99 protein-coding genes, 1 tRNA gene and 1 riboswitch (2 of these 101 cut by a window edge) are annotated in these 115343 nt (G+C 72.1%); of the genes, 63 read left to right on the forward strand and 37 right to left on the reverse strand.

The window, feature by feature from the left end; genetic code table 11:
- The 3 genes from ACIF6L_RS17700 to ACIF6L_RS17710 form a co-directional block, all read left to right on the forward strand.
- On the forward strand, positions 1 to 24 hold the final stretch of the coding sequence (locus ACIF6L_RS17700) for a hypothetical protein (protein WP_396488392.1). It extends 831 nt beyond the left edge of the window; 24 of the gene's 855 nt are visible here — the last part of the coding sequence; its start codon lies beyond the left edge, outside the window; its stop codon occupies positions 22 to 24.
- Between the two features lie 71 nt (positions 25 to 95).
- Positions 96 to 1547, forward strand: coding sequence for a glycosyltransferase family 2 protein (locus tag ACIF6L_RS17705; protein WP_329489538.1), 1452 nt, complete (start codon positions 96 to 98; stop codon positions 1545 to 1547).
- A 26-nt stretch (positions 1548 to 1573) separates the two neighbouring features.
- Complete coding sequence (locus ACIF6L_RS17710; protein WP_359834997.1) at positions 1574 to 2773, forward strand: glycoside hydrolase family 113; 1200 nt, start codon at positions 1574 to 1576, stop codon at positions 2771 to 2773.
- Here ACIF6L_RS17710 and ACIF6L_RS17715 read toward each other — a convergent pair.
- Entirely contained in the window at positions 2743 to 4989 is a 2247-nt protein-coding gene (locus ACIF6L_RS17715; protein ID WP_396488395.1) for an acyltransferase family protein, read from the reverse strand. The two genes, ACIF6L_RS17710 and ACIF6L_RS17715, sit on opposite strands and share 31 nt — an antisense overlap.
- A gap of 182 nt (positions 4990 to 5171) precedes the next feature.
- Entirely contained in the window at positions 5172 to 5666 is a 495-nt protein-coding gene (locus ACIF6L_RS17720; protein ID WP_359803220.1) for an N-acetyltransferase, read from the reverse strand.
- 442 nt (positions 5667 to 6108) lie between these two features.
- On the opposite strand from ACIF6L_RS17720, the gene ACIF6L_RS17725 reads away from it, so the two are divergent.
- Positions 6109 to 7065: a helix-turn-helix domain-containing protein gene (locus tag ACIF6L_RS17725; RefSeq protein ID WP_329489542.1), complete on the forward strand. Its 957-nt coding sequence runs from the start codon at positions 6109 to 6111 to the stop codon at positions 7063 to 7065.
- Between the two features lie 46 nt (positions 7066 to 7111).
- Here ACIF6L_RS17725 and ACIF6L_RS17730 read toward each other — a convergent pair whose 3' ends face one another.
- The 4 genes from ACIF6L_RS17730 to ACIF6L_RS17745 all read right to left on the reverse strand — a co-directional run bounded on the left by ACIF6L_RS17730 (position 7112) and on the right by ACIF6L_RS17745 (position 11066).
- Complete coding sequence (locus tag ACIF6L_RS17730) at positions 7112 to 7933, reverse strand: histidine phosphatase family protein (protein WP_329489543.1); 822 nt, start codon at positions 7931 to 7933, stop codon at positions 7112 to 7114.
- 154 nt (positions 7934 to 8087) lie between these two features.
- Complete coding sequence (gene mctP / locus ACIF6L_RS17735) at positions 8088 to 9701, reverse strand: monocarboxylate uptake permease MctP (RefSeq protein ID WP_352293106.1); 1614 nt, start codon at positions 9699 to 9701, stop codon at positions 8088 to 8090.
- Positions 9698 to 9955 carry a DUF3311 domain-containing protein gene (locus ACIF6L_RS17740; RefSeq protein WP_396488398.1) on the reverse strand — a complete coding sequence of 86 codons (258 nt, stop codon included), beginning with the start codon at positions 9953 to 9955 and terminating at the stop codon, positions 9698 to 9700. Before ACIF6L_RS17740 ends, mctP begins: the two co-directional genes overlap by 4 nt.
- 319 nt (positions 9956 to 10274) lie before the next feature.
- Entirely contained in the window at positions 10275 to 11066 is a 792-nt protein-coding gene (locus ACIF6L_RS17745) for a GntR family transcriptional regulator (protein ID WP_359803217.1), read from the reverse strand.
- Between the two features lie 336 nt (positions 11067 to 11402).
- Between ACIF6L_RS17745 and ACIF6L_RS17750 the strand changes: the two genes are divergently transcribed.
- The 7 genes from ACIF6L_RS17750 to ACIF6L_RS17780 all read left to right on the forward strand — a co-directional run bounded on the left by ACIF6L_RS17750 (position 11403) and on the right by ACIF6L_RS17780 (position 21139).
- Complete coding sequence (locus ACIF6L_RS17750; RefSeq protein WP_329489547.1) at positions 11403 to 12686, forward strand: extracellular solute-binding protein; 1284 nt, start codon at positions 11403 to 11405, stop codon at positions 12684 to 12686.
- Positions 12687 to 12774: 88 nt separating this feature from the next.
- Positions 12775 to 13800 carry a sugar ABC transporter permease gene (locus ACIF6L_RS17755; protein ID WP_329489548.1) on the forward strand — a complete coding sequence of 342 codons (1026 nt, stop codon included), beginning with the start codon at positions 12775 to 12777 and terminating at the stop codon, positions 13798 to 13800.
- Positions 13797 to 14624 carry a carbohydrate ABC transporter permease gene (locus ACIF6L_RS17760; RefSeq protein WP_329489549.1) on the forward strand — a complete coding sequence of 276 codons (828 nt, stop codon included), beginning with the start codon at positions 13797 to 13799 and terminating at the stop codon, positions 14622 to 14624. Before ACIF6L_RS17755 ends, ACIF6L_RS17760 begins: the two co-directional genes overlap by 4 nt.
- 6 nt (positions 14625 to 14630) lie before the next feature.
- Positions 14631 to 16184, forward strand: coding sequence for a glycoside hydrolase family 3 protein (locus ACIF6L_RS17765; RefSeq protein ID WP_329489550.1), 1554 nt, complete (start codon positions 14631 to 14633; stop codon positions 16182 to 16184).
- A gap of 436 nt (positions 16185 to 16620) precedes the next feature.
- Entirely contained in the window at positions 16621 to 17919 is a 1299-nt protein-coding gene (locus ACIF6L_RS17770; RefSeq protein WP_396488559.1) for an extracellular solute-binding protein, read from the forward strand.
- Between the two features lie 209 nt (positions 17920 to 18128).
- The gene (locus ACIF6L_RS17775) at positions 18129 to 19187 is read left to right on the forward strand and encodes an SIS domain-containing protein (RefSeq protein ID WP_359803214.1); all 1059 of its coding nucleotides are present in this window, start codon (positions 18129 to 18131) and stop codon (positions 19185 to 19187) included.
- A gap of 431 nt (positions 19188 to 19618) precedes the next feature.
- Positions 19619 to 21139 (forward strand): PAS domain-containing sensor histidine kinase, encoded by a 1521-nt coding sequence (locus tag ACIF6L_RS17780; RefSeq protein WP_329489553.1) that lies wholly within the window; start codon positions 19619 to 19621, stop codon positions 21137 to 21139.
- Positions 21140 to 21616: 477 nt separating this feature from the next.
- Here the strand turns inward: ACIF6L_RS17780 and ACIF6L_RS17785 are convergent, their stop codons facing one another.
- The gene (locus tag ACIF6L_RS17785; RefSeq protein WP_014138019.1) at positions 21617 to 21868 is read right to left on the reverse strand and encodes a WhiB family transcriptional regulator; all 252 of its coding nucleotides are present in this window, start codon (positions 21866 to 21868) and stop codon (positions 21617 to 21619) included.
- Between the two features lie 369 nt (positions 21869 to 22237).
- Positions 22238 to 23209 (reverse strand): diacylglycerol kinase family protein, encoded by a 972-nt coding sequence (locus ACIF6L_RS17790; RefSeq protein ID WP_329489554.1) that lies wholly within the window; start codon positions 23207 to 23209, stop codon positions 22238 to 22240.
- Positions 23210 to 23259: 50 nt separating this feature from the next.
- On the opposite strand from ACIF6L_RS17790, the gene ACIF6L_RS17795 reads away from it, so the two are divergent.
- Positions 23260 to 23688: a hypothetical protein gene (locus ACIF6L_RS17795; RefSeq protein ID WP_329489555.1), complete on the forward strand. Its 429-nt coding sequence runs from the start codon at positions 23260 to 23262 to the stop codon at positions 23686 to 23688.
- 43 nt (positions 23689 to 23731) lie between these two features.
- Here ACIF6L_RS17795 and ACIF6L_RS17800 read toward each other — a convergent pair whose 3' ends face one another.
- The 8 genes from ACIF6L_RS17800 to sodN form a co-directional block, all read right to left on the reverse strand.
- Positions 23732 to 24739, reverse strand: coding sequence for an RNA polymerase sigma factor SigF (locus ACIF6L_RS17800; protein WP_329489556.1), 1008 nt, complete (start codon positions 24737 to 24739; stop codon positions 23732 to 23734).
- Between the two features lie 155 nt (positions 24740 to 24894).
- Entirely contained in the window at positions 24895 to 25305 is a 411-nt protein-coding gene (locus ACIF6L_RS17805; RefSeq protein ID WP_093860582.1) for an anti-sigma regulatory factor, read from the reverse strand.
- Between the two features lie 301 nt (positions 25306 to 25606).
- Entirely contained in the window at positions 25607 to 26083 is a 477-nt protein-coding gene (locus ACIF6L_RS17810; RefSeq protein WP_359835004.1) for a GNAT family N-acetyltransferase, read from the reverse strand.
- A 9-nt stretch (positions 26084 to 26092) separates the two neighbouring features.
- On the reverse strand, positions 26093 to 26476 hold the full coding sequence (locus tag ACIF6L_RS17815) for a nuclear transport factor 2 family protein (protein WP_329489558.1): 384 nt from the start codon (positions 26474 to 26476) through the stop codon (positions 26093 to 26095).
- A gap of 67 nt (positions 26477 to 26543) precedes the next feature.
- On the reverse strand, positions 26544 to 27539 hold the full coding sequence (locus ACIF6L_RS17820; RefSeq protein WP_396488403.1) for an ABC transporter substrate-binding protein: 996 nt from the start codon (positions 27537 to 27539) through the stop codon (positions 26544 to 26546).
- Between the two features lie 9 nt (positions 27540 to 27548).
- Positions 27549 to 28358, reverse strand: coding sequence for an ABC transporter ATP-binding protein (locus ACIF6L_RS17825; RefSeq protein WP_396488405.1), 810 nt, complete (start codon positions 28356 to 28358; stop codon positions 27549 to 27551).
- Positions 28358 to 29422, reverse strand: coding sequence for a FecCD family ABC transporter permease (locus ACIF6L_RS17830; RefSeq protein ID WP_396488561.1), 1065 nt, complete (start codon positions 29420 to 29422; stop codon positions 28358 to 28360). The genes ACIF6L_RS17825 and ACIF6L_RS17830 overlap by 1 nt, the downstream gene beginning before the upstream one ends.
- 114 nt (positions 29423 to 29536) lie before the next feature.
- A riboswitch (cobalamin riboswitch) is annotated at positions 29537 to 29655 on the reverse strand.
- A 101-nt stretch (positions 29656 to 29756) separates the two neighbouring features.
- Positions 29757 to 30152, reverse strand: a complete 396-nt coding sequence (sodN, locus tag ACIF6L_RS17835; RefSeq protein ID WP_063347853.1) for a superoxide dismutase, Ni — start codon at positions 30150 to 30152, stop codon at positions 29757 to 29759.
- A 184-nt stretch (positions 30153 to 30336) separates the two neighbouring features.
- Between sodN and sodX the strand changes: the two genes are divergently transcribed.
- A complete protein-coding gene (sodX, locus tag ACIF6L_RS17840; protein WP_359803320.1) occupies positions 30337 to 30777 on the forward strand; it encodes a nickel-type superoxide dismutase maturation protease in 441 nt (146 codons plus the stop codon).
- 12 nt (positions 30778 to 30789) lie between these two features.
- On the opposite strand, the gene ACIF6L_RS17845 is transcribed toward sodX, so the two are convergent.
- The 5 genes from ACIF6L_RS17845 to ACIF6L_RS17865 all read right to left on the reverse strand — a co-directional run bounded on the left by ACIF6L_RS17845 (position 30790) and on the right by ACIF6L_RS17865 (position 35665).
- Positions 30790 to 31380, reverse strand: a complete 591-nt coding sequence (locus ACIF6L_RS17845) for a CGNR zinc finger domain-containing protein (protein ID WP_329489562.1) — start codon at positions 31378 to 31380, stop codon at positions 30790 to 30792.
- Positions 31381 to 31490: 110 nt separating this feature from the next.
- Positions 31491 to 32291, reverse strand: a complete 801-nt coding sequence (locus ACIF6L_RS17850) for an amino acid ABC transporter ATP-binding protein (RefSeq protein WP_329489563.1) — start codon at positions 32289 to 32291, stop codon at positions 31491 to 31493.
- The gene (locus ACIF6L_RS17855; RefSeq protein WP_329489564.1) at positions 32288 to 33262 is read right to left on the reverse strand and encodes an amino acid ABC transporter permease; all 975 of its coding nucleotides are present in this window, start codon (positions 33260 to 33262) and stop codon (positions 32288 to 32290) included. Before ACIF6L_RS17855 ends, ACIF6L_RS17850 begins: the two co-directional genes overlap by 4 nt.
- 36 nt (positions 33263 to 33298) lie before the next feature.
- A complete protein-coding gene (locus ACIF6L_RS17860) occupies positions 33299 to 34225 on the reverse strand; it encodes an ABC transporter substrate-binding protein (protein WP_359803199.1) in 927 nt (308 codons plus the stop codon).
- Between the two features lie 513 nt (positions 34226 to 34738).
- The gene (locus ACIF6L_RS17865; protein ID WP_329489566.1) at positions 34739 to 35665 is read right to left on the reverse strand and encodes an ABC transporter substrate-binding protein; all 927 of its coding nucleotides are present in this window, start codon (positions 35663 to 35665) and stop codon (positions 34739 to 34741) included.
- A 600-nt stretch (positions 35666 to 36265) separates the two neighbouring features.
- On the opposite strand from ACIF6L_RS17865, the gene ACIF6L_RS17870 reads away from it, so the two are divergent.
- Together ACIF6L_RS17870 and ACIF6L_RS17875 are read left to right on the forward strand one after the other, a co-directional pair.
- On the forward strand, positions 36266 to 37462 hold the full coding sequence (locus ACIF6L_RS17870) for an NADP-dependent malic enzyme (protein WP_329489567.1): 1197 nt from the start codon (positions 36266 to 36268) through the stop codon (positions 37460 to 37462).
- 130 nt (positions 37463 to 37592) lie between these two features.
- Positions 37593 to 38555: a zinc-binding dehydrogenase gene (locus tag ACIF6L_RS17875; protein ID WP_396488408.1), complete on the forward strand. Its 963-nt coding sequence runs from the start codon at positions 37593 to 37595 to the stop codon at positions 38553 to 38555.
- A 58-nt stretch (positions 38556 to 38613) separates the two neighbouring features.
- Here ACIF6L_RS17875 and ACIF6L_RS17880 read toward each other — a convergent pair whose 3' ends face one another.
- The 7 genes from ACIF6L_RS17880 to ACIF6L_RS17910 all read right to left on the reverse strand — a co-directional run bounded on the left by ACIF6L_RS17880 (position 38614) and on the right by ACIF6L_RS17910 (position 49295).
- Positions 38614 to 39651: a PadR family transcriptional regulator gene (locus tag ACIF6L_RS17880; RefSeq protein WP_396488410.1), complete on the reverse strand. Its 1038-nt coding sequence runs from the start codon at positions 39649 to 39651 to the stop codon at positions 38614 to 38616.
- A gap of 1 nt (position 39652) precedes the next feature.
- Positions 39653 to 40567: a DUF4097 family beta strand repeat-containing protein gene (locus ACIF6L_RS17885; RefSeq protein WP_329489570.1), complete on the reverse strand. Its 915-nt coding sequence runs from the start codon at positions 40565 to 40567 to the stop codon at positions 39653 to 39655.
- A 207-nt stretch (positions 40568 to 40774) separates the two neighbouring features.
- Positions 40775 to 40954 (reverse strand): DUF6104 family protein, encoded by a 180-nt coding sequence (locus tag ACIF6L_RS17890; protein ID WP_063347844.1) that lies wholly within the window; start codon positions 40952 to 40954, stop codon positions 40775 to 40777.
- 60 nt (positions 40955 to 41014) lie between these two features.
- A complete protein-coding gene (locus ACIF6L_RS17895) occupies positions 41015 to 43006 on the reverse strand; it encodes a protein kinase (protein WP_396488412.1) in 1992 nt (663 codons plus the stop codon).
- Between the two features lie 256 nt (positions 43007 to 43262).
- Positions 43263 to 47015, reverse strand: a complete 3753-nt coding sequence (locus tag ACIF6L_RS17900; RefSeq protein WP_329489572.1) for a multifunctional oxoglutarate decarboxylase/oxoglutarate dehydrogenase thiamine pyrophosphate-binding subunit/dihydrolipoyllysine-residue succinyltransferase subunit — start codon at positions 47013 to 47015, stop codon at positions 43263 to 43265.
- Positions 47016 to 47351: 336 nt separating this feature from the next.
- Positions 47352 to 48479, reverse strand: coding sequence for a sensor histidine kinase (locus ACIF6L_RS17905; protein WP_396488414.1), 1128 nt, complete (start codon positions 48477 to 48479; stop codon positions 47352 to 47354).
- 78 nt (positions 48480 to 48557) lie between these two features.
- On the reverse strand, positions 48558 to 49295 hold the full coding sequence (locus ACIF6L_RS17910; RefSeq protein WP_209411241.1) for a response regulator transcription factor: 738 nt from the start codon (positions 49293 to 49295) through the stop codon (positions 48558 to 48560).
- A gap of 574 nt (positions 49296 to 49869) precedes the next feature.
- Between ACIF6L_RS17910 and ACIF6L_RS17915 the strand changes: the two genes are divergently transcribed.
- The 4 genes from ACIF6L_RS17915 to ACIF6L_RS17930 all read left to right on the forward strand — a co-directional run bounded on the left by ACIF6L_RS17915 (position 49870) and on the right by ACIF6L_RS17930 (position 55251).
- Positions 49870 to 50628, forward strand: a complete 759-nt coding sequence (locus ACIF6L_RS17915) for a rhomboid-like protein (RefSeq protein WP_396488416.1) — start codon at positions 49870 to 49872, stop codon at positions 50626 to 50628.
- A 163-nt stretch (positions 50629 to 50791) separates the two neighbouring features.
- Positions 50792 to 53185 (forward strand): endopeptidase La, encoded by a 2394-nt coding sequence (gene lon, locus ACIF6L_RS17920; protein ID WP_396488418.1) that lies wholly within the window; start codon positions 50792 to 50794, stop codon positions 53183 to 53185.
- Between the two features lie 180 nt (positions 53186 to 53365).
- On the forward strand, positions 53366 to 54022 hold the full coding sequence (locus ACIF6L_RS17925) for a GtrA family protein (protein WP_396488420.1): 657 nt from the start codon (positions 53366 to 53368) through the stop codon (positions 54020 to 54022).
- 14 nt (positions 54023 to 54036) lie between these two features.
- Positions 54037 to 55251 carry an ROK family protein gene (locus tag ACIF6L_RS17930; protein ID WP_396488422.1) on the forward strand — a complete coding sequence of 405 codons (1215 nt, stop codon included), beginning with the start codon at positions 54037 to 54039 and terminating at the stop codon, positions 55249 to 55251.
- 40 nt (positions 55252 to 55291) lie between these two features.
- Here ACIF6L_RS17930 and ACIF6L_RS17935 read toward each other — a convergent pair whose 3' ends face one another.
- Positions 55292 to 56335 (reverse strand): ABC transporter permease, encoded by a 1044-nt coding sequence (locus ACIF6L_RS17935; protein WP_396488424.1) that lies wholly within the window; start codon positions 56333 to 56335, stop codon positions 55292 to 55294.
- Between the two features lie 110 nt (positions 56336 to 56445).
- Between ACIF6L_RS17935 and ACIF6L_RS17940 the strand changes: the two genes are divergently transcribed.
- Together ACIF6L_RS17940 and ACIF6L_RS17945 are read left to right on the forward strand one after the other, a co-directional pair.
- Positions 56446 to 56904, forward strand: a complete 459-nt coding sequence (locus ACIF6L_RS17940; RefSeq protein ID WP_329489578.1) for a MarR family transcriptional regulator — start codon at positions 56446 to 56448, stop codon at positions 56902 to 56904.
- Between the two features lie 158 nt (positions 56905 to 57062).
- Entirely contained in the window at positions 57063 to 58616 is a 1554-nt protein-coding gene (locus ACIF6L_RS17945) for an MDR family MFS transporter (RefSeq protein ID WP_329489579.1), read from the forward strand.
- A gap of 84 nt (positions 58617 to 58700) precedes the next feature.
- Here ACIF6L_RS17945 and ACIF6L_RS17950 read toward each other — a convergent pair whose 3' ends face one another.
- Together ACIF6L_RS17950 and ACIF6L_RS17955 are read right to left on the reverse strand one after the other, a co-directional pair.
- On the reverse strand, positions 58701 to 58955 hold the full coding sequence (locus ACIF6L_RS17950; RefSeq protein ID WP_359803186.1) for a hypothetical protein: 255 nt from the start codon (positions 58953 to 58955) through the stop codon (positions 58701 to 58703).
- Between the two features lie 26 nt (positions 58956 to 58981).
- The gene (locus ACIF6L_RS17955; protein ID WP_352289302.1) at positions 58982 to 60166 is read right to left on the reverse strand and encodes an inorganic phosphate transporter; all 1185 of its coding nucleotides are present in this window, start codon (positions 60164 to 60166) and stop codon (positions 58982 to 58984) included.
- 336 nt (positions 60167 to 60502) lie between these two features.
- Between ACIF6L_RS17955 and ACIF6L_RS17960 the strand changes: the two genes are divergently transcribed.
- Positions 60503 to 62128: an NlpC/P60 family protein gene (locus tag ACIF6L_RS17960; RefSeq protein ID WP_396488426.1), complete on the forward strand. Its 1626-nt coding sequence runs from the start codon at positions 60503 to 60505 to the stop codon at positions 62126 to 62128.
- Positions 62129 to 62185: 57 nt separating this feature from the next.
- Here ACIF6L_RS17960 and ACIF6L_RS17965 read toward each other — a convergent pair whose 3' ends face one another.
- From ACIF6L_RS17965 to ACIF6L_RS17975, 3 genes are all read right to left on the reverse strand, one after another.
- Positions 62186 to 64471, reverse strand: a complete 2286-nt coding sequence (locus tag ACIF6L_RS17965; RefSeq protein WP_329489583.1) for an FdhF/YdeP family oxidoreductase — start codon at positions 64469 to 64471, stop codon at positions 62186 to 62188.
- A gap of 435 nt (positions 64472 to 64906) precedes the next feature.
- On the reverse strand, positions 64907 to 66937 hold the full coding sequence (locus ACIF6L_RS17970; protein ID WP_396488427.1) for an FAD/NAD(P)-binding protein: 2031 nt from the start codon (positions 66935 to 66937) through the stop codon (positions 64907 to 64909).
- The gene (locus tag ACIF6L_RS17975; protein ID WP_396488429.1) at positions 66934 to 67974 is read right to left on the reverse strand and encodes an amino acid ABC transporter permease; all 1041 of its coding nucleotides are present in this window, start codon (positions 67972 to 67974) and stop codon (positions 66934 to 66936) included. Before ACIF6L_RS17975 ends, ACIF6L_RS17970 begins: the two co-directional genes overlap by 4 nt.
- Before the next feature lie 754 nt (positions 67975 to 68728).
- Between ACIF6L_RS17975 and ACIF6L_RS17980 the strand changes: the two genes are divergently transcribed.
- The 8 genes from ACIF6L_RS17980 (at position 68729) to ACIF6L_RS18015 (ending at position 76863) form a co-directional block, all read left to right on the forward strand.
- Positions 68729 to 69895: an LLM class flavin-dependent oxidoreductase gene (locus ACIF6L_RS17980; protein ID WP_396488431.1), complete on the forward strand. Its 1167-nt coding sequence runs from the start codon at positions 68729 to 68731 to the stop codon at positions 69893 to 69895.
- Positions 69892 to 70452 carry a GNAT family N-acetyltransferase gene (locus ACIF6L_RS17985; RefSeq protein ID WP_359803175.1) on the forward strand — a complete coding sequence of 187 codons (561 nt, stop codon included), beginning with the start codon at positions 69892 to 69894 and terminating at the stop codon, positions 70450 to 70452. The genes ACIF6L_RS17980 and ACIF6L_RS17985 overlap by 4 nt, the downstream gene beginning before the upstream one ends.
- On the forward strand, positions 70449 to 71399 hold the full coding sequence (locus ACIF6L_RS17990; RefSeq protein WP_329489588.1) for an ABC transporter substrate-binding protein: 951 nt from the start codon (positions 70449 to 70451) through the stop codon (positions 71397 to 71399). Before ACIF6L_RS17985 ends, ACIF6L_RS17990 begins: the two co-directional genes overlap by 4 nt.
- A 40-nt stretch (positions 71400 to 71439) precedes the next feature.
- Positions 71440 to 72456, forward strand: coding sequence for an amino acid ABC transporter permease (locus ACIF6L_RS17995; protein ID WP_396488434.1), 1017 nt, complete (start codon positions 71440 to 71442; stop codon positions 72454 to 72456).
- A gap of 20 nt (positions 72457 to 72476) precedes the next feature.
- A complete protein-coding gene (locus ACIF6L_RS18000) occupies positions 72477 to 73229 on the forward strand; it encodes an amino acid ABC transporter ATP-binding protein (protein WP_359803317.1) in 753 nt (250 codons plus the stop codon).
- Between the two features lie 86 nt (positions 73230 to 73315).
- Positions 73316 to 74305, forward strand: coding sequence for an ABC transporter substrate-binding protein (locus ACIF6L_RS18005; RefSeq protein ID WP_396488436.1), 990 nt, complete (start codon positions 73316 to 73318; stop codon positions 74303 to 74305).
- A gap of 93 nt (positions 74306 to 74398) precedes the next feature.
- Positions 74399 to 75667 carry a serine/threonine-protein kinase gene (locus ACIF6L_RS18010; RefSeq protein WP_396488438.1) on the forward strand — a complete coding sequence of 423 codons (1269 nt, stop codon included), beginning with the start codon at positions 74399 to 74401 and terminating at the stop codon, positions 75665 to 75667.
- Between the two features lie 344 nt (positions 75668 to 76011).
- Positions 76012 to 76863, forward strand: coding sequence for a fumarylacetoacetate hydrolase family protein (locus ACIF6L_RS18015; protein WP_396488440.1), 852 nt, complete (start codon positions 76012 to 76014; stop codon positions 76861 to 76863).
- A 99-nt stretch (positions 76864 to 76962) separates the two neighbouring features.
- On the opposite strand, the gene ACIF6L_RS18020 is transcribed toward ACIF6L_RS18015, so the two are convergent.
- Positions 76963 to 77697: a TetR/AcrR family transcriptional regulator gene (locus ACIF6L_RS18020; RefSeq protein ID WP_329489594.1), complete on the reverse strand. Its 735-nt coding sequence runs from the start codon at positions 77695 to 77697 to the stop codon at positions 76963 to 76965.
- A 318-nt stretch (positions 77698 to 78015) separates the two neighbouring features.
- On the opposite strand from ACIF6L_RS18020, the gene ACIF6L_RS18025 reads away from it, so the two are divergent.
- From ACIF6L_RS18025 to ACIF6L_RS18045, 5 genes are all read left to right on the forward strand, one after another.
- The gene (locus ACIF6L_RS18025) at positions 78016 to 78705 is read left to right on the forward strand and encodes a rhomboid-like protein (protein ID WP_396488443.1); all 690 of its coding nucleotides are present in this window, start codon (positions 78016 to 78018) and stop codon (positions 78703 to 78705) included.
- 64 nt (positions 78706 to 78769) lie between these two features.
- A complete protein-coding gene (locus ACIF6L_RS18030) occupies positions 78770 to 80473 on the forward strand; it encodes a DUF885 domain-containing protein (RefSeq protein WP_396488445.1) in 1704 nt (567 codons plus the stop codon).
- A 246-nt stretch (positions 80474 to 80719) separates the two neighbouring features.
- Positions 80720 to 82267 carry an MFS transporter gene (locus ACIF6L_RS18035; RefSeq protein WP_396488447.1) on the forward strand — a complete coding sequence of 516 codons (1548 nt, stop codon included), beginning with the start codon at positions 80720 to 80722 and terminating at the stop codon, positions 82265 to 82267.
- A gap of 274 nt (positions 82268 to 82541) precedes the next feature.
- Positions 82542 to 83537, forward strand: a complete 996-nt coding sequence (locus ACIF6L_RS18040) for a trypsin-like serine peptidase (RefSeq protein WP_396488449.1) — start codon at positions 82542 to 82544, stop codon at positions 83535 to 83537.
- An 86-nt stretch (positions 83538 to 83623) separates the two neighbouring features.
- Positions 83624 to 84469: an LppX_LprAFG lipoprotein gene (locus ACIF6L_RS18045; RefSeq protein WP_359835030.1), complete on the forward strand. Its 846-nt coding sequence runs from the start codon at positions 83624 to 83626 to the stop codon at positions 84467 to 84469.
- A gap of 145 nt (positions 84470 to 84614) precedes the next feature.
- Here the strand turns inward: ACIF6L_RS18045 and ACIF6L_RS18050 are convergent.
- Positions 84615 to 84686, reverse strand: a tRNA-Arg gene (locus tag ACIF6L_RS18050).
- Positions 84687 to 84874: 188 nt separating this feature from the next.
- On the opposite strand from ACIF6L_RS18050, the gene ACIF6L_RS18055 reads away from it, so the two are divergent.
- The 26 genes from ACIF6L_RS18055 (at position 84875) to ACIF6L_RS18180 (ending at position 113057) form a co-directional block, all read left to right on the forward strand.
- Positions 84875 to 85294 (forward strand): response regulator, encoded by a 420-nt coding sequence (locus ACIF6L_RS18055; RefSeq protein ID WP_359803315.1) that lies wholly within the window; start codon positions 84875 to 84877, stop codon positions 85292 to 85294.
- Positions 85295 to 85367: 73 nt separating this feature from the next.
- Complete coding sequence (gene argS, locus ACIF6L_RS18060; RefSeq protein ID WP_352289355.1) at positions 85368 to 87029, forward strand: arginine--tRNA ligase; 1662 nt, start codon at positions 85368 to 85370, stop codon at positions 87027 to 87029.
- Positions 87030 to 87116: 87 nt separating this feature from the next.
- Positions 87117 to 88508, forward strand: a complete 1392-nt coding sequence (gene lysA / locus ACIF6L_RS18065) for a diaminopimelate decarboxylase (protein ID WP_396488452.1) — start codon at positions 87117 to 87119, stop codon at positions 88506 to 88508.
- 136 nt (positions 88509 to 88644) lie between these two features.
- On the forward strand, positions 88645 to 89937 hold the full coding sequence (locus ACIF6L_RS18070) for a homoserine dehydrogenase (RefSeq protein WP_329489602.1): 1293 nt from the start codon (positions 88645 to 88647) through the stop codon (positions 89935 to 89937).
- 8 nt (positions 89938 to 89945) lie between these two features.
- A complete protein-coding gene (gene thrC / locus ACIF6L_RS18075; protein ID WP_396488454.1) occupies positions 89946 to 91034 on the forward strand; it encodes a threonine synthase in 1089 nt (362 codons plus the stop codon).
- A 616-nt stretch (positions 91035 to 91650) separates the two neighbouring features.
- Positions 91651 to 92586: a homoserine kinase gene (thrB, locus tag ACIF6L_RS18080; protein ID WP_352289361.1), complete on the forward strand. Its 936-nt coding sequence runs from the start codon at positions 91651 to 91653 to the stop codon at positions 92584 to 92586.
- 604 nt (positions 92587 to 93190) lie between these two features.
- Positions 93191 to 95305, forward strand: a complete 2115-nt coding sequence (gene rho / locus ACIF6L_RS18085) for a transcription termination factor Rho (protein ID WP_359803153.1) — start codon at positions 93191 to 93193, stop codon at positions 95303 to 95305.
- 126 nt (positions 95306 to 95431) lie between these two features.
- Entirely contained in the window at positions 95432 to 96577 is a 1146-nt protein-coding gene (locus tag ACIF6L_RS18090) for an LCP family protein (protein ID WP_396488456.1), read from the forward strand.
- A 192-nt stretch (positions 96578 to 96769) separates the two neighbouring features.
- On the forward strand, positions 96770 to 96991 hold the full coding sequence (rpmE, locus tag ACIF6L_RS18095; RefSeq protein WP_329489607.1) for a 50S ribosomal protein L31: 222 nt from the start codon (positions 96770 to 96772) through the stop codon (positions 96989 to 96991).
- A 127-nt stretch (positions 96992 to 97118) separates the two neighbouring features.
- Positions 97119 to 98195, forward strand: coding sequence for a peptide chain release factor 1 (gene prfA, locus ACIF6L_RS18100; protein ID WP_329489608.1), 1077 nt, complete (start codon positions 97119 to 97121; stop codon positions 98193 to 98195).
- 60 nt (positions 98196 to 98255) lie between these two features.
- On the forward strand, positions 98256 to 99122 hold the full coding sequence (prmC, locus tag ACIF6L_RS18105) for a peptide chain release factor N(5)-glutamine methyltransferase (protein WP_396488459.1): 867 nt from the start codon (positions 98256 to 98258) through the stop codon (positions 99120 to 99122).
- A gap of 78 nt (positions 99123 to 99200) precedes the next feature.
- Positions 99201 to 99848 carry an L-threonylcarbamoyladenylate synthase gene (locus tag ACIF6L_RS18110; protein ID WP_329489610.1) on the forward strand — a complete coding sequence of 216 codons (648 nt, stop codon included), beginning with the start codon at positions 99201 to 99203 and terminating at the stop codon, positions 99846 to 99848.
- A gap of 29 nt (positions 99849 to 99877) precedes the next feature.
- Positions 99878 to 100528: a protein-tyrosine-phosphatase gene (locus tag ACIF6L_RS18115; protein WP_329492247.1), complete on the forward strand. Its 651-nt coding sequence runs from the start codon at positions 99878 to 99880 to the stop codon at positions 100526 to 100528.
- Between the two features lie 123 nt (positions 100529 to 100651).
- Positions 100652 to 101956: a serine hydroxymethyltransferase gene (glyA, locus tag ACIF6L_RS18120; RefSeq protein WP_359803150.1), complete on the forward strand. Its 1305-nt coding sequence runs from the start codon at positions 100652 to 100654 to the stop codon at positions 101954 to 101956.
- Positions 101957 to 102088: 132 nt separating this feature from the next.
- Positions 102089 to 103432: an MraY family glycosyltransferase gene (locus ACIF6L_RS18125; RefSeq protein WP_396488461.1), complete on the forward strand. Its 1344-nt coding sequence runs from the start codon at positions 102089 to 102091 to the stop codon at positions 103430 to 103432.
- Positions 103433 to 103810: 378 nt separating this feature from the next.
- Complete coding sequence (locus ACIF6L_RS18130; protein ID WP_396488463.1) at positions 103811 to 104185, forward strand: hypothetical protein; 375 nt, start codon at positions 103811 to 103813, stop codon at positions 104183 to 104185.
- A 285-nt stretch (positions 104186 to 104470) separates the two neighbouring features.
- Complete coding sequence (gene atpB, locus ACIF6L_RS18135; protein WP_359803148.1) at positions 104471 to 105286, forward strand: F0F1 ATP synthase subunit A; 816 nt, start codon at positions 104471 to 104473, stop codon at positions 105284 to 105286.
- Between the two features lie 92 nt (positions 105287 to 105378).
- Positions 105379 to 105615 (forward strand): ATP synthase F0 subunit C, encoded by a 237-nt coding sequence (atpE, locus tag ACIF6L_RS18140; protein ID WP_148642913.1) that lies wholly within the window; start codon positions 105379 to 105381, stop codon positions 105613 to 105615.
- 34 nt (positions 105616 to 105649) lie between these two features.
- On the forward strand, positions 105650 to 106207 hold the full coding sequence (locus ACIF6L_RS18145) for a F0F1 ATP synthase subunit B (RefSeq protein ID WP_359803146.1): 558 nt from the start codon (positions 105650 to 105652) through the stop codon (positions 106205 to 106207).
- Positions 106204 to 107019, forward strand: coding sequence for a F0F1 ATP synthase subunit delta (locus ACIF6L_RS18150; protein WP_396488465.1), 816 nt, complete (start codon positions 106204 to 106206; stop codon positions 107017 to 107019). Before ACIF6L_RS18145 ends, ACIF6L_RS18150 begins: the two co-directional genes overlap by 4 nt.
- Before the next feature lie 151 nt (positions 107020 to 107170).
- Positions 107171 to 108745: a F0F1 ATP synthase subunit alpha gene (gene atpA, locus ACIF6L_RS18155; RefSeq protein ID WP_329489617.1), complete on the forward strand. Its 1575-nt coding sequence runs from the start codon at positions 107171 to 107173 to the stop codon at positions 108743 to 108745.
- 32 nt (positions 108746 to 108777) lie between these two features.
- On the forward strand, positions 108778 to 109692 hold the full coding sequence (locus ACIF6L_RS18160; protein WP_329489618.1) for a F0F1 ATP synthase subunit gamma: 915 nt from the start codon (positions 108778 to 108780) through the stop codon (positions 109690 to 109692).
- A gap of 2 nt (positions 109693 to 109694) precedes the next feature.
- A complete protein-coding gene (atpD, locus tag ACIF6L_RS18165; protein WP_329489619.1) occupies positions 109695 to 111140 on the forward strand; it encodes a F0F1 ATP synthase subunit beta in 1446 nt (481 codons plus the stop codon).
- Between the two features lie 186 nt (positions 111141 to 111326).
- On the forward strand, positions 111327 to 111710 hold the full coding sequence (locus tag ACIF6L_RS18170; protein WP_148642910.1) for a F0F1 ATP synthase subunit epsilon: 384 nt from the start codon (positions 111327 to 111329) through the stop codon (positions 111708 to 111710).
- Between the two features lie 148 nt (positions 111711 to 111858).
- Positions 111859 to 112359, forward strand: a complete 501-nt coding sequence (locus ACIF6L_RS18175; RefSeq protein WP_329489620.1) for a DUF2550 domain-containing protein — start codon at positions 111859 to 111861, stop codon at positions 112357 to 112359.
- A gap of 125 nt (positions 112360 to 112484) precedes the next feature.
- On the forward strand, positions 112485 to 113057 hold the full coding sequence (locus ACIF6L_RS18180) for a cob(I)yrinic acid a,c-diamide adenosyltransferase (protein WP_329489621.1): 573 nt from the start codon (positions 112485 to 112487) through the stop codon (positions 113055 to 113057).
- A gap of 51 nt (positions 113058 to 113108) precedes the next feature.
- On the opposite strand, the gene ACIF6L_RS18185 is transcribed toward ACIF6L_RS18180, so the two are convergent.
- Entirely contained in the window at positions 113109 to 113699 is a 591-nt protein-coding gene (locus ACIF6L_RS18185) for a hypothetical protein (RefSeq protein WP_396488468.1), read from the reverse strand.
- A gap of 156 nt (positions 113700 to 113855) precedes the next feature.
- Between ACIF6L_RS18185 and ACIF6L_RS18190 the strand changes: the two genes are divergently transcribed.
- Positions 113856 to 115067 (forward strand): sensor histidine kinase, encoded by a 1212-nt coding sequence (locus tag ACIF6L_RS18190; protein ID WP_396488469.1) that lies wholly within the window; start codon positions 113856 to 113858, stop codon positions 115065 to 115067.
- On the forward strand, positions 115064 to 115343 hold the start of the coding sequence (locus ACIF6L_RS18195; protein WP_329489624.1) for a response regulator transcription factor. It continues 371 nt past the right edge of the window; only the first 280 of its 651 coding nucleotides appear in the window; it begins with the start codon at positions 115064 to 115066; its stop codon lies beyond the right edge, outside the window. The genes ACIF6L_RS18190 and ACIF6L_RS18195 overlap by 4 nt, the downstream gene beginning before the upstream one ends.

The following is a 115343-nucleotide window of genomic DNA, read 5'->3' on the forward strand; positions in this document are numbered from 1 at the left end:
GGGACGCCGCCCTACCCGGGGTAGCGAGCAGGACCCGCCGGCCCGGACCGGCGGGGTGAACGGACAGACGCAACAGACGAGGAACGACTTTCGCCATGACAGCACCAGCACCCGCGCGGACGGTACTCACCACGTCCCGCGAGGCCGCTCGGCTCGCCGACCGGCAGATGTCGTGGAAGCCGCGCATCGTCCCGTTCTACCTCTCGTTCGTGATCATCTTCGGCTTCTCGCTCTGGGCGTACGTGCCCAACCCGACCCCGCTCGGCTGGGCGATCACGATCCTCTGGGGCATGCCGGTCTTCGGCGTGCTGATCGGCTTCCAGGGTGTGCTGATGGTCCGCCGCCGGCTGCGCAAGGCGAACCGGATGACCCCGGCGGTGCCGGTCGACGACGACTACCTGATCGTCCTGGTGCCGACCATCGGCCGGCACGACACCTACCCGGCGCTGGAGCGCTCGGTGCTGTCGTACGTCGACCACCTGCCCGCCTACTTCCCGTGGATGCGGGTGGACATCCTCACCGAGGAGGGCTGCGCGGCCGGCGAGAAGATCGACGAGCTGGCCGCCCGCAACCCGCTGATCCGGGTGGTGACCGTCCCGAAGGCCTACCAGACGCCCAACGGAACCAAGTTCAAGGCCCGCGCCAACCACTACTCGCACGAGCTGCGGATCGAGGAGGGCGAGGCCGAGGACGACGTCTGGGTGCTGCACATGGACGACGACACCGGGGTCGGGCCGGACACCGCCGCCGCGGTGGCCCAGTTCATCAACCGGCAGCGCCGGGCCGGGGACGACGCCAAGCACATGGCCCAGGGGATCCTGACGTACCCCCGGGAGAACGCCGTCTCCACCTTCACCTGGCTCGCCGACGCGATCCGCCCGGCCGACGACATCGCCCGCTTCCGCGCGATGACCGGGACCGGGACGCCGATCGCCGGCGTGCACGGCGAACTGCTGCTGGTGCGCTCCTCGGTGGAGGCCACCATCGGCTGGGACTTCGGCCCCGACACCATCGTCGAGGACGCCCAGATGGCGCTCAACTTCTGCGTGCGCTACCCCGGCCGCAGCGACTGGTTCAACGGCCGCTGCTACGGCGCCTCGCCGGCCGGCCTCAAGGACTTCCTCAAGCAGCGCGAGCGCTGGGCCTGGGGCCTGGTGGCGCTCTGCTTCAACAAGAGCATCCCGCTGCGGTTCCGGCTGTTCATCGGGATGGGCATGGTCAGCTGGGTGCTCGGACCGCTCCAGCACGTCGGCCTGGTGCTGCTGATCGCCTGGTTCACCGGGACGATGAACACCTCGCCGGTGACCCAGTCGGTGGTGCTGATCTGGTCGATCAACTTCGCCTACGTGATCTGGACGTACTGGGAGGGCCTGCGCCTGAACGTGGTGGGCTCGGCCGACCACCGGCGCAAGTGGTGGGAGCCGATGGCGGTGGTGGCGGCCATCCCGCTGTTCTCCCTGCTGGAGGGCTGGGGCGGGATGCGGGGGCTGATCAAGTTCCTGCGCCGCGAGGAGAACAAGTTCGTCGTCATCGCCAAGCCGGCCTGACCGGCGACCAGGGGCTGCTGCCAGATATGAAACGCTTCGTCATCTTCATCCTGCCGACCGTCGTGCTCGGCCTCACCGTGGGCGTGCCGATCGTCTGGGGCGACCACCCGATCAAGTTCGACCACAAGCGCCCGACCGAGGTGCACTGGGCCGGTGCACCGGCCGAGCAGGGCCGGGTCTGGGGCTTCGGCAAGGACGCGCCGCCGGAGGACACCGGGCCCAAGGTGGCCCGGCCGTGGGCGAAGGGCAGCCCGGAGTGGGGCGTCCAGGTGTACTGGCTGGACGACCCGGCCGACCCGGAGAGCTTCGTCCAGGGCAAGGCGGACCGCATCGTCAAGTACGTGGTCGGCCTGAACGCCAACGCGCTCTCGGTGTCCTTCCCGTTCTACACGGTGGGCAGCAAGTCCAACGCGGTCGCCGCCCGGCCGACCACCCCGAGCCCGGACCGGCTGGCGATCCTGCTGGACACCGCGCACCGGGCGGGCCTGCGCACCACCGTCCGGCCGATCCTGGACGAGGAGTCGCTGAAGCCGGCCAACAACGGCTGGCGCGGCAACATCGCCCCCACCGACCGGGACGCCTGGTTCGCCAGCTACTCGGCCTTCCTGGCGCCCTACCTGAAGGCGGCCGAGGAGCACGACGCGACCGAGTTCACCATCGGTACCGAGTTCAACTCGCTGGAGGCCGACCCGCACTGGGCCCCGCTGGTCGAGCAGGCCGGGAAGACCTTCCACGGCGAGGTGGCCTACGACGCCAACTGGGACAACTGGTCCAAGGGCGCCGTCGCGGTGCCGACCGGGCGCACCGGCGTCGATGCCTACTTCCCGGCCAAGTCGGCCGGGGACGACGCCACCCCGGCCGACCTGGCGGCCAGCTGGAACAGCTGGCTGGACAAGCGAGGCAAGGGCCCGCAGCCGACCACCAAGCTGACCGAGGTGGGTATCCCGGCCCAGAAGGGCGCCTACAAGACGCCCGGTGACTTCTACACCAAGCGCGAGCTCAACGAGCCCGTGCAGGCCACCTGGTTCACCGCGGTCTGCCAGGTGGCGCAGGAGCGGAAGCTGGCCGGACTGTACTTCTGGTCGCTCTACTTCGGCATCGACCCGACCCTGCCCACCAACCAGGACACCCCGCGGATGGACTTCGCCGGGCGCCCCGCCTCCGAGCAGGCGATCCGCGACTGCTTCGCGCAGACCTACGCCGTCCCGGAGGGCGCGGCCGGCTGACCGGCCGGCGGGGTCGCCGCCCGGCTCGGGCCGGTGGTGGGCTTGCGGGACGGCGTGGTGGTGGGCTTGCGGGACGGGGTCGTCGAGTGGCTCGGGGACGGCTGCTCGGTCGGGGTGGCCTGTTCGGTGGCCGGCGGGGCGGTCGGCGTCGCCGGGGCGGTCGGCGTCGGCTGGGGAGCCGGCGCGTCCGGCGGCCGGACCCCGGCCAGCGCGTCCGCGATCTGCTGCTCCAGCCACGGCGTCACCAGCCGCATGCCGGCCGACGTGAGGTGCACGCCGTCGGTGGCGGGGGAGACCAGGTGGCCGTCCCGGTCCTTCCAGAGGCAGTTGCCGCCGGGGCAGTAGAAGGCGTTCAGGTCGAGCAGCTGGACGGTGCCGCCGGAGGCCTTCACGAAGTCGCCGACCTGCTGGTTGTAGCAGGTGCCCCAGGCCTTGCTGATCGCGCCGTTCTGCACCCGCTCGTTCATCAGCAGCACCCGGGCGCCGTGCGCGCGCTCGCGGACCAGGTCCGTCGCCTGGGTGAGCTGGGCGGTGTACCGGGTGCGGTAGTCCTCGTCGCAGGGGTTGAGCCAGCTGCCGTCCAGGTACTGCTCGGCGGCGTCCCAGCCGAGGTGCAGGACGACCGCCTGCGCCTGGACGCCGTCCAGGCTCTTCGCCCAGAGCGCGGTGCGGTCGCGGCAGTCGTCCGTGGTGTCGAACTCCACCCGGGAGGTGCCGCGGACCTTCTCGGAGCCGAACACGCCGCAGCCGCTGATGCCGCCGTCGACCACCCGGAAGCGGTCGCCGTGCCGGTACAGGCCGGTGGCCAGGTCCTCGGAGAAGGAGTCGCCGAGGGCGAGTACCAGCGGCTTGTCGGCGGGGCCGCCGCGCATGTCGTGCTCGACCCAGGCGGGCAGGTACCAGGCGCCGGCGGTGGCCGTCAGCGCGGCGGCGGCCAGCAGCGGGATGGTCGGCAGCGGCCGCCAGCGCAGCACCCGCAGCCGCTCGGTGCCGGTGTGCAGCAGCCATGCCAGCACCCAGGAGACGGGCGCGCCGATGGCCAGCAGCAGCGCCGGCGAGATGTCGTCGACGAACCGCTGGAGCAGCCAGTAGACCGGCAGGTGCAGCAGGTAGAGGCTGTAGGAGATGGTGCCGGTGAGCCGCAGCGGGGGCAGTGCGAGGAGCCGGACCAGCGGACCGCGGTCGTGGCAGAGCGAGGCGGCGAGGACGGCCGAGAGCACCGCGACGCCGGCCAGCCCGCCCCGGTACAGCCAGGGCTCGTGGTAGTTGTCCACGCTGAGGCTGGCCCAGACCAGGCCGCCCAGGGCGAGGGTGCCGACCACGGTGGGCAGCACCGTGCTCCCGGCCCCCGGACGGCCGGGCGAACGCCGCTGGGCCCGCGAGCCCGTCTCCGGACCCTCCTGGACCGTGCGGCGCAGCCGCAGGTAGACCACGAAGGCGGCGGCGGCGCCGGCCGCGAAACCGACCGCGCGGGACTCGGTGCCCAGGTAGAGCCGGTCGCTGTTGGAGCCGTTCCACATCAGCGGGGCGACGGCGGCGGCGCCGGCGAACAGCACACCGGTCACGATGCCCGCGGCCTTGAGCGAGCGGCGGCAGACGGCGTAGATCAGCAGCAGCAGCAGCGGCCAGACCACGTAGAACTGCTCGGTGATGCTGAGCGACCACATCGCGGCCAGCGGGTCGATGCCGGCGAAGTGCTGCCAGTAGGCGTCACCGCGCTCCAACTGCGCCCAGTTGGCGACCTGGGCCAGCGCGGCCAGCGCCTGCGGGCGCAGCTCCTTCACGTCCTTGAGCGGGCTGAGCAGGGCCGAGAGGAGGACCACCAGGAGCACGGTGACCAGCAGGCCGGGCAGCAGCCGCTTGGCCCGGCGGCGGTAGAAGACGCCGAGGGCGATGCCGTCGGTGCGGTCCAGCTCCCGGATCAGGACCAGGGTGACCAGGAAGCCGGAGAGGACGAAGAAGGCGTCCACACCGAACAGGCCGTTCTGGAACCAGTTGGTGTGGTAGAGCAGCACGGAGGCGATGGCGAGGCCGCGCAGGCCGTCCACCGCCTTGAAGCGCACCGACGGCGGCACCGGCCGCCGGGGGGCGGGCGGCTCCGCGGGGATCGCGTACCGGCTGCCGCGCGGCGCGGGGATCCCGCGCGCCTCGCGCATGTCCTGCAGGGTGGGTCCGCTCGCCGCGGAGGGCGCGCCGATGCCGGGCCCGTCGTACATGAGGTGCTGCTCCTCTGATCGATGGGCTACCACGACGTGTCTCGATCAGAGGTTTATATCAAAAGAGCGGCCTGATCGTTCGTCGGCCGCCGGGGCAGCCGGCCGATCCGGTCCCCGGCCCGCCGCTCCGCCGCCCCCTGCCCGGCGGGCCGGCCCGCGGCCGGGCCGCCCCCGGTGGGCCGTCAGAAGGCCATGCTGTAGACCATCAGGTCCATCCCCGGGTACGGCGCCCAGTCGCGTTCCGGGGTCCGGCGGAAGCCGATCCGCTCGTAGATGCGGTGGGCGGCCGTCATGTCGGGGCGGGTGGAGAAGGCCATCCCGGCCAGGCCGAGTTCGCGGCTGCGGGTCAGGGCGGCCCGCACCAGGCTCTCGCCGACGCCCCGGCCGCGGGCGGCCGACGCGGTGGCGAGCATCCGGATCTCGCCCTCGTCCGGGGTGGCGATGTCGGCCCACTCGGTGCCGCCCACGGCGAAGGTCACGCAGCCGAGCACCCGTCCTTCGGCCGCGTCGACCGCGACGAGGAGCTCGGCCTCCCGGGACCGGCGGGCGGTGTCGCGCAGGAGGTCGACGTACTGGCTCTCGGGCGAGGTGTAACCGTCGCCGACGAAGGCCTCGACGGTGACGTGGCCGGCTGCTTCGAGGTCCGCTTCGCGGGCCGGGCGGATGACGATGTCCATCCGGTCAGTGTGCCGGAGCCGCGGCCGGCGGCGGGCGCCGGGGCGGCTGCCCGCGGACCGGTGGCAGCGGCCGCCGCGGGGCCGGCGACGGCGGGGGTGGTGGTGGCGGCCGGGTCGGCGTCGGGGCGCAGCGAGGCGGCCGGCATGGTGCCGTAGAGCCGGTCGGGCAGCGCCGGGTCGACGGGGTACCCGCCGGGCCGGTGCCAGTTGTCGCGGCCGGTGGCGGCGGCGCGGGCCACGTCGCGCCCGATCAGGGTGCCGAGCAGTCCGAAACCGCCGACGGTCCCGACCAGGGCGAGTGCGCTTGCGAGCGTGTCGGAGTCCATGGCTCCACTCTCGCGGCGCGGCAGGCCGGCCACGAGTGGCAGGAATGCCCGATCCCATCGAAATCCTGCCACCGGGCCCTTCCCCGCGGGCTCCCCGGGGAGGCATCCTGGGCGGCATGCTGAAGAACGTGGTCGCGGTGGTGCTGGAGGAGCTCCACCCCTTCGAACTCGGGGTGGCCTGCGAGGTCTTCGGCCTGGACCGCAGCGCGGACGGCCTGCCCCGGTACGACTTCGCCGTCGCCGGTGCCCGCCCCGGGCCGCACCGCACCCACGCCGGCTTCTCGGTGGACGTCCCGTACGGCCCCGAACGGCTCGCCGGGGCCGACCTCGTCGTGGTGACCGCCACCGGGGTGCGCCCGCACTACCCGGAGCCGCTGGTGGACGCCGTGCGCGCGGCGGTGGAGGGCGGTGCCAGGGTGCTCTCGATCTGCAGCGGCGCCTTCGTGCTCGGCGCCGCGGGGCTGCTGGACGGCCGCCGCTCGACCACGCACTGGCGGCACACCGCGGAGCTGGCCGCCCGGTTTCCGCGGACCACCGTCGAGCCGGACGTGCTCTACGTGGACGACGACCCGGTGATCACCTCGGCCGGCACGGCGGCGGGCATCGACGCCTGCCTGCACCTGGTCCGCCGGTTCCAGGGCGCCGAGGTGGCCCGGGGGATCGCCCGCCGGATGGTGGTGGCCCCGCACCGGGAGGGCGGCCAGGCCCAGTTCGTCGCCCGGCCGCTGCCCGAGGGGGACGGCGAGTCCCTCGCGCCGCTGCTCGACTGGATGCGCCACCACCTGGACGAGGAGTCCACCGTCGAGCAGTTGGCGGCCCGGGTGCACCTGTCGCCGCGCACCTTCGCCCGCCGCTTCCAGCAGGAGACCGGCACCACCCCGCACCGCTGGCTCACCGGGCAGCGGCTGCTGCTCGCCCAGCGGCTGCTGGAGAGCACCGCCGAGCCGGTCGACGCGATCGCCGCGCGCTGCGGCTTCGGCAACGCCGCCACCCTGCGGCACCACTTCGGCCGCCGGCTCGGCACGACTCCGCTGGCGTACCGCCGCTGCTTCGCCGAACCGGCGGCCGGCTGACGGCGGCCCGCCCGGGCCTGCCGCCGTCGGCCGACGGCCCGCGGCCTCAGCCGAGCGTCAGGTGCCCGGTGTCGTTCCAGTGCGCCGGGCGCAGCCGCCCGGCCTCGGCCCGCCACAGGCTGGTGGAGCAGTTGCGGACCGTGTCCAGGGCCGTCAACTGCGCCTCGGTGAGCCGGTCCAGCGCGTAGCGGAGCATCAGCACCGTACAGTCGTGCGCGACCAGCAGGACCGGTCGCCCGGCCTCCTCCGCGCAGATGTCACGCAGCACGCTGCGCACCCGCAGGGCCACGTCCGCCCAGGACTCCCCGCCGGGCGGGCGGTAGTAGAGCTCGCCCATCTTGCGGCGTCTCGCGGCCTCGTCCGGGTGCCTGGCCTCGATCGCGGCCTTGGGCAGCATCTCCAGGATGCCCAGCTCCCGGTCGCGCAGCCGCTCGTCGTAGCGAACGGCGAGCGAGACCGGTACCGCGCCCAGCCCGGCGGCCTGGGCCAGCGCGATCCGGGCGGTCTCGGTGGTGCGCTCGTAGGGGGAGCACCAGACGCTGCGCGGGCGGTCGGCGCTGGGCAGGCCGGCCCACCAGCGGCCGAGCGCCTGGGCCTGCTGCCGGCCCTGGAGCGACAGCGGGATGTCCGCGTCGCGGCAGCTGATCGGCACGCTCAGCGCGCCGGCCGCCTCGGCGAGCTGGAACTCGACGTTGGCGGTGGACTCGCCGTGCCGGGTGGCGATCAGCACGGACGGCAGCGGGCCGGGGGCCGTCACCGGCGCGGTGTGCGGGGCGGGCGCCGCCGGGTAGGGCGCCGCGGTGACCTGCGGGCCGGGCCGGTGGGTGGACTGGTGCTGACCGTTGAGTGTGGTGCCGAGCTCTGCCATCGCCGCTGCTCCCCGTGGGTCGATCGGGTGCCGGCCGGATGCCGGTCCGGTCTGGTGGTGCCCTGCATGTGCGGCCGTTCATACATATGATCGCGCCGCCTCCTCCAGTGTTCACGGAGGAGGCGGCGCGGTCACAGGGCGCGCGCGGAGCGAATCAGTGCGCCGCCACGGGCTCCGGCGCGTTCTTCAGCTCTTCGTCGCCGGATTCGGCGCTGTAGTCGCCCGGCCGGGTCTCGTCCGGCCCGTCCGGCGCCTTGACCGCCCGGAGCACCAGGGTGAGCACCACCGAGACGACCAGGTTGAGCACGAAGGCGGTGAGGCCGATGTAGCCGAGCTCGCCGATGCCGGGGATCTCGGCGGCGTTCCCGCCGAAGTGCTTGGTGGCGGGGCTGGCGATGTCGTACGCCTCCCAGGTGCCGTAGATCATGCCGACCGCCCAGCCGGCGAACAGCGCCCAGTGGTGGAACCACCGGGTGAACAGGCCGCCGACGATCGAGACGAAGGTCTGCAGGATCCACAGCCCGCCGAGCAGCTGCAGGTTGATCGCCGCCTGCTTGTCCATGCTGAGCACGAAGACCAGCGCGCCGACCTTGACCAGCAGCGAGGCCAGCTTGGCGACCCTGGTCTCGTCGGCGGGGGTGGCGGCCGGCTTCAGGAACTCCTTGTAGACGTTGCGGGTGAAGAGGTTGGCCGCCGCGATCGACATGATGGCGGCCGGCACCAGCGCGCCGATCCCGATCGCCGCGAAGGCCACGCCGGTGAACCAGTCCGGGAACATGTTCTCGAACAGCTGCGGCACCGAGAGCTGGGCGTTGAACTTCTTGTCGCCCTTGCCGATGCCGGCCGCGATCGCCATGAAGCCGAGCAGCGCCAGCAGGCCCAGCATCAGCGAGTAGGCGGGCATGATCGCCATGTTGCGGCGGACGGTGTTGCGGGACTTCGAGGCCAGCACGCCGGTCACCGAGTGCGGGTACATGAAGAGCGCCATCGCCGAGCCGATCGCCAGCGTGGCGTACGTCCACTGCTTGTTCTCGGGCACGGTGAGCGAGCCGGCCGACTTGGGAGCGCTGAACTTCTCGCCGACGGCGTCGAAGATGTGCCCGTAGCCGCCGAGCCGCAGCGGGATGTAGATCACCGCGACGATGATCACGATGTAGATCAGGGCGTCCTTGACGAAGGCGATCAGCGCCGGCGCCCGCAGCCCGGAGGAGTAGGTGTAGGCGGCCAGCACGCCGAAGGCGATGAAGAGCGGCAGGTCCTTGACGAACCAGTTGGCGTTCTCCCCGCCGCCGACGCCCAGCACGTCGAGCACCGCCTGGATGCCGACCAGCTGGAGCGCGATGTAGGGCATCGTGGCCAGGATGCCGGTCAGCGCCACGACCAGGGCGAGCGGCTTGGACCCGTACCGCCCGCGGACGAAGTCGGCCGGGGTGACGTAGCCGTGCACCCGGGAGACCGACCAGAGCCGGGGCAGGAAGAGGAAGACCAGCGGGTACGCGATGATCGTGTACGGCACCGCGAAGAAGCCGGCCGCGCCGGTCGCGTAGACCGCCGCCGGGACGGCGACGAAGGTGTAGGCGGTGTAGAGGTCGCCGCCGAGCAGGAACCACGTCACCCAGGTCCCGAAGCTGCGGCCGCCCAGGCCCCACTCGTCCAGGTGCAGGGCGTCGTCGGCCCGGCGCCAGCGCGAGGCCATGAAGCCCATCACGGTGACCAGCACGAAGAAGAGGACGAAGACGGTCAGGGCCGGTACGTTGACACCGGTCATCGCGCGTCACCCGCCTTGCGGGCCTTCTCGTCCCGGTTGATCAGCAGGTACGCGGCCACCGTGAAGACGGCCGAGACCGGCACCCAGAGCAGTTGGTACCAGTAGAAGAAGGGCACCCCGCCCGCCTCGGGGTCGGTCTTGTCGTACGAGGACACCCAGAGCATCGCGACGATCGGCACGAGCAGGGCGAGCCCGGCCAGGACCCGTTCCGGGGTCACCGCCGGCACGGCCGCCGGCCCCGGTGGCTCGGGCATGACAGGTTCGGTGGCAGCAGGATCTGACGACATGGTTCGGCTCCGCTCCAGAGGGCTCACCCCGACGGCGCCGCAGCCCCGGAGCACCGCACAGCCCCCCGGAACCCGCCGAGCAGCACCACTGGTGATCGACAGTCAATACGGCTGCGAAATCTAGAGCATGGCGTGATCTGTGTCACCGGGAACGACAGAACTTCCCGCATTCCGGACGCTCCGCGCGCCGGGGCAGGCCGCCGCGCGCCGGGCCCGTACACGAAGGCACCGGCGTACGCCGTGCGTACGCCGGTGCCGGGAGAGCGGTGGGGGAGCGGCCGGAAGCCTACTCGGGGCGCTTGAGCCGGGTGATGAACTTGTACCGGTCGCCGCGGTAGATGGACCGCACCCACTCGACCGGGGCGCCGTCCGCGTCGAAGGAGTGCCGGGCGAGCTGGAGCATCGGCAGCCCGAGGTCGGAGCCGAGCAGCCCGGCCTCGCGCGGGGTGGCCAGGGTGGTCTCGATGGTCTCCTCGGCCTCGGCCACCGTGACGCCGTACACCTCGCGCAGGGCGGTGTACAGCGAGTTGTGCTTGGCCAGGTTGCGGCGCAGGGCCGGGAAGCGCTTCGCGGAGAGGTGGGCGACCTCGATGGCCATCGGGTCGCCGTTGGCCAGCCGCAGGCGCTCGATCCGCAGCACCCGCCCGCCGGGCTTGATGTCCAGCAGCGGGGCCAGCCGGTCGTCGGCGGTGATGTAGCCGATCTCGATCAGCCGGGAGGTGGGCTCCAGGCCCTGGGCGCGCATGTCCTCGGTGTAGGAGGTGAGCTGGAGCGCCTGGGCGACCTTGGGCTTGGCGACGAAGGTGCCCTTGCCCTGGATGCGCTCCAGCCGCCCCTCGACCACCAGCTCCTGGAGCGCCTGGCGGACGGTGGTGCGCGAGGTGTCGAACTGGGCGGCGAGTGCCCGTTCGGGCGGTACCGGGGTACCGGCCGGCTGGGTCTCGGTGAGCTGCAGCAGATGCCGCTTGAGGCCGTAGTACTTGGGCACCCGCGCGGTGGCGTCCGCGCCGGTCTGCGCGGGGAGGTTCTTCACCTGGGGGTCGTTGACCTGGGCCGTGCTGCCCCCGTCGCTGCTCATCGGACCTGTCTCCCGCTTCTCGCGGGGTCTTTGGGCGCCCCGCCGCATCGTTAACAACTCACATCGTTGCATGTATGGCTACGGAACGAATACCTCATCACGCGATGAACGATGTGCGGTGTCGGCTTGATAACGGGTGGTCCGGATCGGTCTAAGAGCCGTTGACAGGCCCATTGGTCTAGGCCAAGCTCCAGGCATCTGGTCTACACCACTAGATCGGTAACTATGAATCCCCCCACCCGTTCGATGGGGTCCGCGGCACCTTTCCTCCCGCTTTATGTGGGTCTGCCGCTGCCACCCGACGGGGGTCACTCAGGCATCCCTCAGGAGGATGGCGTGAAGCGTCAGCTCATCGCGGCGGTCGGCGTCGCAGCAATGGTCGTCGGCCTGGCGGCTTGTGGTTCGGACGCCAAGAGCGACGGCGACAAGGCCGGCTCGTCCTCGTCCGCCGCCAAGAACTACAGCGGCAAGACGCTCAAGGTGTGGCTGATGTCCGGCTCGGCCCCCAAGGGCTGGGACGACGCGGTCAAGACCGAGTTCGAGTCCACCTACCCGGGCTCCAAGGTCGAGTACCAGATCCAGGAGTGGACCGGCATCGGCCCCAAGGTCACCGCCGCGCTGTCCGAGGGCTCGGTCGACGTCCTCGAGGTCGGCAACACCCAGACCGCGGGCTACGCGGCCACCGGTGGTCTCCTCGACATCACCAAGGACAAGGCCGCCCTGGGCGGTGCCGACTGGAACGACAACCAGAGCGAGTCCGCGATCCTGGACGGCAAGCAGTACGCCGCCCCGTGGTTCGTGACCAACCGCGTGGTCGCCTACAACAAGGAGATCTGGGGCAAGGCGAACATCACCACGCCGCCGAAGACCCTGGACGAGTTCTACGCCGACCTGGAGAAGGTCAAGGCCGTCCCCGGCGTCACCGACCCGATCTACATGCCGGGCCAGGAGTGGTACACCTACTTCGGTCTGCTCACCAGCGAGGGCGGCAAGCTGGCGAAGAAGGACGGCGACAAGTGGGCCGGCGGTCTGTCGACCCCCGAGGCGCAGAAGGCCTTCGACACCTACAAGAAGCTGCAGAGCTACTCGGCCACCGCCGCCAAGGACGGTGACGAGGCCAAGCCGCAGCAGAAGGACGTCTTCGCCAAGGGCGACATCGGCTCGATCATCGGCCTCGGCTGGGAGATCCCGACCGAGAAGGAGATGCCGAAGGAGAAGATCGGCTACTTCCCGCTCCCGGGCAAGACCGCCGACAAGGCCTCCGGCGTGTTCCTCGGCGGCTCGAACCTCGCCATCGCCCAGGCGAGCAAGAACACCGACATGGCCAAGGACTTCCTGAAGATCGCCCTCAACGACAAGAACGAGGGTCTCGTCGCGGGTGCCGGCAGCATCCCGAACAAGAAGTCGCTGGACGACAAGGTGGTCGGCGACTTCGCCGCCGCCGCCAAGGTCGCCGCCTCCTCCGGCGGGATCACCCCGACCACGCCGAACTGGGCGAGCGTCGAGAACAACCCGAACCCCATCAAGGAGTTCCTGACCGGCGCCCTGACCGGTGACTACGCCGCGGCCGCCAAGAAGGCCGACGACGAGATCGCCAAGCGTCTGAACGCCAAGCAGTAGTAGTCGAGCGGCGTCGCTCACCGGCCCCCGGCGGGGGGCCGGTGGGCGGCGCCTGTCCGTCGTGGTCAGGTTCCAGGAAGAGAGAACGATGGCTGTGCATTCGGAGCGGGTGCAGACACAGTCCCCGGACACAGGGAAGGCTGCTGTGGCCACTATTGAGACGAGCGTCGCCGGCGGCGCCGAGGGCACTCCGAAGAAGAGCACCAGAACAGCGGGCGGACCGGGCTTCGGCACGCGGTTCGCCCCGTACCTGCTGCTGCTGCCGGCCACCGTGGTGACCCTGGGCCTGCTGGGCTGGCCCCTGCTGAAGACCGTGCTGGTCTCGTTCCAGAACCTGAACGCGCGCCAGCTCGTCCAGCACCTGACCGAGTGGAACGGCTTCGAGAACTACACCGAGCAGCTGACCAACGCCGACTTCTGGGCGGTCACCGGCCGGACGGTGGCGTTCACCCTGGTCAACGTGGTCCTGATCATGGTCGGCGGTTCGCTGGTCGGCCTGCTGCTCAACCGGCTCGGCAAGAAGATGCGGCTGGTGCTCTCGGTCGGCCTGCTCCTCGCCTGGGCCATGCCGGTGGTCGCCGCGACCACCGTCTACACCTGGCTGTTCGACACCCGCTTCGGTGTCGTGAACTGGTTCCTGGACCAGCTGGGCTGGCACTCGATGGCCGCCTACAACTGGACCGGCAGCCAGTACTCCACCTTCTTCGTGATCATCCTGCTGATCGTCTGGGGCTCGATCCCCTTCGTGGCGTTCAACATGTACGCCGGTCTGACGACCATCCCGAAGGAGCTCTACGAGGCGGCCCGGATGGACGGCGCCGGCCCCGCCAAGATCTTCACCTCGGTGATCTTCCCCAGCCTGCGGCCGTTCTTCCTGGCCACGACCTTCCTTGAGGTCATCTGGGTCTTCAAGGCCTTCACCCAGGTCTACGCGATCAAGGCGGGCGGTCCCGACTCGCTCACCCGGACGCTGCCCGTCCACGCCTTCCTGGAGGGTTCCGGCGCCCAGCACTACGGGACCGGCGCCGCGATCGCGGTGCTCACCATCCTGATGCTCGGCGTGCTGATGGCGTACTACTTCCGGATCATTCTGAAGCAGGAGGACGAGCTGTGAGGCGCTCGCTCATCGGACGTACCTGGCCGAACGTGATCGCGCTCGTCCTCTTCGTCTTCTTCATCTTCCCGGTCTACTGGATGGTCATCACGGCCTTCAAGGACGACAAGGACATCGTCAGCCGGACGCCGGTCTTCCTGCCGATCCACGCGACGTTCGACCACTTCACCACGGCGGTCAACGCGCCCAAGTTCTGGACGTACGTCACCAACAGCTTCACGGTGACGGTCGTCGCGGTGCTGATCTCGCTGGTGATCGCGACCCTGGCGTCCTTCGCCATCGCCCGGATGCGGTTCCGCGGCCGCAAGGCCTTCGTCCTGGTCGTGATGGCGGCGCAGATGGCGCCCTGGGAGGTCATGACCATCGCGGTCTACCTGATCGCCCGCGACAGCGAGATGCTGAACAGCCTGGTCCCGCTGACCGCCTTCTACATGATGATGGTCCTGCCCTTCACCATCTGGACGCTGCGCAGCTTCATCGCCGCCGTCCCGAAGGAGCTGGAGGAGTCGGCGATGGTGGACGGCTGCACCCGCACCCAGGCCTTCGTGAAGGTGATCTTCCCGCTGCTCGCCCCGGGTCTGATGTCGACCTCGCTGTTCGGCTTCATCACCGCGTGGAACGAGTTCCCCCTGGTCCTGATCCTGAACAAGACCGAGGGGCAGACCCTGCCGCTCTGGCTGTCCTCGTTCCAGACCAACTTCGGCACCGACTGGGGTGCCACCATGGCCGCCTCGACGCTGTTCGCCCTCCCGGTGCTGATCCTCTTCGTATTCCTCCAGCGCAAGGCCGTCGGTGGCTTGACCGACGGTGCAGTGAAGGGCTGACGCGACGTGAGCATCCTTGTCCCCACCCTCCCGGCCAGCGACCAGCTGCACCGTGACGCGCTGACCGTCCTGCAGCCCGGCTTCGTCGGCACCGAGCCCCCGGAGTGGGTCCGCCGCCACCTCGCGGCCGGCCTCGGTTCGGTCGCGCTCTTCGACCGCAACGTCACCGGTCTCGACCAGCTGTCGGCGCTCACCAGGGCGCTGCGCGAGGAGAACCCCGACCTCCTGATCGCGATCGACGAGGAGAGCGGCGACGTCACCCGACTGGAGGCCGGCTCCGGCTCCTCCTGGCCGGGCAACTTCGCCCTCGGCGCGATCGACGACCCGGCGCTGACCCGCGACGTCGCCCGCGAGCTGGGCCGCGCGCTGGCGGCCGCCGGCGTCAACTACAACTGGGCGCCCACCGCGGACGTCAACTCCAACCCGCGCAACCCGGTGATCGGCGTCCGCTCCTTCGGCGCCGACCCGGAGCTGTGCGCCCGGCACACCGCGGCCTGGGTCGAGGGCCTGCAGTCGGCCGGCGTGGCCGCCTGCTCGAAGCACTTCCCCGGGCACGGCGACACCGCGGTCGACTCGCACCACGGCCTGCCGGTGATCGACGTCGACCTGGCGACTCTGCGCGCCCGCGACCTGATCCCGTTCCAGGCCGCCATCGCGGCCGGGACCAAGGCCGTGATGACGGCCCACATCATGATTCCGGCGCTCGACCCGAAGCTGCCGGCCACGCTCAGCCCCCGCGTGCTGCGCGACCTGCTGCGCGCGGCCCCGGCCGACGGCGGCCTCGGCTACCAGGGCCTGATCGTCAGCGACGCGATCGAGATGGGCGCCATCGCCGACACCTTCGGCATGGGCGAGGGCACCGTCCTGGCCCTGGCGGCCGGTGCGGACGCGATCTGCGTCGGCGGCGGGCTGGCCGACGAGGACACCGTGCTGCTGCTGCGCGACGCCATCGTGGCGGGCGTGCGGGCCGGCAAGCTCCCGGAGGAGCGGCTGGCCGAAGCCGCGGACCGGGTGCGCGCGCTCGGCAGCTGGGGCCGGATCGCGGCCCAGGGCGAGCGGCTGGAGCCCGATCTGGCGGTCGGCCTGCGGGCCGCCCGCCGCGCGCTGCGGGTGGTCCGGGCACCGGGCCGGGAGGCCCTGCCGGTGACCGAGCGCCCGTACGTGGCCTCGTTCTCCGACGAGCCCAACATCGCCGTCGGCGCGGTGACCCCGTGGGGCGTGGCCGACATGCTGGCCGACCGCTTCCCCGGCACCCGCACCCGGGAGGTCGGTCCGAAGGACGCCGCCCCGGAGCAGCTGGACGCGCTGGTCGCCGAGGTGGTGGCCGGCGCCGAGGGCCGTCGCCTGGTGCTGGTGGTCCGCGACGCGCACCGCTACGCCTGGATGTCCGCCGCGCTGTCCCGGCTGGTGGCGGCCCGCCCGGACGCCGCGGTGGTCGAGATGGGCCTGCCGCAGTCCGAGCCGGTCGGCGCGCTCCACATCGCCACCCACGGCGCCGCCCGGGTCTGCGGACTGGCGGCCGTCGAGGTGCTCACCGGCCAGTCGGGAGCGATCGGCTGAGGTCCCGTCGGACCGTGACCCCGGGGACCGGGAAGGCTTCCGCGAACGGGCCCGTCATGCGCATGGCGCATGACGGGCCCGTTCCGTTTTCCCGCCGTTGGCCCTGCGGCGTTCCCAGATGACGGTGTTCCCTCAAATCAGCCTTAAGACAGCCTTAAGTTCTACTTAGGGTGATGACGTCGCAACTGATCGCCACGGGCTACAACAGGTCTGCAACGTCCTTGTCGGCCTGGCCATTTGGCGTTGACACCGCCAGTGGTCTAGGCCAGGCTCCAGTCCATCCGGTTCGAACTTCAACCTCACCGGATGTGGTATAGGCCCTTCCTGAAGCACTTCGCCGTCCCCGCCCGGATCCCTCCCGGCGGACGCGCCATCACGCTGCCGGCGGGCACAGGCTCTAGCACCCTCGGAGGATGGCGTGAAGAAGCGTCAGCTCATGGCGACGTTCGGGATCCTGGCGCTCGCCGCCGGATTGACGGCCTGTTCCTCGGGCGGCTCGCCCTCGGGGGACGGCAAGGCCGCCACGGCGGACCCGAAGTCCGCCACCGGCACGGTCACCGTCTGGCTGATGGACGACGCCCAGAAGAACTGGCCGGACCTCGTGCAGCGGGTGAACGACGAGTTCGCGGCGAAGTACCCCAACGTCACCCTGCGGCTCGCCTACCAGGGGTGGGCCGACAAGGTCGGCAAGCTGGACAAGGCGCTCGCCGAGGGCAACGCCCCCGACGTGGTGGAGCTCGGCAACACCGAGACCATGAAGTACGTGCTCGCCGGCGCGCTGGCCCCGGTGGAGCGCTCCAGCTTCGACAACTCGGACGCCTGGATCAAGGCGCTCGCCAACACCTGCACCTACCAGGACAAGCTCTGGTGCGTGCCGTACTACGCGGGCGCCCGGGTCGCCATCTACAACGCGACGGCCTTCCAGGCGGCCACCGGCAGCGCGGAGTTCCCCAAGACCGAGGACGACCTCAAGGCGGCCCTGGACAAGGTCGCGGACAAGAACAAGGCCGACAAGGGCTACTCCGCGCTCTACCTGCCCGGCCCGTACTGGTACGCCGCGATGAGCTACGTCTCCGCGTACGGCGGCGCCATCGCCCGCTTCGACAGCGCCGGGAACTGGCACGGCACGCTCAGCGACCCGAAGTCCCAGCAGGGGCTGAACCACTTCGTCGACCTGGTGCGCAAGTACAACAAGGGCGACCTGGCGGTCAACGAGCAGAACCAGTTCGAGGCGATGGCCCGCGGCCACGCCGGGGCCTTCTACGGCAACGGCTACGAGGCCTCCAGCGTGACCGCGCCGGTCACCGGCGACCCGACCCTCAAGGACGCCGTCAAGCTGGCCACCATGCCCGGCCCGGGCGGCAAGCCGCTGCCGACCTTCATCGGCGGCTCGGACCTCGCCGTCACCGCCAAGTCGCCGTCGGCCGCGCTGGCCACCGACTGGGTCCGGATGTTCACCAGCACCAAGTCCCAGCAGGCGCTGGCGGACAAGGACATCCTGCCGAACAACCTCACCCAGCTGAACCCGCTGAAGAGCAAGCCGGCGACCGCCGCCGCGGCCAACGCGGTGCCGGACGCCTGGTTCACCCCGCTGGCGCCGGGCTGGGGCGCGATCGAGAAGCAGAAGATCCTGCCCGACATGCTCACCGCGATCCTCAAGGGCAACAAGCCGGTGGACCAGGCCGCCAAGGAGGCGGACGCCGCGATCGACCAGCTGATCAACAAGCAGGGCTGAGCCGCGCCGGCGGGGCCGGCGCCCCGGGGAGAGCCCCTTCCGGACCACCGGGAGGGGCTCTCGGATGTGCCGCGCGGAGGAGTCCCCGTACGATTGCCGCAGGAATCACGGAACCACCGCAGCGAGTGTGCGGACTCGCCGCCGTAGAGGTCCTCGCCGGGCATCCCCGTCCGGGCGGGGTCGAACCATCTCATCGGAGGCACATCCTGATGTCCGACCCGCAGACTGCTCCCGTCCCCGGCCGGATCATGGCGGCGGAGATGGCCGAGCAGCCGGCCGTCCTGCGGCGCATCCTCGACGAGGGCGCCCCGAAGATCTTCGACATCGCGGCCCGGATCGCCGCCCGCAACCCTCGCTTCGTCCTGCTCACCGCGCGCGGCACGTCCGACAACGCGGCGCTCTACGCCAAGTACCTGGTCGAGATCCTGCTCGGCAAGCCGGCCGGTCTGACCTCGATGTCCACCACCACCGCGTACGGCGCCAAGCCGGACCTCACGGACGTGCTGGTCGTCACCGTCAGCCAGTCCGGCGGCTCGCCGGACCTCGTCGCCTCCACCAAGGCGGCCCGCGAGGCCGGTGCGATCACGCTGGCGGTCACCAACAACGCCTCCTCGCCGCTCGCCGAGGTCTCCGAGTTCCACATCGACGTGCTGGCCGGCCCGGAGAAGGCGCTGCCCGCCACCAAGACCTACACCGCCGAGCTGCTCTCGCTCTACCTGCTGGTCGAGGGCCTGCGCGGCGGCGACGGCACGGCCGCCCGCGAGCTGCCGGAGCTGGCCGCCGGCATCCTGGCCCGGCAGCCCGAGGTGAAGGCCCTGGCCGAGCGCTACCGCTTTGCCCAGCGCCTGGTCATCACCTCGCGCGGCTACGGCTACCCGACCGCCCGTGAGGCGGCGCTGAAGCTCATGGAGACCACGTACATCCCGGCCTCCCCGTTCTCCGGCGCCGATCTGCTGCACGGCCCGCTGGCCATGGTCGACAACGTCTCCCCGGTCATCGCGATCGTCCCGGAGGGCAAGGGCGGGGAGGCCCTGCAGCCGGTCCTGGACCGCCTGCGCGGCCGCGGCGCGGACCTTGTGGTCATCGGCCAGCGGCAGCAGGTGGACGCCGCCTCGGCGGGCTTCGTGCTGCCGGCCGGCGTACCCGAGGAGGTCCAGACGATCCTGGAGATCCTGCCGCTGCAGCTGCTGGCCTACGAGGTCACCATCGCCCGTGGCCAGGACCCCGACGCCCCGCGCGCCCTGGCCAAGGTCACCGAGACGCACTGAGCGCGGGCGCCACGAACGCCGCACCCCCGTCCACGGGCCGTGGACGGGGGTGCGGCGTTTGAGCGGCCGGAGCGGTCCGCGGGTGTCCCGCCGGGGCGGGGAGCGCCCCCGGCCGGGGGCGGGAAGCACTACGGGCCACGGCGCCGACACGGGACCCTCAACCCATGCGGCACCGCAGCCCGGAGCTGTCGTCGGGCACCGGGACGACCGAGAACTGTGCGGGGTCCTCGCTCGGCGGTATCCGACCGAGGAGCGGCGTCGCGCGGTCAGGGCAGTTGCGCGGCGGCCTCTCCTTGGTGCTCTTTCATTGTGGACTAGACCAATCTGGGTTGTCCAGGGGACCCCGAAAATTGGTCTGGACAACCTGCGGCCACCCGCGCGCGGGCGGGTGCGCCACGTCCGCGCCCGGGACCTGGAGCTACGCTCGCCATGTGCCCTCGCTGAACGAACTCGTCCGCCGCCACACCACCCTGACCGGTGCCGACGTGGACTGGCTCCACATGCTGGTCTCGGAGTGGCAGCTGCTCTCCGACCTCTCCTTCGCCGACCTGGTCCTGTGGATCCCCACCTGGGACGGCATCCGGTACGTCTCGGTGGCCCAGATGCGGCCCAACACCGGGCCCACCTCCTACCAGGACGACATGGTCGGCCACCTCGTCCCGCGCGGCCGCCGGCCCCTGCTCGACGCCGCCTTCGACGAGGGGCGGATCGTGCGCGAGGGCGACCCGGAGTGGCGCGAGGAGGTGCCCGTCCGGGTCGAGTCGATCCCGGTGCGGCGCGAGGGCAAGGTGCTCGGCGTGATCGCCCGCAACACCAACCTGCTGACCGTCCGCACCCCCAGCCGGCTCGAACTCACGTACCTGCAGAGCGCCTCCGACCTGGCCCAGATGATCGCCGCCGGGACGTTCCCGTACCACGGTGTCGAGCAGACCGACATGGACGCCGCCCCCCGGGTCGGCGACGGCCTGATCCGGCTCGACGCCGACGGCATCGTCACCTACGCCAGCCCCAACGCGCTCTCCGCCTACCACCGCCTCGGGCTCACCACCGACCTGGTCGGCAGCCACCTCGGCCGGGCCACCGCCGAGCTGGTCCCGCCCTCGCGGTCGGCGGTGCACGAGGCACTGGTGAAGCTGGCGAGCGGCTGGGCGCCGCGCCAGACCGAGGTCGAGGTGCAGGGCGGGGTGGTGACCCTGCGGGCGATCCCGCTGAAGCCCAAGGGCACCCTGACCGGCTCCCTGGTGCTCTGCCGCGACGTCACCGAGCTGCGGCGGCGCGACCGCGAGCTGATGACCAAGGACGCCACCATCCGGGAGATCCACCACCGGGTGAAGAACAACCTGCAGACGGTGGCGGCCCTGCTGCGGCTGCAGTCCCGCCGGATGGACTCGGACGCCGGCCGGGCCGCGCTGGACGAGGCGGTCCGCCGGGTCGGGTCGATCGCGATCGTGCACGAGACGCTCTCCCAGGCGCTGGACGAGCAGGTCGCCTTCGACGAGATCGCCGACCGGGTGCTGGCCATGGTGATGGAGCTGTCCCAGGACGGCCGGGTGGCGACCCGGCGCAGCGGCAGCTTCGGCATCCTCTCCGCCGAGGTAGCCACCCCGCTGGCGATGGTGCTCACCGAGCTGCTGCAGAACGCGCTGGAGCACGCCTTCGGGCCGTCCGCCTCCGGGAACCTGGAGGTCAGCGCGTTGCGCGGGCGGGCCCCGGCCACCGGCATGGGCTGGTCGGACAGCTGGAACGGCGGCGCCCGGCCGGAGGAGTACCTGCTGATCACCGTGCAGGACGACGGCCGGGGCATGCCGGAGGGCTTCGACCCGCAGCAGGCGGGCAACCTCGGGCTGCAGATCGTCCGGACCCTGGCCACCGGGGAGCTGGGCGGCACCTTCGACATGGTGGCGGGACCGAACGGCGGCACCAAGGTGATCCTGGAGATCCCGGTGCCCTGAGCCGTCCCGGCTCGACGGACACGGCGCGGCACCCGAGGCGCAGTGGAGTGTGTCGGGGGCGTGTACCCGCAACGGGCGCCGGGTGCGCACCTCCGCACCACCGCAGGTGGCGATCGGGAAGCGCCCCGAACGGCGGGTGGCCGCCGCGCGTGACCGGACGCGGAAACAGAAACGAGGCCCTGTCGACCGGGGGGGGTGGGTCGACAGGGCCTCTCAACCCGTTCCGGCCGTCGGGGGGAGTCGGCCGGAACGGGGGCTCTGGGTGATACGACACCTCACCGGTGCGTTGCACACGGTGAGCGCCTCAGCTCCACAATATTGCTCTAAGTGAACAGTATCAAGTGCCTGGGCGGCCCGGTGTCGTCGGACCGTGTCGAGCAAGGCCCTTTGTACGGAAGGCTTCGCCAGGAAGTGCAGGGAAGCCCTTGATCATGTGTTGATCGGCACTGCGGTCACTACTGGTGTTACGGCGTGTGATCAGGCGGTGCGGGCGCGGTTGCGGGCAGCGCGGCGCTTCATCGCGCGACGCTCGTCCTCGCTCATACCGCCCCAGACGCCGGCATCCTGGCCGGTCTCGAGCGCCCACTGCAGGCACTGCTCCATGACCGGACAGCGGCGGCACACGGCCTTGGCTTCCTCGATCTGCAGCAGAGCAGGACCGGTGTTCCCGATCGGGAAGAAAAGCTCCGGGTCCTCTTCGCGGCAGACAGCGCGGTGGCGCCAGTCCATGGTCGTCCAACTCCTCCTGCCGGCGGGGGTGACCCGATCGGCATAATCGATGGCTTGTGAATGTGAACGCTTTCACGAATCCCGCAACAGCAAAAGAGACCAAAGGCCCATCGGGCCCGGGTGGTCTGTGCTGGGGAGGGATTCGGCGATTCGAGGGACACTCCGCGGTCGGCACCCGCCAGGGTCTGTGGTTGCCGTCGCTGCGATGTGTCCCGATCGCCATGTAGAGGTTCGCAAACCTCGGGCCCGGATACAACCCCCTTCAGGGAGGAATTTTTGATTCTTCGGTGTCGCCTAGCTCACAGCCAGTACTTCTATGGAGTGAAGGGGGCTTGTGCGTTCGAGAAGAAGGGAGAACCCTCCTTCCAGTCACACAATCACACGCAGTGCCCGCCGTACGCCTGTGAAACTGACGCGACTCCTGTCTCCAAGGTGGTCCCCGTCCACCTGGAATGGGGCCGGTTCCTGCGAAACCAAGGTGAAGTGCCGAGCGTCGTGGTAGGAGACGACGTGCTTTCCGGACGGGCCGGCAGGGGCGGCGCCATCGGCCGAAGGCGTGTGCGACCGCAGGATCTGACGGACCGTTCGAGCGGTGCCGAACGCGGTCATCCGGGTGATGCCGAAGACATCGAGGTCCGTGTCGAAGGAGGCGAGCGGGGAGGGATAGACCGGGCGGTTGCCCAGGAACGTCCACGGCGAGGTGTTGCTGACTATGGCCAGCACCAGGCCCGGCACCGGCGCCCGGCCCGGCAGTTGCAGGGTGACGGGGCCCGATCGGCGCTGCTCACGCTGGGTGACGTAGTGCCGGAGCGCCTGCCCCACGTAGAGCGCGTGGGTCGACCTGCGCCCCGCTCTGCGCTGCTCCTCCACCCGGCCCACCACGCCCGCGTCGAAGCCGAGGCCGGCGGTGAAGGTGAACCAGCGGTCCGGCAGCCCCTCCGTCATCGCCTTGCCCAGGCCGATCGGCCGCTCCCGGCGCTGGTCCAGGGCGTTCAGCAGGGCCCCGGTGGCCTCCACGGGGTCGTTGGGCAGACCCAGCGCGCGGGCGAACACATTGGTCGACCCGCCGGGCACCACGGCCAGCCGGGGGACCTTCTCGCCCGGGCCGTGCGTCAGCAGTCCGTTGACCACCTCGTTGACCGTGCCGTCGCCGCCCAGGGCCACCACCAGGTCGACGGCGCCGTCCTCGACCGCCTCGCGGGCCAGGTCGCGCGCGTGGCCGCGGTACTCCGTCTGGGCCACTTCCAGCTTGAGGTCGCTGCGCAGGGCATGGATCAGGACATCCCTGGTGCGGCCACTGGTGGTGGTCGCTTTCGGGTTGACGACCAGGAGAGCGCGCATGTGCTCAGCCTACGGGGCGGTACGGACCAACCGGCGGCTACCCTGCTGGAGTGACCGCAGAATCCTCCGCACCCGTACCCGCGCCCGGCGCCGACCGGCCGGCGGCCCTGACCGCGGGCGCCGCCATCACCGCCCTGGAGGGCGCCGCACTCGCCGTCGTCGGCGTCTGGGACATGGTGTCCGCCGTGTCCGGCGACTCCAGGCAGCTCGCGCTGAACGAGTTCGGCGGCCTCGTGATCGTCCTGCTCGGCGTGCTGCCGCTGCTGGCCGCCCGGGCGCTGCTCAAGGGCCGCCGCTGGGGCCGCAGCCCGGCGGTGCTGACCAACTCGATCTGCCTGCCGGTGGCCTACTACATGTGGCAGACCGGCGGCGCCATGGTGGCCGTCGGGGCGGCGATCGGCCTGCTCGGGCTGGCCGGCATCGGCGCCCTGCTCAGCCCGAAGGCGACGACGGCCCTCTACGCTCCGCACGAGGGCTGAGCGCGGAGGGCCGGCGACGGCGGCCGCTGAGCGGCCGTCAGTCCTACTCCTCCACCAGGAGCTTCTCCCGGAGCTGGGCCAGGGTACGGGCCAGCAGCCGGGAGACGTGCATCTGCGAGATGCCCACCTCGGCGGCGATCTGCGACTGGGTCATGTTGCGGAAGAACCGCAGCACCAGGATCTTCTGCTCCCGGGGCGGCAGTTGGGCCAGCAGCGGCTTGAGGGACTCGCGGTACTCGACGCCCTCCAGTGCCTCGTCGGTGGCGCCCAGGGTGTCCGCCACGGCCGGCGACTCGTCGTCGCTGTCGGGGACGTCCAGCGACAGCGTGGAGTACGCGTTGGCGGACTCCAGGCCCTCCAGCACGTCCTCCTCGGAGATCCCCAGGTGCTCGGCCAGCTCGTGCACGGTGGGGGAGCGGCCGTGCCGCTGGGAGAGCTCACTGGTCGCCGTGGTCAGCGACAGCCGCAGCTCCTGGAGCCGGCGCGGTACCCGGACCGCCCAGCCCTTGTCCCGGAAGTGGCGCTTGATCTCGCCGACGATGGTCGGCGTCGCGTAGGTGGAGAACTCGACCCCGCGTTCGTGGTCGAAGCGGTCCACCGACTTGATCAGTCCGATGGTGGCGACCTGGGTGAGGTCGTCCAGCGGCTCGCCCCGGTTGCGGAACCGCCGGGCCAGGTGCTCCACCAGGGGGATGTGCATCCGCACCAGCTGGTTGCGCAGCTCGACGCGCTCCGCGGAGCCCTCGGGCAGCGCGGACAGCCGGACGAACAGGGCCCGGGCCGCCTCCCGGTCCGGCGCCCCCGAACGGTGCGGCGCCTGCGAGGGCACCGCACCGCGCAGCGCCTCGGCCGCGTCGGGCACCGGGGACTCCGGGGCCGCGGACGGCGGCGAGGGCGTGGGCGACGGATCAGACGTCGGCTCGGTCGGCTGGCTCATCCGGTGGGCGTCCTTCGGGTGCGCTTCGTCGTTGGCGGCGAGGCCGGGAACGCTCGCCTGGGTCGGTACGGCAGGGCCCGCCGTCGCGAGGCCGGTACGGTCCAGATCACTCACGGCCATTCCCCCGTTCCGTTCCGGGAGCACCGGGACCTGGGGCGGTCCCGGATTCGTCTCGTTGGTCGTACCGCGTGGTGGGCGGTACCGGGAGCCGTCCGCCGGCCCGGGTGGCGCCGGACGGACGGCTCTTGTTCGGTGCTGCTGTGGCGGCCCTAATGGGCGGCGGACCCGCCGCGCTTCTTGTGCAGGCTGATCGAGACGGTGTTGTCCTCGGCGACCGAGGACTCCACCTCGCCGGCCAGCGCGGAGAGCACCGTCCAGGCGAAGGTGTCCCGTTCCGGGGCACGGCCGTCCGTGGTCGGGGCGGAGACGATGACCTTCAGCGAGTCGCCCACCAGCCGGAACTCGCAGGAGAGGACGGAGCCGGGCACCGCCTGCTGGAGCAGGATGGCGCAGGCCTCGTCCACCGCGATCCGGAGGTCCTCGATCTCGTCCAGCGTGAAGTCCAGCCGGGCCGCCAGCCCCGCCGTCGCTGTTCGCAGCACCGAGAGGTAGGCCCCCGCCGCGGGCAGCCGGACCTCCACGAAGTCCTGTACTCCGGGCTCGCCGTCGATCTGGGACACCCTCACCTCCTGGGTGACGCGCTGTGCTTCCGGGCCGGTGGCCGCGGCACTGTCTGTTGCTTGGCTCAACTGCTTCGCCCCAACTGTCCAGAGGGGTGGTGCGGTACGTACCGGTCATACCCCGGGAGGGGTGGTCGGACGCCGCGCATCCGCCCGAGACGTTACCGCTATCGGTGGGCGGATGTCGCGATCCGGTCCCGCCTTCACGGGAACGAGCGACACCGGGTGCGAGGGTCACTCATGGTAGGCCCTCGCGACGCAGGGTGGCAGCCCCCGGGAGGGACTCGTGGCACCCGGTCGGTCAGCGGGTGCCGGCCGCGGTGAGCGCCGGGCCGGTGAGCCGGTGCACGGTCCACTCGTCCATCTGCACCGCGCCCAGCGACTTGTAGAAGTTGATCGAGGGCTCGTTCCAGTCCAGCACCGACCACTCCACCCGCGAGTAGCCACGCTCGACGGCGATCCGGGCCAGCTCCAGCAGCAGCGCCTTGCCGTGGCCGCCGCCGCGGGCCTGCGGGCGGACGTAGAGGTCCTCCAGGTAGATCCCGTGCGTCCCGCGCCAGGTCGAGAAGTTGAGGAACCAGACCGCGAACCCGACCGGCTCGCCGGTGGTGTCGTCCTCGGCGACCAGCCCGAACACCGCCGGGGCGGCGCCGAACAGCGCCTCGCGCAGCTGTTCCTCGGTGGCGACCGCCTCGTGCGGTGCCTTCTCGTACTCCGCGAGTTCGCGGATCATGGCGTGAATGACCGGGACATCGGTGACTACGGCGGTGCGGATCATGCCACGAGCCTACTTGGCCCGCCCGTCCTCGTCCCAGGCCTGGATCGAGGTCTGGTCGACGATCCGGCCCTCCCGCAGGTCGGCGACCGAGGTGACCAGCACCCGGACCCCGTCGGGATAGCGGCAGGACTCCATGAAGGCGAGGCGGTCGCCGTCCAGGACCACCCGCTCCAGCGTGTGGCGCGTCTCCCGGCCGTAGACGTCGTTCAGCAGGGCGCCGATCTCGTCCCGGCCGTGCACCACCAGCGGGTGGCTGGGCTGGGTCTCGCGGTCGACCACGCGCAGTTCGGCGTCGTCCGCGTACAGCGCCAGCAGCGCGTCGGCGTCGCCGCGCTCGATGCCCTCGCGCAGCACGCCGGTGTCGAAGGCGGACGGCGCGGCCATGGTGCTCATGTTCTCGCTCCTCCGGTCGGTTCCGTCGGCTCGTACCTCCGAGCGTACGCCCGCCCCCCACCGCGGCTCAGCCGGCCGTCACACCGCGCAGGTGGGCCGCGAGCGCGGTGATCGCGGCCGGGTTGCGCGGACTCTCCACCAGGTCGACGTAGTCCAGGACGAAGATCCGGCCGTTGCGGACGGCGGAGACGCCGGCCAGCGGCGGGAAGGACGTGAGGAACTTCCGCTTGGCCTCGGCGTCCGGGGAGCCGTAGTTGTTGATCACGATCACCTCGGGGTCGCGCTGGACCACGCTCTCCCAGCCCACGGTGGTCCAGGAGTCGGCGAGGTCGCCCATCACGTTCTCCCCGCCGGCCCTGGCGATGATCTCCTGGGGCGCGGCGAACTTCCCCGAGGTGTACGGCTTGTCCTCGCCGCTGTCGTACAGGAAGACGCGCGGCCGGCGCTCGGGCCGCGGGACGGCGGCGACCTGCGCCCGGAAATCGGCGATCAGCGCGTCGGCCCGGTCCCGGACGTCGAAGATCTCGCCCAGGTTGGCCAGGTCGGTGTAGAGCGCGTCCAGCGGGGACATCACCCCGCGCTCGGGGCCCTTGCCGCTGCGGCAGGACTCGCTGAGCACGTACGAGCCGATGCCGAGACCGGCCAGCGCCTGCGGGGTGAAGCCGCCGGCCTCGTCGAAGCCGTAGTGCCACCCGGCGAAGACCAGGTCGGCCCTCGCCTCCAGCGCGATCTCCTTGGTGATCTGCTGCTTGGAGAGCCACCTGGTCTGCTGGTAGCCGTCCTTCCAGGCCACCTTGTCGACCTGGCCCTTGTCGTCGGGCATCACGTAGCCGGCCATCCGGTCGGCCAGGCCGAGCGCGAACATCAGCTCGGTGATGCCCACGTCGTTGGTCACCGTCCGGGCCGGCTTCCGCTCGAAGGTGACCTTCGTACCGCAGTTGTCGACGGTCACCGGGTAGTGGGCGGAGCCGGCGGCGGCGTCCCCGGCGGGGGCGATCTCGGCGCCGCAGGCGGTCAGCGCGAGGGTGAGCAGGGCGGCGGTGGCAACGGCCTTGGTACGCATGGGGTTTCCTCAGCAGGGGGAGTCGGCGGAGTCGGCGGGGCCGGGGGAGGTCCGGCCGAGCCGGTCGAAGAGCAACTGGACGGCGCCGGTCCCCGGGTGCTTCACGGGCGTCGCGCGGACGCCGAACACCTCGGCCAGCAGGGCCGGCTCCAGGACCTCGGCCGGCGGTCCGGAGGCGACGATCCGGCCGGCCGCGATGACGTACAGCAGGTCGCAGTGGCCGGCCGCCAGATTGAGGTCGTGCAGGGCCGTGAGCACGGTCGTACCGGCCTCCCGGACCAGCGCCAGCACCTCCAACTGGTGGGCGATGTCCAGGTGGTTGGTGGGCTCGTCGAGCACCAGCACCCGGGGCTCCTGGACCAGCGCGCGGGCGATCAGCACCCGCTGCTTCTCGCCCCCGGACAGGCTCAGGAAGCCGCGCCCGGCCAGGTGGTCCGCGCCCACCCGCCGCAGGGCGCGGGCGCACCGCCCGGTGTCCTCGGCGGTCGGCCGGGCGAAGCCGCCGCGGTGCGGCAGCCGGCCCATGCCGACCACCTCGGCCACCGTGAAGTCGAACTCGGCGGAGTGCTCCTGCGGCAGCGCGGCCACCCGCCGGGCGGCCTCGCGGGCGGCGAGCGCGTGCAGGTCCTCGCCGTCCAGCCGGACGGCGCCGGCGGCCGGGCGCAGCGCCCGGTAGACGCAGCGCAGCAGGGTCGACTTGCCGCTGCCGTTGGGCCCGACCAGGCCGACCACCTGCCCGGCGGCGGCGCCGAGGGTGACGTCGTGGACCAGCCGGGTGCCGGCCAGGTCCACCGAGACGCCGTCGAGGGCGAGATCCATCAGCGGCCTCCGAAGGTGTAGCCGCGACGGCGCATCAGCAGCAGGAAGCAGGGCACCCCGAGGACGGCGGTGACCACCCCGACCGGCAGCTCGGCCGGCGCCAGCAGGGTGCGCGAGACGATGTCCACCCAGACCAGCAGCAGCGCCCCGGCGAGCGGCGCGACCAGCAGCACCCGGCGGTGCCCGGCGCCGACCAGCATCCGGGTCAGGTGCGGCACCATCAGGCCGACGAAGCCGATCGCGCCGCTGACCGCGACCACGGTGCCGGTGACGGCGGCCGTCACCACGAACAGCTCGCGGCGCAGCCGGTCGCCGTCCACCCCGAGCGAGGCCGCCGTCTCGTCGCCCATGGCGAGGGCGTCCAGCCGCCCGGCCGCGCCGGCCAGGTAGGCGAGACCGGCCAGCACGGTGGCGGCGGCGATCGGGACGGACCCCCAGGTCGCCCCGCCGAGGCTGCCGAGCAGCCACATCATGGCGCTGCGGGCGGCCTCACCGCGCGCGGCACCGAACACCATCAGCGCTGTCACCGCCGAGAACCCGTAGGACATCGCGGTACCGGTCAGCACCAGCCGCAGCGGGGTGAGCCCGTACGCCGTCCGGGCGGCGGCGTACACCAGGACCATCGCCAGCAGGGCGGCGGCGAACGCGGAGACCGAGATCGCCCAGACTCCGAGCGAGGCGAACGCGCCCAGCAGCAGCACGGCGTTGGCGCCGACCGAGGCGCCGGAGGAGATGCCCAGCACGAACGGGTCGGCCAGCGCGTTGCGGACCATCGCCTGCACCGCGACCCCGGTGGCCGCGAGCCCGGCGCCGACCACGGCGGCCAGCACCGTGCGCGGCAGCCGGATCTCCCAGACGATCGCGTACGCGGCGGCCTCCCCGGCGTCGAGCCGACCGCCCGTCAGTCCGGCGCCCAGCAGCCGCAGGACGCGGGCCCAGCCGAGTCCGGAGGCGCCGAGGGCCACCCCGCAGACCAGCGAGAGCAGCAGCGCCGCGAGCAGGCCGGCGGCCAGCGCCGCGGCGGGTATTCGACGGGCCGCCGGTACGGGGGCCGGTGCGGTCACTGCGGTGCTCACGGGCGGCGCGCCTTCGCCTCGGGCCGCGGACGGCAGCGAGGCGGCGCGCCCGGGCACGGAGCTGCCGGGGCGCCATCCCCTCGCAGTCCACGGCGAGTTGTCGGGAGATCGGCGTCCCAGGGCGATCGGGCTCGCGGGCACAGGGCTCCGCCCACCGTTGCGGGTCAGCGCCGGATTCACACCGGACTTCTCCCTCGGACGCCCTGGCAGCATAACAAGCGCCGGGCCAGAGCGACCCTTACCGGGTTCGCGCGCGCGAAAACGCGCGACCGCCCCTGTCCGGCGCTGCGGACGGGGGCGGTCGGCGGTGCCTGATCGGTGATCAGGCCTGCTTGGTCTCCCAGAAGATCTTGTCGACCTCGGCGATCAGGTCGAGCAGGGCCTGGCCGGTGGCCGGGTCCGTCGACGCCTTGGCGGCCGAGGCGGCCTTCAGGGTGTCGTTGATCAGCTGGTGCAGCTGCGGGTACTTCTCGAAGTGCGGGGCCTTGAAGTAGTCGCTCCACAGCACCGAGATGTGGTGCTTGACGGCCTCGGCGCGCTGCTCCTTGATGATCAGGGCGCGGGTGCGGAACGCCGGGTCCTCGTTGGCCTGGTACTTCTCCTGGGTGCCCTTGACCGACTCGGCCTCGATCCGGGCCTGCGCGGGGTCGTACACGCCGCAGGGGAGGTCGCAGTGGGCGTGGGCGGTGGCGCGCGGTGCAAACAGACGAGAGAACATGGGAGTCCTTCCTTAGATCGTCTTCCCGCGAGCGAGATTACCCTTCCGGGCACCGGGTTTCGCGGCCGGGCGGCGGGCCTAGGGCAAAAGGCGGAGCCGGAACCGGGCCAATTCGGGCATCGGCCGCGGACGGCCCGTACGGCAGACTGGACGCGGCGAGCCGGGAGGAGCAGGCGTGGCGCGGATGACGGAACCGGAGGGCGGCACCCCGGGGGGTGGCGCGCCGTTCGGGCTGATCGACGTGGCGGGGCCCTCGATGGTGCCGACCCTGCGCGAGGGCGACCGGCTCCTGGTCAGGTACGGCGCGCGGATCAGACCGGGGGCGGTGGTGGTGTTCCGTCACCCCTTCCAGCAGGACCTGCTGGTGGTGAAGCGGGCCGTCGAGCGGCGGGCCAAGGGCTGGTGGCTGCTCTCCGACAACCGGCCGGTCGACAGTGACAGCCGCAGTTACGGCGCCGTCCCGGACGAGCTGGTGCTCGGCCGGGTGCTGCTGCGGCTGCGCCCGCGCCCGGCCTGGCTGGCCCCGGGGCACCGGCTGGAGCGGCTGCTGCTGGCCGGCCCGCCGGCCCGGATCCCGGGCCTCGCCCGCCGGCTGGGCGTCTGGGTCGACCCCGGCGCCTGGTAGCCGGGGTACCGGTCAGCCCCCGGCCAGGGCCGAGGCGTCCTGGGCCTCCTGCCGCTTGCGGGCCCGGTACGCGGCGACGTTGGCGCGGGTGGCGCACCGGTCGGAGCAGTACCGCCGGGAGCGGTTGGTGGAGGTGTCCAGGTAGGCGTTGCGGCAGGGCGAGGCCTGGCAGATGCCGAGCCGGTCGGCGCCCAGCTCGGTCAGGTGGACGGCCAGTCCCATGCAGGCGACGGCGCTGAAGTGCGCGGTGGCGGTGGGCGAGTTGTCGGCGAGGTGCAGGTGCCAGCGCGGCCGCCCGGCGTCGTCCAGGTAGTCGTGCCCGGAGACCAGTGGGCTGACGGGGTACTCCATCAGCAGGCTGTTCAGCAGGTCGACGCCGCGGATCTCGTCCCCCTCGGCGGCGGCCTCGAACACTCCGCGCAGCCTGGTCCGGACGGCGCGCAGCCGCGGCAGGTCCGACTCGTCGGCGAGCGCGGCGGCCCGGGAGGATTCGGAGAACAGCGACCGCACGGCGTCCACGGAGGTCAGGGTGTCGGTGCCGCGCTCGGGCTCCTCGGTGTTCACCAGCCGAACGGCCCGTTCGGCGTACGAGGCGAGCTCCACGGTGGTCCTTCCAGAGTCGGTAACAGGCTGACTAGCTCCAGCCTATTACCCGGGCGGGGAAAACGTCGGCGCCCGGCAGGACCGGCCTGCCGGGCGCCGTGCCGGTGCGCTCAGAGCACCTTGGAGAGGAACGCGCGGGTGCGCTCGTGCTGGGGGTCGGTGAGGACGTCGCGGGGGTTGCCGGACTCGACCACCACCCCGCCGTCCATGAAGACCAGGGCGTCGCCGACCTCGCGGGCGAAGCCCATCTCGTGGGTCACCACGACCATGGTCATGCCCTCCTCGGCGAGGCCGCGCATGACGTCCAGGACGTCGCCGACCAGCTCCGGGTCGAGCGCCGAGGTGGGCTCGTCGAAGAGCATCAGCTTGGGCTTCATGGCCAGCGCCCGGGCGATCGCGACCCGCTGCTGCTGGCCGCCGGAGAGCTGCGAGGGGTAGTTCTTCGCCTTGTCGGCCAGGCCGACCCGCTCCAGCAGGGCCATCCCGCGGGTCCGGGCGTCCGCCTTGGACTCGCCCTTGACCTGCACCGGCGCCTCGATGACGTTCTCCAGGGCGGTCATGTGCGGGAACAGGTTGAAGCGCTGGAACACCATGCCGATGTCGCGCCGCTTGAGCGCGACCTCGTTCTCCCGGAGCTCGTAGAGCCGGTCGCCCTTCTGCCGGTAGCCGACCAGCTCGCCGTCGACCCAGAGCCGGCCGGCGTTGATCTTCTCCAGGTGGTTGATGCACCGCAGGAAGGTCGACTTGCCGGAGCCGGAGGGGCCGATCAGGCAGAACACCTCGCCCTGCTTGACCTCCAGGTCGATGCCCTTGAGCACCTGGACCGTGCCGTAGGACTTGTGGACGTCCTCGGCGCGGACCATCGGGCCGCCGTTGCCGGCGTCGGCGGGGGTCTTGGTCAGATCGGTCATACGTGACCACCTCCCTCAAGCCCCGGGACCACGTCGGCGGTGGTCTTCGGGGTGGGCTTCCCGGCGAACAGCCTCCGCAGCCGCTGGATCGGCGTGGGCGGGAGCGTCCGGTTGGAGCCGCGGGCGTAGTGCCGCTCGATGTAGTACTGGCCGATGGTCAGCAGCGACGTGAAGAACAGGTACCAGAGGCTGACCACGATCAGCAGCGGGATGTTCTGGTAGTTGCGCGAGTAGATCACCTGGCCGGCCCGGAAGATCTCCTCCAGGGAGATCACGCTGACCAGCGAGGTGGTCTTCAGCATCGAGATGGTCTCGTTGCCGGTGGGCGGGATGATCACCCGCATGGCCTGCGGGAGCACGATCCGCCGCATGGTCTGGAAGCGGCTCATGCCGAGCGCGTGCGAGGCCTCGCTCTGGCCCTCGTCGACCGACTGGATGCCGCCGCGGACGATCTCCGCCATGTAGGCGGCCTCGTTGAGGCCCAGGCCCAGCAGGGCGGCGACGAAGGTCGGGATCAGCACGTTGGTGGACTCGGACCAGAACTCCGGTCCCCACGGTACGCCGATCGAGAGCTTGGCCCAGATCAGGCCGAGGAAGTTCCAGAAGACCAGCTGCACCAGGACGGGCGTGCCGCGGAAGATCCAGATGTACATCCACGCGGTGCCGGAGAGCAGCGGGTTGGGGGAGAGCCGCATCACCGCGAGGATGATGCCGCCGACCACACCCATGATCATGGCGAGCGCGGTCAGCTCCAGCGTGACGAGCATGCCGTGCACGATGCTGTCGTGGAAGAGGTACTTCCCGACGATGTCCCACTTGAAGGCGGGATTGGTGAAGAGGGCGCTCAGCAGCATCGCCGCGAGCAGGGCGATGACGACGGCGCCCGCCCAGCGTCCGGGGTGGCGCACGGGGACGGCCTTGATGGTCTCAGGCCGTCCCTTCGTCGCCTTCCCCTTGTCCAGAGAGTTCACGGTGTGGCCTCGGGGGAGAGAGAGTCAGGCGGAGGGTCAGCTGACGGCGCCGTTGACGGTCGACTTGTCGATCGCACCGGCCTCGACGCCCCACTTGGAGAGGATCTGCTTGTAGGTGCCGTCGTCGATCAGCGACTGCACGGCGCTCTGGACGGCGGGGGTGAGGGCCGAGCCCTTGGCCAGCGCGATGCCGTAGGGGGCGGCGTCGTAGGTGGCGCCGACCTTCTCCAGCTGCCCGCCGGACTGCTTGACCGCGTAGTCGACGACCGGGGAGTCGGCCATCATGAGCTGGTCGCGGCCGGAGACCACGGCGTTGGTGACGTCGGTCTGGAGGTCGAACTTGTCACCGTCGTTGACGATGCCCGGCTTGCCGGCCTGGGCGCAGGCGGGGTTGCGGGTGTCGGTGATCTCCTGCGCCTGCGTGGTGCCGGTCTGGACGGCGACCTTCTTGCCGCACAGGTCGGCGGGGTCGATCTTGTCCGGGTTGCCCTTCTTCACCGCGACGGCGCTGCCCGCGTTGAAGTAGGTGACCATGTCGACGGTCTGCTCGCGCTCCTTGTTGTCCGTCAGGGACGACATGCCGATCTGGAACTTGTTCGACTGGATACCGGGGATGATCGCGGTGAAACCGGAGTCCTGGACGTCGACCTTGAGACCGAGCCTGGCGGCGACCGCGGTGATCAGGTCGACGTCCATGCCCTCGATCTTGCCGTTGTCGGCCTTGAACTCGTTGGGCGCGTACGAGGCGTCCGAGCCGACCGTGAGCTTCCCGGCGGACTTGATGTCGGCGGGGACGAGGGCGACCAGCTTGTCGTCGGCCTTCACCTCGTTGACGGTCGCGCCGGCGTTGGGGGCGCCGGTGCTCTCGTCCTTGCTGCTGCTACAGGCGGTGAGGGCCAGGGAGACGGACGCGAGTACCGCGCCGGCGGCGAGGAGACGGGTGCGCGGGGTACGGGCGGTCATGGGGGATCTCCTCCTGAGGGAGAGGTCGGGCGGAGCGCGCCGCGGGGAGCGGCACACCGGGGCAGCAGGCCGTACGGCGCTGTACGGGGTGTATGTCGCTGTACGTCGTCGAACGGGCAGAGCCGGTCGTGCTGGGCCTGAGCAGGCTTCGCGCAGGGTGGTGCGTGGTACTGCTTCCGCCACCCTCCGCCGAGGTGGACGTTGATCGAACCGCCTCGACCAGTGGCCGGCTCGATCGGAGATGGGGGGAATCCTGCCATCTGATGACGGTCGGATGGCCCTCATTCAGATCAAAATCGGATAACGGGGGGTCACACTGTCCGCTATTCGGACCAATACCGTGTCCCTGTCACCCTGCGTATAAGTATGCAGATCTCCCCGCGCTCTGCCCGGAGGCCCGCCCGTGTACCCGCCGGACGGGTCCCCCGGCCGCCACGCCCGGTGATGACGCCCGGTGACGGCGTCCGCGACGGTGCCCGGTGACGGCGCCCGGGGCCTGCCCCGCGCGGCCGCTCAGATGCCGCCGTTGACCACCGCGTTCTGGGCCGCCCCCGCGGCGACGTTCCACTTGGCGAGGATCTTGTCGTACTCGCCGCTGCGGATCAGCTGGTCCACCGCCTTGGTCAGCACGTCGCGCAGGTCGGTGTCCCCCTTGCGCACCGCGATCCCGTACGGGTTCGACCGGGACTGCGCGCCGGTCACCTCGAAGCGGTTGCCGCCGTCGGTGGTCTTCGCCGCGTAGGCGGCCACCGGGAAGTCGTCCAGGCCGGCGGCCGCCGTGCCCGCGGCGACCTCGGCCAGCGCCTTGGCGTCGCTGTCGAACTTGTGGACGGTCAGCGGCTTGCCGCTCCGGCCGCAGGCCAGCACCTGACGGGCGACGATCTCGTCCTGGGTGGTGTTCTGCTGCACCGCGACGACCCGGCCGCACAGGTCGTCCAGGGTGCGGACGCCCTTGGGGTTGCCCTTCTGGACGATGATCGAGGTACCGGCGATGAAGTAGTCCACGAAGTCCACGCCCGGGTCGACCTGCTTGCCCGCGTCGTCGACGCCGTCACGGCGCTGGCGGATGTCGCTCAGGCCGGACATCGCCACGTCGACCTGCTTGGCGTGCAGGTTCGGTATCAGCTTCTCGAACGGGGTGTCGACGACCTCGATCCGCAGGCCGAGGATCTTGCCGACGGCGTTGGCGATGTCGGGGTCGATGCCGTCCGGCTTGCCGTCCGCACCCCGGAAGTCCACCGGCGCGTAGTTGAGGTCCGAGGCGATCCGGAGCACGCCCGCGGTGCGCTGGGCCTGGGGGATGCGGCCCCGGAGCTCCTGGACCGGGTCCTTCGCGGCGGCCTGCTCGTCGCCGCCGCAACCGGTCAGCAGCAGGGCGCCGGCGGTGGCCAGGCAGAGGGCCGCGGCGGCCGGTCGGCGGGGGTGGGCGCGGTGGTGCATGAGGGTGCTCCTGTGGGAGGGAGGTGGTGTCGCCACGCCGTCGCGGAGATGTACGCGAGACGGCGGAAGAAGGGATCCTCCCATCCCGACCTGCCGGTCCCGGCGGCGGGTGTGTCAGAATCCAGTACCGGGTGACCCCCGATGCTCGAACCGGACCACCGAGTCGCGACAGGCTCGGGGTGCGCAGGAACGGAAGTCCACGACGACGCCGACTCCGTATCCGAGGCACCGCCTCCCCGTCGTGTCCTGGTTCACTCCTGCGAGTGCGCGTGCTCGTCCGCTGTTGCCGCCACCGGGGCCCGGTGTTCCAGACACCAGGCACCCCGTCTTTTGGCCGCGATGCGGAGGAAGCACGCGCGACGAGGACGAAAAGGCATAGGTGCGATGCCGTCGTCCGACCTACGCTCGGCCCGGGAAGAAGCAGCAGCACAGCGCAGGCTCAACAGTTACACAACCCTCATTCCGAGGGCGCGGCCCCGACGGCGGCGCCCCGATCCAGCCCTCCCCGGGTCCGCCTCGGCGTACCCGGTTTCAAGTTTCCGGCCGGGTCGTCCGCCCGTCGGCCACGCGTCCTCGCTGATCAATGACGAAGAGGTCATCGTGGCAGCGGAGATCATCCACAGCAGCACCCAGGACACCGTCGATCCGGTCGATGCCGTTTTCGCGCTCCACCGCGGCGGCAAGATGGAGGTCCGGGCGACCGTTCCGGTGCGCGACGCGGACGACCTGTCCCTCGCCTACACCCCCGGTGTCGCACGGGTCTGCACGGCCATCGCCGAGCAGCCGGAGCTGGTGAACGACTACACCTGGAAGGCCAACACGGTCGCCGTCGTCACCGACGGCACCGCGGTGCTGGGCCTCGGCGACATCGGCCCGGAGGCCTCGCTGCCCGTCATGGAGGGCAAGGCCATCCTGTTCAAGCAGTTCGGCGGCGTGGACGCGGTGCCGATCGCGCTCGCCTGCACCGGCGTGGACGAGATCGTCGAGACCGTCGTCCGGCTGGCGCCCTCCTTCGGCGGCGTCAACCTGGAGGACATCTCCGCGCCCCGTTGCTTCGAGATCGAGCGCCGCCTCCAGGAGGCGCTGGACATCCCGATCTTCCACGACGACCAGCACGGCACCGCGATCGTCACCACCGCGGCGCTCTGGAACGCGGCCCGGGTGACCGGCCGGGAGATCGGCACCCTGCGGGCCGTCATCTCCGGCGCCGGCGCGGCCGGGATCGCGATCGCCAAGATGCTGGTCGCCGCCGGCATCGGCGACGTGGCGGTCTGCGACCGCCGGGGCGTCGTGTACGAGGGCCGCGGCGACCTGACCGACGTCAAGGCCGAGATCGCCGCGCAGACCAACCGGACCGGCGTCAAGGGCTCGCTGGCCGACGCGCTGGCCGGCGCCGACGTCTTCATCGGCGTCTCCGGCGGGACCGTGCCGGAGGAGGTCGTGGCCACCATGGCCGAGGGCGCCTTCATCTTCGCGATGGCCAACCCGAACCCGGAGATCCACCCGGAGGTCGCGCACAAGTACGCGGCGGTCGTCGCCACCGGTCGCAGCGACTTCCCGAACCAGATCAACAACGTGCTGGCCTTCCCCGGCATCTTCGCCGGCGCCCTCCAGGTCCGGGCGACCCGGATCACCGAGGGCATGAAGCTGGCCGCCGCCAAGGCGCTGGCCGGTGTGGTCGCCGACGAGCTGACGCCGCAGAAGGTGATCCCCTCGCCGTTCGACGAGCGGGTTGCCCCGGCCGTCACCAAGGCCGTCGCCGAGGCCGCCCGGGCCGAGGGCGTCGCCCGGCGCTGACGCCCGGGCCGGGAGCGCCCCCTGCGGCGGGGGCGCTCCCGGCCGGCTCCGCGCTCCCGGCCGAACCCGGGACGCGCGTCACAGTCACAGCCTGTTCCGGGCCCCGGCCGACGCCGCTATCGTCCGGACCATGTTTGCTGCCTATGCCGCACGAATCGACGCCGACGACCCGCTGAGCGGGCTGGAGCTGGGCGAACTCCCCGAACCGCAGGCGCGTCCCGGGTGGAGCGTGGTCACGGTCAGGGCCGCCAGCCTCAACCACCACGACCTCTGGTCGCTGCGCGGGGTCGGCCTGCCCGCCGGGAAGCTGCCGATGATCCTCGGCTGCGACGCCGCCGGTGTCGACGAGCACGGCAACGAAGTGGTCGTCCACTCGGTGATCGGCCAGAGCGGCCACGGCGTGGGCCCGGACGAGCGGCGCTCCATCCTCACCGAGCACTACCAGGGCACCTTCGCCCAGCGGGTGGCGGTGCCGACCTGGAACCTGCTGCCCAAGCCGGCCGGGCTCAGCTTCGAGCAGGCCGCCTGCCTGCCCACCGCCTGGCTGACGGCCTACCGGATGCTGTTCACCAACGCCGGGGTGAAGCCCGGCGACACCGTGCTGGTGCAGGGCGCCGGCGGCGGTGTGGCGACCGCCCTGATCGTCCTCGGCAAGGCCGCCGGACTGCGGGTCTGGGTCACCGGCCGGGACGAGGCCAAGCGGGCCCGGGCCGTGGAGCTCGGCGCCGACGCCGCCTTCGAGAGCGGCGCCCGGCTGCCCGAGCGGGTGGACGCGGTGATGGAGACGGTCGGCGCCGCGACCTGGGCGCACTCGGTGAAGTCGCTGCGCCCGGGCGGCACCGTGGTCATCTCCGGGGCCACCTCCGGCCCCAACCCGAGGACCGCCGAGCTGAACCGGATCTTCTTCCTGGAGCTCAGGGTGGTCGGCTCGACCATGGGCACCAAGGAGGAGCTGGCCGGGCTGCTCTCGCTCTGCGCCACCACCGGCGTCCGGCCGCAGATCGACTCGGTGCTGCCGCTCGCCGAGGCCCGGGAGGGCTTCGCCCGGCTCGCCGGGGGCGACGTCTTCGGGAAGATCGTGCTCACCCCCTGAACGCCGGCGGGCCGGCGCTCCCGGGGGAGCGCCGGCCCGCACGGACCCGTCGGCCCGGTCAGCCCAGCAGGCGGCGCAGCCGCTCGCCGGCCGTGCCCAGCACCGAGCGGGCCTCGGCCAGCCGCTCGGGCGTCACCCCGCCGTCCCGGGCCGCGTCGCGGACCTGGTCCCGGAAGCGGTCGAGCAGCCGCTCCAGCTCGCGGGCCGGATCACCGGCCGGGTCGGTCGCGGTCCAGGCCGGAAGGTCGGCCGGGGCGGTGCCGGCCGGCTCGTCCTTGTCGAGGTCGATCCGGGTGACCCTGACCTTCTCGGCGGGTGCGTCGGCGTCCTGCGCCGGGTGGCCCCAGCGGGCGGCGTCGGCCAGCCCGGCCAGACCCTTGGTGAGTTCGGAGAGCCCCTCGGCCAGTCCGGTCGGCCAGTCGCCGCGGGCCGCGTGGTCGCGGACCTGCTGCTCGACCCGGCGCTTGATCCGCAGCGCCTCCTGCTGGGCGGCCGTCCGCGCCGCCCGGGACTGCTCGCGGAGCCTGCGGGCCTCCTCCTCGGCGGCCTTCGCCTTGGCCTTGGCCGCCTTCTCCTGCTCCTTGGCGCGCTTGGCCTGCTCCTTGGCCTGCTTCTTGAACTGGGCGAACTCGTCCTTGGCGCGCTGCCAGGCGTCCTTGTCCCCCCAGGGGCCGGCCCACGGGTCCCCGCTCTCGGCGCCCTCCGGGCGGGGTGCCTGCTTCGCCGCCCCCCACAGCTCCTCGCGCAGGCTCCGGGCGCCGTCCCGGACGTCCTCGCGGATCGCCCCGGCGAGCTGGGCCACCGAGTCGCGGATCTCCAGCTCCAGCTCGTCCAGCTCGCCCTGGCGGGCCGCCAGCTCGCTCCGGCCGGCCTCGGTGAGCCGGTAGACCTTGCGGCCGCCCTCGGTGCTCTGCGTCACCAGGCCCTCCTGCTCCAGCTTGGCGAGCCGGGGGTAGACGGTGCCGGCCGAGGGCGCGTACAGGCCCTGGAAGCGCTCCTCCAGGAGGCGGATGACCTCGTAGCCGTGCCGCGGTGCCTCGTCGAGCAGCTTCAGCAGGTAGAGGCGAAGGCGGCCGTGGCCGAAGACGGGGGTCATCTCAGACCTCCTTGGTGAGGTCGGGGCCGGTGCCGAGGTCGGGGCCGGCCGGGAGTTCCTTGACGATCACGGGGCCGTCGTCCTCGGCCTCCGGCCGGCGGAGCACGGTGACGGCGCCGGAGACGGTGGTCACCACCAGGTTGCCCCGGCCGTCGCCGAGCTTGCCGGAGAGCCGCTTGGCGCCCCAGGAGCCGCCGACCTTGAGCTGCTCGAAGGTGCTGGTGACGTCCCCGCTGTTGGTACCCGCCTCGACCTTGGTGTCGACCAGTGAGGGCAGCCGGACGCCGACCGAGCCGCTCACCGTGGTGACCCGGATCTCCGACGGGGTGGCCACGTCGAGGTCGAGGGTGACGTCCCCGTTGACCGAGTGGACCTGCACGTTGTCCGAGGTGCCGGCGACCAGGGTGACCTGCCCGGAGGCGGTGTTGACCTTGAGGTCACCGGAGAGCGACTGGGCGTCGACGTCCCCGGAGACGGTGTGGGCCTCCGTCCGGCCGGTCAGGCCGACCAGGGTGGCGTCGCCGCTGGCGCTGTGCACCGAGACCGGCGCGGTGATGCCGGAGACGGTGGCGCCGGCCGAGACGGTGCCGGCCTTGACCTTGGCGCCGGCCGGTACGGCCAGCGAGACCACGGCCCGGCGGGTGCGCCGCAGCCCGCCGAAGAACGACTTGATGGACTGCACCGACTTGACCGACTCGCCGAACTCGCTCCAGCTGAGGTCCTTGTAGGTGACCGTCAGCACCCCCTCGGCGAGGGTGACCTGAAGGGGCTCCCCCTCCAGCTCGGTGACCTCCAGCCGGGCCGGGCCCTCGGTGGCCACCACGTTCACGGCGCCTCCGACGATCCGTACGTGGAGGGCGTCGACCTCCCCGTCGATGGTGATCCTGTCGGGGCCCTCGACCGTCCACTGGCTCATGTCTGCCGCCTCCCGTTACGACTCGCGATGTATCGCGTCCTCTTCCAAAGACGATATATCGCGTGACGGCGAAGTCAAGGGATCCGGCCCCGAGGGCGCCCCGGAGAGCGACCCGGAACGAACCCCGAGACGCCCCCTACGGGGCGCGGCACGCGAAGGGCCCGGGAGGCGGGTGCCTCCCGGGCCCTTCGGTCACGGTCTACCGCGTCACTCGTCGTCCTCGTCGTCGAGCCGGGCCAGCCAGGTGGCCAGCCGCTCGACCGGGATCTCGAAGTCCGGGTTGAGGTCGACGAACTCGCGCAGGCGCTCGGCCAGCCACTCGAAGGTGACCTCCTCGTCGCCGCGCCGGTTCTGCAGCTCCTCGATGCCGCGGTCGGTGAAGTACACGGGTTCGCTCCGGTCCGGTGGGGATTCGACCTGGTCAGGATAGTCCGGGCGGGCGCCCGGTCAGCTGGCCCGCCAGGTGCTCACGGTGAGCTTGACGGCGCCGGTGGTGCCGTCGGCGATCTCGACCACCGCGATGGCGATGTTGCGGGTGAGCCGGTCGCGGACGCAGAGCAGGCGTCCGGGCGAGACCCGGTTGAAGGACAGGTCGGTGTCGGGCCGCGAGTCGATCGCGATCGCGCACTGCTCCGGCGTCACGCTGGCCTCGGTGATCACCGCGAAGTCGGACTTGTCGTCCCCCGCCGTGGTGAAGGAGTTGGCCTTGCTGCTGCTGCCGGTGGCGTTCAGCCCCAGGCCCCACTTGAGGTCGTTGCCGCGCGGCACGACCGTCCCGCCGTCCAGGTCGATCCGGTAGGAGTCGTAGTACGCCTCGGTGCCGGGGATGGCCAGCGGCTTCTTGTCGAGCAGCGGCGTGTAGCCGACCGGCCGGGCGGGCGCGGTCACGCCGTTGCTGGTCGTGGCCGACGGCGCGGCCGTCACCTTCCCGGCGGACGACGGGGTCGGCGAGGGGCTGTGCGAGCCGGCCGCCCCGGCGTCCGCGGTCTGCGACGGCAGCGGCTGGGGCTGGTTGTCGGGGCTCTGCTGGGCGGTGCTCGCGCTGTCGTTCTTCTTGTTGTCGTCGCCGAGCTTCTTCACCAGCACCACGCCGCCCGCGGTGCCGCCGAGGGCCATCACCAGGGCGACCACCAGCAGGACCTTCCAGGAGACGCCCTTGCGCCGGGGCTCGGGCGCCGGGGTGTCCGTCACCACCGGGCCGGGCGGGGGGGTGTCGTAGGACGGCGGCTCCTGGCGCAGCTGAACGGTCGGCGGCGAGGGCAGCACCGGCGCGGTGGGGGCCTCGTAGCCGGGCTGCGGAGGGCCGTACGCGCCGAGCGGCGGCGGGGTGAAGCCCGGCGGCGGGGTGACCGGCTGCGGCCGGGGGGTGCCGAAGTCCGGCACGCCGAAGGAGGCCGCGGTGGCCGGGTGGGTCGGCGGCGCGAAGGGCTGCGGCGGGGTGGTCGGCGGGCCGCTCGGAGGCGCGGTGGGCGCGGCCGGCAGCGGGGTCGGCGGGGTCTTCGGCAGGTCCGAGCGCCGGGTGATCTCGGTGTTGACCTGCCGGGGCAGCCAGTCGTCGGCGAACCGCAGCTGCCCGCCGACCGACGGGTGGTTGCGGGCGATCTCGATGATCTCGGCGGGCTTCGGGCGGTCCTCGGGGGACTTCGCCAGGCAGCGCATGATCAGCTCGCGCAGGTCGGCCGGCACGGCGTCCAGGTCGGCCTGCTCGTGCACCACCCGGTAGAGCACGGCGGTGTCCGGGCCGTCGCCGAACGGCGCGGTGCCGCCGGCCACGTACGCGGCCAGCGCGCCGAGCGCGAAGACGTCGGTGGCCGGGGTGACCGGGCGGCCCTGGGCCTGCTCCGGCGACATGAAGGCGGGCGAACCGATCCGGTAGCCGGTGCCGGTCAGCGCGGTGGCGTCGGCGGCCCGGGCGATACCGAAGTCGATCACGCGCGGCCCGTCGCCGGCCACCAGCACGTTGGCCGGCTTGAGGTCGCGGTGCACCACCTCGACGCTGTGGATTGCCTGCAGCGCCTCGGCGATGCCGCCCATCAGCAGCAGCACGGTGCGCACCGGCAGGGCGCCGTTCTCGCGGACCACCTGCTGCAGCGACGGGCCCGGCACGTACGCGGTGACCAGCCAGGGGGCGTCCGAGTCCAGGCCGCCGGAGTCGATCACCTGGGCCGTGTAGAGGCCGTGGATCCGCTGGGCGTTGCTGACCTCCTGCGCGAAGCGGCGGCGGAACTCGCCGTCCTCGGCGAACTCCGGGCGGACCACCTTGAGCGCCACCGGACGGCCGCCCGGGGTGTACGACAGGTAGACCCGGCCCATGCCGCCGGCGCCGAGGCGGGCGAAGAGCCGGTAGCCGCCGACCTCGCGCGGGTCGTCCGGGTGCAGCGGCTGGAAGACCGGCGGGAGCGGCGAGGCCGTGGCGTCCCGTGGTGTGTCGGCGGTCATGTGGTGATCCCCCTGGGAGAGCGGTGAGGTCATCCGGTCGGTCACGGGCGCGGTGAGGGCGCCCGGGCATCGGTCCGGCGAGGCATAACCTACCGACCCGTCAGCTGTGCTCGCAGGTCGGTGGCCGTTTGGTTGCAGAGCTGGAACCTTGGCACGGCGCCGTCACACGGGCCGCGGGACACCGGAACGGCCCCGGCCCCCGCGCGGTGTGCGCGGGGGCCGGAGCCGTTCGAGCCCGACCGGAGCCGGGGCGGGCTCAGATGGTGAAGATCTCCTCCAGCAGCGCCTGCTGCTCGGCGGCGTGACGCTTGGCCGAGCCGACCGCGGGGGCCGAGGAGGCCGTGCGGGCGACGCGGCGCAGCCGCGGCGAACCGTTGGCACTGCGGCCGATGACGACCTGCAGGTGGTCGACCAGGTTCATCGCGATGAACGGCCAGGCACCCTGGTTGGCCGGCTCCTCCTGCGCCCAGACGAACTGGACGTCGTCGCCGTAGCGGGCCAGCTCCTCCTGGAGCTCGGCCACCGGCAGCGGGTAGAGCCGCTCGACCCGGACGATCGCGGTGTCGGTGACCCCGCGCTCGGTACGGGCCGCCTCGACGTCGTAGTAGAACTTGCCCGCCGTGATGACGACCTTGCGGACGTTCGCCGGGTCGACGGTGGTGTCACCGATGACCGGGCGGAACGAGCCGGACAGGAACTCCTCGGTGGCACTCGCCGCGGCCTTCAGACGCAGCATCGACTTCGGGGTGAAGACGACCAGCGGCTTGTGGTGCGGGTTGTGCGCCTGCCAGCGCAGCAGGTGGAAGTAGTTCGACGGCAGGGTCGGCATGGCGACCGTCATGTTGTTCTGCGCGCACAGCTGCAGGAAGCGCTCCGGGCGGGCGGACGAGTGGTCCGGGCCCTGGCCCTCGTAGCCGTGCGGCAGCAGCAGGGTGACGCCGGAGTGCTGGCCCCACTTCTGCTCGGCGGAGGCGATGTACTCGTCCACCACGGTCTGCGCGCCGTTGACGAAGTCGCCGAACTGCGCCTCCCACATGACCAGCGAGTTCGGCCGCGTCAGCGAGTACCCGTACTCGAAGCCCATCGCCGCGTACTCGGACAGCAGGCTGTCGTACACGGTGTAGCGGGCCTGGTCCTCGGTCAGGTACAGCAGCGGGGTGTAGTCCTCGCCGGAGACCCGGTCGATGAGCACCGCGTGGCGCTGGCCGAAGGTGCCGCGGCGGCTGTCCTGGCCGGCGAGGCGGACGGGGTGGCCCTCCATCAGCAGCGAGCCGATGGCGAGGGTCTCGCCCATCGCCCAGTCGATGGTGTTGTCCTCGACCGAGGCGGCCCGGCGCTGCAGCTGCGGCAGCAGGCGCGGGTGGACGGTCAGCCAGTCCGGCAGGTTGACCTGCGAGGCGGCGATCCGCTTCACCATCTCCTGGGAGATGCCGGTCTGGATGTTGACCGGGAAGTCCGCCTGCGGCTTGCCGTTGGAGGCCGGGGCCGGCGTCTGGGCGGCGTCGCGGACCTCGGCGAAGACCTTCTCCAGCTGGCCCTGGAAGTCCTGGAGCGCCTGCTCCGCCTCTTCCATGGTGATGTCGCCGCGACCGATCAGGCCCTCGGTGTACAGCTTGCGCACCGAGCGCTTCTTGTCGATCAGGTCGTACATCAGCGGCTGGGTGAACGACGGGTTGTCGGCCTCGTTGTGACCGCGGCGGCGGTAGCAGATGAGGTCGATCACGACGTCCTTGTGGAACGCCTGGCGGAACTCGAAGGCGAGCCGCGCGACGCGGACCACGGCCTCCGGGTCGTCGCCGTTCACGTGGAAGATCGGCGCCTCGATCATGCGGGCCACGTCGGTGCAGTACATCGACGAGCGGCTGCTCGCGGGCGCGGCGGTGAAGCCGACCTGGTTGTTGACCACGACGTGCACGGTGCCGCCGGTGCGGTAGCCGCGCAGCTGCGACATGTTCAGGGTCTCCGCGACGACGCCCTGGCCGGCGAAGGCCGCGTCGCCGTGGATCTGGATCGGCAGCACCGGGAAGGTGGTGCCGCCCTGGTCCAGGATGTCCTGCTTGGCGCGGGCGATGCCCTCGACGACCGGGTCCACGGCCTCCAGGTGGGAGGGGTTCGCGGCGAGCGAGACCTTGATGGTCTCGCCGTCCAGGCCGGTGAAGGTGCCCTCGGAGCCGAGGTGGTACTTCACGTCGCCGGAGCCGTGCATCGACTTCGGGTCGAGGTTGCCCTCGAACTCGCCGAAGATCTTGCCGTACGGCTTGCCGACGATGTTGGCCAGCACGTTGAGGCGGCCGCGGTGGGCCATGCCGATGACGGCCTCGTCCAGGCGGTGCTCGGCCGCCGAGTCGATGGTCGCGTCCAGCAGCGGGATGAGCGACTCGCCGCCCTCCAGCGAGAAGCGCTTCTGCCCGACGTACTTGGTCTGCAGGAAGGTCTCGAAGGCCTCGGCCGAGTTCAGCCGGCGCAGGATGCGCAGCTGCTCCTCGCGCTCCGGCTTGGTGTACGGCTTCTCCAGGCGCTCCTGCAGCCACTTGCGCTGCGTCGGGTCCTGGATGTGCATGTACTCGATGCCGACCGTGCGGCAGTACGTGTTGCGCAGCAGGCCGAGGATGTCGCGCAGCTTCATCATCCGCTGGCCGCCGAAGCCGCCGACCGCGAACTCGCGCTCCAGGTCCCACAGGGTGAGGCCGTGCGTGGTGACGTCCAGGTCGGGGTGCTTGCGCTGCTTGTACTCCAGCGGGTCGGTGTCGGCCATGAGGTGGCCGCGGACCCGGTAGGAGTGGATCAGCTCGATGACGCGGGCGGTCTTGTTGACCTCGTCGTCGTGCGTGGTGGCCACGTCGGTGGCCCAGCGGACCGGCTCGTACGGGATCCGCAGCGACTCGAAGATCTCGTCGTAGAAGCCGTTCTCGCCCAGCAGCAGCCGGTGGATCTCGCGCAGGAACTCGCCGGACGCCGCGCCCTGGATGACGCGGTGGTCGTAGGTCGAGGTCAGCGTCATGATCTTGGAGACGCCCAGCCGGGACAGCGTCTCCGGGGCGGAGCCCTGGAACTCGGCCGGGTACTCCATGGCGCCGACGCCGACGATGGTGCCCTGGTTCTGCATCAGGCGCGGCACGGAGTGCACGGTGCCGATGCCGCCGGGGTTGGTCAGCGAGACCGTGACGCCGGTGAAGTCGTCCATGGTCAGCTTGTTGGCGCGGGCCCGGCGGACGATGTCCTCGTAGGCCTGCCAGAAGCCGAAGAAGTCGAGGGTCTCGGCCTTCTTGATCGCCGCGACCACGAGCTGGCGGTCGCCGTTCGGCTTCACCAGGTCGATGGCCAGGCCCAGGTTCACGTGCTCGGGCTTGACCAGGTACGACTTGCCGTCCTTCACCTGGTAGCTGTGGTTCATGCCCGGCGAGGCCTTGATGGCCTGGACCAGGGCGTAACCGATCAGGTGCGTGAAGGAGACCTTGCCACCGCGGGCGCGCTGCAGGTGGTTGTTGATGACGATGCGGTTGTCGATCAACAGCTTGGCCGGCACGGCGCGCACGGAGGTCGCCGTCGGCACCTCCAGCGAGGCGTCCATGTTGGTCGCCACCGCCTTGGAGGGGCCGCGGAGCTGGACCAGCTCGGGGCCGGTCTCGGCGGGCGCGGCCGGCGCCGGAGCGGCGGCCTTCGGGGCCGGGGGCGCGGCAGGAGCTGCGGCGAGGGGCGCGGGCGCCGGGGCCGCGGCGGCGGGCGCTGGCGCGGCCGGTGCGGCGGGGGCGGGCGCGGCCGGAGCAGCAGCGGCGGGCGCGGGGGCGGCAACGGGGGTCGGCGTGGGGCCGACCTGGGTCGCGGCCTGGGTCACTGGGGTCACCTCGGTACCGGGCTTGTAGTCGGCGAAAAAGTCCCACCAGGCTCGGTCGACCGAGTTCGGGTCCTGGAGGTACTGCTGGTAGATCTCGTCGACGAGCCACTCATTGGGGCCGAAGCCCGTGGAGCTTGCCGAGCTGTTGGGGGTTTCTTGGGACTGTGGCGACACGGCGGCAACCGCCCTCTTCCGCTTCCTTTTGGGATGTTTGGACAGCGGGGATTAAGGCTACGCCCCTGACCAGTGATCGCGCAGTCCCCAGGGCTCAGGCGTCGCCCAGATCACAGTCCTGACCTGCAGGTTGGCTGAAAATGTGCGTTAGAAAGCCGCCTCGGATGGGAAGCGATCGCTTCCGATCAGCCGCTATATATGGATGAAACCGGACAAATCATAGTCCGGAGCCACCTGGATCGTCCGTCCACGTCTGTGTCGCTTCTGTGACATGCGGGCGACGTCCGATCGACGCGGGCGGGTGCCCGGGGCCGCCGAGCGGACCCCGGGCGGGCGCTAGCGCGGGCCGGGCAGCCGGACCTCGATCCGGCAGCCGGGGGAGGCCTCCGCCACCTCGATCCGCCCGCCGTGCAGGTCCACCGCCCAGCGGGCGATGGCCAGCCCCAGACCGGTGCCGCCGTCGGAGCCGGGACCCTGGGCGGTGGCGGTGCCGCTGCGGCTGAACCGCTCGAAGACCCGGGTGCGGTCGGCCGCCGGGATGCCCGGCCCCTCGTCCTCGACCTCCAGCAGCAGCGCGCCGGGCTCGCCGCCGGGCCGGGCCCGGACCGTCACGGTGCCGCCGGGCGGCGAGTGCTTGCAGGCGTTGTCGACCAGGTTGGCGACCACCTGGTGGAGCCGCTCGGTGTCCGCCACGCCGGTCAGGCCGGCCGGGCTGACCTCCAGGGCCAGCCGGACGTCCCCGCGCCGGGAGAAGGCCCCGCCGGCCGTCGCGCCGTCCACGGTGACCCCGCGCAGCACGCCGTCCAGGAACTCGCGCACCTCGAAGGGGCGCGCGTCCAGGTCCACCACGCCGTCGTCGATCTTGGACAGGTCGAGCAGGTGGGTGACCAGCCGGCCGAGCCGTTCGGTCTGCTCCAGGGCGGCGCCCAGGGTCGCGGGATTGGGTTGGACCACGCCGTCCACCACGTTCTCCAGCACGGCGCGCAGCGCGGCGATGGGCGTGCGCAGCTCGTGGGAGACGTTGGCGACCAGCTCCCGGCGGTGCCGGTCGGCGGCCTCCAGGTCGGCCGCCATGTGGTTGAAGGTGGCCGCCAGCTCGCCGATCTCGTCCCGGGAGCTCACCTCGACCCGGCGGCTGTAGTCGCCGGAGGCCATCGCGCGGGCGGCGGCGGTCATGTCGCGCAGCGGGGCGGTCAGCCCGTGCGCGAGGAACTGCATGAAGAGCAGCGAAGCGATCATGGAGAAGACCATGATGATCCGGATCTGCGTCTCGGAGCGGATCGCCACCACGACCATGCCGGTGGCGAGGAAGACCGAGACGATCACCAGGAGGGCGAGCTTGCCCTTGATCGAGCGGACCGGGTCGAGCGGCCGGATGTCGGCCCACACCCGGTGGGCGGCGCGGGCGGCCAGCGTGGGCCGGACGCCGTCGGCGTCGCCGTTGCGTTGCTGTGGAAAGGTCATTGGTCCCCTGTGATCCCCGCGGGTCCGCGCGGCGGTTCGGGACACGGGCCCCCCGGAGGCCCGGTGCCCGAGGCGCCGCTAGGAGAGCGGGGCCTCCAGCGCGTAGCCGACCCCGTGGACGGTGCGGATCCAGCTGGCGCCGATCTTCCGGCGCAGCGCCTTGACGTGGCTGTCCACGGTGCGGGTGCCGGACGCGTCCGTCCAGTCCCAGACCTCGGCCAGCAGTTGCTCGCGGGTGAGTACCGCCCGCGGCTGTGCGGCCAGGCAGGCGAGCAGGTCGAACTCGGTCGGCGTCAGGTGGACGTCGCCCGAGGCCAGCCGGACCCGGCGCTGCACGTGGTCGATCTCCAACTCGCCGAAGCGCAGCGAGCCGAGCGCCGGTGTGCGGGCCGCCTGCTGGGCACGCTCGACGCGGCGCAGCAGGACGTTGACCCGGGCCGCCAGCTCCCGCATGGAGAACGGCTTGGTCATGTAGTCGTCGGCGCCCACGCCGAGACCGACCAGGAGGTCCGTCTCGTCGTCACGCGCGGTCAGCATCAGGACCGGTACCGGGCGTTGGGCCTGGATCCGGCGGCACACCTCAAGGCCGTCGAAGCCGGGCAGCATGATGTCGAGCACGACCAGGTCGGGCTGCCAGGTGTGGAACCCGTCGACCGCGCCCGGGCCGTCGTGGGCCACGGCGACCTTGAAGCCCTCCGCGCCCAGCCGGGCCGCGATCGACTCGGCGATCGTGGGCTCGTCCTCCACCACCAGCACTCTGCGCTGGCTGCTCACCGTGCCGCCGCTGTTCTGGTTGTCCTGCTGAATTTCTGTCACGGTCACGCCACCGCCCCCAGGGCTGCGGGCCGGCCACCTGTGGGGATGGCGAGGCTCCGCTCGTAGTCTTGTTCCGTCGTGGACTGTGCCGGGTCCGCCGTCCCGTAGCGCGTGCGGAGTCGGAGGACAGGTGTGGACTGCCCACCGCTCCCGCACACTTCGCAGCGTACGGACACCCGGTGCTTCCCGGCAGGTGGACCGGATGTTTCCGGCCCGTGGGCCGGCCGTCCGGCCGCCCGTCGACCCACTCGGAAGTGGGCACGGGCCAGTACCTTACCCGCCGATTTTTCACTGCGTAACGGTACGTATGCACTCCAGTTGACGACAAGCCGCCGGTCAGAGCCGCTACTCGTGCGTAGACGGAGTGCAGGTCTGTACCAATCGTGGAGTCGCGCGCCACATGGTGTTCACGGGGTATTCCCAGCTGGCTCCCAGGACCCCGAAGTACCGTGGTCACGACAAGTCGCACAGGTGGGATTTCCGGCGCGCGCCGGTACGTTGAGCACCGGACGGGGGCCGGAGGCTGCGGGTCTGGAGCGGAGGCGGCATGGCGGAGCTGCGGAGGAGCGCTGTGGTGAGCGGGCCGCGTCCGGGGCCGCCGTACGGGATGCTCCGGTTCGGCCTGCGGACCGGCCCGGCCGCCTGGGTGCTCGCCCGGGTGCCGACGCCCCGGCGCAACCCCTTCGCGCTCGGCTACCTCGCCGTGGTCGTGGCCACCACCACCTTCGCCGGGCTGGCCGACCCGGGCCTCGTGCTCCGGCTGCAGGAGGCTTCCAGCTCGGACGGGCACAACCTGGTCCACCACCCGCTGCGCGCCCTGCTGTTCAGCGGCTTCTGGGTGGCCGGGACGATCTGGATGCCCTACCTCTGGGCCTTCGCCTTCACCGTCGCGCCGCTGGAGCGCCGGGTGGGCGCCGTCCGGGCCGCGGCGGTCTTCGGGATCGGGCACGTCACGGCGACGGTGCTCTCCCAGTCGGTGGTGATCACCGCCGTGGCGACCGGTCGGATGGAGCCCCGCGCGCTGGACTGCCTGGACATCGGGGTCAGCTACGGCGTGCTGGTCAGTCTCGGTGCGCTGGCCGGGCTGCTGCCGCCGCGCGGGCGGCTGCTCGCGCTCGGCGGCGCCGCCGTCCTGGTCGCCGAGCAGATCGCCGGCGACCGGGACCTGGTGACCGGGGTCGGCCACCCGGTGGCGCTGCTGACCGGGGTCGCGCTCTGGCGCTGGCTGCGGAACGGGCCCGGCCCCCGGTGGCGGCGCCCGGAGGCGGCGGCCGTCGGCGCCACGGGCCCGGCGCAGGCCCAGGGGGCGACCGCCCTGCTGGACCGCGCGTAACTCCCGGGTGCTCCCGGGGGGCGGTGCGCGCCCCCGCGAGGCGTTTTTGACACCCCTGCCCGGACCCCTTCTTGTTCGCTCCCGGCGAACAGGGCGGGGGGAACATTCCATGGCCGGGAATCCTTAGTCAGGGCAACTCAACTTCGCTGACTGGGGAGAGATCATGGCATCGACGTCCACTCCGCTCACCCTGCCCGTACTGCCGCTCGACGACGAGGTCGTGCTCCCGGGCATGGTCGTCCCGCTGGACCTCAAGGACACCGAGGTGCGTGCCGCGGTCGAGGCCGCGCGGGCCGCGGCGGCCGGCGCCGGCAAGCCCCAGGTGCTGCTGGTGCCGCGGGTGGACGGCTCGTACGCGGCGGTCGGCACCCTCGCCACCGTCGAGCAGGTCGGGCGGCTGGCCGACGGGGAGCCGGCCGCGCTGGTCCGCGCCGTGCGCCGGGTCCGGATCGGCGTCGGCACCACCGGGCCCGGCGCCGCGCTCTGGGTGGAGACCACGCCGTTCCGGGAGTCCTCGGAGGGCACGCCGGTGGCCGGCCGCGCCGCCGAGCTGGTCAGGGAGTACAAGGCGCTCTCCACCCAGTGGCTGCGCAAGCGCGGCGCCTGGCAGATCGTCGACCGGGTGGCCCAGATCGAGGGCGTCGGCGAGCTGGCCGACAACATCGGCTACGCGTCCTTCGTCACCGCGGAGCAGAAGCTCAAGGTGCTGCTGGAGGCCGACCAGGTGGCCCGCCTGGAGTACGCCCTCACCCTGCTGCGCGACCACCTCGCCGAGGAGGAGGTCAACGACACCATCCGCAAGGACGTCGAGGAGGGCGTGGCCAAGCAGCAGAAGGAGTTCCTGCTCCGCCGCCAGCTGGAGGCCGTCCGCAAGGAGCTGGCCGAGCTGAACGGCGACCCGGCCGACGAGGAGGGCGACTACCGCGCCCGGGTCGAGGCCGCCGACCTGCCCGGGAAGGTCCGCGAGGCCGCGCTCAAGGAGGTCGACAAGCTGGAGCGGGCGTCCGACCAGTCGCCCGAGGGCTCCTGGATCCGCACCTGGCTGGACACCGTCCTGGAGCTGCCCTGGAACGAGCGCACCGAGGACGCCTACGACATCGCCGGCGCCCGCGCCGTGCTGGACGCGGACCACTCCGGCCTCGGGGACGTCAAGGACCGGATCGTCGAGTACCTGGCCGTCCGCAAGCGCCGGGCCGACCAGGGGCTCGGCCTGGTGGGAGGCCGGCGCGGCGGTGCGGTGCTGGCCCTGGTCGGCCCGCCCGGCGTCGGCAAGACCTCGCTGGGCGAGTCGGTGGCCAGGGCGATGGGCCGCACCTTCGTCCGGGTGGCGCTCGGCGGCGTCCGGGACGAGGCGGAGATCCGCGGCCACCGGCGCACCTACGTCGGCGCGCTGCCCGGCCGCCTGGTGCGCGCCATCAAGGAGGCCGGTTCGATGAACCCGGTCGTCCTGCTCGACGAGATCGACAAGGTCGGCTCCGACTACCGGGGGGACCCGGCGGCCGCCCTGCTGGAGGTGCTGGACCCGGCGCAGAACCACACCTTCCGGGACCACTACCTGGAGGTCGAGCTGGACCTCTCGGACGTGGTCTTCCTCGCCACCGCCAACGTGCTGGAGGCCATCCCGGAGGCGCTGCTCGACCGGATGGAGCTGGTCCGGCTGGACGGCTACACCGAGGACGAGAAGGTCGTCATCGCCCGGGACCACCTGCTCCCGCGCCAGCTGGAGAAGGCCGGACTGACGAGCGAGGAGGTCTCCGTCGAGGAGGAGGCGCTGCGCAGGCTCGCCGGGGAGTACACCCGCGAGGCCGGCGTCCGCACCCTCGAACGCTCGATCGCCCGGGTGCTGCGCAAGATCGCCGCGCAGTCCGAGCTGGGCGAGCGCGAGCTGCCCGCCGCGATCGGCGCGGGCGAGCTGCGCGCGCTGATCGGCCGGCCCCACCACGTCCCGGAGGCGGCCCAGGAGCCCGCCGAGCGGCGGACCGCCGTACCGGGTGTGGCGACCGGCCTGGCGGTGACGGGCGCCGGCGGCGACGTGCTGTACATCGAGGCCTCGCTGGCGGACGCCGAGACGGGCGGCACCGGGCTCACCCTCACCGGGCAGCTGGGCGACGTGATGAAGGAGTCCGCGCACATCGCGCTCTCCTACCTGCGCTCGCGCGGCGCCGAGCTGGAGCTGCCGGTCACCTCGCTGCGCGACCGGGGCGTGCACCTGCACGTCCCCGCCGGGGCCGTCCCCAAGGACGGGCCGAGCGCCGGCATCACCATGACCACCGCCCTGGCCTCGCTGCTCTCCGGCCGCCGGGTGCGCACGGACGTGGCGATGACGGGTGAGGTGTCGCTGACCGGGCGGGTGCTGCCGATCGGCGGGGTGAAGCAGAAGCTGCTCGCCGCCGACCGGGCCGGGGTCGGCACGGTGATCATCCCCAAGCGCAACGAGGCCGACCTGGACGACGTCCCGGCCGAGGTGCTGGAGCGGCTCACCGTCCACCCGGTGGCGGACGTGCGGGAGGTGCTGGAGCTGGCCCTGGAGCCGGCCGAGGTGCTGGTCGCCGCCTGACGGCGGGACGGGAACGGGCGGCGGCCCGGCGGAGCGCGCTGCTCCCGCCGGGCCGCCGCCCGTTCGCACGACCGGGGGCACCGGGCGCCGGGAGCCGCCGGAGCGTCGCGAGCCGCCGGGCCGCCTTCCCGCTGATTCCGTCGGAGGGAGCGTCGGCGGGCCCCGTGCGAAACTGCGAAGATGCCGTCCCCCACTCAGCGCGCCCTGGCCAAGGTGCCGGCGGGGCTGCGCCCGTTCCTGGTCAGGCACCGCAGGCTGGTGAAGGTCCTGCTGGTCGGGGGGACGTGCTTCGTTCTGACAACAGTGATCAACTTCTCACTGAAGTTCACCCTTTTGGAGCACAAACCGGTGGTTGCGCTCACCATCGCGACCGTGGTGGCCACCACCGTCTCCTACGTGCTCAACCGCCGGTGGTCCTTCCGGGCCCGCGGCCACCGGCGTGAGGTGCTGCTGTTCCTGCTCGTCAGCGTGGTGGCGATCGGCGTCAACGACCTCCCGCTGATCGTCTCGCGCTACGTCCTGGACCTGCGCGAGCCGCAGGTGACGCCCTTCACCCAGGAGGTGGCCGACTTCCTGAGCGGCATGGTCCTCGGCACCTTCGTCGCGATGCTCTTCCGCTTCTGGGCGATGCAGCGCTGGGTCTTCACGCGCTTCCCCGAGCCCGTCGCCCCCGCGTGGAGCAGCCGCAGCGGATCCCGTAGCGGGCCGGCGCGGCGGGGGCCGGAGCGGCCGATCCGGCCCCCGGGCCCGGCGGGAGCGGCCGGCCGAACGCGGTTACGCTGCAGACACCGGTCCGAACTGCGGGACCCGCCCACCGGCGGGGCGGGCGGAAGCTGAGCGGGGTGAGCGCGATGCGCGAGACGGACGGCCTCCGGGCCGGGCCGGCCAGCCAGCAGGGCATGCGGCGGGCCAATCTGGCGCTGGTGCTCGGCGTGATCGCGCGGGCCCCGCGCTCGCGCGCGGAGGTCGCCGCGGAGAGCGGGCTGACCAGGGCGGCGGTGTCCTCGCTCGCCGAGGAGCTGATCGCGGCCCGGCTGGTGGTCGAGGAGGGTCCGGCGGCGCCCAGCGGCAAGGTCGGCCGGCCCGGGACGGCCCTGGGGCTCAACCCCGAGGGACCGGCGGGTCTGGGCGCCGAGATCGGGGTCGAGCACCTCGGCGCCTGCGTGGTCGACCTGCGCGGCGAGGTCCGCGCCTGGCACCGTCAGGAGATCCGCAACCGGGACCGGCGGCCCGCCGCCGTGATGGCCGACCTGGCCGAACTGCTGCGCCGGGCGGTCGTCGACGCGGGGCTGCGCCCGGCCGGGCTGATGCTCGCGGTGCCCGGCCTGGTCGGCGACGGCGACGGGGTGCTCCAGCGCGCCGCCAATCTGGGCTGGCAGGACGTGCCGCTGGCCGCCGAGCTGCGGCCGGCGCTGCGCGCGGCCGGCGCGCAGGGCCTGGCCGAGCTGCCGGTCGAGGCCGAGAACGAGGCCAATCTGGGCGGGCTCGCCGAGCTCTGGCTGGGCGGCGCCGCGGATCACTTCCTGCACGTCTCGGCCGAGGCCGGGGTCGGCTCGGCGATCGTGGTCGGCGGCCGGCTGATGCGCGGGGCGCACGGCTACGCCGGAGAGCTGGGGCACGTGCCGGTCCACCCGGACGGACCGCGCTGCGCCTGCGGGGCGCACGGCTGCCTGGAGCAGTACGCGGGGGAGGCGGCGGTGCTGCGGGCGGCGGGGCTGGAGGGGGTCCGGGGCGACTGGGTCGCCCTGCTCGCCGAGCGGGCCGGGGCCGGGGACGAGGAGGTCCGCGGGGCGCTGGACGGGGCCGGGTCGGCCCTGGGGATCGCCTCGGCCGGGGCGGTCAACCTGCTCGACCCGGCCGAGGTGGTGCTGGGCGGCGGCTACGCCCGGCTGGCGCCCTGGCTGCTGCCGGGGATGCGGGCCGAGCTGGCGGCCCGGGTGACCGTCCGCCCCTGGACGGAGGAGCGGCTGACGGTCTCCCGGCTGGGCCGGCGCGGGCCGCTGCTGGGGGCGGCGGTCGGCGTGGTCCGGGCGATCGTCGCGGACCCGGGCCGGCTCGACGGGTAGGGGCGGTGTCGGGCCGGCCCGGGCGGTGGCGGTGGTCCGGCTACCCGGCGGGCAGCTCGCGGCCCCCGCGCGGCCGGCGCAGCACGGCGGCGAAGGTGACGGCGACGCCGACCAGTGCCCAGACCAGCAGCACGAGCAGCGGCATGGTGAGGTTGGTCGCGCCGAAGTAGGCGATCGAGCGGGCCGCGTCGGTGCCGGCGCCGTTCGGGATCCAGGCGCCGATGGCCCGCCAGAACGGGGGCACCATCGGTGGCGGGAAGACCCCTCCCGCGCTGGGGTTGCCGAGCACCACGAAGATCAGTACCGCGACGCCGATCCCGATGATGTCGAAGAGGCACTGCAGCGCCATGGTGAACGCGCCGACCGTGAACACCACCAGGGCGCCCAGCGCGGCGAGCCCCCAGGACGAGCCGGGCAGGGCGTTCAGCGCCGGTCCGACGATCACCGCCCCGCCGATGCCGGCCGCGATCGAGTACAGCGCGAGGGCGGCGAGCCGGATGGCCGCCCGGTAGGCGTTGGCGGGCTTCGCCCCGGCGCTGACGCCGAGGATCGAGGCGACCAGGTAGCCGCCGACGCACCAGCCGATCACCAGGTAGAAGGAGGACAGGCCGTTGGTGTCGCCCTTGGCCAGCGGGATGGTGTCGACGGTGCGCACCGTCCGGCCCTGGGTCTGGTCCACCGCGGTGACGATGGTCTGGGCGGCCCGGGCGGCGGCCGGGCCGCGGGCGTTGGCGACCAGCAGGGTGTCCTCGGTGCCGGCCGGGTCCACCACCAGCGCGGCGTAGAGCTTCTGGTCCTTGATCCGGGCGGTGGCGGTCTCCGCGTCGGGCGCGGTGGAGGCCCGTACCGCGCTGTCGGGCACCCCCTCCAGCGCCTCGACCAGCTTGGGGGAGACCTGCGGCGGCGCGACCACCGCGATCGAGAGCTCGTGCGGGGTGGGGCTGTGCAGCGCCCCGACGTACGAGGTGATGAAGCCGAGCTGGAGGAGGAGGACGGCGATCACCAGCAGCGCCGCGCGCGGGGTGACCGCCCCCTTCAGTTCGGCGACGAGTCCTGGCCTCGGTCCCTGCCCTGGGGCGGTCATCCACATCTCCTTGCGTATCGGGAAAACGGATACTTCATACCATCAAGTAGTTGGCTTTCCCGATTTCCCGCGCCGTATGTGGGGGCACTGTGCTGCGGGATACTTGCGCGGTGAGTGCGGCGAATGACGAGGAACCCCTGCTGGCGGTGGAGCGCGAGGTCGCGCTGATGTTCCGCCGGGGCCGGGCCCGGGTGGCGGAACTCTCCCGCCGGGTGCACCCCAGCCTGGAGGGGGCGGCGTACAGCATGCTCGGCTACATCGAGCAGGCCGGGCGGGTGCGGGTGACCGACGTCGGCGTGCACTTCGCGGTGGGCAAGGCCACGGTGAGCCGGCAGATCCGGGCGCTGGAGGAGCTGGGCCTGGTGACCCGGGAGGCGGATCCGCTGGACCGCCGGTCCGCGCTGGTCTCGCTCACCGACGACGGCCGGCGGCGCTACCTGGGCGCGCGGGACGCCCGGATCGAGCGGGTGCGCGAGCTGATGGCCAACTGGTCCGAGGAGGACGTGATCCGCTTCGCCGGGCTGCTGCACCGCTTCAACGACGTGGTCGGGGAGGCCGTCGGGACCTGAGGTCCGGCGGTCCGGCGCGGGTCGCGGGGCGGGACTTTACTTGGGCTTGAAGAAAGTTGCCTTAAGCAACCATTGATCCTATGGTTGCTTAAGGCAACGACTTTTCCGTTCCCCGTCGCCGCCTCCCGCTTCCGCCCCGCACCCGCCGAAGGACCCAGATGACCGTCACCACCCGAGCCGCGACCGGAGCCGCCACCGCCGACGACGACACGCCCATGACCCACCGGCAGGTGCTGGAGGCCCTGTCCGGCCTGCTGCTCGGCCTCTTCGTGGCCGTGCTGTCGTCGACCGTCGTCTCCAACGCCCTGCCGCGCATCCTCACCGACCTGCACGGCGGCCAGTCCGCCTACACCTGGGTGATCACCGCCACCCTGCTCACCCTCACCGCCTCCACCCCGATCTGGGGCAAGCTGTCCGACCTGGCCAGCAAGAAGCTGCTCCTGCAGATCGCCCTGGTGATCTACATCGCCTCGTCCGCGCTGGCCGGCCTCGCCCAGAACACCGGCGAGCTGATCGCCTGCCGCGCGCTGCAGGGCATCGGCGCCGGCGGTGTCACCGCGCTCGCCCAGATCTGCCTGGCGGCGATGGTCCCGCCGCGCGAGCGCGGCCGGTACAGCGGCTACTTCGGCGCGGTCTTCGCCCTCGCCACCATCGGCGGACCGCTGATCGGCGGCGTCATCGTGGACACCTCCTGGCTCGGCTGGCGCTGGTGCTTCTACGTCGGGATCCCCTTCGCGCTGGCCGCGATCGCGGTGCTGCAGCGCACCCTGAAGCTGCCGGTGGTCAAGCGCAAGGTGAAGATCGACTACCTGGGTGCCCTGGTCATCACCGGCGCCGTCAGCCTGCTGATGATCTGGATCACGCTGGCCGGCAAGAACTACGCCTGGCTCTCCTGGCAGACCGCGGCCATGGTCGGCGGCGGCCTGGTGCTGGGCGGGCTCGCCGTGGCGATCGAGAAGCGCGCGGCCGAGCCGATCATCCCGCCGAGCCTCTTCCGCCACCGCACCGTCACCCTGGCGGCGGTCGCCAGCGTGCTGGTCGGCATCGGGATGTACGGCGCGACCACCTTCCTCAGCCAGTACTTCCAGCTGGCCAGGGAGAAGTCCCCGACCATCGCCGGCCTGATGACGCTGCCGATGATCCTCGGCCTGGCCGTCGCCTCCACCGTGGCGGGCAAGCTGATCACCAAGTACGGCCGCTGGAAGGCCTACCTGGTCGCCGGCACCCTGATGCTGGCCGTCGGCTTCGCCCTGCTCGGCACCGCCCGGGCAGACACCGACTACGTGCTGCTCGCCGTCTACATGGCGATCACCGGCATCGGCCTCGGCCTGACCATGCAGAACCTCGTGCTCGCGGTGCAGAACACGGTGCCCCGGCACGAGCTCGGCGCGGCCAGCTCGGTGGTCACCTTCTTCCGCACCATGGGCGGCGCGATGGGCGTCTCCGCCCTCGGGGCCCTGATGAACAACCGGGTCGGCCACTACCTGACGGAGAACCTGGCGGCCGCGCACGTCCCGGCCACCGGCGCCGCGGCCGGCGGCGGCATCCCGGACCTGCACAAGCTGCCCGCCCCGCTCGTCCCGCTGGTGACGGACGCCTTCGGGCACGGGGTCGGCGTGGTCTTCCTGGTCGCGGCGCCGTTCGCGCTGCTGGCCTTCGTGACGGTGCTGTTCATCCGCGAGACCGTGCTGCGCACCGGCCACCAGGGCTGACCGCCGCCGGCGGGGGCACGGGGCAGGACACGGCGAAGGCCGGGGAGCGGACACCGCTCCCCGGCCTTCGCCGTACTCCGTGCGTCAGTGGCCGGCGATCAGGGACAGACCGTAGAGGACGGCGGCGCCGCAGACCGCGAAGCAGGTGTAGGCACCGGCCAGGGCCAGTCGGCCGCCGCCGGCCGGGGCGCCGGAGCCGGCCGCCGAGCGCTGCGCGGTCAGCGCGGCCTCACGGCGGGAGAGGGCCAGGATGCCCAGCGCGAAGACGGTGACCACCGCGACGGTGATGCCGAAGCTGAAGCCGGCGGTCTGGGCCAGGGCGTTCCACTTGATGTGCATGCTGTGTGCTCCTCAGCCGCCGGCGCTCAGGCCGCGACCGTGGTCGAGGCGGGAGTGGTGGGGGTGCCGGCCGCGGCGGTCGGGGTGATCTCGACCGGGGTGATGTCGCCGGCCTCGTTGACGTTGTCCGCGTGGACCGGCTGGCGGCGGGAGATCAGCCACATCGCGCCCGAGCCGGCGACCAGGACGGCGCCCACCAGGACCACGCCCCAGGTGCCCTGCTCGACCACGAGGGCCGCGAGGCCGGCCACCGTGGCGGCGGCGGGCAGGGTCAGGCCCCAGGTGTAGACCATGCGGCGCACCAGGCTCCAGCGCAGCTCGCCCTTCGGGCCGCCGAGGCCGGCGCCCATGATGCCGCCGGAGCAGACCTGGGTGGTGGAGAGGCCGAAGCCCATGTGCGAGGAGGTCAGGATGACGGTCGCGGCGGCGGACTCGGAGGCGAAGCCCTGCGGCGCCTGGATGTCCGCCAGGCCCTTGCCCATCGAGCGGATGATCCGCCAGCCGCCCATGTAGGTGCCGAGCGCGATCGCCGCACCGGCCGAGACGATCACCCAGGTGGGGGGCAGCGCGCCGGTCGGCAGGGCGCCGACCGAGACCAGGGTCAGAGTGATGATGCCCATCGTCTTCTGGGCGTCGTTGGTGCCGTGGGCCAGCGAGATCAGCGAGGAGGAGAACACCTGGCCGGTTTTGAAGCCCTTGGTGACGGTGGCGCCGTCGCTCTTGCGGGTGATCGCGTACGCCAGCTTCGTGGCGCCCCACGAGGCCAGGCCCGCGACCAGCGGGGAGGCGATCGCCGGGATGAGGATCTTGGTGACCACGGTGTCGAAGTTGACGCCGTTGAGACCGACGCCGACCACGGTGGCGCCGATCAGGCCGCCGTAGAGCGCGTGCGACGAACTGGACGGAAGGCCTCTCAGCCAGGTGATCAGGTTCCAGAGGATCGCGCCGACCAGTGCGGCGAAGATGATCTCCGGATGGATCCCGGCCTTCTCGTTGACGATGCCGCCGGAGATGGTGGTGGCGACCTTCACCGAGAGGAACGCCCCGGCGAAGTTGAGGACGGCCGCGATGGTGACCGCGACCTTGGGTCGAAGGGCTCCGGTGGCGATGGAGGTGGCCATCGCGTTGGCGGTGTCGTGGAACCCGTTGGTGAAGTCGAAGGCGAGCGCCGTGATGATCACAACGGCCACCAGGAACGAGATGTGTTCCATACCCAAACAATCGTCGTAGTTGTCGCACTGACGTTGGTGTCGATCGTGACGGTAGGGAGCCTCGGTGAACGGAAGGTGAACTGAGACGGGCCGCGTGGTTCCGGACGTGTCCAAGGGGTTGCCATGACCTTGCCAGGAGGTGTCTCTGGGCCCGCTGAACTGGGCATTGGCGCAGAACGTCCTGGTTCGCTCCGGTTTGCTGAGACCTGTCTCACAACCGACCGAAGAATTCATCGGGCCGTACGGGTGCGGTCTGTTTCTGCCGGGTGACCCATGACAGGATCGGCGAGGATCCGGGCATCCCGGGGATCGGCAGGGGCGGGGAGGAACGAATCCATGGGCGGGGCCGCACAGCGCACGGAGACAGCGGGAACACGACCGTGGGTGCGGGCCGCCCTGCGCTGCGGAGCCGTCCTGGCGGCCGCCGCGCTGGCGCTGCCGCTGGCCGCCCAGGCCGCCTACGCGGCGCCGGACCCGGGCAACCCGGGCATCACCGCCCCGGCCGCCGTGCCCGGCGCGGACCCCCTCGCGGAGGCCAAGGCCACCCTCGGGCCGCTGCTCGACCGGCTGCACGAGCTGTACACGGGGGCGGAGGCAGCCACCGAGCAGTTCAACGCCGCCGTCACCAAGGTCGCCGAGCAGCAGGCCACCGTCACCGACCTGGGCGACCGGCTGGACCGTCAGCAGAAGCTCGTCGACGCCGGTACCGACGTGGCCGCCCAGCTCGCCGCCGCCCAGTACCGCAACGGCGCCACCTCGGCCTACGCCGAACTGCTGCTCTCCCAGGACCCGTACGAGGCCGTCACCATCGCCGAACTGCTCTCCGCCGCGAGCCGTTCGCAGTCCGAGTTCCTGGACCGGCTCAAGCTCGACCGCGAAGCGCTCACCGGCCTGCAGAAGCAGAGCGAGGAGGCGCTGAAGAACTCCCAGGCACTGGTCGCCCAGCAGGACGCGGCCAAGGCCAAGCTCGCCACCGACCTGGCCGCCGTCGAGCAGCTGGTCTCCTCGCTCACCGGTGCCCAGCGCACCGAGCTGGAGCAGCTGGAGAAGGCCAAGGCCGACGAGGCCCAGCTGGCCTTCCTCGCCTCCGGCGCCCTCGGGAAGGGCGAGCGCACCCCGTCGCTGGCCGGCCGCGCCGCCGTCGCGTACGCGCTGGCGCAGCTCAACAAGCCGTACGTGTGGGGCGGCGCCGGCCCGGACGTCTTCGACTGCTCCGGCCTCACCTCGCAGGCCTGGCTGCACGCCGGCAAGCCGATCCCGCGCACCAGCCAGGAGCAGTGGGCCCAGCTCCAGCACGTCGCGCTGAACCAGCTGCGCCCCGGTGACCTGGTCATCTACTTCGAGGGCGCCACCCACGTCGCGCTCTACATCGGCGGCGGGCTGGTCGTCCAGGCGCCCCGTCCGGGCGCCGTGATCAAGGTGTCGCCGATCGGCTCGATGCCGATCCTCGGTGCCGTCCGCCCCGACCCGGAGACCGCCTCGGACGAGGCGGGCGGTGCCTGGAAGGTGCCGGACCTCCCGGCGGGCTGGGACAGCGTCACCCCGATCGCCCCGAGCCCGGCCAACCAGGTGCCGGTCGACCCGAACGCGGCGAACCCCGCGCCCGGCACGCCGACCGCGCCCGGTACGCCCACCCCGGGGACGCCGACGCCCGGCACCCCGCAGCCCGGCACCGGCACACCGACCGACCCGGGGACGCCGACCGGTACCCCGACGGGGACGCCCACCGGGACGCCCACGGGAACGCCGACGGGCACGCCCACCGGGACCCCGACGGGGACGCCGACCGGCACGCCGACCGGGACGCCCACGGGCACGCCGACCGGTACCCCGACGGGCACCCCCACCGGGACGCCGGCCGGGACTCCCGCGGGCTCGCCCAGCGGCACCCGTACCGGTTCGGCCACCGCCTCGGCCCCGGGCTCCACCTCGGCCACCCCGCTGCCGGCGGGCCAGCACTAGCTCGGCCCGACGGCCCGACGGCCCGACGGCCCGGGGAACCCCGGGCCGTCGGACGGTTCAGCTCGCGCCGCTGTCCGGCTCGAAGCGGATCAGCACGGCCTTGGAGGTCGGGGTGTTGCTGATGTCCGCGGTGGAGTCCAGCGGCACCAGCACGTTGGTCTCCGGGTAGTACGCCGCCGCGCCGCCGCGGGCCACCGGGTAGTGCACCACCTTGAAGTGCGGGGCGCGCCGCTCCACGCCGTCCTTCCACTCGCCGACCAGATCGACGTACCCGCCCTCGGTCAGGCCCAGCTCGGCGGCGTCGACGGGGTTGACCAGCACGACCCGGCGGCCGCCGGTGATGCCGCGGTAGCGGTCGTCCAGGCCGTAGATCGTGGTGTTGTACTGGTCGTGCGAACGGAGCGTCTGCAGCAGCAGCCGGCCCGGCGGGACCTCGGGCGCGGTGAGCGGGTTGACCGTGAAGTTGGCCAGCCCGGTCGCGGTCGGGAAGGTCCGGGAGTCGCGCGGCCCGTGCGGCAGGGTGAACCCGCCGGGCCGGCGGACCTTGTCGTTGAAGCCGTCGAAGCCCGGCACCACCCGGGCGATCCGGTCCCGCAGGGTGTCGTAGTCGTCGGCGAAGTCCTCCCACGGGACGTCGTCCCCGGGGCCGAGCGCCGCGCGGGCCAGCCGGCAGACGATCGCCACCTCGGAGAGCAGCCCCGGCGCCGGCGGGCGCAGGCCGCCGCGCGAGGAGTGCACCTGGCCCATCGAGTCCTCGACGCTGACGAACTGCGCGCCACTGGCGGTGACGTCCCGGTCGGTGCGGCCGAGGGTGGGCAGGATCAGCGCCCGGGCCCCGGTCACCACGTGCGAGCGGTTGAGCTTGGTGGAGACGTGCACGGTGAGCCGGCAGCGGCGCATCGCCGCCTCGGTGACCTCGGTGTCCGGGGTGGCGGCGACGAAGTTGCCGCCCATCGCGAAGAACACCTTCACCCGGCCGTCGCGCATCGCGCGGATGGTGTCCACCGAGTCGTAGCCGTGCGCCCGCGGCGGCTCGAAGCCGAACTCGCCGCCCAGCGCGTCCAGGAAGGCCGCCGAGGGCCGCTCGAAGATGCCCATCGTCCGGTCGCCCTGGACGTTGCTGTGTCCGCGCACCGGGCAGACCCCGGCGCCCGGGCGGCCGACGTTGCCGCGCAGCAGCAGGAAGTTGACCACCTCGCGGATGGTCGGCACGGCGTGCTTGTGCTGGGTGAGGCCCATCGCCCAGCAGACGATGATCTTCCGGGAGGAGAGCACCAGGCGGCCCAGCTCCTCGATCTGCTCCCACGGCAGGCCGGTGGCGGCGAGCACCTCCTCGCGCCGGGTCTGCCGGGCCTCGGCGGCGAACTCCTCGAAGCCGTGGCAGTGCCGCGCGACGAACTCCTCGTCGACGCCGCCGTCCGCGTCGAGGACGAGCCGGTTGAGCGCGCGGAACAGGGCGAGGTCGCCGCCGAGCCGGATCTGCAGGAAGAGGTCGGTCAGCTTGGTGCCGTGGCCGGCCAGGCCGCGCGCGTTCTGCGGGTTCTTGAACCGTTCGAGGCCGGCCTCGGGCAGCGGGTTGACGCTGACGACGGTGGCACCCGCGCGCTTGGCCCGCTCCAGGGCGGAGAGCATCCGCGGGTGGTTGGTACCCGGGTTCTGGCCCGCCACGATGATCAGGTCGGCCTGGTAGAGGTCCTTGAGGCTGACGCTGCCCTTGCCGACGCCGAGCGTCTCGGTGAGCGCCGAGCCGGAGGACTCGTGGCACATGTTGGAGCAGTCCGGCAGGTTGTTGGTGCCCAGCCGGCGGGCGAACAGCTGGTAGGCGAAGGCGGCCTCGTTGCTGGTCCGGCCGGAGGTGTAGAAGGCCGCGCCGTCCGGGGTGTCCAGGGCGCGCAGCTCCTCGGCGATCAGCGCGAAGGCGTCGTCCCAGGCGATCGGCGTGTAGTGGGTGGCGCCCTCGTCCAGCAGCATCGGCTGGGTGAGGCGGCCCTGCTGGCCGAGCCAGTAGCCGGAGCGTTCGGCCAGCTCGGCCACCGGGTGGGCGGCGAAGAACTCGGCGCGGATCCGGCGCTCGGTGGCCTCCTCGGCGACGGCCTTCGCGCCGTTCTCGCAGAACTCGGCGGTGTGCGTCTTCCCGGGCTCGGGCCACGCGCAGCCGGGGCAGTCGAAGCCGTCCGGCTGGTTGACCTTGCGCAGGGTGGCGAGGGTGCGCCGGGCGCCCATCTGCTCGGTGGCCATCCGGAGGCTGTGGCCGACCGCCGGCAGTCCGGCCGCGGCGTGCTGGGGCGCGGACACCACGGGGGCGTCCTGCGCGGGATCGCTCTGCGGGGCCGGTTTGGCCATGACTGCGCTCCTCGGCTGTGCTCGTCCGGCCGCCGCTCCGTCGCGTGGCCCGCCGTCCATCCTTCCACCCGTTCGAGTCGTCCGGGCCATCCCGGTACCGGTACCGGCCGACCCCGCACGGTGCGTCGATGGGGTGCGGCCGCTTCGAGAGGCGGGGGCGCGGGCGACCGGCCACCGCGCGGGCCCGGCACGACCTGCCCCGACCAGCAGCGGCCGGCGCTGTCCGCGCGCCGGGCCTGCCCGCGCGCCGCGGCCTGCCCGCGCGCCGCGGCCCCGGGTGGCCCGCCGGGCCAGGAGCGCCCCGGCCGGGGCCGTGGTGCCGATCCGGCGCCCTCCTGGCCCGGGGACGTCGCCTCGGGCCAGGAGGCCGGTGCCTGCCTGACCGCGCTGGAGCGCGGGACCGGCATCACGCCGAGCGGGAGCTGGATCGTCGTGTCAGCTCCGGACCACGTCACCGCCGAGGACCTGGTCGAGGAGCTGTTCGGGCCCCGAGCCGGCCGGGCGGGGCCCCGGGCCGACCACGCGGGCCGCGAGCGGCGCGGTGGGCCGCCCGGTGGGCCGCCCACCCGCCGCCGGGACGGCCGCCAGGGCCCGCAGGATGGCCCGGGCGGCGGCGTCGTTCTGGCGAAAGCCCGGGGAGTCGGTGCGCGGCCGGGCGAAGGCGGCCGCCGCGCGCAGACTGGTGTGCGGGCCGAGGGCGGTGCGCCGCGGGTGCGGCCCGCCGTCCAGGGCCGGGTCCAGGACCCGGCTGTCCCCGGGCCGGATGGTGAGCAGCCCGGAGCGGTGGGTGTGCTCCTCGTCGCTGACCACCTCCTCCACGATCCGCCCGGCGCGGTGCAGGTCCCGCAGGACCGGGTCCCGGGTGCGGGCCAGCGCGTGCTTGGGCAGGTACGCCTCGATCAGCGCGGTGGCCTCGACGCGGTGCCCGGGCACGGTGCTACCGGACGCCCGCCAGGTGCCGGTCGCCTCGTCCCGGTCGACCCGGACGCCCGCGCCCAGGAAGCGGACCACGCCCGCCTCGGAGAGCGCGAGCAGCTGGCGCAGCCGGAAGCCGGGCGGGCCGGAGGCGAGGTAGCTGAAGTAGCCGAAGAACCACTCGTCGACCTCCTCGCCGACCGAGCGGGCGGTGAGGCGGCCGGAGGCCAGCACGCGGGGCAGTTGGCCGAAGAGCGAGAGCAGGGCGAGGAAGGCGCCGAGGTCGGCGCTGTGGGCCGGGTCGGCGCGGCGGTCGGCGTCCTCGGCGATGTAGCCGCGCAGATGGCGCTGGAGCTCCTCGGCGGAGCCGAGTTCGAGACCGGCCAGCGGGAAGTCGAGCCGTTCGAAGTCCAGCCGGTCGGCCTCGTCGGGGACGGCCCGGGCGATCAGCCGGGCGAGCTCGGGCGCGTACCAGTCGTGGGCGTCGTAGCCGGCGAGGAACTCGGCCCAGGGGAGCGCGGTGCGTTCGGGGTGGGCGTGGAACAGTTCGTGGTAGTGCCCGAAGCCGATGTCCTTCGCCATCAACGGCCAGAAGTCGCGGCGCAGTTCGAGCGGCCCGGGGCGCGCGAGGACGGCGTCCACGGCGGCCGCGTCGAAGTAGCGGGGGAGCGGGGCGGGCGGCCCCTGGAGCCGGTAGCCGGTCTTGGAGTGGTAGGGCACACCGCGCCGGGAGCCGACGTGGATCACCGGCTCGCGGCCGGAGGGCCGGTAGACCGGGCCGTCCGGGGTCTCCTCGAAGCGGCCGCCCCGGCCTTCGGTGAGCAGGGCGACCAGGTCGACGAAGGCGAGCCCGAAGCCGCGCAGGACGACGTGCTCGCCGGCGCCGATGCCGCTCAGGTCGGCGTCGGCGGAGAAGGCGGGCGGCAGGTGGAAGCGGCCGTGCCGGGCGGCGAACCCGGCGTCCGCGGCGTACCGGGGGTGCGGGGCGGAGTCGAGGTGGCCGAGGGTCAGGGTGACGTGGTCGGCGGTGAGCACCCGGTCCCCGAGGTGGACCAGCTGCGGGCCGTCCACCGGGCCCTCGACCCGGCGGACGGTGTCCCGGTGCACGGTGACGGTGATGTGCGGCGGGAGGTCGGCGACGGCGCGGCGGAACACCCAGTCCAGGTAGGCGCTCTGGGCCCGGCGGGTGGGGAAGTCGGTGGGCGCCAGGGCGCCCAGCTCGGCCCGGACCGCCGGGTCCTCGACCTCCCGGTAGGGCGCGAACTCCGTCTGCCGGGCGGCCCATTCGGCCAGCGAGGGCCCGGGGCGGACCGGTCCGTCGATGGTGGACCGCTCGTCGGTGAACATCGTGACGTCCTCGGCCATCGAGTTCATCCGGAGCAGCGGGGACTGGTCGTAGCGCCAGATCCGGCCCGCGCCGGGCGGGTGCGGGTCGACCAGGTGGATCTCCAGCGGGCGCTCGGAGGGCAGGAGTTCGGCCGCGTTGGCGGCGATCCGCTCCAGCAGCCCGGTACCGCGCGGGCCGGCGCCGACGATCACCAGGGTGGTCAACGCGTCCCCCCGGCTGCGGTCTTGGCGCCGGTCGCGGCGTCGGCCCCGGCCGGGGCGTCGGCGGCGGCGCGCAGCCGGCGCCAGGCCGCGCGGGCCTTCTGCAGCGGGGTGGGCGGCAGGCCGTCGCGGGTGGCGCCCTTGGCGTAGTGCCGCTCGACGTAGTACTGGCCGACGGACAGCACGGTGGTGATCACGATGTACCAGATGGTGGCGACCATCAGCATCGGGATGACCTGGTAGGACTGCAGGTAGACCAGCTGCACCGAGTAGAGCAGGTCGGAGACGGCCAGCACGCTGATGATGCTGGTGCCCTTGAGCGCGCTGATCAGCATGTTCCCGGCGGTGGGGACGATCGAGCGCATCGCCTGCGGGACGATGATCCGGCGCAGCACCCGCCACCGGCCCAGCCCGAGCGCCGAGGCGGCCTCCAGCTGGCCGCGGTCGACCGAGAGGATCCCGCCGCGCACCACCTCGGCGGCGTACGCGGCCTCCAGCAGGGTCAGGCCGACCACGGCGGTCAGGGTGGGGCCGAACAGGTTGACGGTCCGGACGGTGACGAACTCCGGGCCGAACGGGATGCCCAGGCCGAGCGTCGGATAGAGGGCGCCGATGTTGAAGAAGAGCAGCAGCTGCACCAGCGCCGGGGTGGAGCGGAAGATCCAGATGTACGTCCAGCTCAGCGTGCGCAGCACCGGGTTGCTGGAGAGCCGCATGGTGGCGAGCACCGTGCCGAGGACGAAGCCGAGGCCGAGCGTGACGGCGGTCAGCCAGAGGGTCAGGGTGAGGCCGTTCAGGACCGAGGTGGCGGTGAACCAGTCGGCGACGACGTCCCATTGGAAGGCCTTGTTGCGGATCACCGAACTGAGGGCCATCGCGAACAGCAGCAGCGCGACGGCGGCGGAGACCCACTGGCCGGGCCGGCGGCGGGCGACGAGCCGGGCCGAGGGGTCGACGACGGCGCCGGCGGGCGGCCCCGGGTCCGGCACGGGGTTCTCGGTGAGGGAGGGCGCGGGAAGGACATCCTGCGGGGTGGCCATGAGGAGGCTCCAGGCGGAAGCTGCGGGCAGGCGGGAGGTACGGGGGTGGTCACGTACGGCCGTCGGGCCGGCTCGCGTCCCTCAACGCGACCGGCTCCGCACTGCTCTCCGCATTGATCGTACGCATGCGCGAACGAGGGCTGTCAAGGGTGGTGCCGCCGGGGCACACGGCGACAAGTGATCGCAACAGAGCGGTAATGGACGGTGGTTGACGCCGTGCATCCTTCACTGCTCAACTTGTGCTCATGTACGCCGAGCAGCTCCTGGTCACCCGCGACCACATCGACTTCGGTCGGGTGTGGTCCGCGGCGTGTCGCGGCTGACCCGGCAGCGGGCCGTCCAGCCGGCCCTGTCCTCCTAGGAGCCTCCTCCCTCGGAGGCCCTCCTCGCGGAGACCTCTCCCTCGGTGCCCCGTCGCGGGCCGGGTAGGCCGTCCAGTCCCGTACGGACGGCCGTTTCAGGCGCACGCTGCCGCCTTCAGCCTTCCGTACCCCACTGCACTCCGGCAGTTCTCCGTCGCCCTTCCGCCGACGTCTTCGCCGTCGTCGTCACCGTCACGTGCCCGTGCCCGTCGATCCGCGCGCTCCGCTCCGCCCTCCCGCTCGGCCCTCTTCGCTCCGCGCTCCCCGCTCGGCCTTCTCGCTCCGTGCTCCCTGCTCCCCGCTCCGTGCTCCAAGCCTGGCTCTGCCACGGCCTGTTCCGGTCTGCCCACCCGCAGCCGCCGGATTCCGTACGACCCGAAAGGTCAGTCACCATGCCCGTCGAATTCCTCGGCATCGCCGCCACCGGTGATGGTTCGGAGACCACCCCCCGCTCCACGGCGGCCTTCGACCGCGACTACACCCTGCGGCTGGCCCGGGCCCACGAGGACAACGGCTGGGACCGCGTGTTGTTCGCCTACGCCGCCGGCGCCCCCGACCCGGCGGCGGCCGCGGCGTTCCTCGCGGCCCGGCTCGACCGGCTCCAGATCCTGCTGGCCCACCGGCCGAACGTCTCCTACCCGACCTACGCGGCGAAGACCTTCGCCACCCTGGACCGGATCAGCGACGGGCGGCTCACCGTCCACTTCATCACCGGCGGCAACGACCACGAGCAGCAGCGCGAGGGCGACTTCCTGACCAAGGACCAGCGCTACGCCCGCACCCGTGAGTACATCGGGATCGTCAAGAAGGCGTGGACCAGCACGGAGGCCTTCGACCACGAGGGCGAGTACTACCGCTTCAACGACTTCGTCTCGGACGTCTTCCCCGTCCAGGCCCCGCGCCCGGGCGTCTCCTTCGGCGGCTCCTCGGAGGCCGCCTACGCGGCCGGCGGGGCGGAGGCGGACATCTACTGCCTCTGGGGCGAACCGCTGGCCCGGACCGCCGAGCAGATCGAGCGGGTCAAGGAGGCCGCGCGGGCCGCCGGCCGGACGGACGTGCCGCGCATCCAGGTCGCCTTCCGGCCGATCATCGCGCCGACCGAGGAACTGGCCTGGGAGAAGGCGTACCGGACGGTGGACGCGATCCGGGCCCGCAAGGAGTCCGGCGAGCTGGTCCGGCGCGGTGCGGCCGCGGCCCGGACCCCGGAGAACACCGGGTCGCAGCGGCTGCTGGAGATCGCCGCGGCCGGCGAGCGTTACGACCGCGCGCTCTGGACCCCGACCGCGGCCGCCACCGGCGGGGCCGGCAACTCCAACGCCCTGGTCGGCACGCCGGAGACGGTCGCGCAGGCGCTGCTCGACTACTACGACCTCGGCGTGGACATCCTCTCCGCGCGCGGCTACGCGCTGCTCGACGACGCGATCGACTTCGGCCGGTACGTCATCCCGCTGGTGCGCGAGGAGGTCGCCCGGCGGGACGCCGCGAAGGCGGCCGAGGCGGCCGAGCGGGAGGCCCGGGCCGAGCGCGACCGCCACCAGCTGATCGCGGTCCAGGCGTGAGCGGCACCAGCCTGGCGACCGAGGTCCGCCGGGTGACGATCGACGATCCCCTGGTCGAGCCGCTGCTGCGGGAGCTCACCCACGAGTACGTCACCCGCTACGGGCCGGATGCCCGGGAGGAGATGAGCCGGTACCCGAAGGACGCCTTCGCGGAGCCGGCCGGCGTACTGCTGCTCCTGCTGGAGGACGGCGAGCCGGTGGCCGGCGGTGCGTACAAGCGGTACGACGAACGGACCGCCGAGGTGAAGCGGATGTGGACGCATTCCGCGCACCGCCGCCGGGGGCTGGCCAGCCGGGTGCTGGCCGAGCTGGAGCGGGCCGCGCGGGCGGTCGGCTACACCAGGATCTTCCTCACCACCGGCCCGCGCCAGCCCGAGGCCAGGGGGCTCTACCTGGCGACCGGCTACACCCCGCTGTTCGACGTCGACGCCGATCCGCTGGAGATCGGTCCGCTGGCGTTCGAGAAGTCCCTGCCGGCCCGCACCGACAGCGAGCGGGCCGAGGCCCCCGCGCGACCCCATCACGCACCGACCCCGAAAGGCGCCCACCTCCCGTGAGAACCACCACCGTCCGCCGCCGCCTGCTCGCGGCCACCGCCCTGCTGCCGGTCCTGGCCCTGGCCGCGTGCGGTTCGGACCCGAAGACCGCCGCCCAGCCGGGCGCCGGCCAGGCGGCGGTCGACGCCGCCGCGCAGGACCTCGTCTCCGGTGTCGCCAAGTCGGACGCGGCGGCCGCCCTGCTGCCCGAGGACGTCCGCAAGGCCGGGACGGTGAAGTTCGGCTCGGCGATCGCCTCGCCGCCCGCCGCCTTCTACGCCGACCAGGCCACCAAGAAGGCGGCCGGGGTGGACATCGACTTCACCGACGCGGTGGCCAAGGTGCTCGGCCTGACCGTGGAGCGCGAGGAGGCCGCCTTCGAGACCATCCTGCCCGCGCTGGGCAGCGGCAAGTACGACGTCGGCACCGGCAACTTCGGGGTCACCGCCGTCCGGTTGAAGACCATCGACTTCGTCACCTACATCGACGACGGCCAGGGCTTCGCGGTCAAGAAGGACAACACCAGCGTCCAGCCGGTCACCGACCTCGCGCAGCTCTGCGGGCTGGTCATCGGCACCGGGGCCGGCACCACCTTCGAGACCACGCTGAACGCCAAGAAGAACGTCTGCACCGACGCCGGCAAGAAGCCCTTCGAGGTGAAGGCGTTCAGCGACAACGGCGCCACGCTGACCGGCCTCCAGCAGGGGCGGATCGACGTCGTGATGTCGACCATCAACGGCCTGCGCTACCAGGCGTCCCAGGAGGCGTCGGGGACGAAGTTCCTCGGCGAGTTCCACCGGCTGGACGTCGGCTTCGCGTTCAAGAAGGGCTCCCCGCTCGCCCCGGCCTTCCAGGCGGCGGTCAACCAGCTGATCAAGGACGGGACGTACGACAAGATCGTCAAGAAGTGGGGAGTCGTCGATTCGGCGATCAAGGAATCCCAGATCAGCCCGCCCGAGCACGTGTGACCCCCTGTCCGGGCCCCGGGCCTGTTGGAGGAATCCCCCCATGAGCATCACCACCACCGAGGCCGGTCCGCCGGCCGGAAGAACCGCCACCAAGGCGCCGGCCGCCCCGGCCGGGCGCGTCGACCTCGGCGAGCTGACCGGTCTGCGGACCGTCCGGGCCCGCCACCCGTGGCGCTGGGCGGCCGGCCTCGCCGCCGTCGTCGTCCTGCTCCAGTTCGCCCACGGGCTGGCCACCAACCCCGGCTGGGACTGGGCGACCTTCCGGGTCTACTTCTCCGCCGACACCATCCTGCGCGCCGTCGGCCGCACCATCGAACTCACCTTCTACGGCACGCTACTGGGCTTCCTGCTGGGTGCGGTGGTGGCGGCGATGCGGCTGTCGCGCAGCGCGATCCTGCAGTCCATCGCCTGGGCCTACGTCTGGGCGTTCCGCTCCATCCCGCTGATCGTGCAACTGGTCTTCTGGTTCAACCTCTCCTACCTCTACAAGCGGTTCGGCATCGGGATCCCGTTCGGCCCGACCTTCGCCGAGTTCGAGACGATGGGGGTGCTGGGCGCGCTCGGCGCCGCCGTGCTGGGGCTGGGCCTGCACCAGGCGGCGTTCGCCGCGGAGATCATCCGCGGCGGCATCATCGCGGTCGACGGCGGGCAGCGCGAGGCCGCCGCCGCGCTGGGCGTGCCGCGCTGGCGCCAGGCCTGGCGGATCGTGCTGCCGCAGGCCATGCGCGGCATCCTGCCGGCCGCCGCCAACGAGGTGATCTCGCTGTTCAAGGGCACCTCGGTGGTCTACGTGATGGCCATCGGCGAGCTCTTCTACCAGGTGCAGGTCGTCTACGGCCGCACCGGCCGGGTGGTACCGCTGCTGATGGTGGCCACCGTCTGGTACGTGCTGCTGACCACGGTGCTGTCGCTCGGCCAGTACTACGTCGAGCGCTACTTCGCCCGGGGCGCCGAACGCACCCCGCCGCCCACCCCGCTGCAGCGGGCCCGGGCCTTCGTCCAGGGCCTGCGGGCCGACCGCACCCCCGTCGAGACCGCTACCGGAGGACGCTCGTGACCACCCCCGTCGTGGAACCCATGGTGCAGGTCAGGGGCCTGCACAAGAGCTTCGGCCCGCTCGCCGTGCTGCGCGGCGTCGACCTCGACGTGCCGGCCGGATCGGTGACGGTGGTGCTCGGCCCCTCCGGCTCCGGCAAGTCGACGCTGCTGCGCTCGATCAACCACCTGGAGAAGCTGGACCGCGGCTTCGTCGCGATCGACGGCGAGCTGATCGGCTACCGCCGCTCCGGCGACCGGCTGCACGAGCTCAGGGAGCGCGACGTCCTGCGCCAGCGCACCAACATCGGCTTCGTGTTCCAGAACTTCAACCTGTTCCCGCACCTCACGGTGGTGGAGAACATCATCGAGGCCCCGGTCAGCGCGCTGCGCCGGCCCAAGGCCGAGGCCCGGGCGGCCGCGCTGGCACTGCTGGAACGGGTCGGCCTCGCCGACAAGGCGGACGCCTACCCGCGTCAGCTCTCCGGCGGCCAGCAGCAACGGGTGGCGATCGCCCGGGCGCTGGCGCTGGAGCCGAAGGTCCTGCTCTTCGACGAGCCGACCTCGGCGCTCGACCCGGAGCTGGTGGGCGAGGTGCTGGACGTCATCAAGGACCTCGCCCGGGCCGGCACCACCATGATCGTGGTGACCCACGAGATCGGCTTCGCCCGCGAGGTCGCCGACACCGTGGTCTTCATGGACGGCGGGGTGGTGGTCGAGCAGGGCCCGCCGAAGGCCGTCCTGGACGATCCGCAGCACGAGCGCACCCGCGCCTTCCTCGCCAAGGTCCTCTGACCCCCCTCGCCGATCCCCTTCGCCGACCTCCCCTCGCCGACCCCCTCCCGCTCCCCGACCCTCTTCCAGCCATCAGGAGTTCCGCCATGTCCCTACCCCGTCGCGCCCTCGTGACCGCCGCCGCCGCGCTCGCCGCCACCCTCACCCTCGCCGCCTGCGGCAGCTCCACGGACGCCGCCGCGGAGCTCGCCCCCGCGAAGGGCAGTACCGCGCCCAACGGCACCACGGTGAACCTGACGCCGAATCAGAACCGCATCACGACGGCGAAGGTGGACGCCATCGCGGCGCTGGTTCCGGAGGAGGTCAGAAAGAGAGGGACGCTGACGGTCGCCAACTCGCTTGGTACCACGCCGCCGCTGGACTTCTACGCGAACGACGACAAGACCATCATCGGGGTCGAGCCCGACCTCGCCTCGCTGGTCGGTGACGTCCTCGGCCTGAAGGTCGAGTTCAACCCGGTCTCCTGGGAGAACGTCTTCGTGGGCCTGGACAGTGGCAAGTTCGACGTCGGCATGACCAACATCACCGTCACCGAGGCCCGCAAGGAGAAGTACGACTTCGCCACCTACCGGCTGGACATCCTCGGCTTCGAGGCCAAGAAGGGCACCGGCTGGAAGGTCGCCGGCCCCAAGGACGTGGCCGGCAAGACGATCGCCGTCTCCTCCGGCACCAACCAGGAGAAGCTGCTGATCTCCTGGAACGAGGAGAACGTGAAGAACGGCCTCAAGCCGGCCGACATCAAGTACTTCCAGAGCTCCTCCGACTACTACCTGGCGCTCTCCTCCGGCCGGATCGACGCCTACGTCGGCCCCAACCCGAGCTCGGCCTTCCATGCCGTGCAGACCGGTCAGACCGAGGTGGTCGGCACCTACTCCGGCGGCGGCGCGGACGTCCTGGGGAAGATCGCGGCGACCACCAAGAAGGACAACGGGCTCGTCCAGGCACTGAACGGGGCGATCAACGAGATCATCAAGAACGGCACCTACGGCCAGGCGCTGAAGCGCTGGGGTCTCGACGGCGAGGCCGTCCAGACCTCCGAGATCAACCCGCCCGGCCTGCCCAAGCCCAAGCCGTAGCCCGTTCACCCCCATGTCCTCCCCCGACGCTATGGTGGCCCCGGTCACGGTGGACGCTGTTCGTATCCGGTGCACCCGGGGGTTGGGGGAGACATGAGGGCTGGGGAGGTTCTGGACGGCCGCTACCGGCTGGACCGGACGCTCGGCCGGGGCGGCTTCGGGGTGGTCTGGGCGGCCCACGACAACAACATCGGGCGGGCGGTCGCGGTCAAGGTCCTCTCCGAGGAGAAGGCGAGCGACGAGGAGGCGGTCGCGCGGTTCGTCCGCGAGGCCAAGACCGCCGGCAGCCTGTCCAATCCGCACATCGTCACGTTGCACGACTACGGCCGGGTCCAGCAGGGCGCCTGGTCCACCCACTACCTGGTGATGGAGCTGGTCCGCGGCCGCCCGCTGTCCGCGGTGCTCAAGGAGGGCACGCCCGACCCGGCGCTCGCGCTGAAGTGGGCCCGGCAGGTCTGCAAGGCGCTGGACGCCGCCCACCGTTCGGGCGTGGTGCACCGGGACATCAAGCCGGAGAACATCATGATCGCCGAGAGCGGCGAGGCCAAGGTGCTGGACTTCGGCATCGCCCGGCTGCTCACCCAGTCGGGCACCGGGCTCACGTCGACCGGTGTGGTCATCGGCACCCCGCCGTACCTGGCTCCCGAGTGCTGGGCCGGCGGCGCCATCGACGGCCGGGCCGACCTCTACGCGCTCGGCGTGGTGCTCTTCCAACTCTGCACCGGACAGCGCCCGTTCAACGCCGGATCGCCGGTCACCATGATGTACCAGCACCTCAACGACCCGCCGCCGCCGGTGCGCACCCCCTACCCGGCGCTCGCCGCCCTGATCGGCCGGCTGCTCGCCAAGGACCCGGCCGACCGGCCCGCCGACGCCGCCGAGGTGCGCCGCCGGCTGCGCGAGATCCCGGTCGGGCAGAGTATCCCGGTCGGGCAGAGCACCCCGGTCGGCCGGAGCACCCCGGCCGCCCCGGCCCCGCCGCCCGAGCCGCCCGAGCCGCCCGAGGCGCTGCGGCAGCGGGCCGACCGGGCCTGGGAGTACGGCGTGGAGGGCCGGCCCGAGGAGGCCGTGCGAATGCTGACCGAGCTGATCCCGCGGTTCGCCCGCAGCTTCGGCCCGGCCGACCTCCGCACCCTGCGCACCTGTCACGACCTCGCCCTCTGGCTGGCCCGCGCCGGCAGCCCGGGCGCCGCCGCCGCGCTGCTGCGCGAGCTGGCCCCGGCCCTGTCCGGCGAGCCGACGGCGCACGCCGACGTCCTGCGCGACCTCGACCGCTGGGAGCGGGAGCGCGACGAGGCCGGCCCCGGCCCGGCCCGGGCGCAACCCCTGGACCAGCTCCTCGGCGGCCCCGCGCAGAGCTGACGCCCCGGGCGGCGGCAGCCGACGACCGACCGGCGCCGGGCCGCCCACCCGCGCGTTCACCCCGGGGGGGAACCCGTCCGCCCACGGTGGAGCCCTGTGGTCGAGCCCCGCGGTGGAGCCCCGTGCCGCCCGGCCCGCCGGGTGGCCGTAGCCCGGGCCGGGGGCTGTCAACCGTACGGGCACCTGATTCGGTGCTGCTCCGGGTTGTGGGAATTGATAGGAATTCGCCGAGCTGGACTGTCTGGTTCGCAGGCGGCAGCCGTTGATATACCTCGCAACAAGAGTTCGGTGCGGTGTGTGCGGCCGTACCGGCGAGCTGAGACGAAAGTGGTGGTGACGCTCAGATGAAGCTCCTCCGTGTCGGACCACCGGGCGCCGAGCGTCCGATCGCGCTGGGCCACGACGGCACCGCGTACGACCTCTCCGGGCGCGCCCGGGACATCGACGGCGCCTTCCTGGCCGGGCTCGACCCGGCCGCGCTGGCCCGCGACGCGGCCGCCGGCCTGCTGCCGGTGGCCGACATCGCCGGGCAGCGGGTCGGCGCTCCGGTCACCCGGCCGGGCAAGGTGGTCGGGATCGGGCTCAACTACCGGGACCACGCCGCCGAGGCCGGCGCGGCGATCCCGGACGAGCCGGTGATCTTCCTCAAGCCGAGCAACACCGTGGTCGGCCCGTACGACGAGGTGCTCGTGCCCCGGGGCGGCGAGAAGACCGACTACGAGGCCGAACTGGCGATCGTGATCGGCCGCACCGCCCGGTACCTGGACGGCCACCGGGAGGCGGCGGAGGCGATCGCGGGCTACACGATCGCCAACGACGTCACCGAGCGGGCCTTCCAGCTGGAGCGCGGCGGCCAGTGGGACAAGGGCAAGTCGGCGGAGACCTTCACGCCGCTCGGCCCCTGGCTGGTCACCGCGGACGAGGTCGCCGACCCGCAGCGGCTGCGGCTGCGCCTCTGGGTCAACGGCGGGCTGCGGCAGGACGGCTCCACCGCCGAGATGATCTTCCCGGTGCTGGAGATCGTCCGGTACGTCAGCCAGTTCATGGTGCTGGAGCCGGGGGACGTGATCGTCACCGGCACTCCGGCCGGCGTCACCCTGGGCCACCCGGGCACGCCGTTCCTGACTCCCGGGGACGTCGTGGAGATCGAGATCGACGGGCTGGGCCGCCAGCGTCAGGTGCTCGGCAAGGCCTGACGTCCGGGCGGCCCGACCCCGACCCCGGGCACGGGGGTCGCGGGTCGGGCCGCGAGAGCGAGCCGGACCCGCCCGCGAAGAACCGCCGCGCCCCGCGCCTCAGCCGCCGAGCGCGGCCCGCAGCCGGGCGGTCCGTGGTGCGTCCGGGCCCTCCAGCGCCAGCAGCGCGGTCAGCACCTGCGCCGTCTGCGGATCGTGCAGCGCCGTCGCCGCGGCCATCGCCACGAACTGGTCCACCAGCCACTCCCGCAGCTCGTCCACCGGCAGCGCGCGGCCCTCGTCCAGCCAGGTCAGCGAGGTGCCCTCGACCACCGCGATCCACGAGCGCACCAGCAGGGTCAGCCGCGGCCCGGCCTCCCGGACCCCGAGGTGGCGCAGGGTCCGCTTGAGCGCCGCCCGCCGGACGTCGTCCACCATCGCCGAGGTGCGCTGCGTCTCCACCACCGAGCCGCCGCGCAACAGGGCCGAGTATCCGGCGTCGTGCTCGGCCACGAAGGCGAAGTAGCTCTCCAGCACGGCGGCCAGCTGCTCGGTCGGGCTGCCGGTCAGCGGCACCGTGAACCGGCTGGTCAGCTCCTCCGCGGCGGTGCGCAGCGCGGCCTCGTACAACTGCTGCTTGCCGCCCGCGAAGTAGCGGTACACCAGCGGCCGGGAGGCCCCGGCGGCCTCCGCCACGTCGTCCAGGCTCACCTCGTCCGGCGGCCGCGAGGCGAACAGCTCCAGGGCGACCGCGATCAGCTGGTCCCGTCGCTGCTGCACCGTCAGCCGCCGGTACCCGCTGCGCCGCGGCCGGGCCTCGGAGGACGGTGGGACGGGCGCTGAGCTGGCTTCCATGGCGGTCAGCGTAATGGTCGCCGGTCCGATCGGATCCTTGCCTGCACCGATCATTCCGAACGGATGTTTGCCGCCCGGCCGGCCCAGCCGCCCGGCCGGCCCAGCCGCCCGGCCGGCCCAGCCGCCCGGCCGGCCCAGCCGCCCGGCCGGCCCAGCCGCCCGGCCGCCCCGGCCCCCGCCGCCCCGATCTGCCCCGGCCCGTTCGTGACCCGCCGCCGCTCCGCGACCGCCCGCCCCGGCGGGTCGGCCCGCCGCACGGCGGGCCGGGCGCCGACCATGGGGACGGATCGTCGCCGTCGCTTCGAGGAGGGCCGCCGGATGGCGCGGGCAGTGCAGTGGACGGCGGCCGTGCGCGGGGTGCCGGGCGCGGTCCTCCGGTGGGTCCGGTCGGCGCCCGGGACGTACCTGTGGCTGCTGCTCCTGGCGGCCACGAGCTTCGTGGTGGCGCGGATGGACCCGGCGCGGCTGGACTGGTTCCTGGCCGCCCGCTCGACCAACCTGGAGAACCTCCGCTCGGACCCGGTGCACGTCCTGGTGGCCAGCGCGCTCTGGACCGAGCAGTCGAGCTTCCTCCTCTACTTCGTGCTGTTCACCCTCTTCCACGCCAACGCGGAGCGCTGGCTGGGCACGCCGCGCTGGTTCACGGTGGCCGCCACCGCCCACGTGCTGGCCACCCTCGTCAGCGAGGGGGTGGTCGCCCGGGGCATCATGCGCGGCCGGCTGGGGGAGAGCCTGGCCGGCACGGTGGACGTCGGCGTCTCGTACGCGCTGGCCGGTGTGGTCGCCGTGCTGACGTACCGCTTCGCCGGCCGCTGGCGGCTGCTGTACGGGGGCGGCGTGCTGGTCTTCTACCTGGTGCCGCTGGTCGGTTCGCACACCTTCACGGACCTCGGACACTTCTGCGCGGTGCTGATCGGCCTCTGCTTCTTCCGGTTCGCCCGCGGCCGGTCCAGGTGGGACCCGGGACTGCTGCTCCGGCGCAGGCGGGAGCGTCGGGCGGAGGTCTGAAATGGCCGGTCCATGCCACAGGGTAGGGGCTTGCAATCGGCCCGGGCCGCGAAATGATGTCCGGATGGTTGAAGAACTGATCAGCTCCGACGGCACCACCCCGCGCCGTATTGCCGACGACTACGTGCAGGCCCTGGCCGAGCTCGACCCGCTGACCGCGGTGTACCTCGGGCTCAACCTCGACGACGACCGACTCCCCGACCTCTCCCCGGCCGGTGACGAGGCGCTCGCCGAACTCGGCCGCCGCACGCTCGCCCGGCTCGCGGACGCGGAGCGGGCCGGAGCTGCCGAGGACGAGGCCGAGCGCCGCTGCGCCCGGCTGCTGCGCGAGCGGCTCACCGCCTCGCTCGCCGTCCACGACGCGGGGGAGGGCTTCCGCGCGGTTCGCAACCTGGCCTCACCGGTCCACAACGTGCGGGACGTCTTCACCCTGATGCCCGCCGACACCGAGCAGCAGTGGGCGGTGATCGGGCGCCGGCTGGCCCGGGTGCCCCTCACGCTGGAGCAGTACCGGGCCACCCTCGCCGCGGGCATCGAGCGCGGTCTGCTCTCCGGCCCCCGTCAGGTGAGCACCGTGGTCGAGCAGCTCGGTGACTGGCTGGAGGGGGACGAGGCCGGCTGGTTCGGCGTCTTCGTCCGGCAGGCGCCCGAGGGGCTGCGCGCCGAGCTGGCCAGGCCCGCCGCCGCCGCTGCCGCCGCGGTGGCCGCGCTGCGCGACTGGCTGCGCGACGTCTACGGCCCGGCCGCCGCCGGCACCTCCGACACCGTCGGGCGCGAGCGCTACGGCCGGTGGGTGCGCTACTGGACCGGCGCCGACCTCGACCTGGACGAGGCGTACGGCTGGGCCTGGCAGGAGTTCCACGGCCTGCTCGCCCAGATGGAGGCGGAGGCCGAGAAGGTGCTCCCCGGCTCCACCCCGATGGAGGCGATGCGGTGGCTGGAGAGCGACGGCCCCGCCGTCCAGGGCGCCGAAGCGACGCGTGAGTACCTCCAGGGGCTGATGGACGGGGCGATCCGCGACCTCCAGGGCACCCACTTCGACCTGGCCGAGCCGGTCACCCGGGTCGAGTCGATGATCGCCCCGGCGGGCAGCGCGGCCGCGCCGTACTACACCTCGCCGTCGCTGGACTTCACCCGCCCGGGGCGGACCTGGCTGCCGACCATCGGCCGGGAGCGCTTCCCGGTCTGGGACCTCGTCTCCACCTGGTACCACGAGGGCGTTCCCGGCCACCACCTGCAGCTCGCGCAGTGGAACTACGTCGCCGACCGGCTCTCCACCTACCAGGTCAGCATCGGCGGGGTGAGCGCCAACATGGAGGGCTGGGCGCTGTACGCCGAGCGCCTGATGGACGAGCTGGGCTACCTCACCGACCCGGGCCACCGGCTCGGCTACCTCAACGCCCAGATGATGCGCGCGCTGCGGGTGATCGTCGACATCGGCATGCACGTCGGGCTGGACTTCCCCGCGGACTCCCCGTTCCGCCCGGGCGAGGCGGTCCTGCCGGACGCCGCCCGGGAGTTCTTCGGCCGGTACTGCGGGCTGGCGCCGGAGGTCCTGGACAGCGAGCTGGTCCGCTACCTCGGCATGCCCGGCCAGGCGATCGGCTACAAGCTCGGCGAGCGGGCCTGGCAGCGCGGCCGGGCGGCGGCCCGGGCGGCGCACGAGGCGCGCGGCGAGGAGTTCGACCTCAAGGCCTGGCACATGGCGGCGCTCTCGCAGGGCTCGCTGGGGCTGGACGACCTGGTGGCGGAGCTGGCCGCGCTGTAGTGCGGTGCCGGCGACGGCGGGTGCCCCGGCCCGGGCGGCCGACGGCACGGCCCCCGGGTGCAGGGGCACCCGGGGGCTCTTCGCCGCCTCCGGCCGGGGCGGGCCTGGTCCCGTGGTCCCGGGCCAGTGGTCAATTAGTCCCATTCGTCCGATTTGGTGAGCTTTTTCCTTGCCATTCGCCGCGCGGAGCGTTTGGCTGGAAGGCGACTGCGTGACCTCTCCGAACCCCTGCGGAAGGCTCCCCCAGTGTCTGCTCAACCTGCCACCGGTCATAAGGCGGCGGACAGTCGTCGCTGGTGGGCATTGGCGGTCATCGCCATCGCCCAGCTGATGATCGTCCTCGACATCACCATCGTGAACATCGCCCTGCCCTCGGCCCAGAAGGACCTCGGGATATCCGACGCCAACCGGCAGTGGGTGATCACCGCCTACACGCTGGCCTTCGGTGGTCTGCTGCTCCTCGGCGGCCGGCTCGGCGACCTCTTCGGCCGCAAACGCGTCTTCATCATCGGCCTGCTCGGCTTCGCCCTCGCCTCCGCGATCGGCGGCGCCGCGTCCGGATCGGCGATGCTGTTCGCGGCCCGCGCCCTCCAGGGCGCCTTCGGCGCGCTCCTCGCCCCGTCCGCCCTGGGCCTGCTCTCCACCACCTTCAGCGATCCACGGGAACGCAGTACGGCGTTCGGCATCTTCGGTGCCATCGCCGGCGGCGGCGCCGCGATCGGCCTGCTCCTGGGCGGCCTGCTGACCGAGTACCTGAACTGGCGCTGGTGCCTGTTCGTGAACACCCCGATCGCCATCGCGACGGCCTTCGCCGCCTTCTCGATCCTCACCTCGGACCACGTCGCCAAGGGCCGCCGGGTCAAACTCGACCTGCCCGGCGCGTTCCTGGGCTGCGGCGGCCTGCTCGCCATCGTCTTCGGCACGTCCGAGGCGGTCAGCCGGGGCTGGGTGGACTGGCTGGTGCTGGGCTCGCTGGTGCTCGGCGCGCTCCTGCTGGTGGCCTTCGTGCTGGTGGAGCGGCGCACCGAACACGCGCTGCTGCCGCTGCACATCGTGGGCGAGCGCAACCGCGGCGGCGCCGCGCTCTCGATCGGCCTGGCGATGGTCGGGATGTTCGGCCTGTTCCTGTTCCTCACCTACTACCTCCAGGTGATCAAGCACTTCTCGCCGGTGATGTCCGGCGTCTCCTTCCTGCCGATGACGGCCGCCATCGTGATCAGTTCGACCGGGTTCGCGGCCCGGCTGATGACCAGGGTGCCCTCGCGCAACCTGATCGGGCCCGGGCTGCTGCTGGCCGCGGCCGCGATGGCCTGGCTGACCCAGATGAAGGTGGACAGTCCGTGGGCCGGCATGGTGCTCCCCGCCGAGCTGCTGCTCGGCTTCGGGATGGGCCTGGTGTTCATGCCGGCGATGAGCCTGGCCACCCTGGGCGTCGCCCCGAACGAGGCCGGCGCCGCGTCGGCCACTATCAACTCGGCCCAGCAGGTGGGCGGTTCCGTCGGTACGGCGCTGCTGAACACGATCGCGGCCAGTGCCACCGCGACGTACCTGGCCACCCGGATCGCAGGAAATCCCCAGGTCCAGGCCCAGGGTGCGGTGCACGGGTACGTGATCGCGACCTGGGTGGCGATGGGCATCCTGCTGGCGGCGGCGCTGATCGCCTTCCTGATGATCAACCACCGCCCGGCACCCGGCGAGGCCACCGGGGAGACCGTGTCCGGGGCGGGCGCGCAGGCCGGCGCGACGGCCACCGCGGGGGCGGCGGCGCCGAGCCACCGGCAGCGCGCCCGATGAGCCGCGGCCCCGGTACCCGCGCCCACTGAAACATGCCCCGAGGTCCCGCAGTCGACCTCCGGCGCCTCCCCGCTCCCGGCCACCCCGGGAGTGGGGAGGCGCCGCCGTGCCGGGGGGGCGCCGGACCCGGGGTGACGCCTCGGGACCGACCGGCCCCGGGCCGCCGGGCGGAGGATTTCTCATCCGGCTCCCAGCCGGACATCACAGCCCTCCCAGCTCCCTGGGCCATAGTCGGACGGTACTCGCACCGACATCCAGGTCAGGAGGACCAGGCATGGGCCAGCACCGTCGCCTTCAGCCCCGACGCAGGCTTCTGGCCCCCACCCTCCTCACCCTGCTCACGGTGCTCACCGTGGCGGCCGTCGTCACGGGCGCGCACAGCGTGACCTCGGAGGTGACGGCGGCGGGCAGCCCGACGGTGACCGCCCCGGCGGCCGCCACGTCGTCCCCCTCGCCCGCGCCCTCGTCCTCTGCCTCGGCGCCGGACGCGGCGGCGCACGCGGCGGCCCCGGCCGCCACCGGGGCGCCCACGGACGGGGCCGCCGGCGAGGCCACCACCGACCAGGCCGCCGCCGAGGCGCCCACCGGCCCGGCCACCGCCGCCGTCACCGTCCCGGGCCCGCTCGGCACCACCGCGGTGGCCCCGGCCACGCCCGAATCCGCCACCGTGGGAGCCCTGTTCAGCGGCAAGGTCACGGCGGGCGACCACTTCTGCACCGCCAGCGTGCTGCACAGCACCACGAAGAACCTGCTGATCACCGCCGCCCACTGCCTCGACAGCGCCGCCGGCGTCACCTTCGTCCCCGGCTACCGCTACGGCGCCGCCCCCTACGGCACCTGGCGGGTCACCGCGATCCACACCACCACCGGCTGGTCGCGGGACGGCGACCAGGACGAGGACTTCGCCGTCCTGGAGACCGCGTCCGACGGCGGCCGCCGGATCGAGGACGTGGTCGGCGCCAACCAGCTCGGCACCGACGAGCCCTTCGGCGTCACCGTCCGCCTCTACGGGTACCCGAGCGGCACCGAGGCACCGCTCCTGTGCGGCAACACCACCGGCCGCCAGAGCACCTACCAGCGCGTCGTCGACTGCCCCGGCTACCCCGGCGGCACCAGCGGCGGCCCGTGGATCAGCACCACCACCGGCCATGTGGTCGGCGTCATCGGCGGCTACCAGGAGGGCGGCGACAGCCCCGACACCTCCTACAGCGCCGCCTTCGACCACACCGTGGCGGCCCTCTACGAGGAGGCGGTGGACGCGGCCTCCTGAGCCCGGCCCGGACAGCGGTTCGAACGGCGTTCTTCACATGAAACACTCTCCGTCGACGAAACCGACACACCCGGAGAGCCCCAACCGTGACCACCTCCCGCACCACCGCCCTGACGATCGCGGCGACGGCCCTGGCCCTCGCCACCGTGGCGGGGTGCAACGACGACACCGGGTCGGCCGCCCAGCCGGCCCCGACCTCCGCCGCGGCCTCCGCTGCCCCGACGGCCTCCCCGACGGCCACCGCCTCCTCGCCGGCCACCACCGCCCCGGCGCCCGCGAATTCGGCCGCCACCGCGTCCGCGAGCCCGGCCGCCGAGGGTGCCTTCGACCCCGAGCAGGCCCTGGCCGCGGCCGACAAGTCGCCCTACGCGGTCTCGGTGGTCATGATCACCGAGAGTGGCGGGGTGGCGCTGTCGACCATGAAGGGCCGCAGCAACCTCAACGGCGTCTGGACCGGCCGGATGGAGATGCGCACCACCGCGCCCGGTGTCGCCGAGCCGATCCTCTGGATCGAGAGCCTGACGACGGCCGACGCCAGCTACCTGCGCGACCTGTCCACGCCGGGTGACGAGTGGGCCAAGATGCCGCGCTCCACCGACAACGCGGTCGTCGACTACACCGACTACGCCAAGCTGCTGCTGGCCGCCGGCCCCGGTGCGCGCAAGGGCATGGAGACGCGTGACGGCGTCGCCGTCTACCACCTCACCGGCCACATCAGCACCGAACAGCTGAGCACCGTCGACCCGCGGACGTACAAGTCGCTGAAGGCGAAGGGCACCACCGGCTTCGACTTCGACCAGTGGATCGACCGCGCGGGTCGCACCCGCTACGCCGAGCAGCAGGTCGAGATGAAGGGCGTGAAGGCGGTCAACAAGGTCACCTTCTCCGACTTCGGCCCGGCCGAGACCTTCGCCGCCCCGGTGGCCGGCTGACCGCGAGCCGCCCGGAGCGCCGGGGCCGCCGTCCTTCCCGGGCGGCGGCCCCGGTCATGCCGCCCGCCCCGCCGCCGACATGACGAAGGCCCAGATCCGTGGATGAACTCCACTGATCTGGGCCTCTGTTGCACTTCTCGCGAAGTGCCCCCGGCAGGATTCGAACCTGCGCACCCGCCTCCGGAGGGCGGTGCTCTATCCCCTGAGCTACGGGGGCCTGCTTGGTGTTGTCGTCGCGTTCGCTTCGACGTGGAGAACATTACCAGGCCCGGGGCGTGGTCCGTGCACGGGTTTCCACCACCGGCCCGGCGGAGGGGGGCCGGAGGGGGGCCGGAGGGGGAGCGGAAGTCCGGAAAGGCCGGACGGGGCGGCGGGCGCGCCGATACCCTCGGTGAGGTGTCGGGAGTGTCCGGGCGGGTCCTCGTGGTGGACGACAGCGAGGTGATCCGTCAGCTGATCAGGGTCAACCTGGAGCTGGAAGGCTTCGAGGTGGTGACCGCCGCCGACGGCGCCGAGTGCCTGGAGGTGGTCCGCCGGGTGCGGCCGGACGTGGTGACGCTGGACGTCGTGATGCCGCGGCTGGACGGTCTGCGGACGGCGGCCCGGCTGCGGGCCGCGCCGGTGACCAGCGGGCTGCCGATCGCGATCGTCAGCGCCTGCACGCCGGCCGACCTCGATCTCGGCGAGGCGGTCGGGGTGGACGGCTACCTGGGCAAGCCCTTCGACCCCGCCGATCTGGTGGCACTGGTGTGGCGGCTGATGGCGCGGGCGGCGAGGCCGGACGGGTTTCGCCCTGAGCGAACAGAGCGCACGGATCGCGGCTGAGCACGGCGCGCGGGCGTCTCAACCGGCAAACCGGGTGGCGAGCGGGTACCCCGTCTCGCCTACGCTTGGCGTCGTGACCCCCGCAGAGCTTTCCCAGGCAGTCCAGGCCGCAGTGAGCGCCGCCGTCGAGGCGGGCGAGCTGGCCGTCGCCGTGCCCGAGCACGTGACGGTCGAGCGACCCAAGAACAGGGACCACGGCGACTACGCGACGAACGTGGCCCTCCAGCTCGCGAAGTCGGCCGGTCGGCCGCCGCGAGCCGTGGCCGACCTGGTGGCCGCCCGCCTGCGTGAACTGCCCGGGGTCGCCAAGGTCGACATCGCCGGGCCGGGCTTCCTGAACATCACGCTCGACGCAGCCACCCAGGGCGCGCTGGCGCGGAGCATCGTCGAGGCGGGCGAGTCCTACGGCCGCAACGAGGCGCTCAAGGGCCTGAAGATCAACCTGGAGTTCGTCTCCGCCAACCCGACCGGCCCGATCCACATCGGCGGCGTCCGCTGGGCCGCCGTCGGCGACTCGCTCGCCCGGGTGCTGCGGGCCACCGGCGCCGACGTCACCACCGAGTACTACCTGAACGACGCCGGCGTGCAGATCTCCAAGTTCGCCGGCTCGCTGAAGGCCGCCGCCAACGGGCAGCCCGTGCCGGCCGACGGCTACGTCGGCGAGTACATCGTCGACATCGCCAAGGCGATCGTGGACGGCGTCCCCGGCGTGCTCGACCTGCCCGAGGGCGAGCAGCTGGAGGTGTTCCGCACCGAGGGCCTCAAGCTCATGGTCGCCGAGATCCAGCGCTCGATGGAGGAGTTCGGCACCCACTTCGACGTCTGGTTCTCGGAGAAGTCGCTGCACGACTCCGGCGCCGTCGAGAAGGCCATCGAGCGGCTGCGCGAGCAGGGCCACGTCTTCGACCGGGACGGCGCGATCTGGCTGCGCACCACCGACTTCGGCGACGACAAGGACCGCGTCCTGGTCAAGGCCGACGGCGAGACCACCTACTTCGCCGCCGACGCCGCCTACTACCTCTCCAAGCGCGACCGCGGCTCCGAGGTCTCCGTCTACATGCTGGGCGCGGACCACCACGGCTACGTCAACCGCCTCAAGGCCATCTCGGCCTGCGCGGGTGACGACATGGACCGCAACATCGAGGTCAAGATCGGCCAGTTCGTGAAGATGCTTCGCGACGGCGAAGAGGTCCGCATGTCCAAGCGGGCCGGAAACATCATCACCATCGACGACGTGGTCGACTGGATCGGCGTGGACGCCGCCCGGTACACCCTGGCGCGCTCCTCCACCGACTCCACGATCACGCTCGACATCAACGTGCTGACCAGCCAGACCAACGAGAACCCGGTCTACTACGTCCAGTACGCGCACACCCGGATGTGCGGCGTCGCCCGCAAGGCCGCGGAGCTCGGCGTCGACAAGGGCCCGGCCGGGGACTTCAAACCCGAGCTGCTCGCCACCCAGTGGGAGAACGACGTCCTCGGCGCCCTCGGTGAGTTCCCGCGGATCCTGGCCACGGCCGGCGAGCTGCGCGAGCCGCACCGGGTCGCGCGCTACCTGGAGGACCTCGCGGGCAAGTACCACCGCCTGTACGAGAACTGCATGTTCCTGCCCAAGGGCGACGAAGAGCTCAACGACACGCACCGGGCCCGGCTGTGGCTGGTCGAGGCCACCCGCACGGTCATGGCCAACGGCCTCACGCTCCTGGGCGTGACGGCGCCCGAGCGGATGTAGGACCACCCCCAAGCGCACAGCGGGGGCGGCGGACGGTCAACGAGGACCGTCGCCGCCCCTCGCCATAAGCCAAGGAAGTAAGCAGAGATGAGCCGCTCCGCACACCCCGCAGGCCCCCGGCACGGCGACGTGCTGACCGAGGGCCACTACCAGGCGCCGCCGAGCGACCTGAACGCGCTCGACCCCAAGGTCTGGTCGAAGACCGTCGCCCGCGGTGCGGACGGCGTGGTCACCGTCGGCGGCCTCGACGTCAAGCGGCTCGCCGCCGAGTTCGGCACCCCGGCCTACGTCATGGACGAGGACGACTTCCGGGCCCGGGCCCGCGCCTGGCGCGAGGCCTTCGGCACCGGCGCGGACGTCTACTACGCGGGCAAGGCCTTCCTCTCCAAGGCGGTCGTGCGCTGGCTCCACGAGGAGGGCCTCAACCTCGACGTGTGCAGCGTCGGCGAACTGGCCGTGGCGCTGGCCGCCGGGATGCCGCCGGAGCGGATCGCGCTGCACGGCAACAACAAGTCGGTGGACGAGCTCGAACACGCGGTGAAGACCGGCGTCGGCCACATCGTGCTCGACTCCTACGAGGAGATCGAGCGGCTGGCCGCGATCGCCGGCCGGCAGGGCGTGCGCCAGCCGGTGCTGATCCGGGTCACGGTCGGCGTCGAGGCGCACACCCACGAGTTCATCGCCACCGCCCACGAGGACCAGAAGTTCGGGCTCTCGCTGAACGGGGGCGCGGCGGCCGAGGCGGTCCGCCGGGTGCTCGGCCACCCCGGCCTGGAGCTGCGCGGCATCCACTCGCACATCGGCTCGCAGATCTTCGACACGGCCGGCTTCGAGGTCGCCGCCCGCCGGGTGGTCGGCCTGCTCGCCGAGATCCGCGACGAACACGGCGTCGAGCTGCCCGAGATCGACCTCGGCGGCGGCCTCGGCATCGCGTACACCAGCGAGGACGACCCGCGCGAGCCGGCCGAGATCGCCACCGCGCTGGCCGACATCGTCCGCCGCGAGTGCGCCGCCGCGAACCTGAGCGCCCCCCGGCTCTCCGTCGAGCCCGGCCGCGCGATCGTCGGCCCGACCGCCTTCACGCTGTACGAGGTCGGCACGATCAAGCCGCTGGAGGGTCTGCGCACCTACGTCAGCGTGGACGGCGGCATGTCGGACAACATCCGCACGGCGCTCTACGACGCCGAGTACTCGGTGGCCCTGGTGTCGCGCGCCAGCGCCGCCGAGCCGATGCTGGTCCGGGTGGTCGGCAAGCACTGCGAGTCCGGCGACATCGTCGTCCGGGACGCCTTCCTGCCGGCCGACCTGGCCCCGGGCGACCTGATCGCGGTGCCCGCCACCGGTGCCTACTGCCGCTCGATGGCGAGCAACTACAACCACGCCCTGAAGCCCCCCGTGCTGGCCGTCAAGGACGGTGCGGCCCGGGTGATCGTCCGGCGCGAGACGGAGGAGGATCTCCTGCGTCTCGATATCGGATGACGAAATTCTTGTCTCAGATCATGGAACGACCGTAGATCCGTACGGAAAGTCCCGGAGACTGGTACAGACCGAAGATCCGGCGGATCCCCGAAATACCGCCGGAAACCGAAGCACGAAGAATGCAGAGCGGAGTCGGATGATGCGTACGCGGCCGCTGAAGGTGGCGTTGCTGGGCTGTGGTGTGGTGGGCTCCGAGGTGGCGCGCATCATGACGACGGACGCCGCCGACCTCGCCGCGCGCATCGGCGCGCCGGTCGAGCTCGCCGGCATCGCGGTCCGCCGGGCCGGGCGGGTGCGCCCGGGCGTGCCGGAGCACCTGATCACGACGGATGCCGAGGCCCTGGTCAACCGGGGCGACATCGATGTGGTGATCGAGGTGGTGGGTGGCATCGAGCCCTCCAAACACCTCCTCCTGTCGGCGTTCCGCAACGGCGCCTCGGTGGTCAGCGCCAACAAGGCGCTGCTCGCCAAGGACGGCACCGAGCTGCACGCCGCGGCCGCCGAGGCCGGGGTGGACCTGTACTACGAGGCCGCGGTGGCCGGCGCGATCCCGCTGATCCGCCCGCTGCGCGAGTCCCTGGCCGGGGACAAGGTCAACCGGGTGCTCGGGATCGTCAACGGCACCACCAACTTCATCCTCGACAAGATGGACAGCACCGGCGCCGGCTACTCGGAGGCGCTGGAGGAGGCCACCGCGCTCGGTTACGCGGAGGCGGACCCGACGGCCGATGTGGAGGGCTTCGACGCCGCCGCCAAGGCCGCGATCCTGGCCGGCATCGCGTTCCACACCAAGGTCACCGCGGCGGACGTCTACCGCGAGGGCCTGACCGAGGTGACCGCCGCCGACATCGCCTCCGCCAAGCAGATGGGCTGCGTCGTCAAGCTGCTGGCGATCTGCGAGCGGGCGGCCGACGGCGCGTCCGTCACCGCGCGGGTCCACCCCGCGATGATCCCGCTCACGCACCCGCTGGCCTCGGTCCGCGAGGCGTACAACGCGGTGTTCGTGGAGGCCGAGGCGGCCGGCCGGCTGATGTTCTACGGCCCGGGCGCGGGCGGCGCGCCGACCGCCTCGGCGGTCCTCGGCGACCTCGTCGCGGTCTGCCGCAACAAGCTCGCCGGCGCCACCGGACCCGGCGACTCGGTGTACACCCGGCTGCCGGCCAAGCCGATGGACGAGGTCGTCACCCGGTACCACGTCAGCCTCGATGTGGACGACCGCGCGGGCGTGCTCGCCCAGGTGGCGTCCGTCTTCGCCGAGCACGGGGTCTCCATCGACACCGTGCGCCAGCAGGGCCGCGACGGCGACGCCTCGCTCGTCGTGGTCACCCACCGTGCCACCGACGCCGCCCTGTCGGCGACGGTCGACAAGCTCCGCGCGCTGGACAGCGTGCGGGACGTGGCCAGCATCATGCGGGTCGAAGGGGAGTAGGAAGAGCCATGAACGCCGTGATCGCCAGAGGCGCGCACACCCACCAGTGGCGCGGGCTGATCGAGGAGTACCGTGACCGCCTGCCGGTCAGCGACACCACGCCCGTGGTCACCCTGCTGGAGGGCGGCACGCCGCTGGTGCCCGCCCAGGTGCTCTCCGGGCGCACCGGCTGCGAGGTCTACCTCAAGGTCGAGGGTGCCAACCCCACCGGGTCCTTCAAGGACCGCGGTATGACGATGGCCATCTCCAAGGCCAAGGAGGACGGCGCCCAGGCCGTCATCTGCGCCTCCACCGGCAACACCTCGGCCTCCGCCGCCGCCTACGCGGTGCGCGCCGGGATGGTGTCGGCGGTACTGGTGCCGCAGGGCAAGATCGCGCTCGGCAAGATGGGCCAGGCGCTGGTCCACGGCGCCAAGATCCTTCAGGTGGACGGGAACTTCGACGACTGCCTCACCCTTGCGCGTGAACTGTCCGAGAAGTACCCGGTGGCGCTGGTCAACTCGGTGAACCCGGTGCGGATCGAGGGCCAGAAGACCGCCGCCTTCGAGATCGTGGACATGCTCGGCGACGCGCCGGACATCCACGTGCTCCCGGTCGGCAACGCGGGCAACATCACCGCGTACTGGAAGGGCTACCGCGAGTACGCCGCCGACGGACTGTCCACCCGGACGCCGCGCATGTGGGGCTTCCAGGCCTCCGGTTCGGCCCCGATCGTGGACGGAGCCCCGGTACTCAAGCCGCAGACCATCGCCACCGCGATCCGGATCGGCAACCCCGCCTCCTGGGACTACGCGCTCGCCGCGCGGGACGAGTCGGGCGGCCTCATCGACAAGGTGACGGACCGTCAGATCCTCTCCGCCTACCGGCTGTTGGCCGCGCAGGAGGGTGTCTTCGTGGAGCCCGCCTCGGCCGCCTCGGTGGCCGGCCTGCTGGCCAAGGCGGAGGCCGGCCTGGTCGACCCGGGCCAGCGGATCGTCTGCACGGTGACCGGCAACGGCCTCAAGGACCCGGACTGGGCGGTGGCCGGCGCGCCGCAGCCGCAGGTCGTCCCGATCGACCCCGAGGCAGCCGCCCAGCGCCTCGGCCTGCTCGACTGACCGGAAGCCGTCCGACCGGAACCCGCTTGACCTGGCCGAATCACCGCCCCCGGACCAGGATCCGCCCAGCCGACCCGCCTTGAGCCGAGGGGGCACGGCGACGCCGTAGGGGTGGGAGAAGCGAGGACACTCCGAGCCGAACCCGCCCCGAGCCGACCCCGCCCCGAGCCAAAGGGGCGCGCCGGTGCCGAAAGGGAGAAGCGAGGACACCCCGAGGAACGAGGGGTGTTGGAGCGCCGACCGTCGGCGCCGGGTCGAAGCGCCCCGGAGGCGAGCGGGCGAGTAAGCAGTGGGCCGACCCCCCCTTTCGGGGGGCGGCCCACAGCCGTTCTCGGCTGACACTTTTGTGTCAATTCAGCCACGTATTCCGCTGCCATTCCGGCACGTATTCCGGCCAGAAACGGCAACACACCAGATCGAAGGCCCACGGGGTGTACCACTGTGGAACCTCTCTTCGATACTCTGGGTTCGGCCGTGTGGCACATGCCCCGGGTCCGACCCCTCCAGGGGTCGCGACGACGGCTGTGACCGCCCACCCCGATCGGGGCCCGCGGCCCCTCCCACCCTCGCACCGACGCGCTTCGCGCCGCCCGATTTCCCCAGGAGAGTCCACCGCATGGCCGGTCCTGCGTTCCGTGCCGCCGCCGTCCGGGTCCGGGTTCCCGCGACCAGCGCCAATCTCGGCCCGGGCTTCGACGCCTTCGGACTCGCGCTGGGTCTGTACGACGACGTGGTCGTCCGGGTCGCCGACTCCGGGCTCACCGTCGACATCGCCGGTGAGGGCGCCGAGACGCTCGCCCGGGACGAGCGCCACCTGGTGGTGCGCGCGATGCGCGCCGCCTTCGACCGGCTCGGCGGCCAGCCGCGCGGCCTCGAAGTGGTCTGCGCCAACCGGATACCGCACGGCCGTGGCCTGGGCTCCTCCTCCGCAGCGATCTGCGCCGGCATCGTGGCCGCCCGTGCCGTCACCATCGGCGGCCCGTCCGCGCTGGACGACGACGCGCTGCTGGCCCTCGCCTCCGAGCTGGAGGGCCACCCCGACAACGTCGCGGCCTGCCTGCGCGGCAACTTCACGGTGGCCTGGACGGACGAGGAGTCGGCCAAGGCCGTCACCCTGGAGCCGTCCGACCGGGTCGTCCCGGTGGTCTTCGTCCCGGCGACCGAGGTGCTCACCGAGACCGCCCGCGGTCTGCTGCCCCGGACCGTCCCGCTGGCCGACGCCGCCGTCAACGCCGGCCGTGCCGCGCTGCTGGTCGAGGCGCTGACCCGTCGGCCCGAGCTGCTGCTCGCCGCGACCGAGGACCGGCTGCACCAGGACTACCGGGCCTCGGCGATGCCGGACAGCGCCGCCCTGGTGGGCGCGCTGCGCGCGGAGGGCATCCCCGCGGTGATCTCCGGCGCCGGCCCGACCGTACTCGCGCTCACCGACGAGGCGGGCGCCGACAAGGTGCTGGCCTTCGCCGAGGACGCAGGTCAGGGCGGTGCGGTGTTCGCCGCACACCGTCTGGAGCTCGACCGGGCCGGGGCCTCGGTGCTCCCGCTCGACGGCTGAGCACCGGTCCGGCGGCCCGGATCCGGCCGTGTCCGGGCCGGACCGTCCGGACACGATTGGCAAGCGCAAGGCTGGGGAATGTCTGAGGGGGTCGGTAGTGTTAACCTCATTGCTGCACCAGGTGCCCTCCGGGGCTCGGTGCGCCGCGTCCCGATCCCAGCACTCCGCCCAGGCGGAGTCCCGGCGATGTACGGGACGACGATTCTCCGGGAGCCCACCGCAGCGCGTACGCAGCCTGCCTGCGCGACTTGCGGCCGCATCCCGAAGCCGTGACGGCACCTGACTCCCACCCGCGGCCTCCCACCTTGAGGCAAGGACGGGCGGAGCGCGGGCCACCGTCACGCGACGGGGGCCCGGGATTCGCAGGCAGCGTGGGGGTACCACCCGGCCATGGCCGGCTGGGGGAGGGTCGGCATGCGACCGTCCCACCGCGCCAATCAGCACCACCGTGCATCACGCACCGCACCTCGCAGCTCTCCTCCGACTGGCTACCCGCCATCCGGGGGATCACCGCCTCGGACCGACGCAGTCGAGCGTTGGTCAGGACAGCACAACCGGTCGCCGAGCCAGACAGGCCGACGTCCGCTCCAGGGAAGGACCCTTAGTGAGCGACACCACCGATCTGATGGGCGCGCGCCCGGACGCCGAGGCGTCGGACGCAGCCGCCGCCCCCGCGGCCCCGGCCCGGCGCCGTCGCACCGCTGCCGCGGGCCTGGACGGCCTCGTCCTGGCCGAGCTGCAGAAGCTCGCCTCGACGCTCGGTATCAGCGGCACGGGACGCCTGCGCAAGAGCCAGCTGATCGAGGCCATCAAGGAGAAGAGCGGCGGGGACCCGCTGCTCGCCGCCGGTGCCGCTCCCGCCGCCGCTCCGGCCGCCAAGCGCACCGCCGCCAAGGCCGGCTCCGCCGAGCCGGCGGAGAAGCCCGCCCGCCGGACCAAGGCCGCCCAGGCCGAGGCCCCGGCCGCCGACGAGCAGGCCCAGATCGACATCCCGGTCCAGGCCGCCGCCGAGACCGCCGCGCCGGCCCGTGCCGAGCGCACCCGCCGCCGGGCCACCTCGGCCGCCGGCGCGCCGACCGCCGATGCGGTCGCCGAGGCGCCCGCCGCCGTCGCCACCGAGGCCAAGCAGGCGGAGGCCCGCCCGGCCGAGGCCCGCGGCTTCGAGGGCCGCGAGGAGGGTCGTACCGAGACCCGCCGGGACCGCCGGGACCGCCGCGACCGCCGCGAGGGCGGCGAGCGCGAGGGCCGCCAGGAGGGCGGCGACGCCCAGGCCGGCCAGGACGCCGACTCCCGCGAGTCGCGCCGTGACCGCCGCAACCGCCGGGACCGTGCCGACCGCCAGGGCGGCCAGGGTCAGGGCCAGGGCGGCCAGGGCCAGCAGCAGGGCGGTCAGGGCGAGAGCCAGCCGAGCCGCCAGAGCGGTGGCCAGCAGGCCCAGCCGCAGGCGCAGCAGGGCGGCTACGACGACGACGAGTTCGGCGACGGCCGTCGCGGCCGCCGCGGCCGCTACCGGGACCGCCGGGGCCGCGGCACCCGCCGCGAGGGCTTCGAGGTCGGCCCCGCCGAGCCGCAGGTCGGCGACGACGACGTGCTGATCCCGGTCGCGGGCATCCTCGACATCCTCGACAACTACGCGTTCGTCCGGACCTCCGGCTACCTGCCGGGCCAGAACGACGTCTACGTGTCGCTCGCCCAGGTCCGCAAGAACGGCCTGCGCAAGGGTGACGCCATCACCGGCGCGGTGCGCCAGCCGCGCGACGGCGAGCGCCGCGAGAAGTTCAACGCCATGGTGCGGCTGGACTCCGTCAACGGCATGGACCCGGAGAGCGGCCGCGGCCGTCCCGAGTTCAACAAGCTGACCCCGCTCTACCCGCAGGACCGACTGCGCCTGGAGACCGACCCGGGCATCCTGACCACCCGGATCATCGACCTGGTGTCGCCGATCGGCAAGGGCCAGCGCGGTCTGATCGTCGCGCCGCCGAAGACCGGTAAGACGATGGTGCTGCAGGCGGTCGCCAACGCGATCACCCACAACAACCCCGAGTGCCACCTGATGGTCGTCCTGGTGGACGAGCGTCCGGAAGAGGTCACCGACATGCAGCGGTCGGTGAAGGGCGAGGTCATCTCCTCGACCTTCGACCGCCCGGCGGAGGACCACACCACCGTCGCGGAGCTGGCCATCGAGCGCGCCAAGCGCCTGGTGGAGCTGGGCCACGACGTGGTGATCCTGCTGGACTCGATCACCCGCCTGGGCCGCGCCTACAACCTGGCGGCGCCGGCCTCCGGCCGCATCCTGTCCGGTGGTGTCGACTCGACCGCGCTGTACCCGCCGAAGAAGTTCTTCGGTGCCGCGCGCAACATCGAGAACGGCGGCTCGCTGACGATCCTGGCCACCGCGCTGGTCGAGACCGGCTCGCGGATGGACGAGGTCATCTTCGAGGAGTTCAAGGGCACCGGCAACATGGAGCTCAAGCTCGACCGGAAGCTCTCGGACAAGCGCATCTTCCCGGCCGTCGACGTCGACGCCTCCAGCACCCGCAAGGAGGAGATCCTGCTGGGCAGCGAGGAGTTGGCCATCGTCTGGAAGCTCCGCCGGGTGCTGCACGCGCTCGACTCGCAGCAGGCGATCGAGCTGCTGCTGGACAAGATGAAGCAGACCAAGAGCAACGCCGAGTTCCTCATGCAGATCGCCAAGACGACCCCCGGGTCCGGCGACTGACCGCTGCCGAGCGGCTCGTGAGCACAGAACCCTGGTCCGCGCGAGCGGGCCAGGGTTCTCTGCTTGTTCCAGAGTTGGGACATTTGGAACCCTATGGATCATGTTGTCCGATTTACTCTGGACCGTATGGCCGACCACAAGAGGATCCCGAGCCGCCGCCGCACGGTCCTGCGGGTGGCCGCGTGCGCGTTCGCCGCGCTCGTCGTCCTCGGCGCCGGTGCGGCCGGGTACGCGTACTTCAAGCTGAACGGCAACATCAAGAGCGTCGACATCGACGCCCGGCTGGGCACGGCCCGGCCGCCGTCCGCCACCGACGGCTCGTTCAACGTCCTCGTCCTGGGCTCGGATTCGCGGGCCGGCGGGAACGGCGCGCTGGCCGGCGGGGACACCGGCGACACCGCCCGTTCGGACACCGCGATGGTGGTGCACGTCGACCAGGGCCACACCCGGGCCGACGTGGTCTCCATACCCAGGGACACCCTGGTCACCCGCCCCGACTGCACGGACGGCAAGGGCAGGACCGCCGCCGGTGCCAAGCGGGCGATGTACAACAGCGCGTACGAGACCGGTGGCGCCGCGTGCGCGGTCAAGACCACCGAAGTGCTGACCGGCCTGCGGATGGACCACTACATCGAGATCGACTTCGCCGGCTTCGCCCGGGTCGTCGACGCGCTCGGCGGGGCCACCGTGACCACCACCGTCCCGATCGACGACAAGGACAGCGGGCTGAACCTCGCGGCCGGCGAGCACCACCTCGACGGGCAGCAGGCGCTGGCCTTCGTCCGGACCAGGCACGGCGTCGGCGACGGCAGCGACCTCGGCCGGATCGAGCTGCAGAAGCAGATGGTGAAGTCGCTGCTCGGCCAGGCCGGCGGGATCGGGCTGTTCGGCAACCCGGTCAAGCTCTGGTCGGTCGGCGACACCCTGACCCGCAGCATCACCACCGACTCGGCGCTGGCCTCGGTGAACTCGCTGGTGGGGCTGGCCGAGGAACTCAAGGGGATCGGCCCCGACCAGCTCTCGATGGTCACCCTGCCGGTGGTGACGGCGCCCGGCGACGCCAACCGGGTGGTCGCCCAGCAGCCCCGGGCCGACCAGCTCTGGGCGGCTCTGAAGGCCGACCAGCCGCTCCCGCAGGCCGTCCTGGCCGAGCAGCCGCAGAACCCCGCCCAGGCCACCCCGGCGGCCCCCACGGCGGCCCCCCAGGCCTCCGGCAGGGCCTCCGCGCAGCCCGCCGCGGGTACTGCGGCGAGCCCCTCGCCGCGGCGCTGACCCGCCCGCCGACCGGCCGGCGGCCGCCCCCGTGGCCGCCCCGTCGCTCCCGTCGGCCGGGCCCGGAATATCCCGGAACGCGACCCGGTTTGGGAAGAAGCGACCGGTCCTGGCAGACTGGTACGTCGGTCCCGGTTCACGTGCGGCATTCAAGCCGCCGACCCGGTGCCCTCCCGAACCTAGGAGATCCCCTTGAAGCCCAACGTTCACCCCGAGTACGTGGTCACCCATGTGACCTGCACCTGCGGCGCCGAGTTCACCACCCGCTCGACCGAGACCAGTGGCGAGATCCGCGCCGAGGTCTGCTCGCAGTGCCACCCGTTCTACACCGGCAAGCAGAAGATCCTCGACACCGGTGGCCGCGTGGCCCGCTTCGAGGCCCGCTTCGGCAAGCAGCACAGCGCGAAGGCCTAGCGCTCCCTCGGCGCCGGTTTCCGGTGCCCCCGTACTCGTTCCGGGGGCGCTGGAGACCGGCGCCGTTCGCGTCCCACGACTCGTCCGTGTCATCCCTCCACCGGTTCCCAGGGAAGAAGGCCCCTTCATGTTCGAGGCAGTCGAAGAGCTCCTCGTCGAGCACGCCGACCTCGAAACGAGGCTGGCCGACCCCTCCGTCCACGCCGACCAGGCCAACGCGCGCAAGCTCGCCAAGCGCTACGCCGAGCTGACGCCGATCACCCGGGTCTACCGGGCCTGGCGCCAGGCCGGCGAGGACATCGAGGCAGCGCGCGAACTCGCCGCCGAAGAGCCGGAGTTCCTCGCCGAGGTGAAGGACTCCGAGGCCCGGCGCGAGGAGCTGACCGAGGAGCTGCGCCTGCTGCTCGTCCCGCGTGACCCGAACGACGACAAGGACGTCATCCTGGAGATCAAGGCGGGTGAGGGCGGCGAGGAGTCGGCGCTCTTCGCCGGCGACCTGCTCCGGATGTACCTGCGCTTCGCCGAGCGGATCGGCTGGAAGACCGAGATCATCGACGCCAACGAGTCCGACCTCGGCGGCTACAAGGACGTCTCGGTGGCCGTGAAGACCAGGGGCAGCACCGAGCCCGGCCAGGGCGTCTGGGCCAAGCTGAAGTACGAGGGCGGCGTCCACCGCGTGCAGCGCGTCCCCGCCACCGAGTCGCAGGGCCGCATCCACACTTCCGCGGCCGGCGTGCTGGTCACCCCCGAGGCCGAGGAGGTCGAGGTCGAGATCGTGGCCAACGACCTGCGGATCGACGTCTACCGCTCGTCCGGTCCCGGCGGGCAGTCCGTCAACACCACCGACTCGGCGGTCCGGATCACCCACCTCCCGACCGGTATCGTGGCGTCCTGCCAGAACGAGAAGAGCCAGCTGCAGAACAAGGAGCAGGCGATGCGCATCCTGCGTTCGCGGCTGCTGGCCGCCGCGCAGGAGGAGGCCGAGCGGGAGGCCTCGGACGCGCGTCGCAGCCAGGTCCGCACGGTGGACCGCTCCGAGCGCATCCGCACCTACAACTACCCCGAGAACCGCATCTCGGACCACCGCACGGGCTTCAAGTCCTACAACCTGGACCAGGTCCTGGACGGCGAGCTGAACGCGGTGATCCAGTCCTGCGTGGACACGGACGCCGAGGCCAAGCTCGCCGCGGCCCAGCAGAACTGAGACCGGCCTCCGGGCCCGAATGCACCAGAGAAGCCGCAGCGCAGAAACAAGAGGTCGTTCGTGAACCTGCTGCTTGCCGAGGTGGCCCAGGCCACCCAGCGGTTGGCCGCGGCCGGCGTGCCGTCGCCGCGCTTCGACGCGGAGGAGCTGGCCGCGCACGTCCACAGCGTGAAGCGCAGCCAGCTGCACACGGTGAAGGACGCGGACTTCGACGCCCGGTACTGGGAGGCCGTCTCCCGCCGCGAGGCGCGTGAACCGCTGCAGCACATCACCGGCCGCGCGTTCTTCCGCTACCTGGAGCTGGCGGTCGGCCCGGGCGTCTTCGTGCCCCGCCCGGAGACCGAGTCGGTCGTGGAGTGGGCCATAGACGCCGTCCGCGACATGGACGTCGCCGAGCCGCTGGTGGTCGACCTCTGCTCCGGCTCGGGGGCCATCGCGCTCGCCCTCGCCCAGGAGCTGCCGCGCTCCACGGTGCACGCCTTCGAGCTGGACGAGGGTGCGCTGCGGTACACCCGGCGCAACATCGAGGCCAGCTCCGACCGGGCCCGGGTCACCCTGCACGCCGGCGACGCCACCAAGGCCTTCGAGGACGACCGTTCCTGGGACGGCCGCTTCGACCTGGTGATCTCCAACCCGCCGTACATCCCGCTCACCGAGTGGGAGTACGTCGCCCCCGAGGCCCGCGACCACGATCCGCAGATGTCGCTGTTCTCCGGCGAGGACGGGCTGGACACCATCCGCGGCATCGAGCGGGTCGCCGCCCGCCTGCTGCGCCCGGGCGGCGCCGTGGTGATCGAGCACGCCGACACCCAGGGCGGCCAGGTGCCGTGGATCTTCAACGAGGAAGCCGGTTGGACGGACACCGCCGACCACCGCGACCTCAACAACCGGCCCCGCTTCACGACGGCCCGAAGGGTCTCGCTGTGAACACCCGGTGCACCACCACCGGGCGCGGAGCCGCGCTGTGAACGCCGTCATGAGTCATCTCGGAAGGGGACCGCACCGATGAGCCGCCGCTACGACTGTGCCGATGCCGGAGACCGCGCCACCGGTCTGCGCGAGGCCGCCTCGGCCATCCGCCGCGGCGAAATCGTCGTGCTGCCCACCGACACCCTGTACGGGGTCGGCGCCGACGCCTTCTCGCCGGAGGCCGTCGCCGCACTGCTGGCCGCCAAGGGCCGGGGCCGCAACATGCCCTCGCCCGTCCTGGTGGGCTCGCCGACCACCCTGCACGGACTCGTCACGGACTTCTCCGAGCAGGCCTGGGAGCTCGTCGACGCCTTCTGGCCGGGCGGGCTGACCCTGGTCGCCAAGCACCAGCCCTCGCTGCGCTGGGACCTCGGCGAGACCCGCGGCACGGTCGCCGTCCGGATGCCGCTGCACCCGGTCGCGATCGAGCTGCTGAACGCCACCGGCCCGCTCGCCGTCTCCAGCGCCAACCTGACCGGCGGCCCGTCCCCCGCCACCTGCGACGAGGCCCAGCAGCAGCTCGGCGACGCGATCTCCGTCTACCTGGACGGCGGCCGGGCCGACCACGCCGTCGCCTCCTCCATCGTCGACGTCACGGGCAAGGTCCCGGTCCTGCTGCGGGCCGGCGCGATCAGCGCCGAGCAGCTGAGGGAGGTCGTCCCCGACCTGGAGGCCGGCAGTTGACGACCGCCTCCCTCCACTCCGGGCCCGGCATATCGCCGTACCTGAGCGTGGGCCCCAGGCCGCTGGACCACTTCCGCATCCTGTTCGTCTGCACCGGGAACATCTGCCGCTCGCCGATCGCCGAGCGGCTCACCCGGCGTGAACTGGACACCCGGCTCAGCCCCCGGGTGGCCGGCCGGATCCTGGTGGAGAGCGCCGGCACCTGGGGCCACGTGGGCGCGCCGATGGAGGACCACGCCGCCACGGTGCTGGACGAGTACGGCGCCGACAGCGGCGGCTTCGCCGGCCGCGAGCTGCTCGACGAGCACGTGGTCGAGGCCGACCTGGTGCTCACCGCGACCCTGGACCACCGCGCCCAGGTGATCTCGATGGGTCACGAGGCGGGGCTGCGCACCTTCACCCTGAAGGAGTTCACCCGCCTGGTCCGGACGATAGACCCGGGCACCCTGCCCGATCCGCGCCGCGGCGCCGACGTCACCGAGCGGGCCCGCGCCCTGGTCCGGGCCGCGGCCGCGCTGCGCGGCTGGCTGCTCGCCGCCAGCCCGGAGTCCGACGAGGTCCACGACCCGTACGGGGCGCCGATCGGCATGTTCCGCAACTGCGGCGAGGAGATATTCGACGCGGTGGACCCGGTGGTCACCGCCCTCACCGGCATGCCCTCCCCGCGCTCCGTGCGGTGAGCCGCCGCCGGCCCCCGGGCCGGCGCCGCCCGGGCGGGTGCATCGGGTCCGCGTCGGCAGGCCGCGGGCGGGGCCCGGTCCTACGCTGGAGGCACCTGCCCGACGCTGCCCGGGAGCTCCGCCATGACCGTCACCGATGCCGCGACCGGTTCCTCCGAGACGACGGGGCGGTGGGCGTCCGAAGCGCTGCGCCGGGCCGACCCGCAGCTGGCCGATCTGCTGGCCGCCGAGGCCGAGCGCCGCGCCGAGACGATCCAGCTGCTGGCGGGGGAGAACCTCACCGATCCGGCCGTCCTGGCCGCCCTGGGCGGCCCGCTGATCGACAAGTACGCCGAGGGCTACCCCGGACGGCGCCACCACACCGGCTGCGCCCTGGCGGACGCCGCCGAGCTGCTGGCGATCGACCGGGCCCGTCAGCTGTTCGCCGCCCCGCACGCCAACGTCCAGCCCCGCTCGGCCACTTCGGCGATGCTGGCGGCGTACGCCGCGCTGCTGCGCCCCGGTGACGTGGTGCTGGCGATGTCGCTGGAGCACGGCGGCCACCTGAGCTGCGGCTCGCGCGCCAACTTCTCGGGCCGCTGGTTCGAGTTCATCGGCTACGGGGTGCGCGAGGACGACGGCCTGATCGACCTCGACCAGGTCCGCGAGCTCGCCCGCCGGCACCGGCCGAAGGCCATCGTGGCCGGCTCGATCTCCCACCCCCGGCACCCCGACTGGGCGGCCTTCCGGGCGATCGCCGAAGAGGTGGACGCCTATCTGATCGCCTCGGTCGCCCAGACCACCGGCCTGGTCGCGGCCGGTGTGGCGCCGTCCCCGCTGCCGTACGCGGACGTCACCGTGGCCGCCACCCACAAGCTGCTCCGCGGCCCGCGCGGCGGCCTGCTGCTCTCCACCGCCGAGCTGGCCGAGCGGATCGACCGGGCGGTCTTCCCGTTCAGCCAGGGCGGCGCCGCGATGAACGAGGTGGCCGGCAAGGCCGTCGCCTTCGCCCGGGCGGGCACCCCCGAGTACCGCGCCTACGCCCACCGCACGGTCGCGGGGGCGCGGGTGCTGGCGGCGGGGCTCGCGGAGGCCGGGATGCGCCCGTTGACCGGCGGTACCGACACCCATCTGGTGACGGCCGACGTCCGACCGCTCGGGGTCAGCGGCGCCGAGGCCGAGCGCCGCTGCGCCGCCGCCGGTCTGCTGCTCGGCAAGTGCGCGCTGCCGTACGACTCCGCGCCGCCGTCCGAGGCCTCCGGGATCCGGCTCGGCAGCGGGACCGTCACCACCCAGGGCATGGGGGAGGCCGAGCTGGCCGAGATCGCCGCACTGGTCGGTCGCCTGCTCGTCGAGGGCACGGACGTCCGGATCGGGGCCCGGGTCCGTGAGCTGGCGGGCGCCTTCGCCGCCCCGGGCCGGGGGGCGTCGCACTCTCCTACCCGGTAGGGCGAACCGCGATGCACGCGCCGGGCGTCCGACTCAATAAGGTGTGTGCCGTGGCGACGCACCTCGAACCCCGGACAGGCACGGGAGTACCTTCGGTACCGACCCGTCGGACAGTGACGCAGGAGGCCAGTGGTGCGTGAGTATCTGCTGGTGCTGTTCTGCACTGCGGCCGTCACCTATCTGCTGACCGGCCCGGTCCGGAAGTTCGCGATCGCGGCCGGCGCGATGCCGCCGGTCCGCGCCCGTGACGTGCACCGCGAGCCCACGCCCCGGCTGGGCGGCATCGCCATGTTCGGCGGGCTCTGCGCGGGCATCCTGGTCGCCTCCCAACTGGACAACCTCAGCAAGGTGTTCTCGCAGGGCACCGACATCCGCGCGCTGCTCTCCGGCGCCGGGATCATGTGGCTGCTCGGCGTGCTCGACGACAAGTGGGGCGTGGACGCCCTGGTCAAGCTGGGCGGTCAGATGATCGCCGCCGGCGTGATGGTCTGGCAGGGCGTCACCGTGATCACCCTGCCGGTGCCCGGCGTCGGCGCGGTCGCGGTCAGCCCCACCCAGGGCATGGTCATCTCGGTCACCATGGTCGTCGTCATGGTCAACGCGGTGAACTTCATCGACGGCCTGGACGGTCTGGCCGGCGGCATGGTCTGCATCGCCGCGATGGCGTTCTTCCTCTACTCGTACCGGCTCTGGTACGGCTACACGATCACCGACGCGGCGCCCGCCGTGCTGTTCAGCGTGCTGCTGATCGGGATGTGCCTGGGCTTCCTGGCGCACAACCTGCACCCGGCGCGGATCTTCATGGGCGACTCCGGCTCGATGATGCTCGGCCTGATGCTGGCCGTCGCCGCGATCTCCATCACCGGCCGGGTCGACCCGGACCTCATCACCAGCGAGACCGGTTCGCAGACCGCCACCGTGCACGCCCTGGTCCCGATCTACATCCCGCTGCTGCTGCCGCTGACCGTCATCGCGCTGCCGCTGGCCGACCTGCTGCTCGCCGTGGTGCGCCGCACCTGGGCCGGCCAGTCGCCGTTCGCCGCGGACAAGCGGCACCTGCACCACCGGCTCCTCCAGGTCGGCCACTCGCACAGCCGGGCCGTCCTGATCATGTACTTCTGGGCCGCGCTGATCGCCTTCGGCACCGTGGCCTTCTCGGTCACCAACACCGGACGCACGGTCGCCCTCACGCTGGCCGGGCTCTGCCTGGTCGGCCTGGTGGTGCTGCTCACCCCGCGCTTCCGCCCGCGCGCGCCGCGGGCCGTGCAGGCCTTCGTGCCGCCGCGCTACCGGCGCCGCAAGCCGGTCCGCGCCGTCGCACCGGTCGCCGAGGGCGAGGCCCCGGCCGCTGCCGCGGCCGCCTCGGAGCCGATGGCCGAGCTCTCCGCGAAGGACAAGGAGCTGCTCGGCGGCCTGGGCAAGGGGGGCTCGTCGGCGGTCGGTGGCCGGGGTCACGGCAGCGGTCGCGGCCACTAGTCCGAACGGCGGGTCCGACACCTGACACGTCGTCAAGGTGGTTCACCCGTACGGAGGCACCCTTGGGCCGTCAGTGTGACAGGTGCCACACAATCATGGTAAAGCTCTCATCAAATAGTTTGTGATACCGTTCACGAGTACCGAGAACACGCCGAAAGACCTGACAGGTGGAGGACTTCCGTCCCCGGTCGGTCTCCCTCGACGGACTCGCCGCAGAGCGGCCGGTCCACGGCGGTCCCTTGGTCGGTACCACCACCACGTTCTGTGCCCGTCCCCCTGCCACATCGACATGCCGCCGGAGCTGCCGACATGCCGTCCAACGACGCCCGGATCCTCCGAGGCGCCGCGATCCCCACTGCGGTCGCCGGAGTCATCGCCATGGCGATCTCATTCGCCGTCGCAGGTGGCAAGGGACTGCTCGGCGCCTTCTTCGGCGCGCTGCTGGTGGTGGCGTTCTTCAGCTTCGGCCAGGTCGCCCTCGACCGGCTGACCAGGTCGAACCCGCAGATGATGATGGCTGCGGGGTTGCTCGTCTACACCACGCAGATCCTGCTGGTCGGCATCGTCCTCGCGGTCTTCAAGAACACCGAACTCTTCAACCGGCAGGCGTTCGCCTTCACCCTGCTGGGCTGCGCCCTGATCTGGACGGGCTTCCAGGTGCGCGGTGCGCTCAAGGCCAAGACCTTCTACGTCGAGGCCGACGCCTCCGAAAACAAGGGCGACAAGCCCTCGGACTCGGGGCGTCAACAGTGACGAGGCCCGGCTGTCCCCCCAACGAGGGGGGCAGTGTTTATGCCGCACTGACGGACTGCTATCGTCCGTCGCAACAACGGAGTACGGGAAGAGGCCAGGTCTGTCCGCACGATGGACGGATCGCCCCCCGGATCCTTGCAGTCTTCGATGATCCCGCTGTGGTGCAGCGCACCGCCGTGCGGGATCGGCGAGAAACCCATCAAGTTCCAGTGCCGCACCGTGGCCTCGGGCCACGCCGACACACCGAGGTTGCCGTAACCATGCGTCACGACGAAGGAGTCCGTGGTGAGTGCTGAACTCACGTCTTCGCTCGCCTCAGGCAGTTGCCACTTCGGGGACGCTGGCTGCGGCTTCCCGGCCCCGGGCCTGAACGAGTTCCAGTTCGAGCCGATCTTCACGATCGGCAGCGTCGAGTTCAACAAGCCGATGCTGCTGTCGATCATCGTCTCGCTGCTGGTGGTCGTCTTCTTCTGGGCCGCCTTCGCCAAGCCGCGCCTGGTCCCGGGCAAGCTGCAGCTGGTCGGTGAGATCGGCTACGACTTCGTCAAGCGGTCCATCGTGCTGGAGACGATCGGCAAGAAGGGCGAGAAGTACGTCCCGATGCTCGTCTCGATGTTCTTCTTCATCTGGCTGATGAACATCATGTCGATCATCCCGTTCGCCCAGTTCCCGGTGACGGCCGCGATCGCCTTCCCGGCAGCCCTGGCCGGCGTCGTGTGGATCACCTACATGACGCTGACCTTCAAGAAGCACGGCTTCGTCGGCGGCTTCAAGAACCTCTGCTGGCCCTCGGGTATCCCCGGCTGGGTCATGTTCATCCTGGTGCCGATCGAGTTCTTCTCGAACATCTTCGTGCGTCCGTTCACGCTCGCGGTCCGAGCCTTCGCGAACATGTTCGCCGGCCACCTGCTGATCGTGATGTTCTCCATCGCCTCCTGGTACCTGCTCAGCCCGACCCTGGGCGCGCTCTACGGCTCGGCGTCGTTCATCGTCGCCGTCGCGCTGACCGCCTTCGAGCTGCTGGTCCAGTTCCTGCAGGCCTACATCTTCGTGATGCTGGCCAGCAGCTACATCGCCGGTGCCCTCGAAGAGGCGCACTGAGCCAGGGGGCCTCGGCCCCTCTCTGAACCAACCTCCCGGATCGCCCGGTGGCCAATCACCACCGGTTCACCACCCTGCAAAGGACAACTGCAATGAGCTTCCTCGCTGAGGGCACTGTCTACGGTTCCGTCGCTTCCATCGGCTACGGCCTGGCCGCGATTGGCCCCGGCATCGGCGTCGGTCTCATCTTCGGTAACGGTGTCCAGGCCATGGCCCGTCAGCCCGAGGCCGCCGGCCTCATCCGCTCCAACATGTTCATCGGCTTCGCGCTGACCGAGGCGCTCGCCCTCATCGGCATCGTCATGCCGTTCGTCTTCGGCAACAAGTAATCCCGCCGTAGACCCTTTCGAGGAAGGTCCAGATATGACCATCGCGGCTCAGTTCGCGGCTGAGGAGAAGATGAATCCTCTCCTCCCCGCGTGGCCCGAGATCATCATCGGCCTGCTCTGCTTCTTCATCGTCTTCGGTCTGCTCGGCAAGAAGCTCCTCCCCAGCATCGAGAAGGTGCTGTCGGAGCGTCGGGACGCCATCGAGGGCGGCATGGAGCGCGCCGAGGCCGCTCAGGCCGAGGCCCAGGCCCTGCTTGAGCAGTACCGCGCCGAGCTCGCCGAGGCACGTCACGAGGCTGCCCGCATCGTCGAGCAGGCTCGCGAGCAGGGCGCTGCCCAGCTCACCGAGATGCGCGAGGAGGGCCAGCGTCAGCGCGAGGCCATCGTCGCCGCCGGCCACGCGCAGATCGAGGCCGACAAGAAGCAGGCGACCACCGCCCTGCGCCAGGACGTGGGTTCGCTCGCTTCGCAGCTGGCCTCCCGCATCGTGGGCGAGTCCCTCGAGGACCACACGCGGCAGAGCGGCGTGATCGACCGGTTCCTGGACGAGCTGGAGGCCAAGGCCACCGTTGCTCCGGGTGCGGCCAAGTGATCGGCGCTAGCCGCGAGGCCCTCGCCGCCGGGCGGCAGAACCTCGAAGCCCTGACCGACTCCACCTCGGTGGACGCGGTCAAGGTCGCCGAGGAGCTCACCGCCGTCACGGTCCTCCTGGACCGTGAGGTGTCGCTGCGCCGCGTCCTGACCGACCCGTCCCGGTCCGGCCAGGACAAGGCCCAGCTGGTCTCCTCGCTGCTGACCGGGCAGGTCTCCGGCGAGACCATCGACCTGGTCTCCGGCCTGGTCCGCTCCCGCTGGTCGGGGTCGCGCGACCTGGTCGACTCGGTCGAGGAGCTGGCCGCGTACGCCGAGGTCATCGCCGCCGACAAGGCCGGTGTCCTGGACGACGTCGAGGACGAGCTGTTCCGGTTCGGCCGGGTGGTGAACGGCTCCACCGAGCTGCGCTCCGCGCTGACCGAGCCCAAGGCCGGCGCCGTCGCCAAGGCCGAGCTGATCAAGAAGCTGCTCGGTGGCCGCGCCAACGCGGGCACCGTCCGGCTGGTCACCGCCCTGGTGAACCACCCGCGTGGCCGTAGCCTGGAGCAGGGCCTCGAGTCCTACTCGAGGCTCGCCGCCGCACGGCGCGGGCGCGTGGTGGCCCTGGTCACCACCGCGGTGCCGCTGTCCGACAGCCAGAAGGATCGCCTGGAAGGCGCTCTCGGCCGGCTGTACAGCCGCCGGGTCCACCTGAACATCGACGTCGACCCCGAGGTCGTCGGCGGTGTCCGGGTCCAGATCGGCGACGAGATCATCGACGGCACCGTGTCGAGCCGCCTCGAAGGCGCTCGCCAGTCGCTCGAAGGCTGAGCACCGAAGAACATCCGACCCTCGGTCGGGAACCGGCTCCACCGGAGCCGGCAAATCGTACGGCCGGTTCGAGAGACCCGGCCGAGAGTCGAATACTTGCGGCCCTCAATGGCGGGCCGAGGATCGCAAACTAGGAGAGCAGGGAAGCCTGATGGCGGAGCTTACGATCCGTCCGGAGGAAATCCGGGACGCGCTGGCCGACTTTGTCCAGTCGTACCAGCCGGACGCCGCCTCGCGTGAAGAGGTCGGCACGGTCACTGACGCGGCGGACGGCATCGCCCATGTCGAGGGTCTGCCCTCGGTCATGGCGAACGAGCTGCTGAAGTTCGAGGACGGCACGCTCGGCCTCGCGCTGAACCTCGACACCCGTGAGATCGGTGTCGTCATCCTCGGTGAGTTCGGCGGCATCGAGGAGGGCCAGACGGTGCGCCGCACCGGCGAGGTCCTCTCCGTGCCGGTCGGCGACGGCTACCTCGGCCGCGTCGTGGACCCGCTGGGCAACGCGATCGACGGTCTGGGCGACATCGCCTCCACCGGCCGTCGCGCCCTGGAGCTGCAGGCCCCCGGCGTCATGGTCCGCAAGTCGGTCCACGAGCCGATGCAGACCGGTATCAAGGCCATCGACGCGATGACCCCGATCGGCCGCGGCCAGCGTCAGCTGATCATCGGCGACCGCCAGACCGGCAAGACCGCGGTGGCGATCGACACGATCATCAACCAGCGCGACAACTGGCGCTCGGGCGACCCGAAGAAGCAGGTCCGCTGCATCTACGTCGCCGTGGGCCAGAAGGGCTCCACCATCGCGTCCGTGCGTGGCGCCCTGGAGGAGGCCGGCGCGCTGGAGTACACCACGATCGTGGCTGCTCCCGCCTCCGACCCGGCCGGCTTCAAGTACCTCGCCCCGTACACCGGTTCGGCCATCGGCCAGGAGTGGATGTACGACGGCAAGCACGTCCTCATCATCTTCGACGACCTGTCGAAGCAGGCCGAGGCGTACCGCTCCGTGTCGCTGCTGCTCCGTCGTCCGCCGGGCCGCGAGGCCTACCCGGGTGACGTCTTCTACCTGCACTCCCGCCTGCTGGAGCGCTGCGCGAAGCTCTCCGACGAGCTGGGCGCCGGCTCGATGACCGGTCTGCCGATCATCGAGACCAAGGCCAACGACGTCTCGGCGTACATCCCGACCAACGTCATCTCGATCACCGACGGCCAGTGCTTCCTGGAGTCCGACCTGTTCAACGCCGGCATCCGCCCGGCCGTGAACGTCGGTATCTCGGTCTCCCGCGTCGGTGGTTCGGCCCAGATCAAGGCCATGAAGTCGGTCGCCGGCCGTCTGCGTCTGGACCTCGCCCAGTACCGTGAGCTGGAGGCCTTCGCCGGCTTCGGTTCCGACCTGGACGCGGCCTCCAAGGCCCAGCTGGAGCGCGGTGCGCGCATGGTCGAGCTGCTCAAGCAGGGCCAGTACCAGCCGTTCCCGGTCGAGGAGCAGGTCGTCTCCATCTGGGCCGGCACCACCGGCAAGCTGGACGACGTCCCGGTCGCGGAGATCCGCCGCTTCGAGCGCGAGTTCCTGGACCACCTGCGCCTTCAGCACAAGAACCTGCTGGCCGGCATCGTCGAGACCTCCAAGCTGGAGGACGGCACCATCGACGCGCTGACCTCCGCGATCGAGGCCTTCAAGCAGGGCTACACCACGGCTGACGGCAAGCTGCTCTCCGAGCAGGCCTGAGTCCGGTAGCGAGGGAAAGGACGTAACGACCCATGGGAGCACAGCTTCGGGTCTACAAGCGCCGGATCCGCTCTGTCACCGCGACGAAGAAGATCACCAAGGCGATGGAGATGATCTCCGCGGCGCGCATCGGTAAGGCGCAGCGCGCGGTGGCCGCCTCCACTCCGTACGCCGATGAGCTCACCCGGGCGGTGACGGCGGTGGCCACCCGGTCCAACGCCAAGCACCCGCTCACCAGCGAGAACCCGGCCGCCACGCGCGCCGCGGTACTGCTGATCACGGCGGACCGCGGTCTGGCGGGCGGCTACTCGTCCAACGCCATCAAGGCCTCGCTGGTGCTCGCCGAGCGCCTGCGCGGCGAGGGCAAGGACGTGGTGACGTACGTCGTCGGCCGCAAGGGCGTCTCGTACTACAGCTTCCGTGACCTCGCGGTCGCGGAGTCGTGGACGGGCTTCTCGGACAAGCCGACGTACGGCGACGCCAAGGCGGTCTCGGCCGCTCTGATCTCGGCCTTCACGGCCGAGACGGACGGTGTCGACGAGGTCCACGTGATCTCGACGCGGTTCGAGTCCATGCTGACCCAGACCGCGGTGGACGCCCGGCTGCTGCCGCTGAAGCTCGACGAGGTCGAGCTCAGCGACGAGTCGAAGGCCACGCACGAGATCTTCCCGCTGTACGACTTCGAGCCGTCGGCGGAGGGCGTCCTCGACGCACTGCTGCCGCGGTACGTCGAGAGCCGGATCTACAACGCCCTGCTGCAGTCCGCCGCATCGGAGCACGCCGCTCGCCGGCGCGCGATGAAGAGCGCGACGGACAACGCCGGAGAGCTCATCAAGTCGCTTACGCGGCTTGCCAACTCGGCCCGTCAGGCCGAGATCACCCAGGAAATCAGCGAGATCGTCGGCGGTGCCAACGCCCTCGCCGACGCTAGCCGCGGGAGCGAATGAGAATGACCACCACTGTTGAGCCGACCACGGCGACGGGCCGCGTCGCGCGGGTCATCGGCCCGGTCGTCGACGTGGAGTTCCCCGTCGACGCGATTCCGGAGATGTTCAACGCCCTGCACGTCGAGGTGGACAACCCCGACGGCTCGGGCAAGAAGGTCCTGACCCTCGAGGTCGCGCAGCACCTCGGCGACGGCATGGTCCGCGGCATCTCGATGCAGCCGACCGACGGCCTGGTCCGTGGCGCGCAGGTCTCCGACACCGGCTCCGCCATCTCGGTGCCGGTCGGCCAGATCACCAAGGGCAAGGTCTTCAACGCCCTCGGTGAGGTGCTGAACGTCGACAAGGCCGAGTTCGAGGCCGAGGTCAAGGTCCGCTGGCCGATCCACCGCAAGGCGCCGGCCTTCAAGGACCTCGAGTCCAAGACCGAGATGTTCGAGACCGGCATCAAGGTCATCGACCTGCTCACCCCGTACGTCACCGGTGGCAAGATCGGTCTGTTCGGTGGTGCCGGTGTCGGCAAGACCGTTCTGATCCAGGAGATGATCTACCGCGTCGCCGAGAACTTCGGTGGTGTGTCGGTCTTCGCCGGCGTCGGCGAGCGCACTCGTGAGGGCAACGACCTCATCCACGAGATGGTGGACTCGGGCGTTCTGGACAAGACCGCGCTGGTCTTCGGCCAGATGGACGAGCCGCCGGGCACCCGTCTTCGCGTCGCGCTCTCCGCGCTGACCATGGCGGAGTACTTCCGTGACGTCGAGAAGCAGGACGTGCTCCTCTTCATCGACAACATCTTCCGGTTCACCCAGGCCGGTTCCGAGGTGTCGACCCTGCTCGGCCGGATGCCCTCCGCGGTGGGTTACCAGCCGAACCTGGCCGACGAGATGGGCCTCCTCCAGGAGCGCATCACCTCGACCCGCGGTCACTCGATCACCTCGATGCAGGCGATCTACGTCCCCGCGGACGACCTGACCGACCCGGCCCCGGCCACCACCTTCGCCCACCTGGACGCGACGACCGTTCTGTCGCGCCCGATCTCGGAGAAGGGCATCTACCCGGCCGTCGACCCGCTGGACTCCACGTCCCGCATCCTCGACCCGCGGTACATCGCGCAGACCCACTACGAGACGGCCATCCGTATCAAGGGGATCCTGCAGAAGTACAAGGACCTCCAGGACATCATCGCCATCCTCGGTATGGACGAGCTGTCGGAGGAGGACAAGATCACGGTCCACCGTGCCCGTCGCATCGAGCGCTTCCTCTCGCAGAACACCTACGTGGCGAAGCAGTTCACCGGCGTCGACGGTTCGACCGTGCCGCTGTCGGAGACCATCGAGGCCTTCAACGCGATCGCGGACGGCAAGTACGACTCCGTCCCCGAGCAGGCCTTCTTCATGTGCGGTGGCATCGAGGACCTCGAGAAGAACGCCGCCGAGCTCGCGAAGAAGTAGTCGCGTCCGGTAGCAGCCGAGTGTGATCGTGAGGGGTGGGCCCCAGCCCTGGGACCCACCCCTCACGTCGCACCGGCTGTGATTCCGGTCAAATCCGTGCCGCCGGTTTCATGCCGGGGGCGCGGGCCCGTTATTCTTACCGAAACTCCCGAGTAATCGGGGGTTGCATGAGCCTAGGAGCCCACGTTGGCTGAGCTGCACGTCGAGCTGGTCGCAGCCGACCGCAAGGTGTGGTCCGGTGCGGCCACCATCGTCGTCGCCCGTACGGCCTCCGGTGACACCGGCATCATGCCGGGGCACACCCCGGTGCTGAGCGTGCTGGAGACCGGTCCGGTCACCATCCGCACCGTGGACGGCGGCACCGTGATCGCCGCTGTGCACGGCGGCTTCATCTCCTTCGCCGACAACAAGCTGTCTCTGCTCGCGGAGATCGCCGAGCTGGCGGACGAGATCGACGTCGCGCGCGCCGAGCGTGCACTGGAGAAGGCACAGTCGGACCTGGACGAGCACGCCGAGCGACGCGCCGAGGTGCGTCTGTTCGCGGCGCGCGGTCTCAAGGCCCACGCCTGAGTGCGCAGGACCCTCGCTTAGCGGGGTCGACCGACGGTCCCGGGGACGCGCGAGCGTGACCCCGGGACTGTCGTCTCAGTTGGTAGGTCAACGCGGTCGCCTGATACGACCGATACGGGGAACGCGGGTAGCGAGGAGGTAGGTGAGCATGGTCCTCGCCCTTGTGGTGTGCGCGGCGGTCGTTGCGCTGGGTGTGATCGGCCTGGTGGCGTTCGCGGTACGGCGCCGTGTGATCCAGCGGGTCGGCGGAACGTTCGACTGCAGTTACCGGCTCAAAATGCCCGCCGACGCCTCGACGCAGCCCGACCTCGACGAGAACGGCAAACCCACCTCGGCCCCGGTCCCCCAGACCGATGGCAAGGGGTGGGTTTTTGGTATCGGGCGCTACAGCGGTGACTCGATCGAGTGGTTCCGGGTCTTCTCGTACGCCCCGCGCCCGCGCCGGGTGCTCCCCCGCCGGGAGATCGAGGTGCTCGGCCGGCGCTACCCCGAGGGCCAGGAGGAGCTGGCGCTGCTCTCCGGCTCGGTCGTGCTCCGCTGCCTGCACAACGGCGCCCCGCTGGAGCTGGCGATGAGCGACGACGCCCTGACCGGCTTCCTCGCCTGGCTCGAAGCCGCCCCGCCCGGGCAGAGGGTGAACGTCGCGTAGCGGCGACACGCTCGGGGTGGGGGCACCTCCCGGCCGGAGGCTGGGGGAGGGTGAACGTCGCGTAGCGACGAGACCCTCGGGCCGGGGGTTAACGCGGCCTAACCCGGCTCGCTAGGCTGGGCGGCATGGTCAATCTGACGCGCATCTACACCCGTACCGGCGACGACGGCACCACCGCGCTCGGTGACATGAGCCGCACGACCAAGACCGACCCGCGCCTGATCGCGTACGCCGACACCAACGAGGCCAACGCGGCGATCGGCGTGGCGATCGCCGCCGGAGGCCTCGCCGAGGACGTCACCGCGGTGCTCGTCCGGGTGCAGAACGACCTCTTCGACGTCGGCGCGGACCTGGCCACCCCGGTGGTGGAAGACCCGAAGTACCCGCCGCTGCGGGTGCTGCAGTCCTACATCGACAAGCTGGAGTCGGACTGCGACCACTACCTGGAGTCGCTGGAGAAGCTGCGCAGCTTCATCCTCCCCGGCGGCACCGTCGGCGCGGCCCACCTGCACCTGGCCTGCACGGTGGTGCGGCGGGCCGAGCGGGCCACCTGGGCGGCGATCGAGGAGCACGGGGACACCGTGAACCCGCTGACCGCCAAGTACCTCAACCGGCTGTCCGACCTGCTGTTCATCCTGGCCCGGGCGGCCAACAAGGAGCGTGGCGACGTGCTCTGGGTGCCGGGCGAGAACCGGTGAGCCGACCGCCCCGCCGGTCGGCGGGGCGGTCGGGCGTCCGGCGGCGGGCCGCTACTGCTGCTGGGGGATCTTCCAGCCGACCACGTGCCCGTCCTCGACGATCGCGCCGGCCGGCGCCTCCTTGGGCCAGAGCGAGTAGCAGCCGGCCACGATCACGTTGATCCCGGCCGCCATGCCCAGCCGCAGGTACCAGCCGGTGAAGGTGCCGAAGCCGGCGGCGCCGTCGGAGAGCGGGACGAGCGCGGTGATCAGCGCCAGCGTGATGGCGGCCGAGACCACGGTGCGGCGGCAGACTTCCCACTCGTGGCGGGTCCGCGCGGGCCCGTACTTGGGGGCGCCCTTGGGCTTGGGGCCGCCGGCGAAGCGGTACAGGAAGTGCCGGTCGGCCCAGCGGACCAGGGACGGCCCGAAGCCGATCGAGAAGCCCGCGTAGCTCGCGGCCAGCGCGTGCGTCCAGCTCGCGGTGGCGCCGCCGCGCAGGTCGAGCACGGTGAGCACGAAGAGCGTGAGGTCCACCACCGGCAGGCCGACCAGCAGCGCGGTGCTCACCCCGCGCAGCCGCAGCAGGTAGCGGGTGGCGAGCCCGAGGGCGAGGAGCACCCAGAAGGCGACCTCGGCCCCGATGACGAGGGTGACGATCATGGTGACTCCCGGACTTCTCGGCGGTACCCCCAGCCTTGCCGCCCGGGGCGCCCCCGTCGTCGTCGCCGACGCCGAACCGGGCCTGCACCTTTCGATGTACGGCGGCTCCTCCCTGGACCGGAGCCGGGGACCGGCCGGGGATGATCTGATAGGGGAGTGCGCAGACCGACACTCACCCCGCGGCAGGAGGACCGGGCGATCGCCCTCTTCGGGGTGCTCGGCGGGCTGGTGCTGATCGCGTCCAAGGTCTACGACCACTCCTCAACCGTGCCGCGCTGGCTGGTGCTGCCGCCGCTGCTGGTCACGGCCGCGCTGGAGCTGTTCCGGCGCACCCGCCCGATCCTGACGGTGACGCTGGGCGGGGCGGTCTTCGCGGCGAGCATCTTCAGCGGTGCGCTGATCGCGACCACCATCATGTACACCGACCTGCTCTACGCGGCGGTGGTCTACGGGCGCCCGCGGATGTCCCGTGTCCTGCACCTGTCCGGCGCCGCCTCGGTGCTCGTCCTGAGCAGCCTGTCCTTCCTGTACAGCGACGCCCCGACGGCGCTGGCCGTCGTGGTGCTCACCTCGCTGATCTTCCTCGGACCGGTGTGGACCGGGGACCTGGTGCGCAGGCACCGTGAGGAGGCGGAGAGCCAGCGGCTGCGCGCCGAGCAGACCGCGCTGCTCTCCGAGATGGACCGGCGCGAGGCGGTGGTCGCCGAACGGGCGCGGATGGCGAGGGAGTTGCACGACGTGGTGGCCAACCACCTGTCGGCCATCGCGATCCACGCCACCGGCGCCCAGTCGGTGGCCCGGCGCCAGCACCGGACGGCGGAGGATCCGCTGGTGGCGGCGCTGGGGGTGATCCGGGAGAACAGCGTGCAGGGATTGGCCGAAATGCGCCGCATGATAGGGCTGCTGCGCGACAGCGGCGGCGGCGAGGCCGACGCGTCGTACGCCGCGCCCGACCTGGGTGCGGTGGACGCGCTGCTGGCCAAGGCCGGGGACGCCGGGCGGGCCGTGGGGCTGGAGTTCGAGCTCGCGGAGCACGGCGAGCGCGGGGAGCCGGCGGTGCCGGTCGGGCTGGCGGCGTACCGGATCGTGCAGGAGTCGCTCACCAACGCGCTCAAGCACGCCGGCCCGGGCCGGGTGCACGTCCTGCTGGAGTACCTTCCGCAGGAGCTGCGGATCACCGTGGACAGCCCGTACCGCACCGACGTGGGCCGGGAGCTGCCCGGCGCCCGGGCGGGGATGGTGGGCATGCGGGAACGGGCCGGGCTGCTCGGCGGCAGCTTCGAGGCCGGTCCGGTCGGGGACCGCTGGACGGTACGGGCGGTGCTGCCGCAGGAGCCGGTGGCGGCGGAAGGGGAGCGGCGGGCATGACGATTCGGGTGCTGGTGGCTGAGGACCAGGCGGCCGTCCGGGCGGCGCTGGTGATGATCCTGCGGGCGGAGCCGGACCTGGAGGTGGTCGGGGAGGCCGCGGACGGCGAGGAGGCGGTGCGGCTGGCCCTGGAACTGCGGCCCGACGTCGTCCTGATGGACGTGCAGATGCCCCGGCTGGACGGCGTCTCGGCGACCGGCCGGGTGGTGGCCGCGGGGGCCGCCCAGGTGCTGGTGCTGACCACCTTCGACCTGGACGAGTACGTCTACGGCGCGC

It is taken from the genome of Kitasatospora sp. NPDC086009 (assembly GCF_044540385.1).
Classification (GTDB): domain Bacteria; phylum Actinomycetota; class Actinomycetes; order Streptomycetales; family Streptomycetaceae; genus Kitasatospora.

Excerpts from the sequence above, each read along its gene's own strand:
- ACIF6L_RS17705 (WP_329489538.1), top strand. The coding sequence starts at position 96 with ATGACAGCACCAGCACCCGCGCGGACGGTACTCACCACGTCCCGCGAG.
- ACIF6L_RS17710 (WP_359834997.1), top strand. The coding sequence starts at position 1,574 with ATGAAACGCTTCGTCATCTTCATCCTGCCGACCGTCGTGCTCGGCCTC.
- ACIF6L_RS17715 (WP_396488395.1), bottom strand. The coding sequence starts at position 4,989 with ATGTACGACGGGCCCGGCATCGGCGCGCCCTCCGCGGCGAGCGGACCC.
- ACIF6L_RS17720 (WP_359803220.1), bottom strand. The coding sequence starts at position 5,666 with ATGGACATCGTCATCCGCCCGGCCCGCGAAGCGGACCTCGAAGCAGCC.
- ACIF6L_RS17725 (WP_329489542.1), top strand. The coding sequence starts at position 6,109 with ATGCTGAAGAACGTGGTCGCGGTGGTGCTGGAGGAGCTCCACCCCTTC.
- ACIF6L_RS17730 (WP_329489543.1), bottom strand. The coding sequence starts at position 7,933 with ATGGCAGAGCTCGGCACCACACTCAACGGTCAGCACCAGTCCACCCAC.
- mctP (WP_352293106.1), bottom strand. The coding sequence starts at position 9,701 with ATGACCGGTGTCAACGTACCGGCCCTGACCGTCTTCGTCCTCTTCTTC.
- ACIF6L_RS17740 (WP_396488398.1), bottom strand. The coding sequence starts at position 9,955 with ATGCCCGAGCCACCGGGGCCGGCGGCCGTGCCGGCGGTGACCCCGGAA.
- ACIF6L_RS17745 (WP_359803217.1), bottom strand. The coding sequence starts at position 11,066 with ATGAGCAGCGACGGGGGCAGCACGGCCCAGGTCAACGACCCCCAGGTG.
- ACIF6L_RS17755 (WP_329489548.1), top strand. The coding sequence starts at position 12,775 with ATGGCTGTGCATTCGGAGCGGGTGCAGACACAGTCCCCGGACACAGGG.
- ACIF6L_RS17770 (WP_396488559.1), top strand. The coding sequence starts at position 16,621 with ATGGCGACGTTCGGGATCCTGGCGCTCGCCGCCGGATTGACGGCCTGT.
- ACIF6L_RS17775 (WP_359803214.1), top strand. The coding sequence starts at position 18,129 with ATGTCCGACCCGCAGACTGCTCCCGTCCCCGGCCGGATCATGGCGGCG.
- ACIF6L_RS17785 (WP_014138019.1), bottom strand. The coding sequence starts at position 21,868 with ATGGACTGGCGCCACCGCGCTGTCTGCCGCGAAGAGGACCCGGAGCTT.
- ACIF6L_RS17790 (WP_329489554.1), bottom strand. The coding sequence starts at position 23,209 with ATGCGCGCTCTCCTGGTCGTCAACCCGAAAGCGACCACCACCAGTGGC.
- ACIF6L_RS17810 (WP_359835004.1), bottom strand. The coding sequence starts at position 26,083 with ATGATCCGCACCGCCGTAGTCACCGATGTCCCGGTCATTCACGCCATG.
- ACIF6L_RS17815 (WP_329489558.1), bottom strand. The coding sequence starts at position 26,476 with ATGAGCACCATGGCCGCGCCGTCCGCCTTCGACACCGGCGTGCTGCGC.
- ACIF6L_RS17820 (WP_396488403.1), bottom strand. The coding sequence starts at position 27,539 with ATGCGTACCAAGGCCGTTGCCACCGCCGCCCTGCTCACCCTCGCGCTG.
- ACIF6L_RS17825 (WP_396488405.1), bottom strand. The coding sequence starts at position 28,358 with ATGGATCTCGCCCTCGACGGCGTCTCGGTGGACCTGGCCGGCACCCGG.
- sodN (WP_063347853.1), bottom strand. The coding sequence starts at position 30,152 with ATGTTCTCTCGTCTGTTTGCACCGCGCGCCACCGCCCACGCCCACTGC.
- sodX (WP_359803320.1), top strand. The coding sequence starts at position 30,337 with ATGACGGAACCGGAGGGCGGCACCCCGGGGGGTGGCGCGCCGTTCGGG.
- ACIF6L_RS17850 (WP_329489563.1), bottom strand. The coding sequence starts at position 32,291 with ATGACCGATCTGACCAAGACCCCCGCCGACGCCGGCAACGGCGGCCCG.
- ACIF6L_RS17860 (WP_359803199.1), bottom strand. The coding sequence starts at position 34,225 with ATGACCGCCCGTACCCCGCGCACCCGTCTCCTCGCCGCCGGCGCGGTA.
- ACIF6L_RS17865 (WP_329489566.1), bottom strand. The coding sequence starts at position 35,665 with ATGCACCACCGCGCCCACCCCCGCCGACCGGCCGCCGCGGCCCTCTGC.
- ACIF6L_RS17875 (WP_396488408.1), top strand. The coding sequence starts at position 37,593 with ATGTTTGCTGCCTATGCCGCACGAATCGACGCCGACGACCCGCTGAGC.
- ACIF6L_RS17880 (WP_396488410.1), bottom strand. The coding sequence starts at position 39,651 with ATGACCCCCGTCTTCGGCCACGGCCGCCTTCGCCTCTACCTGCTGAAG.
- ACIF6L_RS17885 (WP_329489570.1), bottom strand. The coding sequence starts at position 40,567 with ATGAGCCAGTGGACGGTCGAGGGCCCCGACAGGATCACCATCGACGGG.
- ACIF6L_RS17895 (WP_396488412.1), bottom strand. The coding sequence starts at position 43,006 with ATGACCGCCGACACACCACGGGACGCCACGGCCTCGCCGCTCCCGCCG.
- ACIF6L_RS17905 (WP_396488414.1), bottom strand. The coding sequence starts at position 48,479 with ATGACCTTTCCACAGCAACGCAACGGCGACGCCGACGGCGTCCGGCCC.
- lon (WP_396488418.1), top strand. The coding sequence starts at position 50,792 with ATGGCATCGACGTCCACTCCGCTCACCCTGCCCGTACTGCCGCTCGAC.
- ACIF6L_RS17925 (WP_396488420.1), top strand. The coding sequence starts at position 53,366 with ATGCCGTCCCCCACTCAGCGCGCCCTGGCCAAGGTGCCGGCGGGGCTG.
- ACIF6L_RS17930 (WP_396488422.1), top strand. The coding sequence starts at position 54,037 with ATGCGCGAGACGGACGGCCTCCGGGCCGGGCCGGCCAGCCAGCAGGGC.
- ACIF6L_RS17935 (WP_396488424.1), bottom strand. The coding sequence starts at position 56,335 with ATGACCGCCCCAGGGCAGGGACCGAGGCCAGGACTCGTCGCCGAACTG.
- ACIF6L_RS17945 (WP_329489579.1), top strand. The coding sequence starts at position 57,063 with ATGACCGTCACCACCCGAGCCGCGACCGGAGCCGCCACCGCCGACGAC.
- ACIF6L_RS17950 (WP_359803186.1), bottom strand. The coding sequence starts at position 58,955 with ATGCACATCAAGTGGAACGCCCTGGCCCAGACCGCCGGCTTCAGCTTC.
- ACIF6L_RS17955 (WP_352289302.1), bottom strand. The coding sequence starts at position 60,166 with ATGGAACACATCTCGTTCCTGGTGGCCGTTGTGATCATCACGGCGCTC.
- ACIF6L_RS17960 (WP_396488426.1), top strand. The coding sequence starts at position 60,503 with ATGGGCGGGGCCGCACAGCGCACGGAGACAGCGGGAACACGACCGTGG.
- ACIF6L_RS17965 (WP_329489583.1), bottom strand. The coding sequence starts at position 64,471 with ATGGCCAAACCGGCCCCGCAGAGCGATCCCGCGCAGGACGCCCCCGTG.
- ACIF6L_RS17975 (WP_396488429.1), bottom strand. The coding sequence starts at position 67,974 with ATGGCCACCCCGCAGGATGTCCTTCCCGCGCCCTCCCTCACCGAGAAC.
- ACIF6L_RS17980 (WP_396488431.1), top strand. The coding sequence starts at position 68,729 with ATGCCCGTCGAATTCCTCGGCATCGCCGCCACCGGTGATGGTTCGGAG.
- ACIF6L_RS17995 (WP_396488434.1), top strand. The coding sequence starts at position 71,440 with ATGAGCATCACCACCACCGAGGCCGGTCCGCCGGCCGGAAGAACCGCC.
- ACIF6L_RS18000 (WP_359803317.1), top strand. The coding sequence starts at position 72,477 with ATGGTGCAGGTCAGGGGCCTGCACAAGAGCTTCGGCCCGCTCGCCGTG.
- ACIF6L_RS18005 (WP_396488436.1), top strand. The coding sequence starts at position 73,316 with ATGTCCCTACCCCGTCGCGCCCTCGTGACCGCCGCCGCCGCGCTCGCC.
- ACIF6L_RS18010 (WP_396488438.1), top strand. The coding sequence starts at position 74,399 with ATGAGGGCTGGGGAGGTTCTGGACGGCCGCTACCGGCTGGACCGGACG.
- ACIF6L_RS18015 (WP_396488440.1), top strand. The coding sequence starts at position 76,012 with ATGAAGCTCCTCCGTGTCGGACCACCGGGCGCCGAGCGTCCGATCGCG.
- ACIF6L_RS18020 (WP_329489594.1), bottom strand. The coding sequence starts at position 77,697 with ATGGAAGCCAGCTCAGCGCCCGTCCCACCGTCCTCCGAGGCCCGGCCG.
- ACIF6L_RS18025 (WP_396488443.1), top strand. The coding sequence starts at position 78,016 with ATGGCGCGGGCAGTGCAGTGGACGGCGGCCGTGCGCGGGGTGCCGGGC.
- ACIF6L_RS18030 (WP_396488445.1), top strand. The coding sequence starts at position 78,770 with ATGGTTGAAGAACTGATCAGCTCCGACGGCACCACCCCGCGCCGTATT.
- ACIF6L_RS18040 (WP_396488449.1), top strand. The coding sequence starts at position 82,542 with ATGGGCCAGCACCGTCGCCTTCAGCCCCGACGCAGGCTTCTGGCCCCC.
- lysA (WP_396488452.1), top strand. The coding sequence starts at position 87,117 with ATGAGCCGCTCCGCACACCCCGCAGGCCCCCGGCACGGCGACGTGCTG.
- ACIF6L_RS18070 (WP_329489602.1), top strand. The coding sequence starts at position 88,645 with ATGATGCGTACGCGGCCGCTGAAGGTGGCGTTGCTGGGCTGTGGTGTG.
- thrC (WP_396488454.1), top strand. The coding sequence starts at position 89,946 with ATGAACGCCGTGATCGCCAGAGGCGCGCACACCCACCAGTGGCGCGGG.
- thrB (WP_352289361.1), top strand. The coding sequence starts at position 91,651 with ATGGCCGGTCCTGCGTTCCGTGCCGCCGCCGTCCGGGTCCGGGTTCCC.
- ACIF6L_RS18090 (WP_396488456.1), top strand. The coding sequence starts at position 95,432 with ATGGCCGACCACAAGAGGATCCCGAGCCGCCGCCGCACGGTCCTGCGG.
- prfA (WP_329489608.1), top strand. The coding sequence starts at position 97,119 with ATGTTCGAGGCAGTCGAAGAGCTCCTCGTCGAGCACGCCGACCTCGAA.
- ACIF6L_RS18110 (WP_329489610.1), top strand. The coding sequence starts at position 99,201 with ATGAGCCGCCGCTACGACTGTGCCGATGCCGGAGACCGCGCCACCGGT.
- glyA (WP_359803150.1), top strand. The coding sequence starts at position 100,652 with ATGACCGTCACCGATGCCGCGACCGGTTCCTCCGAGACGACGGGGCGG.
- ACIF6L_RS18130 (WP_396488463.1), top strand. The coding sequence starts at position 103,811 with ATGGCGATCTCATTCGCCGTCGCAGGTGGCAAGGGACTGCTCGGCGCC.
- atpE (WP_148642913.1), top strand. The coding sequence starts at position 105,379 with ATGAGCTTCCTCGCTGAGGGCACTGTCTACGGTTCCGTCGCTTCCATC.
- ACIF6L_RS18145 (WP_359803146.1), top strand. The coding sequence starts at position 105,650 with ATGACCATCGCGGCTCAGTTCGCGGCTGAGGAGAAGATGAATCCTCTC.
- atpA (WP_329489617.1), top strand. The coding sequence starts at position 107,171 with ATGGCGGAGCTTACGATCCGTCCGGAGGAAATCCGGGACGCGCTGGCC.
- ACIF6L_RS18160 (WP_329489618.1), top strand. The coding sequence starts at position 108,778 with ATGGGAGCACAGCTTCGGGTCTACAAGCGCCGGATCCGCTCTGTCACC.
- atpD (WP_329489619.1), top strand. The coding sequence starts at position 109,695 with ATGACCACCACTGTTGAGCCGACCACGGCGACGGGCCGCGTCGCGCGG.
- ACIF6L_RS18175 (WP_329489620.1), top strand. The coding sequence starts at position 111,859 with ATGGTCCTCGCCCTTGTGGTGTGCGCGGCGGTCGTTGCGCTGGGTGTG.
- ACIF6L_RS18180 (WP_329489621.1), top strand. The coding sequence starts at position 112,485 with ATGGTCAATCTGACGCGCATCTACACCCGTACCGGCGACGACGGCACC.
- ACIF6L_RS18185 (WP_396488468.1), bottom strand. The coding sequence starts at position 113,699 with ATGATCGTCACCCTCGTCATCGGGGCCGAGGTCGCCTTCTGGGTGCTC.